This is a genomic window from Rhodococcus sp. NPDC059179 (assembly GCF_042754885.1).
In the GTDB taxonomy this organism is placed as follows: domain Bacteria; phylum Actinomycetota; class Actinomycetes; order Mycobacteriales; family Mycobacteriaceae; genus Rhodococcus_G.
The window spans coordinates 1-115,343 of the sequence record NZ_JBHZBV010000002.1 but is presented as its reverse complement, the minus strand read 5'-3'; the positions used below and the strand labels follow the sequence as shown (position 1 = coordinate 115,343).

At 69.4% G+C, this 115,343-nt stretch carries 108 protein-coding genes, 1 tRNA gene, 1 rRNA gene and 1 riboswitch (1 of these 111 running past the window's edge); of the genes, 48 read left to right on the top strand and 62 right to left on the bottom strand.

Going from position 1 to position 115,343, the window contains the following annotated elements:
• The 3 genes from ACFXMV_RS05620 to ACFXMV_RS05610 form a co-directional block, all read left to right on the top strand.
• Positions 1–1,645, top strand: partial view of an alkaline phosphatase family protein gene (locus ACFXMV_RS05620; protein ID WP_378503151.1) — the 3' portion only. 404 nt of this gene lie to the left of the window's left edge; only the last 1,645 of its 2,049 coding nucleotides appear in the window; its start codon lies off the left edge, out of view; it ends in the stop codon at positions 1,643–1,645.
• 142 nt (positions 1,646–1,787) lie between these two features.
• Complete coding sequence (locus tag ACFXMV_RS05615) at positions 1,788–2,984, top strand: serine hydrolase domain-containing protein (protein WP_378498316.1); 1,197 nt, start codon at positions 1,788–1,790, stop codon at positions 2,982–2,984.
• Between the two features lie 114 nt (positions 2,985–3,098).
• Positions 3,099–3,884: a MerR family DNA-binding transcriptional regulator gene (locus tag ACFXMV_RS05610; RefSeq protein WP_378498317.1), complete on the top strand. Its 786-nt coding sequence runs from the start codon at positions 3,099–3,101 to the stop codon at positions 3,882–3,884.
• A 44-nt stretch (positions 3,885–3,928) separates the two neighbouring features.
• On the opposite strand, the gene ACFXMV_RS05605 is transcribed toward ACFXMV_RS05610, so the two are convergent.
• Positions 3,929–4,840: a LysR substrate-binding domain-containing protein gene (locus ACFXMV_RS05605; RefSeq protein WP_378503152.1), complete on the bottom strand. Its 912-nt coding sequence runs from the start codon at positions 4,838–4,840 to the stop codon at positions 3,929–3,931.
• A 137-nt stretch (positions 4,841–4,977) separates the two neighbouring features.
• On the opposite strand from ACFXMV_RS05605, the gene ACFXMV_RS05600 reads away from it, so the two are divergent.
• Entirely contained in the window at positions 4,978–6,300 is a 1,323-nt protein-coding gene (locus tag ACFXMV_RS05600) for an NAD(P)/FAD-dependent oxidoreductase (RefSeq protein ID WP_378503178.1), read from the top strand.
• A 78-nt stretch (positions 6,301–6,378) separates the two neighbouring features.
• A complete protein-coding gene (locus tag ACFXMV_RS05595) occupies positions 6,379–7,665 on the top strand; it encodes an MFS transporter (RefSeq protein WP_378498319.1) in 1,287 nt (428 codons plus the stop codon).
• A gap of 3 nt (positions 7,666–7,668) precedes the next feature.
• Here ACFXMV_RS05595 and ACFXMV_RS05590 read toward each other — a convergent pair whose 3' ends face one another.
• Positions 7,669–8,055 (bottom strand): DUF309 domain-containing protein, encoded by a 387-nt coding sequence (locus ACFXMV_RS05590; protein ID WP_378498320.1) that lies wholly within the window; start codon positions 8,053–8,055, stop codon positions 7,669–7,671.
• A 439-nt stretch (positions 8,056–8,494) separates the two neighbouring features.
• On the opposite strand from ACFXMV_RS05590, the gene ACFXMV_RS05585 reads away from it, so the two are divergent.
• Positions 8,495–8,836, top strand: coding sequence for a transglycosylase family protein (locus ACFXMV_RS05585; RefSeq protein ID WP_378498321.1), 342 nt, complete (start codon positions 8,495–8,497; stop codon positions 8,834–8,836).
• A 7-nt stretch (positions 8,837–8,843) separates the two neighbouring features.
• On the opposite strand, the gene ACFXMV_RS05580 is transcribed toward ACFXMV_RS05585, so the two are convergent.
• The 3 genes from ACFXMV_RS05580 to ACFXMV_RS05570 are packed head-to-tail and all read right to left on the bottom strand — an operon-like array spanning position 8,844 to position 11,559.
• Positions 8,844–9,260 (bottom strand): Rieske (2Fe-2S) protein, encoded by a 417-nt coding sequence (locus tag ACFXMV_RS05580; protein WP_378498322.1) that lies wholly within the window; start codon positions 9,258–9,260, stop codon positions 8,844–8,846.
• Complete coding sequence (locus tag ACFXMV_RS05575) at positions 9,257–10,492, bottom strand: ZIP family metal transporter (RefSeq protein ID WP_378498323.1); 1,236 nt, start codon at positions 10,490–10,492, stop codon at positions 9,257–9,259. The genes ACFXMV_RS05580 and ACFXMV_RS05575 overlap by 4 nt, the downstream gene beginning before the upstream one ends.
• Positions 10,489–11,559, bottom strand: coding sequence for a multicopper oxidase domain-containing protein (locus ACFXMV_RS05570; RefSeq protein WP_378498324.1), 1,071 nt, complete (start codon positions 11,557–11,559; stop codon positions 10,489–10,491). The genes ACFXMV_RS05575 and ACFXMV_RS05570 overlap by 4 nt, the downstream gene beginning before the upstream one ends.
• Before the next feature lie 222 nt (positions 11,560–11,781).
• Between ACFXMV_RS05570 and ACFXMV_RS05565 the strand changes: the two genes are divergently transcribed.
• The 5 genes from ACFXMV_RS05565 (at position 11,782) to ACFXMV_RS05545 (ending at position 16,691) form a co-directional block, all read left to right on the top strand.
• Positions 11,782–13,326, top strand: a complete 1,545-nt coding sequence (locus tag ACFXMV_RS05565; protein ID WP_378503153.1) for an FAD-binding protein — start codon at positions 11,782–11,784, stop codon at positions 13,324–13,326.
• A 214-nt stretch (positions 13,327–13,540) separates the two neighbouring features.
• Complete coding sequence (locus ACFXMV_RS05560; RefSeq protein ID WP_378503154.1) at positions 13,541–13,918, top strand: hypothetical protein; 378 nt, start codon at positions 13,541–13,543, stop codon at positions 13,916–13,918.
• Positions 13,915–14,481 carry a zeta toxin family protein gene (locus tag ACFXMV_RS05555; RefSeq protein ID WP_378503155.1) on the top strand — a complete coding sequence of 189 codons (567 nt, stop codon included), beginning with the start codon at positions 13,915–13,917 and terminating at the stop codon, positions 14,479–14,481. The genes ACFXMV_RS05560 and ACFXMV_RS05555 overlap by 4 nt, the downstream gene beginning before the upstream one ends.
• Before the next feature lie 967 nt (positions 14,482–15,448).
• Positions 15,449–16,045 (top strand): hypothetical protein, encoded by a 597-nt coding sequence (locus tag ACFXMV_RS05550; RefSeq protein ID WP_378502364.1) that lies wholly within the window; start codon positions 15,449–15,451, stop codon positions 16,043–16,045.
• A gap of 7 nt (positions 16,046–16,052) precedes the next feature.
• Positions 16,053–16,691 carry an RES family NAD+ phosphorylase gene (locus tag ACFXMV_RS05545; protein ID WP_378502249.1) on the top strand — a complete coding sequence of 213 codons (639 nt, stop codon included), beginning with the start codon at positions 16,053–16,055 and terminating at the stop codon, positions 16,689–16,691.
• A gap of 477 nt (positions 16,692–17,168) precedes the next feature.
• Here ACFXMV_RS05545 and ACFXMV_RS05540 read toward each other — a convergent pair whose 3' ends face one another.
• Positions 17,169–17,573 carry a L,D-transpeptidase gene (locus ACFXMV_RS05540; RefSeq protein ID WP_378502247.1) on the bottom strand — a complete coding sequence of 135 codons (405 nt, stop codon included), beginning with the start codon at positions 17,571–17,573 and terminating at the stop codon, positions 17,169–17,171.
• A gap of 164 nt (positions 17,574–17,737) precedes the next feature.
• Positions 17,738–18,358: a hypothetical protein gene (locus tag ACFXMV_RS05535; protein ID WP_378503156.1), complete on the bottom strand. Its 621-nt coding sequence runs from the start codon at positions 18,356–18,358 to the stop codon at positions 17,738–17,740.
• A 564-nt stretch (positions 18,359–18,922) separates the two neighbouring features.
• On the opposite strand from ACFXMV_RS05535, the gene ACFXMV_RS05530 reads away from it, so the two are divergent.
• Positions 18,923–19,939 carry a tyrosine-type recombinase/integrase gene (locus ACFXMV_RS05530; RefSeq protein WP_378503157.1) on the top strand — a complete coding sequence of 339 codons (1,017 nt, stop codon included), beginning with the start codon at positions 18,923–18,925 and terminating at the stop codon, positions 19,937–19,939.
• A 40-nt stretch (positions 19,940–19,979) separates the two neighbouring features.
• On the opposite strand, the gene ACFXMV_RS05525 is transcribed toward ACFXMV_RS05530, so the two are convergent.
• From ACFXMV_RS05525 to gdhA, 5 genes are all read right to left on the bottom strand, one after another.
• Positions 19,980–20,555 (bottom strand): FHA domain-containing protein, encoded by a 576-nt coding sequence (locus tag ACFXMV_RS05525; RefSeq protein WP_378501570.1) that lies wholly within the window; start codon positions 20,553–20,555, stop codon positions 19,980–19,982.
• A 218-nt stretch (positions 20,556–20,773) separates the two neighbouring features.
• A complete protein-coding gene (locus tag ACFXMV_RS05520; protein ID WP_378501571.1) occupies positions 20,774–22,006 on the bottom strand; it encodes a hypothetical protein in 1,233 nt (410 codons plus the stop codon).
• Between the two features lie 134 nt (positions 22,007–22,140).
• Complete coding sequence (locus tag ACFXMV_RS05515; protein WP_378503158.1) at positions 22,141–22,740, bottom strand: RES family NAD+ phosphorylase; 600 nt, start codon at positions 22,738–22,740, stop codon at positions 22,141–22,143.
• Between the two features lie 40 nt (positions 22,741–22,780).
• Positions 22,781–23,413, bottom strand: a complete 633-nt coding sequence (locus tag ACFXMV_RS05510; protein WP_378501568.1) for a hypothetical protein — start codon at positions 23,411–23,413, stop codon at positions 22,781–22,783.
• Positions 23,414–23,612: 199 nt separating this feature from the next.
• A complete protein-coding gene (gene gdhA / locus ACFXMV_RS05505; protein ID WP_378500878.1) occupies positions 23,613–24,962 on the bottom strand; it encodes an NADP-specific glutamate dehydrogenase in 1,350 nt (449 codons plus the stop codon).
• Between the two features lie 223 nt (positions 24,963–25,185).
• On the opposite strand from gdhA, the gene ACFXMV_RS05500 reads away from it, so the two are divergent.
• A complete protein-coding gene (locus tag ACFXMV_RS05500; protein ID WP_378500877.1) occupies positions 25,186–26,595 on the top strand; it encodes an NAD(P)/FAD-dependent oxidoreductase in 1,410 nt (469 codons plus the stop codon).
• Between the two features lie 9 nt (positions 26,596–26,604).
• On the opposite strand, the gene ACFXMV_RS05495 is transcribed toward ACFXMV_RS05500, so the two are convergent.
• From ACFXMV_RS05495 to ACFXMV_RS05465, 7 genes are read right to left on the bottom strand one after another with little or no spacing between them, the layout of a single operon-like run.
• A complete protein-coding gene (locus ACFXMV_RS05495; protein WP_378500876.1) occupies positions 26,605–26,952 on the bottom strand; it encodes an ArsR/SmtB family transcription factor in 348 nt (115 codons plus the stop codon).
• A complete protein-coding gene (locus ACFXMV_RS05490) occupies positions 26,949–27,620 on the bottom strand; it encodes an urease accessory protein UreD (protein ID WP_378500875.1) in 672 nt (223 codons plus the stop codon). The genes ACFXMV_RS05495 and ACFXMV_RS05490 overlap by 4 nt, the downstream gene beginning before the upstream one ends.
• Before the next feature lie 4 nt (positions 27,621–27,624).
• The gene (gene ureG, locus ACFXMV_RS05485; RefSeq protein WP_077041737.1) at positions 27,625–28,302 is read right to left on the bottom strand and encodes an urease accessory protein UreG; all 678 of its coding nucleotides are present in this window, start codon (positions 28,300–28,302) and stop codon (positions 27,625–27,627) included.
• A 51-nt stretch (positions 28,303–28,353) separates the two neighbouring features.
• Positions 28,354–28,992 (bottom strand): urease accessory protein UreF, encoded by a 639-nt coding sequence (locus ACFXMV_RS05480; RefSeq protein WP_378500874.1) that lies wholly within the window; start codon positions 28,990–28,992, stop codon positions 28,354–28,356.
• A 16-nt stretch (positions 28,993–29,008) separates the two neighbouring features.
• A complete protein-coding gene (locus ACFXMV_RS05475; RefSeq protein ID WP_378503159.1) occupies positions 29,009–30,730 on the bottom strand; it encodes an urease subunit alpha in 1,722 nt (573 codons plus the stop codon).
• Entirely contained in the window at positions 30,730–31,041 is a 312-nt protein-coding gene (locus ACFXMV_RS05470; RefSeq protein ID WP_378500447.1) for an urease subunit beta, read from the bottom strand. The genes ACFXMV_RS05475 and ACFXMV_RS05470 overlap by 1 nt, the downstream gene beginning before the upstream one ends.
• 9 nt (positions 31,042–31,050) lie before the next feature.
• Positions 31,051–31,353 carry an urease subunit gamma gene (locus ACFXMV_RS05465; RefSeq protein ID WP_378500448.1) on the bottom strand — a complete coding sequence of 101 codons (303 nt, stop codon included), beginning with the start codon at positions 31,351–31,353 and terminating at the stop codon, positions 31,051–31,053.
• A gap of 182 nt (positions 31,354–31,535) precedes the next feature.
• On the opposite strand from ACFXMV_RS05465, the gene ACFXMV_RS05460 reads away from it, so the two are divergent.
• The 14 genes from ACFXMV_RS05460 (at position 31,536) to nuoN (ending at position 47,985) form a co-directional block, all read left to right on the top strand.
• Positions 31,536–31,952, top strand: coding sequence for a hypothetical protein (locus ACFXMV_RS05460; RefSeq protein WP_378500449.1), 417 nt, complete (start codon positions 31,536–31,538; stop codon positions 31,950–31,952).
• Positions 31,953–32,137: 185 nt separating this feature from the next.
• On the top strand, positions 32,138–32,506 hold the full coding sequence (locus ACFXMV_RS05455; RefSeq protein ID WP_378500450.1) for an NADH-quinone oxidoreductase subunit A: 369 nt from the start codon (positions 32,138–32,140) through the stop codon (positions 32,504–32,506).
• Positions 32,507–32,569: 63 nt separating this feature from the next.
• Positions 32,570–33,133 carry a NuoB/complex I 20 kDa subunit family protein gene (locus tag ACFXMV_RS05450; RefSeq protein WP_378500451.1) on the top strand — a complete coding sequence of 188 codons (564 nt, stop codon included), beginning with the start codon at positions 32,570–32,572 and terminating at the stop codon, positions 33,131–33,133.
• The gene (locus ACFXMV_RS05445) at positions 33,130–33,882 is read left to right on the top strand and encodes an NADH-quinone oxidoreductase subunit C (protein ID WP_378500452.1); all 753 of its coding nucleotides are present in this window, start codon (positions 33,130–33,132) and stop codon (positions 33,880–33,882) included. Before ACFXMV_RS05450 ends, ACFXMV_RS05445 begins: the two co-directional genes overlap by 4 nt.
• Positions 33,882–35,177, top strand: a complete 1,296-nt coding sequence (gene nuoD, locus ACFXMV_RS05440; RefSeq protein WP_378500453.1) for an NADH dehydrogenase (quinone) subunit D — start codon at positions 33,882–33,884, stop codon at positions 35,175–35,177. The genes ACFXMV_RS05445 and nuoD overlap by 1 nt, the downstream gene beginning before the upstream one ends.
• Positions 35,177–37,414: an NADH-quinone oxidoreductase subunit NuoF gene (gene nuoF / locus ACFXMV_RS05435; protein ID WP_378500454.1), complete on the top strand. Its 2,238-nt coding sequence runs from the start codon at positions 35,177–35,179 to the stop codon at positions 37,412–37,414. Before nuoD ends, nuoF begins: the two co-directional genes overlap by 1 nt.
• Entirely contained in the window at positions 37,414–39,828 is a 2,415-nt protein-coding gene (locus ACFXMV_RS05430) for an NADH-quinone oxidoreductase subunit G (protein WP_378503160.1), read from the top strand. The genes nuoF and ACFXMV_RS05430 overlap by 1 nt, the downstream gene beginning before the upstream one ends.
• Positions 39,828–41,177, top strand: a complete 1,350-nt coding sequence (gene nuoH / locus ACFXMV_RS05425; RefSeq protein WP_378500777.1) for an NADH-quinone oxidoreductase subunit NuoH — start codon at positions 39,828–39,830, stop codon at positions 41,175–41,177. Before ACFXMV_RS05430 ends, nuoH begins: the two co-directional genes overlap by 1 nt.
• Positions 41,170–41,739, top strand: a complete 570-nt coding sequence (nuoI, locus tag ACFXMV_RS05420; protein WP_378500778.1) for an NADH-quinone oxidoreductase subunit NuoI — start codon at positions 41,170–41,172, stop codon at positions 41,737–41,739. The genes nuoH and nuoI overlap by 8 nt, the downstream gene beginning before the upstream one ends.
• 5 nt (positions 41,740–41,744) lie before the next feature.
• On the top strand, positions 41,745–42,548 hold the full coding sequence (locus ACFXMV_RS05415) for an NADH-quinone oxidoreductase subunit J (protein WP_378500781.1): 804 nt from the start codon (positions 41,745–41,747) through the stop codon (positions 42,546–42,548).
• Positions 42,545–42,844: an NADH-quinone oxidoreductase subunit NuoK gene (nuoK, locus tag ACFXMV_RS05410; protein ID WP_378500779.1), complete on the top strand. Its 300-nt coding sequence runs from the start codon at positions 42,545–42,547 to the stop codon at positions 42,842–42,844. Before ACFXMV_RS05415 ends, nuoK begins: the two co-directional genes overlap by 4 nt.
• A 1-nt stretch (position 42,845) precedes the next feature.
• Positions 42,846–44,729: an NADH-quinone oxidoreductase subunit L gene (gene nuoL / locus ACFXMV_RS05405; RefSeq protein WP_378500780.1), complete on the top strand. Its 1,884-nt coding sequence runs from the start codon at positions 42,846–42,848 to the stop codon at positions 44,727–44,729.
• On the top strand, positions 44,726–46,327 hold the full coding sequence (locus ACFXMV_RS05400) for an NADH-quinone oxidoreductase subunit M (RefSeq protein WP_378503161.1): 1,602 nt from the start codon (positions 44,726–44,728) through the stop codon (positions 46,325–46,327). The genes nuoL and ACFXMV_RS05400 overlap by 4 nt, the downstream gene beginning before the upstream one ends.
• Positions 46,324–47,985 carry an NADH-quinone oxidoreductase subunit NuoN gene (gene nuoN / locus ACFXMV_RS05395; protein WP_378501338.1) on the top strand — a complete coding sequence of 554 codons (1,662 nt, stop codon included), beginning with the start codon at positions 46,324–46,326 and terminating at the stop codon, positions 47,983–47,985. Before ACFXMV_RS05400 ends, nuoN begins: the two co-directional genes overlap by 4 nt.
• Before the next feature lie 41 nt (positions 47,986–48,026).
• Here nuoN and ACFXMV_RS05390 read toward each other — a convergent pair whose 3' ends face one another.
• The 3 genes from ACFXMV_RS05390 to ACFXMV_RS05380 form a co-directional block, all read right to left on the bottom strand.
• Positions 48,027–49,043 (bottom strand): TIGR03617 family F420-dependent LLM class oxidoreductase, encoded by a 1,017-nt coding sequence (locus tag ACFXMV_RS05390; protein WP_378501337.1) that lies wholly within the window; start codon positions 49,041–49,043, stop codon positions 48,027–48,029.
• A 149-nt stretch (positions 49,044–49,192) separates the two neighbouring features.
• Positions 49,193–49,627 (bottom strand): PaaI family thioesterase, encoded by a 435-nt coding sequence (locus ACFXMV_RS05385; RefSeq protein WP_378501340.1) that lies wholly within the window; start codon positions 49,625–49,627, stop codon positions 49,193–49,195.
• A gap of 191 nt (positions 49,628–49,818) precedes the next feature.
• Positions 49,819–50,559 (bottom strand): hypothetical protein, encoded by a 741-nt coding sequence (locus ACFXMV_RS05380; protein WP_378502071.1) that lies wholly within the window; start codon positions 50,557–50,559, stop codon positions 49,819–49,821.
• Positions 50,560–50,814: 255 nt separating this feature from the next.
• On the opposite strand from ACFXMV_RS05380, the gene ACFXMV_RS05375 reads away from it, so the two are divergent.
• The 4 genes from ACFXMV_RS05375 (at position 50,815) to ACFXMV_RS05360 (ending at position 54,707) form a co-directional block, all read left to right on the top strand.
• Positions 50,815–52,299, top strand: a complete 1,485-nt coding sequence (locus ACFXMV_RS05375; RefSeq protein ID WP_378502070.1) for a FecCD family ABC transporter permease — start codon at positions 50,815–50,817, stop codon at positions 52,297–52,299.
• Positions 52,296–53,387, top strand: a complete 1,092-nt coding sequence (locus ACFXMV_RS05370; RefSeq protein WP_378503162.1) for a FecCD family ABC transporter permease — start codon at positions 52,296–52,298, stop codon at positions 53,385–53,387. The genes ACFXMV_RS05375 and ACFXMV_RS05370 overlap by 4 nt, the downstream gene beginning before the upstream one ends.
• Entirely contained in the window at positions 53,387–54,253 is an 867-nt protein-coding gene (locus ACFXMV_RS05365) for an ABC transporter ATP-binding protein (protein ID WP_378501297.1), read from the top strand. Before ACFXMV_RS05370 ends, ACFXMV_RS05365 begins: the two co-directional genes overlap by 1 nt.
• A gap of 160 nt (positions 54,254–54,413) precedes the next feature.
• Complete coding sequence (locus ACFXMV_RS05360) at positions 54,414–54,707, top strand: hypothetical protein (RefSeq protein ID WP_378501296.1); 294 nt, start codon at positions 54,414–54,416, stop codon at positions 54,705–54,707.
• Positions 54,708–55,295: 588 nt separating this feature from the next.
• On the opposite strand, the gene ACFXMV_RS05355 is transcribed toward ACFXMV_RS05360, so the two are convergent.
• The gene (locus ACFXMV_RS05355; protein WP_378501295.1) at positions 55,296–55,772 is read right to left on the bottom strand and encodes a hypothetical protein; all 477 of its coding nucleotides are present in this window, start codon (positions 55,770–55,772) and stop codon (positions 55,296–55,298) included.
• 115 nt (positions 55,773–55,887) lie between these two features.
• Here ACFXMV_RS05355 and ACFXMV_RS05350 point away from each other — a divergent pair, with 115 nt between their 5' ends.
• Both ACFXMV_RS05350 and ACFXMV_RS05345 read left to right on the top strand, forming a co-directional pair.
• Complete coding sequence (locus ACFXMV_RS05350) at positions 55,888–57,075, top strand: hypothetical protein (protein WP_378501294.1); 1,188 nt, start codon at positions 55,888–55,890, stop codon at positions 57,073–57,075.
• A gap of 129 nt (positions 57,076–57,204) precedes the next feature.
• Positions 57,205–57,534 carry a hypothetical protein gene (locus ACFXMV_RS05345; protein ID WP_378501293.1) on the top strand — a complete coding sequence of 110 codons (330 nt, stop codon included), beginning with the start codon at positions 57,205–57,207 and terminating at the stop codon, positions 57,532–57,534.
• Positions 57,535–57,558: 24 nt separating this feature from the next.
• Here the strand turns inward: ACFXMV_RS05345 and ACFXMV_RS05340 are convergent, their stop codons facing one another.
• Both ACFXMV_RS05340 and ACFXMV_RS05335 read right to left on the bottom strand, forming a co-directional pair.
• Positions 57,559–60,126, bottom strand: a complete 2,568-nt coding sequence (locus tag ACFXMV_RS05340) for a bifunctional lysylphosphatidylglycerol flippase/synthetase MprF (protein WP_378503163.1) — start codon at positions 60,124–60,126, stop codon at positions 57,559–57,561.
• The gene (locus ACFXMV_RS05335) at positions 60,123–61,433 is read right to left on the bottom strand and encodes an alpha/beta hydrolase (protein WP_378503164.1); all 1,311 of its coding nucleotides are present in this window, start codon (positions 61,431–61,433) and stop codon (positions 60,123–60,125) included. Before ACFXMV_RS05335 ends, ACFXMV_RS05340 begins: the two co-directional genes overlap by 4 nt.
• A 153-nt stretch (positions 61,434–61,586) precedes the next feature.
• Between ACFXMV_RS05335 and ACFXMV_RS05330 the strand changes: the two genes are divergently transcribed.
• From ACFXMV_RS05330 to gndA, 4 genes are all read left to right on the top strand, one after another.
• Entirely contained in the window at positions 61,587–62,009 is a 423-nt protein-coding gene (locus ACFXMV_RS05330; protein ID WP_378501751.1) for a BlaI/MecI/CopY family transcriptional regulator, read from the top strand.
• A gap of 26 nt (positions 62,010–62,035) precedes the next feature.
• Positions 62,036–62,980 carry a M56 family metallopeptidase gene (locus ACFXMV_RS05325; RefSeq protein WP_378501750.1) on the top strand — a complete coding sequence of 315 codons (945 nt, stop codon included), beginning with the start codon at positions 62,036–62,038 and terminating at the stop codon, positions 62,978–62,980.
• 252 nt (positions 62,981–63,232) lie between these two features.
• On the top strand, positions 63,233–65,257 hold the full coding sequence (locus ACFXMV_RS05320; RefSeq protein WP_378503165.1) for a DEAD/DEAH box helicase: 2,025 nt from the start codon (positions 63,233–63,235) through the stop codon (positions 65,255–65,257).
• Positions 65,258–65,414: 157 nt separating this feature from the next.
• On the top strand, positions 65,415–66,872 hold the full coding sequence (gndA, locus tag ACFXMV_RS05315; RefSeq protein ID WP_378499500.1) for an NADP-dependent phosphogluconate dehydrogenase: 1,458 nt from the start codon (positions 65,415–65,417) through the stop codon (positions 66,870–66,872).
• Positions 66,873–66,948: 76 nt separating this feature from the next.
• Here gndA and ACFXMV_RS05310 read toward each other — a convergent pair whose 3' ends face one another.
• Positions 66,949–67,434: a DUF4262 domain-containing protein gene (locus ACFXMV_RS05310; RefSeq protein ID WP_378499501.1), complete on the bottom strand. Its 486-nt coding sequence runs from the start codon at positions 67,432–67,434 to the stop codon at positions 66,949–66,951.
• Between the two features lie 224 nt (positions 67,435–67,658).
• Between ACFXMV_RS05310 and ACFXMV_RS05305 the strand changes: the two genes are divergently transcribed.
• The 11 genes from ACFXMV_RS05305 (at position 67,659) to ACFXMV_RS05255 (ending at position 81,900) form a co-directional block, all read left to right on the top strand.
• The gene (locus ACFXMV_RS05305; protein ID WP_378499502.1) at positions 67,659–69,011 is read left to right on the top strand and encodes a DEAD/DEAH box helicase; all 1,353 of its coding nucleotides are present in this window, start codon (positions 67,659–67,661) and stop codon (positions 69,009–69,011) included.
• Between the two features lie 3 nt (positions 69,012–69,014).
• Positions 69,015–69,896, top strand: coding sequence for a DMT family transporter (locus ACFXMV_RS05300; RefSeq protein WP_378499503.1), 882 nt, complete (start codon positions 69,015–69,017; stop codon positions 69,894–69,896).
• 3 nt (positions 69,897–69,899) lie between these two features.
• Complete coding sequence (locus ACFXMV_RS05295) at positions 69,900–71,336, top strand: GuaB1 family IMP dehydrogenase-related protein (protein ID WP_378499504.1); 1,437 nt, start codon at positions 69,900–69,902, stop codon at positions 71,334–71,336.
• Between the two features lie 348 nt (positions 71,337–71,684).
• On the top strand, positions 71,685–73,058 hold the full coding sequence (locus ACFXMV_RS05290; protein WP_378499505.1) for a hemolysin family protein: 1,374 nt from the start codon (positions 71,685–71,687) through the stop codon (positions 73,056–73,058).
• Positions 73,051–74,139, top strand: a complete 1,089-nt coding sequence (locus ACFXMV_RS05285) for a hemolysin family protein (RefSeq protein ID WP_378503166.1) — start codon at positions 73,051–73,053, stop codon at positions 74,137–74,139. Before ACFXMV_RS05290 ends, ACFXMV_RS05285 begins: the two co-directional genes overlap by 8 nt.
• Complete coding sequence (locus ACFXMV_RS05280; protein WP_378499507.1) at positions 74,136–75,026, top strand: 3-methyladenine DNA glycosylase; 891 nt, start codon at positions 74,136–74,138, stop codon at positions 75,024–75,026. Before ACFXMV_RS05285 ends, ACFXMV_RS05280 begins: the two co-directional genes overlap by 4 nt.
• Positions 75,027–75,159: 133 nt before the next feature.
• Positions 75,160–75,789, top strand: coding sequence for a PaaI family thioesterase (locus ACFXMV_RS05275; RefSeq protein WP_378499508.1), 630 nt, complete (start codon positions 75,160–75,162; stop codon positions 75,787–75,789).
• A 70-nt stretch (positions 75,790–75,859) separates the two neighbouring features.
• A complete protein-coding gene (locus ACFXMV_RS05270) occupies positions 75,860–76,477 on the top strand; it encodes a PaaI family thioesterase (protein ID WP_378499509.1) in 618 nt (205 codons plus the stop codon).
• 145 nt (positions 76,478–76,622) lie between these two features.
• Positions 76,623–78,806, top strand: a complete 2,184-nt coding sequence (locus ACFXMV_RS05265) for a malate synthase G (protein ID WP_378503167.1) — start codon at positions 76,623–76,625, stop codon at positions 78,804–78,806.
• A gap of 148 nt (positions 78,807–78,954) precedes the next feature.
• Positions 78,955–80,742, top strand: a complete 1,788-nt coding sequence (locus tag ACFXMV_RS05260) for a substrate-binding domain-containing protein (protein ID WP_378503168.1) — start codon at positions 78,955–78,957, stop codon at positions 80,740–80,742.
• A 3-nt stretch (positions 80,743–80,745) separates the two neighbouring features.
• Positions 80,746–81,900: a metallophosphoesterase gene (locus ACFXMV_RS05255; RefSeq protein ID WP_378503169.1), complete on the top strand. Its 1,155-nt coding sequence runs from the start codon at positions 80,746–80,748 to the stop codon at positions 81,898–81,900.
• Positions 81,901–81,922: 22 nt separating this feature from the next.
• Here ACFXMV_RS05255 and ACFXMV_RS05250 read toward each other — a convergent pair whose 3' ends face one another.
• From ACFXMV_RS05250 to rrf, 36 genes are all read right to left on the bottom strand, one after another.
• Positions 81,923–82,093: a hypothetical protein gene (locus ACFXMV_RS05250; RefSeq protein ID WP_378503170.1), complete on the bottom strand. Its 171-nt coding sequence runs from the start codon at positions 82,091–82,093 to the stop codon at positions 81,923–81,925.
• A 215-nt stretch (positions 82,094–82,308) separates the two neighbouring features.
• Positions 82,309–85,155, bottom strand: a complete 2,847-nt coding sequence (gene gcvP, locus ACFXMV_RS05245; RefSeq protein ID WP_378498553.1) for an aminomethyl-transferring glycine dehydrogenase — start codon at positions 85,153–85,155, stop codon at positions 82,309–82,311.
• A 181-nt stretch (positions 85,156–85,336) separates the two neighbouring features.
• A riboswitch (glycine riboswitch) is annotated at positions 85,337–85,432 on the bottom strand.
• Positions 85,433–85,535: 103 nt separating this feature from the next.
• Positions 85,536–86,135, bottom strand: a complete 600-nt coding sequence (locus ACFXMV_RS05240; protein WP_378498554.1) for a MerR family transcriptional regulator — start codon at positions 86,133–86,135, stop codon at positions 85,536–85,538.
• Positions 86,136–86,350: 215 nt separating this feature from the next.
• On the bottom strand, positions 86,351–86,824 hold the full coding sequence (locus tag ACFXMV_RS05235; RefSeq protein WP_378498555.1) for a bifunctional nuclease family protein: 474 nt from the start codon (positions 86,822–86,824) through the stop codon (positions 86,351–86,353).
• 144 nt (positions 86,825–86,968) lie between these two features.
• Positions 86,969–87,706, bottom strand: coding sequence for a MerR family transcriptional regulator (locus ACFXMV_RS05230; protein WP_378498556.1), 738 nt, complete (start codon positions 87,704–87,706; stop codon positions 86,969–86,971).
• Positions 87,706–88,185: a glycogen accumulation regulator GarA gene (garA, locus tag ACFXMV_RS05225; protein WP_378498557.1), complete on the bottom strand. Its 480-nt coding sequence runs from the start codon at positions 88,183–88,185 to the stop codon at positions 87,706–87,708. Before garA ends, ACFXMV_RS05230 begins: the two co-directional genes overlap by 1 nt.
• A gap of 170 nt (positions 88,186–88,355) precedes the next feature.
• Complete coding sequence (gcvH, locus tag ACFXMV_RS05220) at positions 88,356–88,760, bottom strand: glycine cleavage system protein GcvH (RefSeq protein WP_378503171.1); 405 nt, start codon at positions 88,758–88,760, stop codon at positions 88,356–88,358.
• A 55-nt stretch (positions 88,761–88,815) separates the two neighbouring features.
• On the bottom strand, positions 88,816–89,565 hold the full coding sequence (locus ACFXMV_RS05215) for a DUF881 domain-containing protein (protein ID WP_378503172.1): 750 nt from the start codon (positions 89,563–89,565) through the stop codon (positions 88,816–88,818).
• Between the two features lie 6 nt (positions 89,566–89,571).
• A complete protein-coding gene (locus tag ACFXMV_RS05210; RefSeq protein WP_378501643.1) occupies positions 89,572–89,958 on the bottom strand; it encodes a small basic family protein in 387 nt (128 codons plus the stop codon).
• A complete protein-coding gene (locus tag ACFXMV_RS05205; protein ID WP_378501647.1) occupies positions 89,955–90,761 on the bottom strand; it encodes a DUF881 domain-containing protein in 807 nt (268 codons plus the stop codon). The genes ACFXMV_RS05210 and ACFXMV_RS05205 overlap by 4 nt, the downstream gene beginning before the upstream one ends.
• A gap of 50 nt (positions 90,762–90,811) precedes the next feature.
• Entirely contained in the window at positions 90,812–91,444 is a 633-nt protein-coding gene (locus tag ACFXMV_RS05200) for a CDP-alcohol phosphatidyltransferase family protein (protein WP_378501644.1), read from the bottom strand.
• A gap of 55 nt (positions 91,445–91,499) precedes the next feature.
• Positions 91,500–92,531, bottom strand: coding sequence for an SMP-30/gluconolactonase/LRE family protein (locus tag ACFXMV_RS05195; protein ID WP_378501645.1), 1,032 nt, complete (start codon positions 92,529–92,531; stop codon positions 91,500–91,502).
• 60 nt (positions 92,532–92,591) lie between these two features.
• Positions 92,592–93,269, bottom strand: coding sequence for an NUDIX hydrolase (locus ACFXMV_RS05190; protein WP_378503173.1), 678 nt, complete (start codon positions 93,267–93,269; stop codon positions 92,592–92,594).
• Positions 93,270–93,337: 68 nt separating this feature from the next.
• Positions 93,338–93,952 carry an NUDIX hydrolase gene (locus ACFXMV_RS05185; protein ID WP_378501460.1) on the bottom strand — a complete coding sequence of 205 codons (615 nt, stop codon included), beginning with the start codon at positions 93,950–93,952 and terminating at the stop codon, positions 93,338–93,340.
• Between the two features lie 79 nt (positions 93,953–94,031).
• Positions 94,032–94,841: a bifunctional hydroxymethylpyrimidine kinase/phosphomethylpyrimidine kinase gene (gene thiD, locus ACFXMV_RS05180; protein WP_378501461.1), complete on the bottom strand. Its 810-nt coding sequence runs from the start codon at positions 94,839–94,841 to the stop codon at positions 94,032–94,034.
• A gap of 174 nt (positions 94,842–95,015) precedes the next feature.
• Positions 95,016–96,185, bottom strand: a complete 1,170-nt coding sequence (locus tag ACFXMV_RS05175) for an SGNH/GDSL hydrolase family protein (protein WP_378501462.1) — start codon at positions 96,183–96,185, stop codon at positions 95,016–95,018.
• A 26-nt stretch (positions 96,186–96,211) separates the two neighbouring features.
• A complete protein-coding gene (locus ACFXMV_RS05170; protein ID WP_378501463.1) occupies positions 96,212–96,784 on the bottom strand; it encodes a TetR/AcrR family transcriptional regulator in 573 nt (190 codons plus the stop codon).
• Positions 96,785–97,032: 248 nt separating this feature from the next.
• Positions 97,033–97,106 (bottom strand) — tRNA-Pro (locus tag ACFXMV_RS05165).
• A gap of 160 nt (positions 97,107–97,266) precedes the next feature.
• On the bottom strand, positions 97,267–98,700 hold the full coding sequence (der, locus tag ACFXMV_RS05160; protein ID WP_378503174.1) for a ribosome biogenesis GTPase Der: 1,434 nt from the start codon (positions 98,698–98,700) through the stop codon (positions 97,267–97,269).
• On the bottom strand, positions 98,697–99,359 hold the full coding sequence (cmk, locus tag ACFXMV_RS05155) for a (d)CMP kinase (RefSeq protein ID WP_378499475.1): 663 nt from the start codon (positions 99,357–99,359) through the stop codon (positions 98,697–98,699). The genes der and cmk overlap by 4 nt, the downstream gene beginning before the upstream one ends.
• Before the next feature lie 26 nt (positions 99,360–99,385).
• Positions 99,386–100,705, bottom strand: coding sequence for a pseudouridine synthase (locus tag ACFXMV_RS05150; protein ID WP_378499473.1), 1,320 nt, complete (start codon positions 100,703–100,705; stop codon positions 99,386–99,388).
• 12 nt (positions 100,706–100,717) lie between these two features.
• Complete coding sequence (gene scpB, locus ACFXMV_RS05145) at positions 100,718–101,392, bottom strand: SMC-Scp complex subunit ScpB (protein WP_378503179.1); 675 nt, start codon at positions 101,390–101,392, stop codon at positions 100,718–100,720.
• Positions 101,393–101,412: 20 nt separating this feature from the next.
• A complete protein-coding gene (locus ACFXMV_RS05140; RefSeq protein ID WP_378499471.1) occupies positions 101,413–102,258 on the bottom strand; it encodes a segregation and condensation protein A in 846 nt (281 codons plus the stop codon).
• Positions 102,259–103,227 carry a ParA family protein gene (locus tag ACFXMV_RS05135; RefSeq protein WP_378499470.1) on the bottom strand — a complete coding sequence of 323 codons (969 nt, stop codon included), beginning with the start codon at positions 103,225–103,227 and terminating at the stop codon, positions 102,259–102,261.
• A 178-nt stretch (positions 103,228–103,405) separates the two neighbouring features.
• Positions 103,406–104,380 (bottom strand): site-specific tyrosine recombinase XerD, encoded by a 975-nt coding sequence (locus tag ACFXMV_RS05130; protein ID WP_378499469.1) that lies wholly within the window; start codon positions 104,378–104,380, stop codon positions 103,406–103,408.
• On the bottom strand, positions 104,329–104,976 hold the full coding sequence (locus ACFXMV_RS05125; RefSeq protein WP_378499468.1) for an NUDIX domain-containing protein: 648 nt from the start codon (positions 104,974–104,976) through the stop codon (positions 104,329–104,331). Before ACFXMV_RS05125 ends, ACFXMV_RS05130 begins: the two co-directional genes overlap by 52 nt.
• A gap of 13 nt (positions 104,977–104,989) precedes the next feature.
• Entirely contained in the window at positions 104,990–106,741 is a 1,752-nt protein-coding gene (locus ACFXMV_RS05120; protein ID WP_378499467.1) for a CTP synthase, read from the bottom strand.
• A 156-nt stretch (positions 106,742–106,897) separates the two neighbouring features.
• Entirely contained in the window at positions 106,898–107,851 is a 954-nt protein-coding gene (locus ACFXMV_RS05115) for a copper transporter (protein ID WP_378499466.1), read from the bottom strand.
• Positions 107,848–109,032: a putative cytokinetic ring protein SteA gene (steA, locus tag ACFXMV_RS05110; protein WP_378499465.1), complete on the bottom strand. Its 1,185-nt coding sequence runs from the start codon at positions 109,030–109,032 to the stop codon at positions 107,848–107,850. The genes ACFXMV_RS05115 and steA overlap by 4 nt, the downstream gene beginning before the upstream one ends.
• 70 nt (positions 109,033–109,102) lie before the next feature.
• Complete coding sequence (gene recN / locus ACFXMV_RS05105; protein ID WP_378503175.1) at positions 109,103–110,884, bottom strand: DNA repair protein RecN; 1,782 nt, start codon at positions 110,882–110,884, stop codon at positions 109,103–109,105.
• The gene (locus tag ACFXMV_RS05100; protein ID WP_378501374.1) at positions 110,874–111,827 is read right to left on the bottom strand and encodes an NAD kinase; all 954 of its coding nucleotides are present in this window, start codon (positions 111,825–111,827) and stop codon (positions 110,874–110,876) included. The genes recN and ACFXMV_RS05100 overlap by 11 nt, the downstream gene beginning before the upstream one ends.
• Positions 111,828–111,889: 62 nt before the next feature.
• On the bottom strand, positions 111,890–112,705 hold the full coding sequence (locus tag ACFXMV_RS05095; protein ID WP_378501370.1) for a TlyA family RNA methyltransferase: 816 nt from the start codon (positions 112,703–112,705) through the stop codon (positions 111,890–111,892).
• Between the two features lies 1 nt (position 112,706).
• Positions 112,707–112,937, bottom strand: coding sequence for a hypothetical protein (locus tag ACFXMV_RS05090; RefSeq protein ID WP_378501371.1), 231 nt, complete (start codon positions 112,935–112,937; stop codon positions 112,707–112,709).
• A gap of 80 nt (positions 112,938–113,017) precedes the next feature.
• Positions 113,018–114,022 (bottom strand): HAD-IIA family hydrolase, encoded by a 1,005-nt coding sequence (locus ACFXMV_RS05085; RefSeq protein WP_378501372.1) that lies wholly within the window; start codon positions 114,020–114,022, stop codon positions 113,018–113,020.
• Complete coding sequence (locus ACFXMV_RS05080) at positions 114,019–114,963, bottom strand: tetratricopeptide repeat protein (RefSeq protein WP_378503176.1); 945 nt, start codon at positions 114,961–114,963, stop codon at positions 114,019–114,021. Before ACFXMV_RS05080 ends, ACFXMV_RS05085 begins: the two co-directional genes overlap by 4 nt.
• Before the next feature lie 84 nt (positions 114,964–115,047).
• Positions 115,048–115,164 (bottom strand): 5S ribosomal RNA (gene rrf, locus ACFXMV_RS05075).
• Positions 115,165–115,343 lie beyond the last annotated feature (179 nt).

Genomic DNA, 115,343 nt, shown 5'->3' with positions numbered 1-115,343 from the left:
CGATACGTACCGCATGATGCTGGTGCGTCGACAGCGCTTTCGACTGCGCCGCAAGACTTCCCCCGATGGCGGCTTGGATCGACCGGGGCTGCTGTGCATTCAGGTCGACGGACTCGGCTACAAGGTGCTGCGGCGCGCGATGGGGTCGGGCGTCGTCCCCAACCTCGCCGCGATGGTCCGCGACCGATCCCACCACCTGATGCCCTGGCACACCGACTGGAGCAGCCAGACCGGCGCCAGCCAGCTGGGGATCCTGCACGGCAGCAACCACAACGTGCCTGCCTTCCGGTGGTACGACAAGGAATCGAAGCGGGTTGCGGTGTTCAGCAATCCGAGCGACAACGCCGAACGCGAACGCGAACGCGCGGCGATACCCGGGCTGCTCGCCGACGGCGGAGCGAGCCGCGGGAACCTGTTCTCCGGTGGTGCCGAGGACAACGTCCTGGTGGTCAGCCGGATGAAGGGAGCCAGGATGGGCGGCGGCGGCACCGGATACGCGGACTACTTCATCGATCCGGCCAGCGCGATCCGCACCTTCGTCCGACTGGTCGCCGAGGTGCTACGCGAGATCCGTCAGGCCTGGCGCCAGCGTAGACAGGACATCCGTCCGCGTGTTCGTCGCGGCGGAATCTATCCGCTGGTGCGGGCCTTCACCACCGTCGTGGAGACCGATGTCGTGGTCGCCGCGGTCATCGGCGACATCATCAAGGGCCGCAACGTGATCTACGTCGACCTGGTCGGGTACGACGAGGTCTCGCACCATTCGGGGGTGGAGCGACCGGAGACCCTCGCGGTGCTGCGCAAGCTCGACGCGGAGATCGGCATGATCGCCGCCGTCGCGGCGCAGGCCGACCGTCCGTACAACATCGTCGTCCTCTCCGATCACGGTCAGAGCCAGGGTGAGACGTTCCGTCACCGCTTCGGCGAGGACCTCGAGAGCCTGGTCCTGCGCGGCTGCGAGGCCGACCGGCCGCAGCCGCAGCACCGCAGGTGGCTGCACCACGACAAGGACGTCCCGGACGTCGGCGCGCAGGGACGGGGCGCGGAGGGGCTCGGGTACGCCGCCGCGAGCCTGCGCACGGCACCGCCGCCGGAACGGGTGCAGGCGCCGCCCGAACGGCCGGTGGTGCTCGCGTCCGGGAACGTCGGACTGGTGAGTTTTCCGCTCGCCTCCGGCCGCGCGACGATGCGCTGGATCACCGAGCAGCATCCGTCGCTGCTGCCCACCCTCACCACTCATCCGGGAGTGGGCTTTGTCCTGGTGGCACGGGAGGGCAAGGGCTCGATCGTGCTGGGCCCGCACGGCAGCGTCGAGGTGGACACCGGCGTGGTCGCGGGCCGGGACCCGTTGGCGGACTTCGGCCCAGGGGCCCTCGAGCGAATCCGTCGCACCGACGGATTCGACAACGTCGCCGACGTGATGATCAACGGCCGGTACTGGCCCGACACCGGCGAGATCGCGGCGTTCGAGGAACAGGTCGGCTCGCACGGCGGACTCGGAGGTCCGCAGACCCGCCCGTTCCTGCTCTATCCCGCACACCTGCCCGAGCCACCGCGCGAGCTGCACGGCGCGGAGCAGGTACACCGGGTGTTGAGCGGCTGGCGCGACCTCCCTGCGGCCGAGGCGCGAGCCTTCCGCGGCTAGCCGGGTTCCATGCGTGCTGCCTCAGACATCGACAGCAACTGTGAGCTAGATCACGGTTGAGGTTGACCTTGGGTCAGGGCGGAAGCTCATCGCAGCGGCACGACGCCGACCCGGACATAACAGGTTCAAAGGAGCAAACACCATGTCCATCAACCTTTCCCACCAAGACAAGAGCACCCTGCGGACTGCCAAGAACGGCATGGCTTCCGTGCCGAATACCGCTGCGGGGCAGGATCGCCCGCAGTTGCAGAAGGCGATCGAGGAGATCGTCGATTCCGGGTTCCTCGGGGTGTCGCTGCGCGTCCACGACGAGCGTGGCGAGTGGGTCGGCAGCGCCGGGGTGGCCGAGCTGGGTGGGACCGCGAAGCCGCCGATCGACGGGCACGTCCGGATCGCCAGCAATACCAAGACCTTCACCGCGGCCCTGGTGCTGCAGCTGGTGGCCGAGGGCAAGATCGGGCTGGACGTCCCGGTGGTGGACTACCTGCCCGAATTCGGGATGGACGAGCGGATCACGGTGCGGATGCTGTTGCAGCACACCAGTGGGGTGTTCAACTTCACCGGCGAGATGTACGGGGATGGGACGGTCGTGCTGGGGATCGCGGCCCCGGGTACTCCTTTGGGCAAAGAATGGGTGCAGGACCGGTTCAAGACCTATCGGCCGCAGGAACTGGTGGAGTTGGCGTTGTCCAAGCCGGCGCGGTTCGAGCCGGGGACGGGCTGGAGCTACTCCAATACCAACTATGTCTTGGTCCGGCTGCTGATCGAGAAGGTCACCGGTCGCTCGTTCGCCGGGGAGATGGGGCGGCTGATCCTGGGGCCTCTCGGGCTTTCGGGCACTGTGGTGCCGGAAACCTCGCCGGAGATTCCCGAGCCGCACGCGCACGCCTACTACCGGTACGAGCAGGACGGCGAGGAGAAGACCGTCGATGTCACCCGCCACAACCCGTCCTGGAACCCCTGCGGTGGTGACATGATCTCGACCACCGAGGATCTGGCCACGTTCATCTCCGCGCTGCTCAGCGGCAAGCCCCTGCCGGCCGAGTTGCTGGCCGAGATGTGCACGCCGCATCCGACAGGCATCCCGACGATGGATTACGGCTTGGGGATGTTCGTGCGGGACCTGGGTCCGGACGGCGGCATCGTCATCACTCACAACGGCGGCCATGCGGGCTACGCGACGCTCATGTACAGCACCCCCGACGGCCGTAAGACGATGACGGCCTCGCTGACCTGTGTGGACGACTCCGCGATGTCTGTGGCTGTGCCGTTCCAGAATGCACAGCAAAGGCTCCTCTCTGAGGTATTCGGCGGCGGCCAGGCCGATCCGGCTCAGTAGCACGCGGACCGGGCCACGCCGAACTCAACCAGCTCGGCGTGGCCCATCCACCACCCCTTGCGCCGCACCTCACCTAGTGGCGCGCCGGTTACGAGCACAAGGCAGGCTGAGCAGATGAGGAACGGAGTCACGATCGGGCAGGCTGCGGCATTCGTCGGCGTCACGGTGAAGACGGTGCGGCACTACCACAAGCTCGGCCTGGTCGAGGAGCCCGAACGCGACGGATCCGGTTACCGGCGGTACGGATCGACCGATCTGTTGCGGCTGGTGCAGGTCCGGACACTGGCCGCCGCCGGAGTGCCGCTGGCCGAGATCGTGCCCCTGCTCGACGCCGACGCCGCGCTGTTCGCAACCGCGCTCGCCGACGTCGGCCGGCAGCTCACCGAACGGATCGAGGAGTTGATCGCCCAGCGTGACACCCTGCACCGGCTCGCCGATGGCGACCGGGCACTGCTGGGCGACCGCGCTGTGGCGCTGCTGGAGCGGATGGCCGGCCTCGGCTTCCCCGCCGACGAGGTGGCGACCACCCGGGAGGGCTGGGTGCTGGCCAAGGCCCTGGTCTCGGAAGGTTTCGACGACTACCTCACCCATCTCGAGCGCGCACTCGACGACCCCAGGTACGTCGCCTTGATCAAGCGCGCCGCAGAGGCCGCGGCCTGGGAACCCGACGACCCACGCATCGACGAGCTCACGACCGACATGGCCGACCACTACCTCGCCAACCCCGCACACCTGAAAATCGTGACCGCCCTGCAAGCCCGCACCGAGGCCGCGACCCGGTACACACTGATCGCCCACCACGGCGAGGAGCAGACACCGGCCACGACGCGGGCGGCCGCGGTTTTCGAGACCAAGCTCCGCGCCGCCGGCATTCATATCCCCAGACCGGCCTCCCGTTGACCGCGCCGTCCTCGTTGGATCTTCGGCGATCACTACCGGAACCCCTAGTCCTCCACCGGACTCGGCGCCTCGAGAGAGATGCCCTCCATCGACTGACGGAGCGCGTGCATGACGCTGGCCAGGGCGGGCGAGGCGGCGGCGCCGGTGCGCACCACCCCACAGACCGGGATGCGCAGGCGGTTGTTCGCCTCACGCATGAAGCAGAGTCCGGTTCGCGGCGTCTCGGCCGCCGTGCTCGCGTACAGCACTGTCCACGCCCGGGGGTTGGTGATGACCTCGAGCGTCGCCGCGTGGTCGCTGGCGATCGACGGCCCGAGCGAGACCCGCCGCCCGATCTCACGGAAGGCGTCCTCGACGACCGAGTGCAGCAGCACCTGGCTGCCGCGCGGGGGCAGCAGTAGCTGATACGGGGCGAGCTCGACCAGCTCCACCGTCGAGAACGCGGACAGCGGGTGCCTGCGCGACGTCACGATCACCAGGTCGTCCACGCCGAGCTGCACCGTCTCGAGGCCCGGCCGGTCCGCCCGCCCGCGGATCAACGCGATGTCGGCATCGCCGGAGGCGACCGCGTCGATGCGCTCGGTGAAGCTCTTGATCACGAACTCGATGTCCACGTCCGGATGCGACTCCCGAACGCGGGCGATCGCGTCGAGGCTCTGGGCCGCGAAGCTCATGTTCGCGGTGATCCGGATCCGGTTCCGGGGTTCCCGCACGACCGAGTACGCCTTGGTCTCCAGGCTGAGCACCTGCTGGGCGATGGGGATCAGGCGGGAACCGGCCGGGGTCAGCCGCACGACCCGCGTCGACCGCTCGAACAGCGGCGCGCCGAGTTCCTGCTCGAGCCGGGTGACCTGATGGCTGACGGCGGATTGCGAGATGAAGCATCGTTTCGCGGCCCGGCTGAAGCTCAGCTCCTCGCTGACCGCCAGGAAGTAGCGCAGTTGCCGGAAGTCCATGCTCACATTCTATTCATTAGCAATCCAGATAAGAGAATTCTGGATACCCAGTGCTAGTTGGCGAAACTACCGAACGCATCCCTACGGTGGAACTCATACATCAGATCAAGCGGGAGGTTGTCGTGTTCGACGCAGGGATGGACCGGACCGAGGTCGTCATCGTGGGCTCGGGATTCGGTGCGCTGGCGGCAGCGAAGAAGCTGGCCAAGGCAGGCACGCCGTTCGTGCTCATCTCCGAGACCACCGAGCACCTGTTCCAGCCGCTGCTCTACCAGGTGGCGACCGGCGTGCTGGCGGCGGGCGAGATCGCGCCCTCCATCCGGGCGATCCTCGCGAAGTACCCGAACGCCGACGTCCGGCTCGGCCGGGTCGTGGATGTGCATCCCGACGCGAAGGAGCTCGTCTACGAGGCAGCAGGCGAGCGGCACACCCTCGGTTACGAGTTCCTGATCGCCGCCACCGGTGCGCGTCAGTCGTACTTCGGCCGCGACGAGTTCGCGAAGGTCACCTACGCGCTCAAGACCGTCGACGACGCGGAGCGGCTGCGCGACCAGATCGTGCGCTGCTTCGAGGAGGCGCACACCACCACCGATCTCGAGTGGCGCAAGAACCTGCTCAGCTTCATCGTGATCGGCGCGGGCGCGACGGGCGTCGAGCTCGCCGGACAGATCAAGGAGCTCGCCGGCCGCTACTTCGAGCAGGCGATCCGCGGCATCACCGCCGCCGACGTCACCGTCACGCTGGTCGAGGGCGCGGGTGTCGCGATGCCCGCCTACGGGGGCAAGCTCAGCGAGTACACGAAGACCTCGCTCGAGAACTCGGGGGTCGAGGTGGTGCTGAACACGCTCGTCACCGACATCGACGAGCACGGCGCCACCTTCAAGGCACACGGCAGCGAGGCCGGGGAGCGGCGGACCGCGGAGACCGTCGTGTGGTCGGCGGGCGTGCAGGCCAACGACTTCGCGGGCGTGCTCGCCGAACGCACCGGCTGCGAGACCGACCGCGCAGGCCGACTGCTGGTCAACCAGGACCTGACCGTCGGCGGCCGCGCGGACATCTTTGCCGTCGGCGACATGACCTCGCTGAACAACCTGCCCGGCCAGTCGCCGGTGGCGATGCAGGGTGGACGCCACGTGGCCAAGACCGTGCTCGGCAAGACGCCGCGCGGCACCGCGTTCAAGTTCCGCGACAAGGGCTCGATGGCGATCATCAACCGCTTCCGCGCCGTGACCAAGGTGAAGAGCATCGAGCTCACCGGATTCATCGCCTGGGTGCTGTGGCTGGCCGTGCACATGGTCTACCTGGTCGGGTTCCGCAACCGATACATCGCGGTGATGTCCTGGTTCGGCTCGTTCCTCGGCCACCGGCGCCCGCATTTCCACTACGCGCAGGAGCCCTCTCCGGCGGGAATGGTCGAAGCCGAGCCCGAGCCCGAGTCAGAAGTATCGGTCGCCGCGTAACCGGGGTGCGACCCCGGCGTGGGGTGCGGGCGCAATAGGCTGGGCACGGCCGCGTGACCCGACCGACGAAAGACGCTGATGGACACCACGTCTCCCGCACTCCCCGGTGACCTCCGTACGCGTACGCAGCGACGGACCCTGATCGTGGTGGTGGCGTCGCAGGTCCTCGGTGGCGCCGGACTGGCCGCAGGCGTCACCGTCGGCGCCCTGCTGGCCAAGGAAATGCTCGGGTCGAGCCGGTTCGCCGGTCTGTCCTCGGCACTGTTCACCCTCGGATCGGCGGCCGCGGCCCTGCTGGTCGGGCGGGTCTCGCACCGCCTGGGCCGCCGGACCGGGCTGAGCATCGGTTACCTCGCGGGCGCGGCGGGCGGCGCGGGCGTGGTGGTCGCGGCCGTCGTCGACAACCTGCCGCTGCTGATCGTCTCCCTGTTCGTCTACGGATCCGGGACGGCGACCAACCTCCAGGCCAGATACGCGGGCACCGACCTGGCCGAGGCCTCACATCGAGGCAGGGCGGTCAGCACCATCATGGTTGCGACGACCTTCGGCGCGGTGGCAGGCCCGAACCTGGTGGAGGTGATGGGCGACGTCGCCGCAGGATGGGGCATCCCGGTGCTGGCCGGCCCCTTCATCCTGTCCTCGGCCGCGTTCGCCGCCGCCGGAGTGTTCCTCTGGGTGTTCCTGCGCCCCGACCCGCTGCGCGTCGCGCAACAACTGCAGTCGGAAGCGGTCACCGTCGCCGAAGACGCACCTCAGGAGCCCGACCGGGACACGCAGCGCCGGGGCATCCTCGTCGGCGCCACGGTGATGGTGGTGACGCAGATCGTGATGGTCGCGATCATGACGATGACCCCGATCCACATGATGGATCACGGGCACGGACTCGGACAGACGGGGCTGGTGATCGCGATCCACGTCGCGGCCATGTTCCTGCCGTCGCCGCTGACCGGCATACTCGCCGACCGGTTCGGACGGATCCCGGTCGTGGTCGCCGCCGGCATCACCCTGCTCGCGGCGGGCATCGTCGCGGCCCTCGCACCAACGGATTCCGTGGTGCTGCTGTCCGTCGCGCTGGCGCTGCTCGGTCTCGGCTGGAACTTCGGGTTGATCAGCGGCACAGCCATTCTCACCGATGCGACCCCACTCGCGACCCGGGCGCGCACCCAGGGCTCGGTCGACTTGTGCATCGCGCTCGCAGGCGCGGGCGGCGGCATCGCCAGCGGCATGGTGGTCGCGTCGAGCAGCTTCGCGGTGCTCTCGTTCGGCGGCGGGCTGATCGCGCTTGCGCTGATCCCGGTGCTCGCACTGAACCGCAGGCAGGCGCAGGCGGCGCCCGAACCCGTCCGGGCGCGCACCTCGCGGTGACCCTCAGGGCATCCTGAGCCGGGGGACCGGCGGGACCCAGCCCGGATCGCGGGTGGTCACGGCGAGCTCGTCGACCAGGTGCGCGGACCAGACCCTCAGCCCCGCTACGTCGAGCGCGTGCGGCGGCCCGTCCTCATACGCACTGATCAGGTCCCGGCCCTGTCGTAGCGCCTGCGTCGCCGCCTCGCGCTCGCCCCGAACCGCGCGCGAGAGGCCCTCGGCGAGCTGCGTGAGGCCCTGCCAGAGCTCGAGCTCACCCGGGGGCGCGATAGCCGATTCCGCCTCCAGCAGGTCCCGTGCCCGCGCGGGATCGCCGTGGTCCATCAGCCGCTGCGATTCGGTGATCGCGGCGCCGAGGTCGAGCCGTGGCCCCTCGGAAACGTCGGCCATGTCCCGAATCTAATCCCTCCGGCTCGTCGCGGCCAGGGTTCCGTCGGGCGCAGGCATCGGGGGACGCGCGACCCATCGCCGCCAAAAGCAACCCGACAGGCGGACACCGCCGAGTGACCTTCGTCACATTGAGGTAACGGACTGGACACGTTTGAAGATGTTTATATCTCGGTTGCGACCTGCACGGGAGTCCCGACCGACCCCGATTTCTGAACGACCGTCCGAATCCGGAGCCCGGGCGCAGGGGGGTGCGGGGGCCGGCCGACTGCGGCTACCGTCGCTTCCGGTTCACAAACGAGAACCACCACCGGCTCGCATACCTTCGCGAACTGCCCTGCGGGATCCGGTCCGACGCAATACATCAGGGCAGTGACGAGGCCATGACGCCGCGGGGCGAGACCCCGCCGCCAGTCTCGGATGCAGGAGAGGACCCCAACAAATGTCGATCAATCATGCACGCCGCACCGCCGCCAAGACCCTCGGCTGGGTCGCGATGACCGGCGCCCTCGTCGCCGTCCCGATGGGCCTGGCAGGCGGCACCGCCAACGCGGCAGGTAACAATTGGGACGCGGTCGCCGAGTGCGAGGCCAGCGGCAACTGGGCCACCGACACGGGCAACGGGTTCTCCGGCGGCCTGCAGTTCACCCCGAGCACCTGGGCCGCCTACGGCGGCGAGGGCCACGCCGCGAACGCCTCCCGCGAGGAGCAGATCCGCGTGGGCGAGAACGTCCTCGCAGGCCAGGGCCCGGGCGCATGGCCCGTCTGCGGCCAGTACCTCTGATCCCGCGTCACTCGACGGTGAGGATGCCGCCTGCACGGGTGACCGCGTAGCCGGCGAGCGATTCCCTGGCCGGCCTGCGGACCACCGAACCGTCGGCGATCGAGAACCGGCTGCCGTGGCACGAACAGTTGATGGTGCCGTCGCCCACCTCGGACACGAGGCAGCCCTGATGGGTACAAACCGCCGAAAATGCCCGGAATACACCGGGTTCCGGCTGTGTGAGGACCAGCTGATGCTCGGCCAGGACGATCCCGCCGCCGACCGGGACCTCGGAAGTCGCGATCCGCGCGGGTTCGGCGCTCTGCTTGTTCCCGACGGCGGCCGCCCCGGTGCTGCAGCCCGCGACGGCCAGACACCCCGTTGCGCAGGCGGTGGTGAGGAAGGCTCTGCGGGGCATCGCCCCCGGCCGGTCGACGTCGCTCATGCGGGAACCACCAATCCGGTCAGGTACATCAGCAGGATTCCGGCTGCGATACCGACCAGGACCAACGGATCCGGGGCGGCGCGGTCGGGGCCGCGCAGGGACGGCGCGATCGCGGCGATCACCTGGATGATCGCGCCGACACCGACACCGAGCAGCAAGGCGGAGACCTCGCCGTTGGTGACGCCCGCGCCGAGGACGGCCCCGAGGATGGCGGGCGCGCCCGCGAGCAATCCGAGCCCGAGCAGCACCGGCAGGGGAGTGCGCCGTCGGGTGAGTGGGGCGACGATGGCCAGACCCTCGGTGGTGTTGTGCAGGGTGAACCCGATCACCAGGAATGCGCCGAGGGCGAGTTCGCCGACCGCATAGGCGGATCCGATCGCCAGTCCCTCGCCGAGATTGTGCAGCCCGATGCCGACGGCGATCATGACGGCCAGGCGCAGACCCGACGCACCCGCCGAGTCCGCACCCACTCGCCGGGTCCGCAGGTACCGGTCGATCCCCGTCAGCGCGAGGAACGCGACCGCCGCCCCGAGGACGACGAGGGTTGCCCCGCCGAATGCGCCACCGGACACCGCCGCGAGCTCGAATCCCTCACCAGCGCCGTCGAAGGCGAGGAAGGCGAGCAGGCCGACCGTGAGGGCGAGCACGAACCTGACCGCGCGGGCGCCCGCCCGCCGCAGCACGGGCAGCAACAGCATTCCCAGCAGCACCGGGATGATCCCCACGTAGGTGCCCAGCAGAGCCATCGTGCCGAAGAAGGCCAACCCGGGTTCCGGGGTGGGCACCGCGGCCGGGATCTCGTGCTCGATGACGAGACCGGTGTTCGTCAGCATCGAGACCAGATAGGGCTGGCCGGTGATCCACGGATAGTCGAATGTGACCGTCTCGGCCCGAAGCCGTCCGATCGGCTCCTCGGCGCCGTCGAGGTCGACGTAGGCATCGTTGATGAACGCCTGCGCGATGGTGACCGGGTCGGGTCCGACGTTGCGCAGCGTCAAAGCGATCTGGCCCGGCTCGAGGACGGTCCGTTCGACCGCGATCTCCTCGATCGGGGGACCGGCACGCTCCGGCAGGCTCTGCCCGGCAAGGATGGCCAGCGCCGCCAACGCGACCGCGATGATCGCCGCGACGCCCGCGCCGCGGAGCCACGCTCCCGCCCGGGTTGGCTCTCCGCCTTCCGGCCCGTCGGTATCGGCCCGGTCCGGCGCCGGGCGCCTCGGCTCGCTCGTCACTCGGTCACCTCGAAGAATCCCATCCAGCCCAGGTCGGCGAACTCAGTCTTGTGGGCATGGAACATATACCTGCCCGGATACGGGAACCGCATCTCACAGATCCCGCGCTGCCCCTGACCCTGAATGATCGTGTCGGTGAACTCGGCGGGCTCGAGCCGCGTCCCGGTGGGGTAGTAGTCGAAGAAGTTGCCGTGCACATGGAAGCTGTTGATCGGGTCGTACTCGAGAATGTTGACCAGGTAGATGCGCACCAGCTCACCGCGTTTCACCTGCACCGGCTCGTGCATGTAGTGGAACGGGATGCCGTTGACGGCGTAGAGCTGGTTCCCTTCCCCGTCGAAGGTTGTGTTGTAGCCGTGCATCACCATCACCATCTCGTCGGCAGGCGGGCGGCCCTGCGCGGGATCGACGATGAAGGTGCCGTACATGCCGCGTGCGATGTGTTCGGCCAGCGGGCTGACGTGGCAGTGGTAGAGATGCACCCCGAACGGGGTGGCGTCGAACTCGTAGGTGAAGGACGCGCCGGGTTCGATGATGCCTCGCCCCAACCCGGGGATCCCGTCCATCTCGGCCGGGTGGATGCCGTGGAAGTGCATCGTGTGCGGGTGTTCGGATCCGTTGGTGAAGCGCACCCGGAGCCGGTCGCCCTCCCGGCACCGCAATGCGGGACCCGGCACCCGCGAGTTGAAGGTCCACGCCGGGAAGGACACCCCCGGCGCGATCTCGATGTCCTCGTCGCTGGCGAAGATCTGCCACTCGCGCAGCGTGCGCCCGTCGGGCAACACGGAGGTGGTGCCGTAGTCGAAGTCGCGCAGCAGGTCGGTGGGGTTGAACCCGTTCGCGACGTGATCGACCTGTTGGCCGAGACGGAAAGTGGCCCCGTTCGCCCCGCCACCGTGGCCTGTTGCGGCCGAGCCGTGTGCCTGTCCGTCGACGGCCCCGGATCCGTGGCCGCCGGGATGCTCCGAGGTCGGCGATCCCGCAGATTTTCCCGCGCCGAGCAACAGCCCGGCCGACCCCGCGAGCGCCCCGCCGATCAGCAGCTGACGGCGCGAGGGCGCGCTCACCGCCGGGCCCCGGTTCGGACTCCGGGAGTGCCACGCACATGGTTTCGTCTTCTCACATCATTAAGTTTGCCATACCAAACTTAAGTGTTCACGATGGCCGCGCAGGGGAGCGCTTGCACCCGGATCGCGGACACTGTCCCCCTGGGCGGGAAGTCGGTGTGTCGTGAGTCACGGCGCGAACTAGCGTCGCAGAGTCCGAGATGTTTGCGAGAGGCGGCAGAGATGATCCAGTGGAACGAAACCTGCGACGTGCTGGTGGTTGGATCCGGAGGCGGCGGCGTCACCGGCGCCTACACGGCGGCCCGCGAGGGGCTGTCGGTGATCCTGGTCGAGGCCACCGACAAGTTCGGCGGCACCACGGCGTACTCCGGCGGCGGCGGAGTGTGGTTCCCGTGCAACCCGGTACTCCAGCGCGCCGGCACCGACGACACCATCGAGGACGCACTCGAGTACTACCACGCCGTCGTCGGGGACCGAACCCCGCGCGAGCTGCAGGACGCCTACGTCCGCGGCGGCGCCCCGCTGATCGAGTACCTCGAGGCGGACGAGCACCTGAAGTTCGAGATGTTGCCCTGGCCCGACTACTTCGGCAAGGCCCCCAAGGCTCGCCTGGACGGCCAGCGCCACACCATGCCGACCCCGCTGCCGGTGTCGGAGGCACCCGAGCTGCGCGAGGTCGTGCGCGGGCCGCTGGACACCGACCGGCTCGGCAACCCCCAGCCCGACGACTACTTCATCGGTGGCCGGGCGCTGATCGCCCGGTTCCTGAAGGCGATCGAGAAGTACCCCAACGCCACCCTCACCCTGAACACCGCGTTGGTCGAGCTGGTGGTCGAGGGCGGCGCCGTGGTCGGCGGCATCGTCGAGCGTGATGGCGAGCGCACCGCGATCCGCGCCCGCAAGGGCGTCGTGCTGGCGGCAGGCGGGTTCGAGGGCAACGACGAGTTGCGGCAGAAGTTCGGGGTACCGGGCGTCGCCCGCGACACCATGGGACCGTGGGCCAATCTCGGCAAGGCGCATCAGGCGGGAATTGCCGTCGGCGCCGACACCGACCTGATGGGCGAGGCCTGGTGGTCGCCGGGGATGACCCATCCGGACGGCCGATCGGCGTTCGCGCTGTGGTTCACCGGCGGCATCTTCGTGAACCAGGACGGCAATCGGTTCGTCAACGAGTCCGCGCCGTACGACCGCCTCGGCCGGGACATCATCGGCCAGCTGGAGGACGGCACGGCAACCCTGCCGTACTGGATGGTCTACGACCACAAGGAGGGCGAGGTGCCGCCGGTCAAGGCCACCAACGTCTCCATGGTCGAAACCGAGAAGTACGTCGAGGCCGGGCTGTGGCACACCGCCGACACCCTCGACGAACTCGCCGAGAAGATCGGCGTGCCTGCCGAGAACCTGGTGGCCACCGTCGCCCGTTTCAACGGGATGGTCTCGGGCGGCGTCGACGAGGACTTCGGCCGCGGCGACGAAGCCTACGACCGCGCCTTCTCGGGCGGCGAGCCGCCGCTGGTCACCATCGACCAGGGCCCGTACCACGCGGCCGCGTTCGGCATCTCGGACCTCGGCACCAAGGGCGGGCTGCGCACCGACACCGCCGCCCGGGTGCTCGACAAGTCGGGTAACCCGATCGCGGGCCTGTACGCCGCGGGCAACACGATGGCCGCGCCGAGCGGCACCGTCTATCCCGGCGGCGGCAACCCGATCGGCACCAGCATGCTGTTCGGCCACCTCGCGGTGAAGGACATGACCTCCCGGGGCTAGGCAGGCGATGTGGCGCACCCGCCACCGTCCCGATGGTTTCGGGACACGGCGGGTGCGCCGTCTTGTGCCCGCGGCCGAGTTGCACCCAGCGCCGGTCGAGGCGATTTCCATCCGAGCCGATCGCCGCGCAGTCCGCGTGGGAAAGGATGAGCGGAAGGGTGTAGCAGATTGCTACACTGGAAATGACGCTGCCATTCCGCCCGGAGGAGGAGTCATGACGAACGTCGTCGACAAGGTCACCAGGTTCTCGTCGGAGCTCGTCGACGCGGCCGCGGCCGAGGGGGAGCGGGAGAGCCGCTCAGCGCGCCAGCAGCTCGAACACTGGGCCCGCGTCGGCCGCGAGGTGTCGAACCAGCGGCAGGTCGCACGTCGCCGCGTCGAGGCAGCTCTCGCCGGGCGGGTCCCGCTGGGCGAACTGTCCGTCGAGGAAGGCGTCGTGTTCAATGCCGAGATCGCGGCGGCACTTGAGGAGTCACTGGCCACCGGCAACCACGTCGCCGACCGCGCCGCGCAGGGCCGAGCCTCCATCGTGCTCGACGAGCAGGGCCGCGTCGTCAAACACCTACCTGACGGGACCCAGATCATCCTGTGAGGCGACTCGACCTCGTCGTCGGCCCGAACGGCGCCGGCAAGACGACCTTCGTCGAGCAACGACTCGCGCCGTTGCTGCCCGGCAGCGTCTTCGTCAACGCCGACGTGATCGCCAAGGACCGCTGGCCCGACAGCGCTGAAAAGCACTCCTACGAGGCCGCACGCGTCGCATCGACCATCCGCGACGCACTGATCGCGCAGGGTGAATCGTTCATCGCCGAGACAGTGTTCTCGCACCCGTCGAAACTCGACCTGATCGTGAACGCACGCCGCGCCGGATTCGTCGTCGTGCTGCACGTGATCTTGGTGCCGGTGAAGCTGTCCGTCGCTCGCGTCGCCGAACGGGTCGTCGAGGGCGGTCATCGGGTGCCCGAGGACAAGATCCGAGAGCGATACGAGCGACTCTGGTCGCTGGTGGCTGAGGCGATCGACCGCACCGACCACGCGACGGTGTACGACAACACCGCCGCGGACGTCACCCGGATTGTGGCGAGATTCGTCGACGGCGAGGCAGTCGGTGAGCCGACGTGGCCGGCATGGACACCGGCAGATTTGGTTCAGTGACACCCCGCCGCACCCTCCTCAATTCGTCACTGTGACGTAATGACCGAGTGTTCCTCGGTGGAGCAAATACGTCGGGCGAGTGCCGCCAGCGGGCGCGCCGACCCGGAAAGCGGAGCACCAACGGATTCGAGACCTCACGGTGAGGGCAGTCGGACGGATCTGGCCGGCAGGCCTCGGATGCCGAACTGGGACACGCCGAGCGAACACGGCAAGACATGCGGTTCGTCAATGTCCAGCAGTCGCGTCGACACGACACGACACGACACGCGACACGACACGAACGACGCCACGTGACTGACGAACGAACCGAACGAACAGTGATTATCACCGCAGTTTGGTAGGCAACCGATAATCGACATTATGTCATCTCGAGTGGATCCAACGGTGCCCCGGCGCGAGCCACGGAGCCCCAGACATCTGGCGATTCGCCGGGCACCGGAAGTCGCCGCGGCTTGGATTGCGGCCGAACACGGCCCACCCCCGGCCGCGAGGACCCGCCCTGCACGAGTCCGAACGCATAACCGTGCGCACACCGAATCGTCACGGCGGACCAAATGGTCACCAATGAGATCGATCATCCGAGCATCGCCTGCCGATCGTTGACGATTCGCGGCGCGGACCCCCACCGGCGAGCTGGCCGCATCGAGCACCCTGGCCGGAACCATGTTTCATGGATAATCACTGTTATCCATGAAACATGGTGTAGCACAATTCTTTTCACCAATGCAGCTGCGGTGACCATCATCCACTTGGCGATTCCGATCCGGCACGAGGTCTCCCCATCCGCAACAAGGCGCCCATGCCTCGACGTTGGCCGTCCCGGGCGCCCCTCCGACTACATGTATCGCAGGGTGGGTCCGATCAAATCCCCCACCGACCCGCCTTGCCGCCCCCACCCCTCTCGTCAGCTCAGCCTCTGACGCACAGGGTACGCGGTACACTGGCGGCACTACTGGAGGTGGTGAACATGCTCGTCGACCGTGACCGCGCACGCGAGTCGATCCATGCCCTGTCGGACCAAGACCTCGTGGACCTTCTCTCCGACGAGATCTCACGCCGCCCGAACCTGCGGCCGGTCCGCGACGATGTGACGGCGCTTCTGGCCATGAGCCCTGCCCTGGCGCTCCAGCACGAGCGGGCCGTCACCAACCCCGCGGCCGCGGCGGTTGCCCGTACGCGGATCGTCACTTCGGCCCTGAACGCGATCGTCGAACGGCACGAAATGCTCGACTCCACCGCGGTCAGCCGAGTCCTCGGCAAGGCAGCGAGCAGCCGCAACACGGCGAGCCGCCTGACCGCAACGGGCACGGTGATCGCCCTGCCTGCGTCCGGCCAGAAGCTCTATCCCGCCTTCCAGTTCGACGCCGAGCGACGCGAGGTACGGCCGATAGTCGCCGAGATCAATCAGGCGCTCGGCGCCAAGGACGATCCGTGGGGCATGGCGTCGTGGTGGCTCAATCCGACCGCTTTCACGGACGACCCCCGCTCACCGGCTGAGCTCGCCGTCGCCGGCGGGCACGAGCAGGATCTGCGGGACATGGCCGACGACCTGACCCAGGACTGAGCGGCCGGTGGACTACACGGATCCACCCGCGGCGCTGCCCGCTGCGCTGCTCACCACGATCCCCGTCGGCACGTCGGTATGGCGCATCCACCGCGCCACTCGCGCCGCCGCCGGCCTGAACCCGACCCCCCGCCCCCGCGTGCGGACCGGTGGCCGATTCGACAGCCTCGACGACTCGTACGCGTACCTGTACATCGGCGACAGCCCGGCCGCAGCGGTAGCCGAGACGCTGTGTCGCAACCTGCCTGTCGATCAGTCCCCCCGCCTGATACCGCGCGCACAGATCAGCGGCCGCGTCCTGAGCGAGTTGCGCACCACCCGCCAAGTCCGGGTAGTGGATTTGACCGGCACCGGTTCTGCTCGGATCAACGCGGGGGTGTGGCTGACGAAGTGTGACCCGTCCGGATACCTGCACACACGACGATGGGCCGAGGCCATCCTCGCCGCCAATCCGGGCGTCGACGGCGTGCAGTACCGGCCCCGCCACGATGAGAACACCCTGTCGTGGATGCTGGCCGGCTCCCCCGCCACCCCAGCCCACCCTGCGGTCGCGGCCGTCGGCGGGCTGATCCCGCTTGACTCCACGGACGGTCACTACCTACTGGGCGCGCTGCTGACCGCCCACAACGCGGCACTCGCGCCCTGACCAGGCGCTCTTTCCGTAGGAACCTCCGCGCGATCTCGGCATGGTCGCGCCCACGCCACCTCGCCTCGATCCGGGCCCGAAGGACCTCCCGGCCCGGAATCGAGGTGACGTATTCCCGTAAAGCTTTCCGCACCAACGCATTTCCCGACTCGGGCGGAATCGCGCATCCATCACCGCTCCCCTGCGCGTGGCCCACCCGAAGGATCGCCCCCCCGAGCGAAGGCCAGTCGGAACGACCCTCCTCGTCGCACGGCGGGTACCGTCCCTCCCCGCTAGCGGAGTTCTGACCGTGAGGAACACATGACGGGACGTATATACCGGTCCGCACCACTGCTTCTCGGCCCGGAGCCGATACGCCAGGCGTTATGTCATTATCTTTGCGGCCGCACGCTAGGCCGGCCCGGGGCGAGGAACATCACGGAACGTCACCATCCCCTCGGCGCACTCGAACGCTCGCCGGGTGAAGACCCACTCCCCTTACGGCACGACCTCCACGACGTCGCCTGGCGACAGCGCCGCGAAGAAGGTCTGCGCGCCCTCCATCGTCATGCGCACGCATCCGTGGGACTGCCGGTCGAGCGATCCCTCGTGAAACGCGATGCCGCCGTTGAAGAACACGGAGTACGGCATCGGAGCGTCGTAGATCGTGCTCCAGTGATCGATGCTCTTGAACGTCACCTCGAAGGTCCCCGGCGGCGTCTCATAGCCGGGCATGCCGTGCCGAACCGGCGTGGGACCGTAGGTCACCGCCCCACCGCCCATCAGCCACGCCTGCTCGGCCGAGAGATCCACGCAGGCGTCGGCATCCGCGGAGCACGGAGCCCCGCCAACCACTCCCTGCGCAGCCGCGCCGCTCGTGACGGCCAGGGTCGCGGCCGCCACCGCCACTCCGACCGATACACACTCACGCAACCACATGGCCAAACCCCCGTATGTCACGGTGCGACCCGAAGGTACGAACTGCCTGAAACAACCTCCCACCAGTATCGGCGCCTGCCGACACCGCGGTCAATGCGGCGATCGATGCCCACAAGGAGCGCCGTACGTCAGAAGGTGTCGAGGAACTCGTCGACCGCCGGCTGGAAGTTCGGGTTCACCGCCGCGATGCCCATGTACCCACCGACGACGGTTCCGATCATCGCGCCAGGTACGCAGCCAACAACCGGAATGAGAACACAGAGAACCGCCGCCCCGATCGCGGCACCCATCGAGGCACCCATCCATCCGCCTGCCGCCCAACCGATCTGGGCCTGGATGTACGCGTTCAGCGCCGCCTGATCCCTGGTTCTGCCCGCCGCCTCCGTACCGACCGGGTCCACCTGCGGCACGATCTCGGGCGTCAGGCTCAGAGCCCTGCCGTCGTTGCCGATCGACGGGATGAGCAGGTAGTCGGTGCCTGCCACGGTGAACGTCAGCGGGAGTATCCCCGCGACGGCGCCCGTCGTGTCCACGGCCTCGACCGAGTCCCCCGCCGGGGTCATTCTGAACAGCCCCGAGTCCAGAATCGTGTCGACCGACATGCCGTCGGCGCCGATGCCGGTACGGAAGTTGATCGCGGCGCCACCGTCCGGACCAGGCGGCGGCTGCGCGGTTGCCGCGCCTGCCCCGATTCCCGTCGCCGCCAACGCCAACGTCGCGATCACCATCACAAGTACAGCTTTAGCCATCCGAAGTATCACTGAATGCTCCCGTCACGGGAAGAAAGGCGGCCTTTGATCAGATCCATGACCGCCCGATGCTCCTAGGATAGAAGGCGGCACCGCCCCCAGTAAAGCGATCCCCGCTGTGACGACCTCTCGCCGCCGCAGGTGGATAGGTGCACGAATTATCTTGACCAGCAAGTGCATTCACCGATTCCCCTCCCCCGCAGTCGCCGGGAATCGGCCCCTATTCCTGGCTTCGGGACGCAAGCATCTCCCCGACTGAGCCCGAGAGCGACAATCGACCACGGCTTCGGCGCGAATGCCGATCGCCCAGGCGTTATGACATTATCAACCGTTTCCCATGCTCAGCGCGATTTCCGATCTTCGTCGTGGCCGGACCCGGCCGAGGAACCCGCCTCCCCGCCCCCGCGATGAATGAGCCGGGCGGCAGGACCCGCTCCCCCTCGGTGTCGGTGCCTCCCGATAGCGTGCCCGCTCATGGTGACGGTGCGAGAACCCGACGACGAACGCGTTCCGAGGGGAGGTCGAGAACGGGATCGACTGGCCCCGTGGTTCGGGGAGTTCCTCGTGCACCGCAGCACCGCCAAACCCTCCCCGAACACGCTCAAGGCGTATCGCCAGGACTACACCCTCATCGCCGATGCCCTCGCGCGTGCCATCGGGGCGACCGCGGCGGAACTCACCCTCGACGCCCTCGACAAGACCACCGTGCGGGCGGCCTTCGCCGACTATGCGCGGACCCACCAGGCGGCGTCGATCAGGCGGTGCTGGTCGACCTGGAACATGCTGTGCGACTTCCTGTTCTCCGTCGACGCCATCGTCGCCAACCCGATGTCGGCTGTGCTGCGTCCCAAGGCACCCAAAACGCTGCCGAAGGCGTTTCGAGCCGACTCGGTCGAACGGCTCATCGCGACGCTGCAGTCGGCGGACGACCACGGTGCGCGCGCCTGGCCGGAACGAGATCTCGCGCTCATCCTCACCGGGCTGCTGACCGGGATGCGCTCGGCCGAGCTGATCGCGGTCGATCTCGGGGACCTGCGCGACGCGGTCGACGACGGGGACGGTCACGCCAAGGTGATCCATGTACACGGCAAGGGCAACAAGGAGCGCGTGGTCACCGTCGAGCCGGCCGTCGTCGACGTGCTCGGCGACTACCTCGTCAGTCGCTCCGAACGGTTTCCCGACACGGCGCGACGGCGTCCGCGGACCGATGTCTCGCCGTGGGAGCGCTTCGTCGCCGCCGACCCCATGTTCGTCGGCGGCGACGGTCGACGGATCACGCGCGGGACGTTGCAGTACCGCGTCGAACGCGCCTACCGGCGCGCGGGAATCAACGGCGACCGCGCGAAGGGCGCGCTCGTACATCAGCTTCGGCACACCTTCGCCACCGCGATGGCCGACCAGAACGTCAGCATCTACACCTTGATGCGGATGCTCGGCCACGAGTCCATGAACACCACGCAGCGGTACACCGCAGGTGCGGGGGCGTCCGTCCGCGACGCGGCGGCGCTCAACCCGGCGTACGGGCTCGTGACGAGGGCTGGCGCACTCCCCCGTGCCGAGGAGGCCCGAGCCGACTGGTGACGCACCCGTAGATCGGCGGCCATGCCTTCTCGGGAACCGCTCACGCTGCGGCCGTCCGACCCAACCTGCGCAGTCCTGAACCGCGCCGCCGCGGGCCGGGCCCGGCAGGCGCGAACATCGTGCCGACGTGGGCCTTGATCTCCTCCGTGCTCATCGAATGGCCGTGTCCCCCGGTTTCGGTCGGCTGCGACGCCAATCCGACCGGCCCCGCCTCCCCCCGCCTGTCGCCGGGACCGCGAAAGGCCAACAGCGAGTTCCCGATCCAGATGTTGTCGCCGAGTCGAAGCTGTCGGCGTCCGACCAGTCGTTCGCCATTGACGAAGGTGCCGTTGCGGGACATGCCTTCGTCGCGGATGGTCCAGTGCCCGTCCGCCCACTCCATGACCGAATGCAGTCTCGAGGCGGTCCGATCAGCGGTCAGTGCGACATGAGTCTCCTTCGCCCGGCCGATGAGCACGCGGGGCGTCAGGGTGGACAGCACCAGTTTCCGTTGACGTCCGCCGTCCGTGTAGTACAGGCACGGGGCATCGGCTTCGACCGTTTCCGGCGCCGCGGCGGGCGAATCGCCTTCGCCGTGCCGGGCAGCGAGAGGGGTGGGGTTGTTGGCAGTCGGCATCGCAATTCCATGTGGGTGAGTCGGGGGTTCGGGGCCTCCGAGTCGGCTCGGATGCCCACCTCTGGGGACACCTTCAATGCTGAGCCGCGCCACCCCTGTGCCGCCATCACCCCAGGGCGAACAATCACCCACCCTTGGGTCAGACAACGTCAGAAATCACACCTTGGAACTTCTCGAAGTGATGCGCGGCCTTCTGCTCGACCCCGCCCGTCGGCCGCTCACCGATCGAGGCACGCCTGGTATCCGCCCGCCTCGAAATCCGCGGTGGTGCAGTAGGTCGCCCGCGGGTAGTACTCGCCCATGGTCGCCGCCGGATCGGAACCCGCGGCCTGCGACGCCTGCACCGACTGCGGGTAGAAGTCCTGGCTGGGCAGCATGTGCCGCATGAACAGCACCTTCTTCGGGACCTCGGTCGACCCCCACGGCAGGACGGTCACCGTGGGATCGGACGCGGCGGCCGTCGGCACGTCGGCGGGCGCGGCCACCACGTACGTGTAGTAGCCCCGCGCATCCACCTTCGTTTGGAAGTCGGCGGCACACGCCACCACCGGGTACGGCGACACCTGGTCGTTCTGGCACATCGACCAGTACCGCACCTGCTGTCCCGGCTCGGTCACCGGCACACCAGCCCGGGTGTCCGGGAAGGTCGGCGCCCGGCCCCGCACCACCACGATCCGGCCGGGCTGATAGGTCAACCCGGCACCGATGTACTTGTTGTCGCCGTTGGGGAACAGACCGGAGGTGCTGGCCGGGTTCACGAATGTCGCCTCCGGCACGTTCCCCGGGAACGCCCCCGACGCCGCGCCCGCGATGAGCCGGTCGAAGGCCGCCTCCATCGCCTGTCCCAGCGGCCCGCTGGACGCGGCCGCCGGGTCGAACGCCGCCGGACACGTCGAGACCGGGATCGTCGCGGCACCCCCGCTGCGGACCAGAGTCACCGCGGGCAGCGGCACGCCGCCTGGCAGCGAGGCCGCGTTGTCCGGTACGTAGACCCGGATGATCAGGAAGCCCATCGGCACGGCCTGGGTCGTCGTTCCGCCCGGCAGCGCCCGAATCTGGTTCCGAGCATGGTCGGCCTCGCCGGGTACGACCGTGGCGTGCCAGCCCCGTCCAGGCTCCGCCGAACCGTCCGACGGGCCCTCGGCGAACGGGTTGCCGCTGCCCGGGTCCGGAACGATCTGGTCGTCGCGCAAGGTGTCGACCGTGTTCAGGTCGGTGCCGTAGGTGTTGAGCGAGAAGTACCGCGCGGCGGGGTAGTCCCCGCTCAGCTCGATCCGGTCGTCGCCGCCCAACGCGTACGGCAGCACCCAGTAGGTCGCGTTGGCGTCCGGGAAGGCGACGTTGAGGACCGTGTCGTTCGACATGAACCGCCAGGCGCAGGCCGGCGAGGGTGGGGGCCCGATCGGATCGGCGTGGGCGGGTGGGACCGCGAACGCCGCGACGAGCGCCATCCAGAAGATCGCGACGACACCGCGGGTCGCGATCGTCGAACGCGGCGGAGCAACCGACATGCCGAGCTCCCTCCGGCGGGTGTGCTCAGGCTACGCCCGACCTTCGTGCGCGGTCGACGGAATGCGTGCCCCGGTCAGCGCAGCGTGGCGTTGTAGACGGCGAGATGCGAGCGAACCAGTTCCAGACCGGCCGCGTCGTCGAGCGGAATCGGGTCGCGCACGACTTTCATCAGATCGCCCAGCTCGACGGGCGGCGCCGCATCCGCACGAATCGTCATGACGATGGAGAAGCAATCCTCGTCGTTGCGTGCCCGGTACTTGATGCCGCGAGCGTCGGTTCCGCTCACCACAGCCGCGGCCCATTGCCGGGTCCGCGGATAGTCGACGGGATCGCTCTTCGTCAGCCAGAGATCCTGGCCGATGGCGGCGAGATGCCTGCCGTGCAGGAGAGCGACAGGGAACTCCGTTGTGACCTGTACCTGCGACAGGACCCGTCCCTCGAGCTTTCGCCGACGCAGGATTCGGGGCACGGTGTCGTCGAGGGGCAGCGAGCGGCAGTACGTCTCCGCGATGCACACCGAGATGTCATCGCCGAAGTAGCTGTAGCGGTACGAGCCGTCCGGGGAGTCGAAACGGCCGCCTCGGATCGGGTCCGCGGGTGAGGGATTGAGCGTCAGGACGTGCCGGTCCGGGGCGCAGGAGTGGATGCGCCACAGCTTCGTTCCGGCGGGCACCGACGCCACCGCTGCGGTCACAGCCGGTGGGGGCACTCGGTCAGGCAATGTCGTCCTCGACCTCGGACCGGACGAGGGCGGCGGCCTGGTCGAGATCGCCCGCTTCGAGCAGTTCGACAGGCGACTTGCGGCCCACCGCGGCGGGGTTGGGCGTGAGCCACCACGACGCGACGCCCCACGGATCGTCCTCGGCGCCCAGCGCGATATTGCTCCGGTGCACCAGTTCGGTGGCGTCCTCGGGCAGCGAGAACTGGAACTCCGGGTAGCGGTATCGCCTGCCCTGCTTGAGCCCGATGATCTGACCTGCCCGCTTACGCAGTGCATCGCTGGGGTTGGCCCAGGACTTGCGGTACTTGACGGCGACCTCGCCCGCCGACAGGTGCGGGAACGACAAGATGTACTCGACGGCGTCCCGCATCACCGTCTTCTCGTCGAGGACGTTGCCCGGATCGATGAGGTCGAGAATCGGGTCATCGCCATCGACCTGGCCTGCCAGCAGCAGATGGGAGACCCGGCCGGCAACCAGGCTCAGCGAGGGACGGCTGGCCAGTTCGGAGCGGATCAGCTCGATGAGGTCGTGGTCGCTCACCGCGCCCCCGACGGCGGTCAGCCGGCGGGACTGGTCGCGATGCGTCGCCGATCCGCCTCGGATGCGTGCCGCACTGTTCGACATGTCCGCCTCCCGGAGCCCGTCTGGTTCTATCTAGAACTCTAGTCTAGATCGTCGCGGGCGGGTGGTCGACGTCAACCGGCGATCCGCTCTCGCCGCGGGCCCCGCACACACCCCCTCACGCGAGCACACCCCCGTTGCGCATGCAACGGGGGTGTGCCGGCCGCAAGACGTGTGTGCGGAGTCGAACCTTTGATCAGCGTCAGATGACACCCATCGCGAGCATCGCGTCCGCGACCTTGACGAAACCGCCGATATTGGCGCCGAGGACGTAGTCCCCCGGCTTGCCGTACTCCTCGGCGGTCGCGACGCACCGGCCGTGGATATCGGACATGATCTTCGAGAGCCGCTCATCGGTGTAGTCGAAGTGCCAGGAGTCGCGCGAGGCGTTCTGCTGCATCTCCAACGCCGAGGTCGCGACGCCGCCCGCATTCGCGGCCTTGCCAGGAGCGAAGGCGACGCCCGCGGAACGCAGCACCCGCAGCGCGTCGGGGGTGGTCGGCATGTTGGCGCCCTCCGCGACCACGCGAACGCCGCTCTCGACCAGGGTGAGCGCGCCCTTCTCGTCGAGCTCGTTCTGGGTGGCGGACGGGATCGCGACCTCACAGGGGACGTCCCAGATCGAGCCGCCCGCAACGTACTTGGCCGACGGCACCGTCTCGACGTACTCGCTGATCCGGCCGCGCCGGACCTCCTTGATCTCCTTCAGCAGCTCGAGGTCGATGCCGCTCTCGTCCACGATGTAGCCGGCGGAATCCGAGCAGGCCACCACGGTGCCACCGAGCTGGTGCACCTTCTCGATCGCGTAGATCGCCACGTTGCCGGAACCGGAGACCACGACCTTCTTGCCGTCCATGCCGGTGCCTGCGGTCTTGAGCATCTCGGCGACGAAGTAGGCGGCGCCGTAGCCGGTTGCCTCCTTGCGCACCTGGGAACCGCCCCAGGTGAGTCCCTTGCCGGTGAGTACGCCGGACTCGTACGAGTTCGTCAGCCGCTTGTACTGGCCGAACAGGTAACCGATCTCGCGGCCACCGACGCCGATGTCGCCCGCGGGCACGTCGGTGTATTCGCCGATGTGCCGGTGCAACTCGGTCATGAACGACTGACAGAACCGCATGATCTCCGCGTCGGAGCGGCCCTTGGGGTCGAAGTCGGAGCCGCCCTTGCCGCCCCCGATCGGCAGTCCGGTGAGAGCGTTCTTGAAGATCTGCTCGAAGCCGAGGAACTTCACGATGCCGAGGTTGACGCTCGGATGGAAGCGCAGGCCGCCCTTGTACGGGCCGAGCACGCTGTTGTACTGCACCCGGAACCCGCGGTTGACGTGAACCTGTCCTCGGTCGTCGGTCCACGGCACCCGGAAGATGATCTGACGCTCCGGCTCACACAGCCGCTCGATCAGCGCACCGTCGGCGTAGTTGGGGTGGCGCTCCAGGACCACGGTGAGCGATTCGAAGACCTCGGCGACGGCCTGATGGAACTCGGGTTCACCGGCGTTGCGACGGACAACTTCCTCGAAGTACCTGTCGACGCGCTCACGGACATGCCCACTCACAGCGGCCGCCCTCCTCTTGATCTGCAGGGATGGAAAGTAAAGACAATCACAAGTCTCCCTCACATCACTAAGCAGGGCTAAGTGATTCTTCTCGTAGACGTGAGTGGGCTCACATTCGCGGCGCCTTCAGGACACGGGTCGTGCGGGCGCGCCTTGCCGGGACGGACGGAGGGTGGACGACTACCGTGATGAACGTCGCCTAGTTCTGCGGAGGAGCGTGCACATGAGCATCCAGACGGTGGAATCACGACGTCATCGCGTCGTGGTCATCGGTTCCGGCTTCGGCGGACTGTTCGGTGCGCAGGCACTCAAACGCGCCGATGTCGACGTCACCCTCATCGCTCGCACCACCCATCACCTGTTCCAGCCGCTGCTCTATCAGGTGGCGACCGGCATCCTCTCGGTCGGCGACATCGCCCCCGCGACCCGCCTTGTCCTGCGCAAGCAGAAGAACACCCAGGTGCTGCTCGGCGACGTCCTCGAGGTCGACCTCGAGGCCAGGACCGTCACGTCGCGGCTGCTCGAACGAGAAACGGTCACCGAGTTCGACAGCCTCATCGTCGCCGCCGGTGCGGGCCAGTCGTACTTCGGCAACGACCACTTCGCCGAGTTCGCGCCCGGCATGAAGACCATCGACGACGCCCTCGAACTGCGCGGCCGCATCCTCGGCGCCTTCGAGCAGGCCGAGCTCTCCGACGACCCGGAGGAGCGCGCCCGCCTGCTCACCTTCGTCGTGGTCGGCGCGGGCCCCACCGGCGTCGAACTGGCAGGCCAGATCGCCGAACTGTCCAACCGCACCCTCCATGGCGCCTTCCGCAGCATCGACTCCCGCGAGGCCCGGGTGATCCTGCTAGACGGCGCACCGATCGTGCTGCCGGTCTACGGCGGCAAGCTCAGCGCGAACGCGGCGGCGCGGCTGGAGAAGCTGGGCGTCGAGATCCAGCCGAACGCGATGGTCACCGACGTCGACGCCGACGGCCTGGTGGTCAAGGAGAAGGACGGTACGCAGCGCCGCATCGACTCACAGTGCAAGGTGTGGTCCGCCGGGGTCCAGGCCAGTCCGCTCGGCAAGCAGCTCGCCGAGCAGTCGGGTGCCGAGATCGACCGCGCCGGTCGCGTGCACGTCAACCCCGACCTGTCACTGCCCGGGCATCCGAACGTCTACGTCATCGGCGACATGATGGCCCTCGACAACCTGCCAGGACTCGCGCAGGTCGCGATGCAGGGCGGCAAGCACGCCGCCAAGCAAATCAAGGCCACCGTCGCCGGCCAACCGCCCGAGGCTCGGCACCCGTTCAAATACTTCGACAAGGGGTCGATGGCGACCATCTCGCGGTTCAGCGCGGTTGCGAAGGTCGGCAAGCTGGAGATCACCGGGTTCATCGGCTGGGTGATGTGGCTGGTGATCCACCTGATGTACCTGGTCGGCTTCCGCAGCAAGTTCTCCACGATGCTGTCCTGGACCGTCAGCTTCCTCGGCCGCGGCCGCGCGCAGATGGCGTCGACGGAACAGCAGGTGTTCGCGCGCAACGCGATCGACCTGTTGCAGGACTATGAGCGCGCCAAGCACGCCGGCCTGATCGGCGACCCGCTGGCGGTTGCGACCGGCGAGGAACGGGAGAAGGCCGGCTAACCGCTCCGGCTAGCTGTGCGCGTGGGTGGCGCCGAGGTCGTGCAGCATCCGGTGCACCACCTCGTCATCGAGCGAATAGCTCATCTTCTTGCCGTCCCGGCGCACCGCCACCCAGCCCTGATTGCGCAGTAGCCGAAGCGCGTGCGAGACGGCGGTGGTGCTCATGTCCAGCGCCGCAGCGAGATCCGAGACGTAGATGCCGGGCGCACGGTGCAGCCCGAGCAGGATCCGCAGCCGGGTGGGATCGCCGAGCAGCTCGAACCGGCGCACCCACTCCGGCAGGTCGGTCACCGCGGCGACGGCGGCGCGGGCCTGCGCGACCTGTTCCGGGTCGAACGCGGGCGAGGTACCGGTCATGGACTCACCGTAGCCAACGAGCTGCCCAACCGGGTGCCGAGGCTGCCGCCCGCCGCCAACGGCATCCGCACCCACGACCCGCCACCCGGATACCGCTCGACCACCGCAGGCCGATCGTCGGGGAACACAAGTTCGCTGAGCACCGCCATCGGCGCGTCCAGCGCGTCGTGCCCGACGGTCCCCGCGCCCAACTCCAGCCGGTGCCGCAGCAGGGGAACCCCGTCCAGGTCCGCGTGCAGCGCGCCCGACCACTGCCCGCCCGCCTCGCCCGCGCGTCCGATCTGCGTCCGCTCACGCACCGTCACCCGCGACGTGGACGTCAGCTCGAGCTGGGTCATCGTCCGGTGCACGGCGGCCGCCGCGATCACCGTCGGCTCGGGGTCGAGCACCAGCTCCGCGTCCCGATCCACCTCGATGCGCCAGCGCGCGGTCGAGACCAGCTCGTCGGCGCCGGGCAGCGCGAGCGCCGCGGCGACGCTGCGCACCGTCAGGCTCGCCCCCGGTCCGACGCGCAGCGCGATCTCGAGATGGTCGCCGCCGAGCGGCGTGGCCGCGGCCGAGATCAGGTGCACGGTGGCGTGCCCGGTGATCCGGGCGGCCAGCGCGCCGCTCGCCTCGATCCGCGGGCTCCGGCCCCGCTCGGCGACGATCGTCAGCGCGGTACGCACCCGGTCAGACCGCCGCGGCCAGCTGCTCGCGCACCCAGGCCAGCACGGGGGTGGCCGCCGGGTCCGCGGTCAGCGAGATCAGCGCGGTCGGGCGCCCCTCGCGAACCCGGGCCGCGTCGGTCTCCATCACGGTCAGGTCGGCGCCCACCAGCGGGGCGAGATCGGTCTTGTTGACCACCAGCAGGTCCGAGAACGTGACGCCGGGTCCGCCCTTGCGCGGAACCTTGTCCCCGCCAGCCACGTCGACCACGAAGATCTGCACGTCGATCAGCCCGGAGGAGAAGGTCGCGGTGAGATTGTCGCCGCCCGATTCGACCAGGATCAGGTCCAGCGGCGGGTTCGCCTCGATCAGGTCGTCGATCGCGTCGAGGTTCGCGGTGATGTCGTCGCGGATGGCGGTGTGCGGGCAGCCGCCCGTCTGCACCGCGGTGATCCGCTCGTCGGGCAGCACGGCGTGCCTGCGCAGGAAGTCGGCGTCCTCGGTGGTGTAGATGTCGTTGGTGAGCACCGCGAGCGACAGTTCGTCGCGCAGCTCACGGCACAGCGCGGCGACCAGTGCGGTCTTGCCGGATCCGACCGGGCCGCCGATGCCAACCCGCAGCGGCTCCCCCGGCACCCGTACCCGCTTGGGGCGGTCGTGGGTGTGCTGGTGCGGTTCTCCGTCGATCAGGTGCGGGGGCATGTGGATCTCCTTCGGGTGGTGCGGTTCTCAGGTGTTCGGGCGGTCAGGGGTTCACGAGGCGAACAGTGGCCGCTCCCGCTCGAGGTGCGCCTGCGCGACCACGTCGAGCAGGGGGTCGGACAGGTCGGCGAGCCCGGTCGCGGCGAGGTCCGCGGTCCGGTCGCACAGGTCGGAGAGCGCGAACGTGCATGCCGCCACGTCCGCCGGGTCGAGGGCGAGCAACCGCTGCGCGGCGATCGCGGACCCCGTCATCGTCGTGTAGACGAGCGCCATCGCCGTCTCGGCGGGCGTCAGCCCGCAGACCCGCGCGGCCTCGCCGACGGCAACCGGCAGGTGCGGACGCATCCCCAGCACCGACCAGTCGTGCTGCGGCCAGGCGTGTTTGGACAGCCGCAGCAACCCCCGGCCCTGCGCCCGGGACGCGGCGCGTGCCGCAGGGGACGGGGTCCGGGCGTCGGTCTCGGCGTCGGCCACATCAGGGGCCAGCGCGCCACCGCACACCGCGGCGGCGATCGACCCGGCCACCAGTCCGGTGCTGCCGATCCGCCTCCGCAGGTAGGCGTCGAGCGTGGCGAGGTCGCGGACCAGCCCGCACTCGATGGCCTCCTCGACACCCCCGGAGTGCACATGCCCTCCGGTGGGGAGCCGGGAGTCGGCCAACGCCAACAGGTTCGCCAGTCTCGCTGTCATCGCACATGCACCGTCATCAGAACAGGAAGTACCGCTGCGCCATCGGCAGTTCGGTGGCCGGCTGCTCGCGCCACACCTGCCCGTCGATCCGCACGGTGAACGTGTCGGGGTCCACCTCGATGTGCGGCTGCGCATCGTTGAGCGGCATGTCCGCCTTGCCCCGCTTACGGACATCGAGCACCGGCACCAGCCGACGATCCACATTCAGCCGCCCCGCGAGCCCGTCCTCGATCGCCTGCGGCGCCACGAAATGCACCGAGGTCGCGGCGGCGACCTTCGGCGCGGCCCCGAACATCGGCCTCGGCAGCACCGGCTGCGGGGTCGGGATCGAGGCGTTCGCGTCGCCCATCGCCGCCCAGGCGATCGCGCCGCCCTTGATCACCGCGTGCGGCCGGACCCCGAAGAACGCGGGCTCCCACAGCACCAGGTCCGCGAGCTTTCCCACCTCGACGGACCCGATCTCGGCGTCCAGCCCGTGCGCGATCGCCGGGCAGATCGTGTACTTGGCCACGTAGCGCCTGGCCCGGTTGTTGTCCGCGGCGCCGTCGCCTGGCAACGCCCCGATCCGGCGCTTCATCACGTGCGCGGACTGCCAGGTGCGCAGCACCACCTCGCCGATGCGGCCCATCGCCTGTGCGTCGCTCCCGATCATCGAGATGGCGCCCATGTCGTGCAGCAGGTCCTCCGCCGCGATCGTCGACGGCCGGATCCGACTCTCCGCGAACGCCAGGTCCTCGGGGATCGACGGATCGAGATGATGGCACACCATGAGCATGTCCAGGTGCTCGTCGAGGGTGTTGACCGTGTGCGGGCGGGTCGGGTTCGTCGAGCTGGGCAGCACGTGGCCCTGCGCGGCGACGGTGATGATGTCCGGCGCGTGCCCGCCGCCAGCCCCCTCGGTGTGGTAGGCGTGGATCCCCCGCCCCGCGATGGCCGCGAGGGTGCCCTCGACGAACCCGGCCTCGTTCAACGTGTCGGAGTGCAGCGCCACCTGGACGCCCGCGGCATCGGCGACCGACAGACAGGCGTCGATCGCGGCCGGCGTCGAGCCCCAGTCCTCGTGCAGCTTGAATCCGGAAGCGCCGCCGCGCAACTGCTCCCACATGGACTCCGCGCTGACGGTGTTGCCCTTCCCGAGCAGCGCGATGTTCATCGGCCATCCGTCGAGCGCTTCAAGCATCCGGGACAGGTGCCAGGATCCGGGCGTCACGGTGGTCGCCTTGGATCCCTCGGCGGGACCGGTGCCGCCACCGATCATGGTGGTGATCCCGCCGCCGAGCGCCTCCTCCATGATCTGCGGGCAGATGAAATGCACGTGGCAGTCGATCGCGCCCGCGGTGAGGATCCGTCCGTTGCCCGCGATGATCTCGGTGGAGGGCCCGACCACCAGGTCGGGATGCACCCCCGTCATGGTGTCCGGGTTGCCCGCCTTGCCGAGCGCGACGATCCGTCCGTCGCGGATTCCGACGTCCGCCTTGATGATTCCCCAGTGGTCGAGGATCACCACGCCGGTGATGACGGTGTCGGGCGCGCCCTCGGCTCGGGTCGCGCGACCCTGCCCCATCGACTCGCGGAGCACCTTGCCGCCACCGAAGACGGCCTCCTCACCCGCCAGCCCCGGCCCGCCCGAGCGGTCCTCGGTGATCTCGATGAACAGGTCGGTGTCGGCCAACCGGATCCGGTCGCCGGCGGTGGGGCCGAACAGCGCGGCGTAGCGGGGCCGGCTCAGCGAGCTCATCAGCGGTCCAATCTTCCGGGTGCGGGCAGGCTCAGGCCGTGCACCTCGCGGGTGCCGCCGATCGGGACCAGGCTCACGCGCTGCCCCAGCCCCGGTTCGAAGCGGACCGCGGTGCCAGCGGGGATGTCGAGGCGGAGTCCGTGGGCCGCCTCCCTGTCGAACTGCAGCGCCGTGTTCGACTGCGGGAAGTGCACGTGGCTGCCGACCTGGACCGGCCGGTCGCCGATGTTGAGCACCTCTAGTTCGGTCCGAGGCGCGCCGGGGTTCAGCTCGATCTCGCCGTCGGCGCAGATGATTTCACCGGGGATCATCGTCTGCTCCTACGCGATCGGATGGTGGACGGTGACCAGCTTGGTGCCGTCCGGGAAGGTGGCCTCGACCTGGACGTCGGCGAGCATCTCGGGCACGCCCTCCATCACGTCCTCGCGGCCGAGCACCTCGCGGCCGGACGCCATCAGCTCGGCGACGGTACGACCGTCGCGCGCGCCCTCGAGCAGGTGGTCGGTGATGATGGCGACCGCCTCGGGGTGGTTGAGGCGCAGGCCCCTGCCCTTGCGGCGCCGGGCCAGCTCGGCGGCGTAGCTGAGCAGGAGCCGTTCCTGCTCGTGGGGCGACAGGCGCATCCGTCCTCCTGGTGCTGTGCCGGGCGGGTGCCCGGAGGGGCAATGGTGCCACGCAGGTCGGGAGCGATCTCATCCTCCCCGGCCGGTTGACCCAGCTGTAAGAAGACCGAAACATGCAGGCAACACGCTTCTCACGACGCAGCGGCGGCGCGTAGACACCGATCGCCAGTAGCATCGGGGCTGTGACCGAGGCGACACCGGACCCCGACCGACCTGTCGCGTTGCGCGTGCTCGTCTACAGCAACAACGCGAACGCCCGCGCCCAGGTCATGCGCGCGCTGGGCACGCGGCCCCATCCGGACCTGCCGGAGTTGGAGTACGTCGAGGTGGCGACCGGACCCGTCGTGATCGCACACATGGACGCAGGCAGAATCGACCTGGCCATCCTGGACGGAGAGGCGACACCCGTCGGCGGGATGGGAATCGCCAAACAGTTGAAGGACGAGATCCGCCGGTGCCCGCCGATCCTGGTGCTGACCGGCAGGCCCGACGACGCCTGGCTGGCCAACTGGTCCCGCGCGGAGGCCTCGGTGCCGCAGCCGATCGACCCGATCCGCCTGGCCGACGCCGTCATCGCGCTGCTGCACACCTCCCAATAGCGCCGCCGACACCGCGCCGGGACACGCCCACGAACCGCCGAGCGCTGACTCCTCAGACCGGTAGGGTGAGACGCAGCTCACATCGGCCTGAGTCGGCATGACAGGCTCGCAGAGGCCGTAGTGATCGCGCGGGAAGTGCTTCGGATCTGAGGAGCGTGACATGGGCGGAGGCGAGCTGACGGACCATGAATGTCTATGTGCCGATCCTCGTACTGGGAGCGATTGCAACAGGATTCGCGATCTTCTCCGTGATCGTCGCGTCGCTCGTCGGACCGAAGCGGTACAACCGCGCCAAGCTCGAGGCGTACGAGTGTGGCATCGACCTGATGCAGCAGCCTGCGGGCGCGGCCCCCGGCCAGCGCATCCCCGTGAAGTACTACCTCACGGCGATGCTGTTCATCATCTTCGACATCGAGATCGTGTTCCTCTATCCGTGGGCCGTGCACTTCGACGCACTCGGACTCTTCGGTCTCGCCGCGATGGCGCTGTTCATCTTCAACGTTGCCGTGGCCTACGTATACGAGTGGCGGCGCGGCGGTCTCAGCTGGGACTGAGCCCCCGTTCATGCAGTGCCGGAAGCGATCTGAACCGAAATCCGAACTGAGAAGAGTGGCGCGATGGGTCTCGAGGAGAAACTGCCGAGCGGCTTCCTGCTGAGCACGGTCGAGGGGCTGGCCGGCTTCGCCCGCAAGGGCTCCCTCTGGCCTGCGAGCTTCGGGCTCGCCTGCTGCGCGATCGAGATGATGGCCACCACGTCCGGGCGCTACGACCTCGCTCGGTTCGGGATGGAGGCGTTCCGTGCCTCGCCGCGCCAGGCGGACCTCATGATCGTCGCCGGTCGGGTCAGCCAGAAGATGGCCCCGGTGCTCCGGCAAATCTACGACCAGATGGTCGAACCGAAGTGGGTGCTGGCGATGGGCGTGTGCGCATCCTCCGGCGGCATGTTCAACAACTACGCCATCGTGCAGGGCGTCGACCACGTCGTCCCGGTCGACATCTACCTGCCCGGTTGCCCGCCGCGGCCGGAGATGCTGCTGAACGCGATCATCACGCTGCACGAGAAGATCCAGCAGATGCCGCTGGGCGCCAACCGCGAGGAGGCGGTCCGGGCCGCCGAGCAGGCCGCCCTGGCGTCGACCCCCACGTTCGAACTCGGCTCACCCGGAGGTCTGCTCCGGTGACGCGCGGCGAGAGCGAGCGCGACGACGCCTCCCGGCGGGTCGACGCGGAGGCCACCGCGGGCCCGGAGGGCGCGGTGCCGCCGGGGCAGCAGGAGGACGCCGAACTGATCGGCACGCGTCGAGGGATGTTCGGGGTCCGCGGCACCGGCGACACCTCCGGGTACGGGCGGCTGATCCGGCCGGTGATGGCGCGCGGCAGCGCTTCCCGCCCGTACGGCGGCTACTTCGACGAGGTCGCGGACGCGCTGGAAGCCGCCCTCACGGTGCCCTTCCAGGAGGCGATCGAGAAGGTCGTCGTCTTCCGGGGCGAGCTGACCTTCCATGTTCGGCGGGAACATCTGCCGCTGGTCGCCCGGACCCTGCGCGACGAACCCGACCTTCGGTTCGAGCTGTGCCTCGGCGTCAACGGCGTGCACTATCCGCAGGACATCGGCCGGGAACTGCACGCGGTCTATCCGCTCCTGTCGATCACCCTTGGCCGCCGGATCCGCCTCGAGGTGACGGCGGCCGATGCCGACCCGCACATCCCGTCGCTGTACGGGGTGTACCCGACCAACGACTGGCACGAACGGGAGACCTACGACTTCTTCGGCATCGTGTTCGACGGCCACCCGTCCCTGACCCGCATCGAGATGCCCGACGACTGGCACGGCCATCCGCAGCGGAAGGACTACCCGCTCGGCGGCATCCCCGTCGAGTACAAGGGCGCGCAGGTGCCGCCGCCGGACGAGCGGAGGGCATACAACTGATGAACGAGACCGATCAGATCGTCACCGTCACGGGCCAGGACTGGGACGACGTCGTGACCACCACGGGAGCTGAAAGCCCCGAGCGCATCATCGTCAACATGGGCCCCCAGCACCCGTCCACGCACGGCGTTCTCCGGCTCATCCTCGAGATCGAGGGAGAGACGGTCACCGAGGCCCGCTGCGGGATCGGCTACCTGCACACCGGGATCGAGAAGAACCTCGAGTACCGCAACTGGACCCAGGGCGTCACCTTCGTCACCCGGATGGACTACCTGTCACCGTTCTTCAACGAGACCGCGTATTGCCTCGGCGTCGAGCGGCTTCTCGACATCACCGAGCAGGTCCCGGAGCGGGCCAACGTCATCCGGGTCATGCTGATGGAACTCAACCGGATCTCCTCCCACCTGGTGGCGCTGGCCACCGGCGGCATGGAGCTGGGCGCGATCACCCCGATGCTCTTCGGGTTCCGCGAGCGCGAGCTGATCCTCGACGTCTTCGAGACGATCACCGGCCTCCGGATGAACCACGCCTACATCCGACCGGGCGGCCTCGTCCGTGACCTACCGCCCGGCGCGGCCGGGAAGGTTCGCGAACTGCTCGAGATCATGCCGAAACGGCTGCGGGACATCGAGATGCTGCTCACCGACAACGCCATCTGGAAGGCGCGCACCAAGGGCATCGGCTATCTCGATCTGACCGGATGCATGGCGCTCGGCATCACCGGCCCGGTCCTGCGGTCCACGGGCCTGCCCCACGATCTGCGCAAGAGCGAACCGTACTGCGGATACGAGAACTACGAGTTCGACGTCATCACCGACACCGGCTGCGACTGCTACGGGCGCTACCGGATCCGCGTCGACGAGATGACGGAGTCCCTGAAGATCGTCGAGCAGTGCCTCGACCGACTCCGGCCGGGCCCCGTCATGGTCGCGGACGAGAAGATCGCCTGGCCTGCCGATCTCGCCCTCGGCAGCGACGGGCTGGGCAACTCCCCCGATCACATCCGCAAGATCATGGACACGTCCATGGAGTCGCTGATCCACCATTTCAAGCTCGTCACCGAGGGGCTACGGGTTCCACCGGGACAGGTCTACGTGGCAGTCGAATCCCCGCGGGGCGAGCTGGGCGTGCACATGGTCAGCGACGGCGGCACCCGCCCGTTCCGGGTGCACTACCGGGATCCGTCGTTCACCAACCTTCAGGCGGTGGCGGCCATGTGCGAGGGCGGAATGGTCTCCGACGTCATCGCCTCGGTCGCCAGCATCGATCCGGTCATGGGCGGAGCTGATCGCTGATGTTGCAGGGACGAGACGACGAGCGTGCGAACAACATCGCGGTGAGCGGGCCACCGGGCGGAACCGGGCCGGTCTTCATCGAACTCGGGCCGCGGCCGGACGAGAAGGGGCAGTTGGTGCGGCCGGGTGCCCGCGCCGCCTATCCGGCCGACGTCCACGCGCGGTTGGCGGCGGACGCGACGGAGATCATCGCGCGCTACGGCAATACAGCCGCGGAGCCGGAGGCACGCTCGGCACTGCTGCCGCTGCTGCACCTGGTCCAGGCCGAGGACGGCTACATCACCCCGGCCGGAATCGAGTTCTGCGCAACGCGACTCGGCCTCACCGGGGCCGAGGTCACCGCGGTCGCCACCTTCTACTCCATGTACCGCCGCAACCCGACCGGAGACTTCCACGTCGGGGTCTGCACCAACACCCTGTGCGCGATCATGGGCGGTGACGCGATCGCGACCGCGCTCGAGGAGCATCTCGGCATCCGTAACGGCGAGACCACGGGCGACGACAAGATCACGCTCGAGCGGATCGAGTGCAACGCGGCGTGCGACTTCGCCCCGGTCGTGATGGTCAACTGGGAGTTCTTCGACGGCCAGACCCCGGAGTCGGCCAAGACGATCGTCGACGGCCTGCGCGCGGGCGACCAGGTCACCCCGACCAGGGGCGCCCCGCTGTGCACCTTCCGTGAGACCGCCCGCATCCTCGCCGGCTTCCCCGATGCGCGGCCAGGCGCACTGGATGCGGGTAGTGGCGCGGGCGACGCCACCGTGGCCGGTCTGCGGATCGCCCGTGAGTTGGGGATGGAGGCGCCTGCCGACCCTCCGCCACCCGCGCCCGCCGCCTCGCCCGACGAGACGGACCAGCCGTTGTCCGGCGCGGCGCCGGACGCCGACGCCTCGCCCACGTCGCTGACCCCGGTCCTGAGCCGGTACTGGGACGACCCCCGGTCCTGGACGTTGGACACCTACCGCCGCCACGACGGCTATCGGGCGCTGAACAAGGCCCTGCGGATGGATCCGGATGCCGTGATCGCGACCGTCAAGGACTCCGGTCTGCGCGGGCGTGGGGGTGCCGGTTTCCCGACCGGCACGAAATGGGGGTTCATACCGCAGGGTTCGGGCAGCGGCGGCAAGCCGCACTACCTGGTCGTCAACGCGGACGAGTCCGAACCGGGCACCTGCAAGGACATGCCGCTCATCATGGCAACGCCGCACGCCCTGATCGAGGGGGTGATCATCGCGGCGTACGCCATCCGCTCGAGCCGCGCCTTCATCTACCTGCGCGGCGAGGTCGTTCCGGTGCTGCGCCGACTGCAGGCCGCGGCGGCCGAGGCCTACGAGGCGGGGTACCTGGGCCGGGACATTCTCGGCTCCGGCTACGACCTGGACCTGGTGGTGCACGCGGGTGCCGGCGCGTACATCTGCGGCGAGGAGACGGCGCTGCTCGATTCGCTGGAGGGCCGTCGCGGCCAGCCCCGGCTACGACCGCCGTTCCCGGCGGTGGCGGGCCTGTACGCGAGCCCGACCGTCGTCAATAATGTCGAGTCGATCGCGAGCGTGCCGCCGATCATCCTGCGCGGGCCGCAGTGGTTCAGGTCGATGGGGAGCACGGAATCCCCCGGCTTCACCCTCTACTCACTGTCCGGCCACGTCGCCCGGCCAGGACAGTACGAGGCACCGCTGGGCATCACCCTGCGCGAACTGCTGGACTACTCGGGCGGCGTCCGCGCCGGGCACCGGCTCAAGTTCTGGACCCCGGGAGGATCGTCCACCCCCATCTTCACCGAGGCCCACCTGGACGTTCCGCTGGACTACGAGCACGTCGCGGCCGCGGGTTCGATGCTCGGCACCAAGGCCCTGCAGGTCTTCGACGAGACCACCTGCGTGGTCCGGGCGGTGTTGCGCTGGACCGAGTTCTACGCGCACGAGTCCTGCGGCAAGTGCACCCCCTGCCGGGAGGGCACCTATTGGCTGGTGCAGATCCTCGAGCGCCTGGAGGCCGGCGACGGTGTTGTTTCGAGCGACCCGCAAGCGATCGCTACGGCCGAAGAGGACTTGGAGAAGCTGCTCGACATCTCCGACAGCATCCTCGGGAAGTCGTTCTGCGCGCTCGGCGACGGCGCGGCCAGCCCGATCATGTCCTCCATCAAGCACTTTCGCGACGAGTACCTGGCGCACTTCGAGCACGGCGGCTGCCCGTTCGAGCCGGAACTGTCTGCTCTCAATCAGGGGGGACGCATCTGATGACGGTGAACGCGAGCAACGACGCGACGGAACCGTCGGCACCCGAGGACCTGGTCTCCGCCACCATCGACGGCGCCCCGGTCGCGGTCCCCAAGGGCACGTTGGTGATCCGCGCCGCCGAGATGGCCGGAATCCAGATCCCCCGGTTCTGCGACCACCCGCTGCTCGACCCGGTCGGCGCCTGTCGTCAGTGCCTGGTCGAGGTGGACGGCCAGCGCAAGCCGCTGGCCTCGTGCACCACCACCGTGACGGACGGCATGGCGGTCCACACCCAGCTGACCTCGCCCGTCGCGGACAAGGCGCAGCGGGGCGTGATGGAGCTGCTGCTGATCAACCATCCGCTGGACTGCCCGGTCTGCGACAAGGGCGGCGAGTGCCCGCTGCAGAACCAGGCCATGTCCAACGGCCGGACCGAATCGCGTTTCGGCGGGGTCAAACGCACCTTCCCCAAACCGATTCCGCTGTCCTCCGAGGTCCTGCTCGACCGGGAGCGATGCGTTCTCTGCGCGCGGTGCACCCGCTTCTCCCAGCAGATCGCGGGCGACCCGTTCATCGAGTTGCTTGAGCGGGGCGCGCTGCAGCAGGTCGGCATCTACGCCAAGGAACCGTTCGAGTCCTACTTCTCCGGCAACACCGTGCAGATCTGCCCGGTCGGCGCACTCACCGGCGCCGCCTACCGGTTCCGCGCCCGACCGTTCGATCTGGTGTCGAGCCCCAGCGCCTGCGAGCACTGCGCCAGTGGGTGCGACCTGCGCACCGACCATCGGCGCGGCACCGTGTTGCGCCGGATGGCGGGCGACGACCCGGCGGTGAACGAGGAATGGAACTGCGACAAGGGCAGGTGGGCGTTCACCTACGCGACCGCGCCCGACCGCATCACCACGCCGATGGTCCGCGCCGACGACGGCACGCTGCGGCCCGCCTCCTGGCCCGAGGCGCTGGCGGCGGCGGCGCGCGGGCTCACCGCAGCACCGGGTGGGAGTGGGGTGTTGGTCGGTGGCCGGGCCACCCTGGAGGACGCCTACGCCTACGCGAAGTTCGCGCGGGTCGTGCTCGGCACCAACGACATCGATTTCCGCAGCAGGCCGCACTCCGCCGAAGAGGCCGACTTCCTGGCCGCCCGGGTGGCCGGTTCCAATCTCACCCTGTCGTATCGCGACCTGGAGAACGCGTCGACGGTACTGCTCGTCGGGTTCGAGCCCGAGGAGGAGTCGCCGATCGTCTACCTGCGACTACGGAAGGCTGCGCGACGCGGCACCCTCGAGGTGCAGTCGATCGCGCCGTTTGCCAGCCGCGGCCTGCAGAAGATGTCGGGTCGGCTGCTGCGGACCGCGCCTGGCGGCGAGCCTGCTGCGCTCGACTCGCTGACCGGGTCGGAGCTGCTGCGTCGGCCGGGCGCGGTGATCATGGTCGGTGAGCGGCTGGCGGCGGTTCCCGGCGCGCTGTCCGCCGCGATCCGGCTGGCCGATCAGACCGGGGCGCGGCTGGTGTGGGTGCCACGTCGGGCGGGCGACCGGGGCGCGCTGGAGGCGGGCGCCCTCCCGCACCTGCTGCCCGGCGGCCGACCGGTCACCGACGCCGCGGCCCGTGGCCAGGTCGCGTCCGCTTGGGGCGTCACGGATCTGCCGACCGCGCGGGGCCGGGACGCCGCGGAGATCCTCGCGGCCGCGCAGGCGGGGCAGCTCGGGGCGCTGGTGATCGGCGGGGTGGAGCCGGCCGACATGGCCGACCCGCAGGCCGCCCTGTCCGCCATCGAGGCGGCCGGGTTCGTGGTCAGCCTGGAGCTTCGCCGCAGCGAGGTCACCGACCGCGCCGACGTGGTGTTCCCCGTCGCCTCGGTGGCGGAGAAGCCCGGCACCTTCCTCAACTGGGAGGGGCGGCCCCGCGTGTTCGAGGCCGCGTTGTCCGGCGCCGGCGCCATGCCCGACCAGCGGGTGCTGGACGCCATCGCCGACCGGATGGGCGTGCGGCTCGACCTTCCCGACGCCGCGGCCGCGCGCGCGGAGCTGGATCGGCTCGGCCCATGGGAGGGAGAGCCTTCCGCCTCGCCGGACGTCGTGCCCGCGGTGCCCGCGCTGCCGGGCCCCGGCGAGGCGGTCCTGGCTGGCTGGCGAATGCTGTTGGACTCCGGGCGGATGCAGGACGGGGAGCCGCACCTGGCTGGCACCGCCCGCACGCCGGTGGTGCGGCTGTCCGCCACCTCGGCGGCCGTGATCGCCGCGAGCGACGGAGATCTGGTGACCGTCAGCACCGACCGGGGGGCGATCACCCTGCCGCTGGCGATCACCGACCTGCCGGACCGGGTGGTGTGGCTGCCGCTGAACTCGCCCGGGTCCGCGGTATTCCGACAGCTCGCGACCCTCCCCGGTGGTCTCGTCCGCATCCACTCCGCGGCAACCGAAGCGGGGCGATAATGGGCACCGGCGCCACATACGCCGCTAGCGACTGCTTGCAGGTCGCTCGAAATTACACAGACCTGTCGGCATTCGGGCACGACCCGTGGTGGCTGGTCCTGGGCAAGGCCCTGGCCGTCTTCGTCTTCCTCGTGCTGACCCCGCTGCTGGCGATCCTCGCCGAACGCAAGGTGTTGGCCTGGATGCAGATGCGGGTCGGGCCCAACCGGGTCGGGCCGAAGGGAACGCTGCAGAGCCTGGCCGACGGCATCAAGCTGGCGCTCAAGGAGGGCATCGTCCCGAGCGGCGTCGACCGGCCGGTCTACCTGCTGGCGCCGATCATCGCGGTGGTGCCGGCGTTCATGGCCTTCGCAGTGATCCCGTTCGGGCCGGAGGTGTCGATCCTCGGCACCCGCACGCCCCTGCAACTCACCGACCTGCCGGTCGCCGTCCTGTACATCCTCGCGGTCACCTCGGTCGGCGTGTACGGCATCGTGCTCGCCGGGTGGGCGTCGGGCTCGACCTATCCCCTGCTGGGCGGGCTGCGCTCGACGGCACAGGTCATTTCGTACGAGGTGGCGATGGGATTGTCGTTCGCCGCCGTCTTCCTGTGGGCGGGCACGATGGCCACCTCGGGCATCGTCGCCGCGCAGGAAGGAACCTGGTACGTCTTCCTGCTGCTGCCCTCGTTCCTCATCTACGTGACGTCGATGGTCGGCGAGACCAACCGCGCGCCTTTCGACCTGCCCGAGGCCGAGGGCGAGCTGGTCGGCGGCTTCCACACCGAGTACTCCTCGCTCCGGTTCGCCATGTTCATGCTCGCGGAGTACATCAACATGGCCACCGTCTCGGCGCTCGCCACCACGCTGTTCCTCGGCGGCTGGCACGCGCCGTGGCCGCTGAACATGTGGGACGGCGCGAACTCCGGATGGCTCCCCGTGCTGTGGTTCACGGCAAAGGTCTGGGGCTTCCTGTTCGTCTTCATCTGGCTGCGCGGGACGCTGCCTCGGCTGCGCTACGACCAGTTCATGAACCTCGGCTGGAAGATCCTGATCCCGGCCGCGCTGCTGTGGGTCATGGTGGTCGCCGCGATGCGGGCCCTGCGGAACGAGGGGTACGGCTCGCTGCCCGTCTTCCTCTGCGGCGCCGGAGTGGTCGTCGGACTCGTCGCGATCACGATGCTGTGGCGCCGCCTCCGGTCCGCGCCGGAGCCTACCGCCGAGAGCGCGGCGACGTCGCCCGCCCACGAGCCGTTCGACCCCATGGCAGGCGGTTTCCCGATCCCGCCGCTCCCAGGACAGACCTTGCCCGCGTTCCGCCGTACCCCGGTATCCACGGGCACCACCACCAAGGAGGGCGACGATGGTTGAGTTCCTAGGCCCCCTAGCGGGATTCGGCGTCACGTTCCGAACGATGTTCGAGAAACCCAACACCGAGTTCTATCCCGAGCAGAAGGTGCCGACCGCGCCGGGTTTTCACGGCAGGCATCAGCTCAACCGCTACCCGGACGGCCTGGAGAAGTGCATAGGGTGCGAACTGTGCGCCTGGGCCTGCCCGGCCGACGCCATCTATGTCGAGGGCGCGGACAACACCGAATCCGAACGGTATTCGCCCGGTGAGCGATACGGCCGCGTGTACCAGATCAACTACCTGCGGTGCATCGGGTGCGGGCTGTGCATCGAGGCGTGTCCGACGCGGGCGCTGACCATGACCGACGACTACGAGATGGTCGACGACAACAGGGCCGGCCTGATCTACGACAAGGACCGCCTCCTGGCGCCGCTCGAGCCGGGGATGGCGGAGCCGCCGCACCCGATGCGGCCGGGGAGCACGGACAGCGACTACTACCGCGGCACCCTCCCCGAAGTGACAGGCGCGGAGCCGGCGGAGCGCCCCGAAAACACCAGCGCGGAAGGAGACCGGCAACCGTGAACGCGATCTCCTCCGCGGCCCAGCTCGCCGCCGAGCCCCTCACCCGAACGTCCACGGGAGAGGCGGTCCAATTCTGGGTCCTCGCCGCGGTCGCGGTGCTCGGAGCCTTGGGAGTGGTGTGCGCGACCAAGGCCGTCTACTCCGCGATCTTCCTCGCCCTGACCATGATCATTCTCGCGGTCTTCTACATCGCGCAGGACGCCCTCTTCCTCGGTGTCGTGCAGATCGTCGTCTACACCGGCGCGGTGATGATGCTGTTCCTGTTCGTCCTCATGCTGATCGGCGTCGACTCCTCCGACTCGCTGGTGGAAACGCTGCGCGGTCAGCGGATCGCCGCCGTCGCGGCGGGGATCGGATTCGGGGTGCTGCTCATCGCAGGCATCGGCAACGCCACCGTCCGGTTGGGCGGCGGCGCGGCCGATCAGGCGGCGCCTCCGGCCGGAAACGTCGAGGCCCTCGCCGAACTCATTTTCATCCGCTACGTGTGGGCCTTCGAACTCACCGGCGCACTCCTGATCACCGCGACCATCGGTGCGATGGTGCTGGCGCACCGCGAGCGGTTCGGGCCGCGCATGGATCAGCGCGAACTCTCGCGTGAGCGGGTCCGTCGATGGAGCGAGGGCGATGTCGGCGGCGATCGGGTCACCCCGTTGCCGAGTCCCGGCGTCTACGCCCGCAGCAACGCGGTCGACATGCCGGCGCTGCTGCCGGACGGGTCGTTCGCCCCGTCGTCGGTCAGTCGCATTCTCCGGCAACGAGATGCCGCGGTACCCGAAGCGGAGACATCCGGAGAGGAGGGCACACGGTGAACCCCGAGAACTACCTGTACCTGTCCGCCCTGCTGTTCACGATCGGTGCGGCAGGCGTCCTCGTCCGCCGCAACGCCATCGTGGTGTTCATGTGCATCGAACTGATGCTCAACGCGGGCAACCTCACGTTCGTCACGTTTGCCCGGATGCACCAGAACCTCGACGGCCAGGTCTTCGCGTTCTTCACGATGGTGGTCGCCGCCGCGGAAGTCGTTGTCGGCCTGGCGATCATCATGTCCATCTTCCGCACCCGGCGTTCGGCCTCGGTCGACGCCGCCAACCTCCTGAGGTATTGACGTGACCGGGGGGATCTGGCTGCTGCCCGCCCTGCCGCTGCTCGGCGCCGCCGTGCTGCTCCTCGGCGGCAGGCGAACCGACGCATGGGGACACCTGCTCGCCTGTGCGACCGCGCTGGCGTCGTTCGCGGTCGGCGTCACCTACTTCGTCGACATGCTTGGTCGCGTCACCGCCGACCGGTCGGTGACGCAGGACCTCTTCAGCTGGGTGCCAGCCGCCGGCCTGCAGGTGGACTTCGGCCTTCAGCTCGACCAGCTGTCGATCTGCTTCGTGCTGCTGATCACCGGGGTGGGCTCGCTGATCCACATCTACTCGGTCGGGTACATGGCGAATGATCCCGAGCGGCGACGTTTCTTCGCGTACCTCAACCTGTTCCTCGCCGCGATGCTGCTCCTGGTGCTGGCCGACAACTACCTCGGCCTGTACGTCGGCTGGGAGGGCGTCGGACTCGCCTCGTACCTGCTGATCGGCTTCTGGCAGTTCAAGCCGTCGGCCGCCGCAGCGGCCAAGAAGGCATTCATCGTCAACCGCGTCGGCGACATGGGACTGGTCGTCGCGATCATGATCATGTTCGCGACCTTCGGGTCGATCGGTTTCGGTGACGTCTTCGCCGCGGCGCCGGGCGCGAGCGAGACCGCGCTGACGGCGATCGGGCTGGCGCTGCTGCTCGCCGCCTGCGGCAAGTCCGCCCAGGTGCCGCTGCAGTCCTGGCTCGGCGACGCGATGGAGGGCCCGACGCCGGTGTCGGCGCTGATCCACGCCGCCACCATGGTCACCGCGGGCGTCTACCTGATCGTCCGGTCCAACGCGATCTTCGATCTGGCGCCGGGCGCCCAGCTTGCCGTCGTGGCGGTCGGCGCGGTCACCCTGCTGTTCGGCGCGATCATCGGCTGCGCCAAGGACGACATCAAGAAGGCTTTGGCCGCGTCGACGATGAGTCAGATCGGCTACATGGTGCTCGCCGCGGGCCTCGGCCCCGCGGGATACGCGTTCGCGATCATGCACCTGCTGACCCACGGCTTCTTCAAGGCGGGGCTGTTCCTCGGCGCCGGGTCGGTGATGCACGGTATGAACGACGAGACCGACATGCGTCGCTACGGCGGGCTGCGGGTGGTCATGCCGATCACGTTCGTCACGTTCGGGCTGGGTTATCTGGCCATCCTCGGCATCCCCCCGTTCGCCGGCTACTTCTCCAAGGACAAGATCATCGAGGCGGCGTTCGGCGCAGGCGGCGCCGAAGGAATCATTCTCGGCTCGGCCGCGCTGCTCGGGGCCGGCATCACCGCGTTCTACATGACCCGGGTGATGCTGATGACCTTCTTCGGCCAACGCCGCTGGCAGGAAGAGGTCAAACCGCACGAGTCGCCGGGCGTGATGACCTGGCCGATGATCCTGATCGCCATCGGTTCGGTGGCCTCCGGCGCTGTCCTGGCCTTCGGTGGGGCGCTGCAGCATTGGCTGGAGCCGGTGGTCGGGTCCCACCATCCCGATCTCGCCGTCCCCGTGTGGGTGATCACCGCGACCACGCTGGTGGTGGTGCTCGCCGGTGTCGCGGTGGCGTACCGGCAGTACGCCGGTCAGGCGATCCCCGAGGTCGCGCCCGCCGCGGTCTCCCCACTCACCGTCGCGGCCCGCGCGGACCTGTACGGCGACGCAGTCAACGAGGCGGTGTTCATGCGTCCTGGCCAATATCTGACGCGGTGGCTCGGGTTCTTCGACAGCAGGGGCGTCGACGGTGTCGTGGGCGGGCTGGCCGCGGCGATCGGCGGCGCGTCGGCACGTTTCCGACGGCTGCAGACCGGGTTCGTCCGGACCTACGCCCTCTACATGTTCGCGGGCGCGGGCGCGGTAGCCGCGACGATGGTGCTGGTGGGTCTGCGATGAGCCTCCCCTGGTTGACCGCGATCTGGGTGGCACCACTGATCGGCGCCGCCGCCGTCCTGACCCTGCCCGCGCACAAGCACCGGCTCGCACGGTCTTTCGCGCTCGGCACCGCGCTCGTGGTGCTCGCCCTGGCCGTCGCGGTGGCGATCGGTTTCGACCCGGGGGGCGCGCAGTACCAGTACGTCGAGTCGCACGCCTGGATCCCCGACTTCGGGACCCGGTACACGCTGGGGCTGGACGGCATCGCGCTGGTGATGGTGCTGCTGACGGCCGTGCTCGTACCGCTGCTCCTGTTGGCCGGCTGGAACGACGTGTCGGAGCCGGAGCCAACCGGGCGACGCCGGATCCACATCTACGTGGCGCTGATCCTGGTGGTCGAGTCGATGGTGATGGTCTCGTTCACCGCCCTCGACGTCCTGCTGTTCTACGTCTTCTTCGAGGCGATGCTGATCCCGATGTACTTCCTCATCGGCGGCTTCGGCGGCCCGGGCAGATCCCGTGCGGCGGTGAAGTTCCTGCTGTACAACCTCTTCGGCGGCCTGATCATGCTGGCCGCGGTCATCGGGCTGTACGTGGTGACGGTGCGCGCGGGCAGCCCGTTCCCGGGCGGGACCTTCGACTTCCGCGAAATCGTCGCGGCCGCCTCCACCGACGGGCTCGGCGTCGATGCGGGCGTCCTGAATTCGCTGTTCCTCGGCTTCATGTTCGCCTTCGCGGTCAAGGCGCCGCTGTGGCCCTTCCACACCTGGCTGCCGGGTGCCGCCACCGCAGCGACGCCAACCACCGCGGTGCTCATGATGGCGATCGTCGACAAGGTCGGTACCTTCGCCATGCTGCGGTACTGCCTGCAACTGTTCCCCGAGTCCTCGGCGTACTTCGCGCCGCTGATCGTCACGCTGGCAGTGATCGGCGTCGTCTACGGTGCGCTACTGGCAATCGGCCAGACCGACCTGATGCGCCTGATCGCCTACACGTCGATCTCGCACTTCGGGTTCATCATTCTCGGCATCTTCGCGATGACCAGTCAGGGGCAGGCCGGCTCGGCGCTCTACATGGTCAACCACGGCATCTCGACCGCGGCGCTGTTCCTGGTGGCGGGATTCCTGGTCTCCCGCCGCGGCACCAGGGTCATCGCCGCGTACGGCGGCGTACAGAAGGTCGCCCCGGTGATGGCGGGCACCTTCCTCGTCGCGGGCCTGGCCACCCTGTCGCTGCCAGGGCTGGCGCCGTTCGTGAGCGAGTTCCTGGTCCTGGTCGGCACTTTCACCCGGTATCCGGTCGCCGCGGTGATCGCGACCAGCGCGCTCGTCCTCGCCGCCATCTACGTGCTGTGGCTCTACCAACGCGTGATGACCGGCCCGGTGACGAAGGGCAACGAACGCATCCGCGACCTGGTACCCCGCGAGGTCGCGGTCGTGGCGCCGCTGATCGCCGCGCTCATCGTCCTCGGCTTCTACCCGAAACCCGTCCTCGACATCGTCAACCCCGCGGTGAGTCAGATCATGACCACCATCGATCAGCATGATCCCGCACCGACCGGCCCGCACGTCACCGGCTACGTCGCCGATCAGGACAACCACGGAGGTGCGCCCAGATGAGGTCTCACGAAGCCGTCGCCCAGGCCGTGGCGTTGCCCGCGCCGGACATCGAGTACGGCCGGCTCGCGCCGATGCTGATCGTGTTCGGGGTGGCCGTCGTGGCGGTGATCGTCGAGGCGTTCGCGCCCAGTCGAGGTCGCCTGACGAGCCAGCTCGCGCTCAGCCTCGGCGGCCTCGGCGCGGCGTTCGTCGCGGTGGTGCTGCTACGCGCCGATCACGGCACCGCCGTCATGGGCGCGGTCGTCGTCGACGGCCCCACCCTTTTCCTGCAGGGCACCATCCTGCTGGTCTCGATCCTCGCGGTGCTGCTGATCGCCGAGCGCAGCGTGCTCCGGGCAGGCGCCGAGGGTTCGCCTGCCTCAGCCGGGACGCGCCATGGCGTCGGGGGCATCGACGCGTTCGCCCCGCAGGCGTCCGCGGTCCCCGGCGGCGTCGCCGAATTGGAGGCCACCAGGGCGGGCGTGACGCAGACCGAGGTCTTCCCCCTGGCGCTGTTCGCGGTCGGCGGGATGCTGCTCTTCCCCGCGGCGGGCGACCTGCTCACCATGTTCGTGGCGCTCGAGGTGCTCTCACTGCCCCTCTACCTGCTCTGCGGGCTCGCCCGGCACCGCCGTCTGGTCTCCCAGGAGGCGGCGCTGAAGTACTTCCTGCTCGGCGCGTTCTCGTCGGCCTTCTTCCTGTACGGCGTGGCGCTGCTGTACGGCTACGCGGGCACGGTGCGCCTGGCGGGCATCGCCGACGCGATCGCGGCCGGCGGCGCTGCAGGCGAGGAGCGCCCGGTGCTGGCGCTGCTCGGCACCGGGCTGCTGACGGTCGGCCTGCTGTTCAAAGTCGGTGCGGTGCCGTTCCATTCGTGGGTACCCGATGTCTACCAGGGCGCCCCCACCCCGATCACCGCCTTCATGGCGGCGGCCACGAAGGTCGCCGCGTTCGGCGCGATGCTGCGGATCTTCTTTGTCGCCCTGCCCGAACTGCGCGCGGACTGGCGGCCGGTGCTCTGGGGAATCGCGATCGCCACCATGCTGATCGGGGCGGTGCTGGCGGTCACCCAGACCGACGTCAAACGCATGCTCGCGTACTCGGCCGTCGCGCACACCGGCTTCATCCTCACCGGCCTGATCGCCGGGACCGACGTGGGACTCTCCGCCACGATGTTCTACCTGCTCGCGTACGGATTCAGCACCCTCGGCGCCTTCGCCTGCGTGGGTTTGGTCCGCAAGACCGCTAGCGACTGCTTGCAGGTCGCTCGAAACAGCACAGCGGGCGAGGCCACGGACATGGCCAGTTGGGCAGGCCTCGGGCGGCGCTCGCCGCTGCTCGCCGCGGTCTTCGCCGTGTTCCTGCTGTCCTTCGCCGGAATCCCGTTGACCAGTGGGTTCATCGGGAAGTTCGCGGTGTTCCGGGCCGCGGCCGAGGGCGGGGCCGTCCCGCTGGTCATCGTCGGCGTGGTCAGCAGCGCGATCGCGGCGTTCTTCTACGTGCGCGTGATCGTGCTGATGTATTTCTCGGCGGCACCCACCAGTGCACCGACGATCGTGATGCCCGGCACCGCGACCGCCGCCGCGATCTGCCTGTGCGCCGTCGTGACGGTGATGCTCGGGATCCTCCCGCAGCCCGTGCTCGATCTGGCGGACCGGGCGGCGGAGTTCCTCCGCTGACCTGCGACCGCCGCCGCTCCGCGGCCCGGTCAGGACGTCACTTACGGCGCGAGCACCTTCACTGCCGTAACGAGTTCCGCGATGTGCTGCCCCGTTACGGAGTAGCCGGGGAAGTAGCAGCAAACCCGGTCGGCATGGTCCCCGAAGCGGGCGACGATCTCGGCCGCACACTGCTCGGGGGTGCCATGTACGGCGAGGGTGGCGAGCATCTTGTCGTCGATCAAATCTGTCATCGCGGCGTACTCGCCCTGCTTGGACAACGCGTTCAGCCTCGGTTGCAGGTCGGCCCATCCCTCGACCTCGAGGACCGGCCGGTATGCGGGAGTCGAACCGTAGAACGCAAGCAGACCGCGCACGCCACGCGATGCCGCCTCCAGTTCCTCCTGGGTCCGGCCGACCCCGACGACCACCTGCGGGTAGATCGCAAGGTCCGCGGCGGTGCGACCGCTGCGTTCGAGCCCCTCCTCCACCGCAGGCAACGTCCGCTCGCGAAAGTGCCGGACGCTGTTGAACGGCATCACCAGCAGTCCGTCGGCCACCTCGGCCGCCGTTCGGGTCATGACCGGCCCGAGCGCCCCCAGACAGATCGGCGGCGGACCGTACGGGTTCGGCCCGGGATCGAACGTCGGCGGCATCAGCGTGTGCGTCGTGAACTCACCCTCGAATCGCAGACGCGAATTGCCCTCCCACGCATCGAAGATCGCCTTGATCGCGAGCACGGTCTCGCGCATGCGGGCCGCCGGTCGTGACCACTGCGCCCCGTACCGTTTCTCGATGTGCGGCCGGATCTGTGATCCGAGACCGAGCCGAAAGCGGCCGCGACTGAGGGTCTGAAGGTCGTAGGCGGTGTGGGCGAGGTGCATCGGGCTGCGGGGTAACGCGATCGCGACATTGGTCATCAGGTCGACGTCCACCGCGGCTGCCGCCGCGACTAACGGCAGGAACACATCGTGCGGTCCCTCGAACGTGAACAGACCGTCCACGCCCAGGTCGACGAGTTCGTGTGCGCGGCGCGCCGCATCGTCTGGCCGACCGTCGAGTTGGACGTCTACCTTCACAGGTCTTTCTCCTTCTGCTCGGCCGGAATCGCGGCCCCGTGGGTGCCTGCACGTACCCGTACAACGCCCTGCCTGACGACCCGGCCAACGCGCCGGAGTGCTGCCCTTCCTTCTGACACTTCCGGAGATGTTGCGAGGGGCTAACTCAATCAGCTGCCGAGCCGGTCCGTATCGGTGACGTTCGCGAGCCGCACCTGCCCCTTGGCGATCAGGCGGTCCTGCTCGTCGACCACGGCGACCTGCCACAGCTGCTGGGTCCGGCCGCGGTGCACCGGTGTCGCCTCCGCGAACAGGGTGCCCTCGCGGGTGGCCCGGAGGAAGTCGGTGTTGTTGTTGACGCCGACGACGTGGCCCCGGTCGCCGAGCCAGATGCTGCCCGCGATGCTCGCCAGCGTCTCGACGACGGCACAGTGCACGCCGCCGTTCATGATGCCCGCGGGCTGATACAGCTCGGGACGCACGGTCCACTGGGCGCGCACCCGATCACCGCTGAGTTCGGTGTATTCGAGCCCCAGCACCTCGCCGAATCCCTTGTTGAGGAAGTGGGTCGCTGTCGCGGGATCCATTCCGGACAGATCGCTCATCGAGGCCGCGTTGCTCATTTCACACTCCATGGTCGGGTCGAGTGAATGTACCTTTCGCCGGAAAACGCCGACGGGCCCCACACCCGAAGGTGTGGGGCCCGTCGTGGGAAGGACCGGGAGTCTCTGCAGCCCTCAGGACTCCGGCGCGGTCCGATCATTCACGTTCGAAAATGACTGTAGGCAAGCCTGGCCTAACTTGCAAGCGCGGCGATGCCACCGCGCCGCAACGCCATCCGGTCGGCGCGCGCACGGACCGGGATCCCGGCACCCTCGAACGCATCGAGCAGGCCCTGGCCGCGACGCATCGCGACGGACTCGCCGACGCCGCCGAGGATCGGGACCAGCGTGGCGGCTCCGAGGATCGCCTCGCCGACCATCGCCCACAGTCGCGACCGATCGAGCGGCACGACCAGGTCCAGCGCGTCGAAGATCGTGACCAGTGCGGCGTGACAGCGGTGTGCGGTCCAGACCAGGAGGGCGCCCTCGCACGGCAGCGTCACCGCGGCGCGTGTCCCGGCCCAGCGGTCACCCGGCAGCACCCGCAGGACCGGGTCACGCACCCCGGCCCAGTCGATGCAGCCATCGCTGTCCATGTGCAGCCACAGGTTGTCGAGACCCGGATCCCAGGCACGGCCCTCCAACACCACCAGCGACGCCACCCGTCCGATCACCGCATGAATCAGCGCGGTCGCCACCGATGCCGCCGCGGCCTCACGGTCGCCGAGATCGATCAGCGCCCGGTCGGTCATCCGCGCCACCCGATCGCCGCGAATCCCCTCGGCGGCAGACCACCAACGACGCTTTCCCTGATCGGCCATCAGCGCGACCGCGTACACCCGCGGATACTCCGGATACATCCCCCGCAGCCGGCTACACGAATCGTCGAGCGCGGCAAACGGTGAATCGGTCGGAGACACTGCGATCGAAGACATTGCGATCGGGGGCACTGCGATGGATGACACTGCTCACTCCTGGGTCGGCGACATTCCGGACAACTCGAGCAAATCGACAGGACGACCGCTTGCGGGTCGACCCACTGACGCAGGACGACCGTCGGCCGGTCGTCGCGAAATGTAGGTTAGCCTAACCATCACTTGCTGGCGACCGGGAGCCGGGCCACCGGCCATAGATAGGGTTCCGTAACCTAATCTCTCAAGCTTGCGCCCCGCCGATCAGGAGCACCGCCCGTGACGTCCACCCCTCCACCCGGTTCGGTCGCCGCTCCCCCCGAGCCGACCGAGACCCGGGGGATCCACCCGACCGAGATCTACGGGTCGCTGGAGGTGCCGAGCGGACCCGCGCCACTGCGGAGCCGAATCCTTGCCGCCCTCGTGGACCTGGGTGTGGTCGCCCTGCCCCTGGTCATCGGCTGGTTCATCGTCAGCTCGCTGGCCGACGACAACGGCGGCGGCCAGATGGACCGCGCCGTCTTCGGCGGCGTCGCGCTGATCGCGGCCGCGGCCCTGCTCATCTGGAACCGCGGCACCAGGGAGGGCGCCACCGGTCAGAGCGTCGGCAAGGCCTGGCTGGGCCTGGTCACCCGGGACGTCGGCACTGGCGAGCCGCTCGGCACCAGGCGGGCCCTGCTCCCCCGCGCCCGCGCCGAGGTGGTCCGGTTCAAGACCGCGGCCGCCGAGGGCTTCACCCCGGTCCGCCGCGACGCCTCGCTGGCCGCGACCCGCAGGCGCCGCCTGCTCGGCCTCGCGCTGCTCATCCTGCTCCTGATCGCCGCCGCGCTCGCGAGCATCGCCGTCGGCGCCCGGCCGATGAACTTCGCCGAGATCTTCCACGCGCTGTTCACCCCGACCGGCGTCGACACCGACCTGGTGGTGCGGACCCTTCGGGCGCCGCGCACCGCGCTCGGGATCGCCGTCGGCATCGCGCTCGGAATCGCGGGCGCGCTGATCCAGGGCCACACCCGCAACCCGCTCGCCGACGCGGGCCTGCTCGGCCTCAACGGGGGCGCCGCCTTCTTCGTGGTCCTCTCGATCTACCTGTTCGGGCTGGCCGGGCCGAGCGAGTACCTCTGGTTCGCCTTCGCCGGCTCCCTCGCCGCGAGCATCGTCGTGTTCGGCATCTCGTCGATCGGCAACGGCAGGTCCAGCCCGCTCAGCCTCGCGCTGGCCGGTGCCGCGGTCGCAATGTTCCTCAGCGCCATGACGAACACCGTGATCCTGCTCGACCAGACCAGCCTCGACGGCTACCGGTTCTGGGTCGTCGGCTCGATCGCCGGACGCGGACCCGAGGTCCTCTGGCAGGTGCTGCCGTTCCTGGTGATCGGCGTGGCGATCGCGATCGCGAGCACCCCGAGCCTGAACGTGCTCAGCCTCGGCGACGACGTCGCCCGCGGCCTCGGCACCAACATCATGCTGAGCCGGACGATCGGCATCGTCGCGATCACCCTGCTCACCGGCGCCGCCACCGCGGCCTGCGGCCCGATCGCGTTCGTCGGGCTGGTGGTCCCCCACGTCGCCCGCTCGATCACCGGCCCGGACTACCGCTGGCTGGTGCCCTACGCAGGCATCATCGGCGCCATCATGGTTCTGCTCGCGGACGTGATCGGACGCGTCGTCGTCCGACCCGGCGAACTCCAGGTGGGAATCGTGTTGGCGCTCTTCGGCGCACCGTTCTTCGTGGCGCTCGTCCGGCGCAGAAAGCTGGCGTCCCTGTGAGCCTGATCAACGACGAGATCGAACTCCCGTCGACCGTGCCCGCCCGCCCGGCGTTCCGGGTCGGACCGGTCTCCCTGGTCCGCCGCACCGTCATGGTCGCGATCACGGTGGCCCTGCTCGTCGCCGCGTTCCTGTTGCTGTGCATCAACATCGGCCGCGGCGACTTCGCGATCTCGGTGCCGACCGTCGCCGAGATCCTCTTCGGCGGCGGCACCAAGGTCGAGCGGTTCATCGTGATGGACCTGCGGTTGCCGCGTGCCCTCACCGCGCTGCTCACCGGGCTGGCGCTGGGCATCTCGGGCGCGATCACCCAGTCCATCCTCCGCAATCCCCTGGCCAGCCCGGACCTGCTCGGCATCACCGCCGGGGCCAGCGCGGCCGCCGTCGCGCTCATCGTCGTCGCGGGCGGCGGCAGCTTCGTCGGACTGCTTGCGGTGCTCGGCATTCCGATCGCGGCGCTGATCGGCGGCATCGTGACCGCCGTCGTCATCTACGCGCTCTCGTGGCGCGGCGGGGTGCAGGGCTATCGGGTGGTGCTGATCGGCATCGGGTTCAACGCCATGCTGGTCGCCGCCATCCAGTGGATGCTGATCTCCGCCGACATCAACGACGTCGCCCGCGCGCAGGTCTGGCTCAACGGCTCCCTCAACGGCAGCGACTGGGCGCAGGTCTGGCCGGTCGCGATCGGCGTCGCGGTCGTCGGCACCATCGCGCTGATCTCGTCCTTCACCCTCGGCGCCCTCCGGCTCGGCGACGACAACGCGCGCTCGCTCGGCGTCCGGCTCCAGGCCGGTCAGGCCGGCCTGCTGCTGGCCGCCGTGGCGCTCGCCGCCATCGCGACCGCGGCCGTCGGACCGATCGGGTTCGTCGCCCTGTGCGCGCCGCAGCTCGCGCTCCGGATGCTGCGGACCGCAGGCCCGCCCATCCTGGCCTCCGGCCTGACCGGGGCCGTGCTGGTGGTCGGCAGCGACGTCATCGCCCGCACCATCCTTCCCATCGAGCTCCCGGTCGGCATCGTGACCTCGGCGCTCGGCGGACCGTTCCTGCTGTACCTGCTCGTCCGCAACAATCGAAAGGTGTCGGTCTGATGAGCGAGCTCACCACCGGGCACACCGCGCCGCGGCTCGCGGCCGAGGCTCTCACCGTCGGCTACGGCGACCGCATCATCGTCGACGGACTCGACCTCGAGATTCCGACCGGCGTCGTCACGACGGTGATCGGGCCGAACGGCTGCGGCAAGTCCACCCTGCTGCGCTCCCTCGGCCGGCTGCTCAAGCCGAAGTCGGGCCAGGTACTGCTCGACGGCAAGGCGATCTCGACCCTCAAGACCAAGGACGTCGCGCGCACCCTCGGCATGCTGCCACAGGCACCCGTCGCCCCGGAGGGACTGACCGTGGCGGACCTGGTGGCCCGCGGACGGCACCCGCACCAGTCCTGGATCCGGCAGTGGTCCGCCGACGACGAGGGCGAGGTGGCCAGGGCGCTGGCCCTGACCGGGGTGTCCGAGCTCGCCGATCGACCCGTCGACCAGCTCTCCGGCGGCCAGCGTCAGCGCGCGTGGATCTCGATGGCGCTCGCCCAGGGCACCGACATCCTGCTGCTCGACGAGCCGACCACCTACCTGGACCTGGCGCATTCGATCGAGGTCCTCGACCTGGTGGACCGGATGCACGAGGAACTCGGCCGGACGGTGGTGATGGTGCTGCACGACCTGAACCTCGCCATCCGCTACAGCGACCGGCTGATCGTCATGTCCGAGGGCGCGGTCGTCGCGTCCGGCACCCCGAGCGAGGTGATCTCGGCGGAGCTGCTGCTGGAGGTGTTCGGACTCGAGGCCAGGGTGATCGAGGACCCCGTCTCCGACCGTCCGCTGATCGTGCCCATCGGGACCAGGCACGTCTACGGGTCGATCGGTGGACCGGCAATCCCAGCCGAGACGGTGGGCGTCGTCTGAGGCGGCCGCGCCCTCGACGAAGCGCCCGATATGTGGATTGTCCCGCAGATAGACCACCCGATGTCAGCGCGAAGCGGCACCCATTCCGAAACAGTGATAGTCGTGGCCGGCCCCTTCTCTCCCAAGCGGAGCGGAGGACCTCATCGGTACGCTCGCGGGCATGGGTGGGGACTTGTTACTGCTGATCGCCACGATCGGCCCGTTGACGCTGTTCGGGTGGGCGGCTATTCGGGCGAAGCACCGCGGACTCGGGGGGTCGTTCGTCGGGCCGTTTCAGGAGATGTTTGATCCCGGTGCGGCGCGAGCACAAATCGTCATCGAGCAGATCGCGGAGCTGCCGGATCCTGCGGACTCCGGCGACCCGGACAACGACGACGGTGTGCCGTACACAGTGGTGTACGAGGGTGTTCGGCTCTACATCAACCCTGGTAAGGCTCGCCGCCGCCGGAGGTGACGGGACCACCAGGCGAGCCCAGTTTTCACCGCCCGAGCAGCCCACACCTGCTTCCTAGGTCGTTCGCCTGCAGTCATCCAGGGACTCCGTTGAGACTGTGGCGACCTTGCACGTCCTGCGCTGCCATCCATCGCTGTATCTGTCCGCGGTGCTATCGATGAACAGTTCGACGCCGTCAGGTCCGGGGCTGACGCGGAAGTATGTGGTGATCGGATCGCCGTCGGTCGTCGAGATGGTCAGCACGTACTCGGCGCCGGGACCCTCGCGGCCAGCAATCAAACAGTCGATCACGCTCCGGGGGAACTGTTCACTCAACGGCGGCTTGGGTCCGCGTGTACGTACTTCGCCGCAGCTCGGGAGACCTGGCCGGTTCGTGAACTCGTCCGGCACGCGAGACTGCGAGTTGCCTTGTGCGCTACATGAAACGCCGACAACTGCCGCGGCCAGCGTCACGAGCAGCCAGCCCGCATTCCTCCGCCACATCCTCACCTAGCCAGCGTATCCACGCTGCCCTCGATCGCGCGGCTCCCGCCGGAGGCGCCGCTGATGAACGCCCCGGCGGTGGGGCGGACACGGTCTCCCGTCGTCTCAGGCCACCACGAACCGGGTCATCACCCGACTCGGGTCGAAGCTGCCGGTGCTCAACGCCTCGGTGGTCACGGTCAGGCCGGCGGGACCGGAGCCGATCGGGATGCTGATCTGCTGAGTCCAGTTCCCGCGGGGCGTGGCGAGGCCACTGGATTCATTGGTCAGGTTCGCCAGCATCGTGCCGCCCTGGCGGGTGGCGGTGTTCCAGAAGTTCACGTAGGCCGTGATCGAGCAGGGGCTGGTGAAAAACGGTGTCCAGGACAGCGTGACCAGCGCGATTCCCGGCCGGTCGTGTGGCGTCTGCACGGTGCCGGTGATCTGACCGCTGCACGGGATCGAGTTGCCTCGGCCGAGGGTGTGTGCCGTCGGCAGGGGTGTCCACTCCTGGTGGTGGGCGGAGGCAGCAGGGGCCGACAGGACAAGTGCCGAGGCCGCCAGGGTCGCCGAAATCAGTGCTCTGCGAAGCCGTCTCATCACTCGAGAAGACTACGGCACGCGGAACGTCGGCCGGCCCCGTTCCCGGCGTCGTCCGGACATCCGTCGGATAGATCCGGCCAACAACTTCGATCAGTGTGCGTGTCAGGATCGAGGGGTGAACAGCGCGCGTCCGATCAGTGAGCAGGCCGTGGTCCTGGCAATGGACTACGGGCAATTCAGCATTTCCGGCGGGCTCGGGGACTTTGAGGACGAGCTCGAACTGGTCGAGCAGGCGCAGGCGGCGCAGCCGTGCGCCGGGAACGGCAACGCGCTGGTGGTTCTGAGCCCGCACCAGAACAACTTCGAGATGCCGATCGCCGTGCAGGTGTGGGACGGGCGCCCGCCCGCAGACCGGGACGAGTGGCAACAAGTCTGCGTAGGGCGACTCCGGGTCTCCGAGGCTGGGCAGATGATGATCGCCTCGCCCACCACGGGCGAGGTGATCTGCGCGGTCCCCGAGGGCGACTATCTGATCGAGGTCAGCGGCCGCGGGTTCGTCAACTACGGCTGGCCCGGGACCACCACCCCCGGCGATGTGTGGCGGATCCGGCTGTGGCCCAACGATGGAACCGAGCCCGCGCCGGCGCAGATGTGGGACATGCCCGGCTACGGGACCCCCGAGAACACCCCACTGCCGGAACCCGCGGTGGAGCCAGTGGAATCGGACGAGCCGAAGTGGATCACCGTATTCGAGCCGGGCGGCGGCAGCCGTCTGGTCAGAACGTCCGAGCTGCGCGCCGAGGCCGCCGCGGCGAAGCGGCAGGCGTGGGGTGGCGGTGACCCGATTCCCGAGATGCTCGAGTACAACGGCGGGCAATCCCTCGCCAAGTACGACCGCGCCCTGGTCCTCGCGCTCCTCGAGATGGACGACGACCGACTGCGCGAGGTCGCGCGATGGTGCGCGAGCAAGGCGTACGAGTTCGCGGACATCGCCGACCGGCCCTGGGTTGCACCCGCATTGGCGGCCCTGCACGCGGGCGAGCCGCTGCCGCCGCCGTTCGACACGACCGCGTCTGCGTGGGCGCAGCTAACTGCCGACCGCCGCGAGGAACAGTCAGGCAGTGTGGACGGCGAGCAGGGCGTGATCGCTGTCTACTCGAGCGGCCGGTTCGATCCGTTCGACCACGGCCCGATCAGCCGCCCCTCGTACGCGCTGCCCACGATCTTCGCCGCCGCAGGCCCAGACCCGAGGCGGGCGGCGTTCGACGCGCTCTACTCCGCCTCGGTCACCTTCCAACGGGATGCACGCGAACTGCACGCTCAGCTCCGGGAGACCTTCGGGATCGCACCCGATCCCGAGTAGCCGGCCAGTCGAGGGCAACCGATCCCAGCGGAAGGCTCGTGCAGGTCCTGAACCGAGATCAATCGGCAAGACCGTCGTCAAACAGGAGCGCCCATCGGTTGGTAGCTCCAGCCGTGCGATGCTCGCCTGATGGGCCAGAAATCCGAGCACCGGACCGCTCCAATCTCCCAAGGCGAGGCAGCGATTCAGATCCTGGTCGGCCTACTCGCCGGCCCGCTTCTGATCCTGTGCATCTATCAAGTCGTCGGCCGAGTCTGGAGAAGCATCGGAGACTGGATGATGACAGGGTGGGGCGCCCTGCTGATCCCGATCTTCGTCGCGACATCCCTCGCGGGTCTTGTGCATTGGCGAGCTTCCCGTTTCAGGACTGCCGCTTGGACGACGTGGGCCGCGGCGGTGGCGTTCCACTTGTGGTTTGAGTTCGTCGTAGTTGCCTCGTTGCCTGGTCCGGACTTCTAGTTTCGAGCGACCTGCAAGCAGTCGCTAGCGGTCCCCGCCGATCATGGTGCGCACCAGCCGAACTCCCTGGCCGATCGAGACCTCAGGCAGGTAGGCCCGGCCGATCGCGTTGCCGATGCTCGGCAACGCCGCGGGATCGGCGAAGGTCATGTGCATCGGCACGTACTCGGGCCGGAATTTCGACTTGAAGGCCAGCAGGGACCGGAACCCGTAGACCGGCTCCAGCGTCTTGCCCAGCACCTCGAGGAGACGGTCCAGCACCATCGACAGGGTGGAGCGCTCGAGGTCCTCCTCGGCATCTGCCGTCTCCGCCGGCGAGGCGACCTTCGCCAGCGGTGCGCCGGACAGGCTGACGAATTCGGCGCCCTCCTCCTTGAGCAGCATCGCCGCGGAGGCGATCAGGAACTCCATTGCTGGCCGGAAGCCCTCGGAGCGGCGGCGCATGAAGTCGAGCGTCCAGCCCACCACGCGACCGTCCCGGTAGACGGGCATCCACGAGGTGATCCCGTGCACGGTGCGCTCGGAGTCCACGGCGACCAGGCACCGCACCTGCGGGTCGTCGATCTCCTCCAGGCCGCCGAGGGTGAAGCCCATCTCCGGCATCCCCTTGTCCGCCACCCACTCCTCGGAGATCGCGGTGATCTGGTCGGTGATCGCCAGCGGGGCGTCCGGGAACGAGATCCACTCCGCGCTGATCCCGTCCTTCTTGGCCCGGTTCACCGCGGTGCGCACGTCCTGGAACTTCTTTCCGGTGAAGGCGAGGTCGTCGAGCCGGAGCACCGTCTCCTCGGCGACCTGGATTCCCGACCACCCCATCGAGTCGGTCACCTCCCGCAGCTCACCCGTCACCGAATAGAAGCACGGAATCCACCCGTTGCCCGATGCGAACTCCGCGAAGTCGGTGACGTTGGCCCGCAACCTGTTCGGCGGGCCCACCGGATCCCCGGTGGTCAGCGCGACGCCGGCGATCACCCGGTAGGCCACGTAACCCGTGCCGTCCGGGCTGAACCAGTACTTGTTCCCCCGCCAGGTCGTCATCCAGGACAGCGGGCTGCCGCCGGTGGCGCACAACAGGTTCCGGGCCCGTTCCGTGTTCTCGGTGTCGGCTCCGTAGGCGGGCTTGAGGAACGTCGCCAGCACCGCCGCGCAGACGACCGTCCAGAACAGCACGCCGGTCCACTCGAACAGGACCGTGGTGGCGGCGCTGTCCGGCAGCAGCCGAGGGTCGAGCCACTGCAGGTACACCGGCGGGATCAGGCGTTGCGGGTAGTCGGCCAGCAACCCGGCGAGCCCTGGGTCCCGGTCGAAGCCGCGTCCGGCCAGCAACCCGCCGACGACGTACACGACACCGAGCCCGGCTGCGGCGGCCAGCAGCAGCGACCACATCCTGCGGTAGGTGCCCTTCGGCGCGGCGACATCGAAGAAACGTCGGGTCAACAGCAGCACCACGAGGATCGCGAGCGGCGTCAGGAACGGTGCGATGGTCCGGTACAGGTTCGGCGAGTCGAGGCCGTAGAAGATCGATTCCTCGCCGACCGAATCGATGAACCGGACAAAGTAGTTCGCCACGGACAGCGCGAGCAGCACCGCCTGCACGACGACCGCCGCGATCCAGGCGAACCGCCTGCCGCGGCGCAGGCCATCCGCGAGCACCAGCAGGAAGATCGAGGGCATCAGGCTCAGCAACGTCGGCCCCACCCCGCCCAGCCGCAGCCCGAGCAGCCCACGCCTGCAGGCCTCGCTGTTCGACGAGCCCGTGCAGATCGCCCGCACCTCGTCCGGCGTCCACGGCACCCCGCGGAACAGCTCGCGCAGCACGGCCAGCGGCCCGACCGCGTTGGGTGAGAGGGCCGCCAGCGCGGGGCCGAGCGCGCTCGCCGCGACGACGATCGCGACCAGTACCCGGCCCTCGCGCCGCGTCCCCGCGAGCCTCGTCCCGCGCGCCGAACGGCCGACGATCCACGGTCCGAGGACCAGCCCGACGACCGCCGCGGCGAGCCGGATGACGTCCTGGAGATGTCCACCGAACAGCGCGAGGGTGATCAGCAACGCCAACAGCCCCACCCTGGTCCGCCGCCGCCACAGCGTGTCCATCCGCGAACTCGCCACCATCGCGACGCCGACGATCCACGTCGTCGGGCCGACCGCGCCGCCGATGTGCAACCGGAAGCCCCATCCCTGGTCGACCAGTTTCACCAGCGCCGCCACGCCGATGCCCAGCAGGGCGCCGAGCACCTGGGTGCTCGCCGCCGCCACCGCGAAACGCCCCGAGCCGATCCGGTGCTCGATCGGCGCGGCCACCAGCAGCACCAGTACCGTCGCCACCAGGTATCCGGCCAGGCTCGGCGCCCAGAGTCCGGCGGTGAGCGCCGTCCAGATGCGCCCGTCCTCGAAGGCCCCGATCCCCGCCGCGAAGTGACGTTCGACGTACCTCGACGGCCCGGACAGCAGGCTGGACGTCGCCGCACCGAGGACCCAGATCAGGACCAGCAGGCCGATGCTCACCGGGGCACCGGACACCCCGGACCTGGCCAGCTCCAGCAGCCTGCTGGTCTGCCTGGTGGCAGCCGTCGTCGCCGTCGCCTGAGTCACGAGATCAGCCCCATCCTTGTCGCCAACCATCCGAGTTCGTGTTCGAGCCCGGCCGACCACACCGCAAAGCTGTGTCCCCCCGGCAATTCCAGGTACGACACGTTCATCCCCGCGTTCTTGGCCGCCTGGTACACGCGCTGGGCCCCGGGTCGGTACTCGTTGTCGTCGCTGCCGACGACGAACACACCGGCCGTGTCCGGGTAACGGCGCGAGGCCATCAGGTCCATCGGGTTCACCGCCGTGAACGCAGACGCGTCGCCACCGAATGCCTCGTCGACCGTCCGGGTCCGGTCGCCGAGCGTCGGTTCCTCCTGCCCGGACAGGTCGAGGAAGGTCGGATACACCTCCGGATAGTTGGTGGCCATCTGCAGCGAGCAGGTACCGCCGTAGGAGAGGCCACCGATCGCCCAGACACGCGGGTCCGGATTCACCTCGAGATGCGCCTTCACCCAGTCGGGCACGTCCTTGGCGAGGTAGGTCGCCACGTTGCCGAGCCGCGAGTCCAGGCAGAGCGGGTTCGCGAGCTGCGATCCCGTTCCGTCGGCGACGACCACCACCGGCGCCAGGCCGCCGTGCTGCGCGGCGAAGGCGTCCATCGTCTGCGCCAGCCGTCCTCCGTTGATCCAGTCCTCAGGGGCACCCGGCTGCCCGGCGAGCAGCACGAGCACCGGCAGCGCGGGTCTGGGGTCGGCGAAGTAGGCGGGCGGCAGATATATCTGCGCGTCCCGCGCCCCGAAGCCGGACGCGACTCCCGGGATCGCCACGGTGGTCACCCGGCCCTCGGCTGGCAGGTCGGCCGGTGGCCGCCACACCGACTCGAGCGGGGTCCCCGAAACCGGATCGGCCGCGGGCGGCGGCAGCTGATCGAAGGCGATCTCGTTGGGGTGCGCGATGCCGAGGACGTCCCGCACGGTCGGGTAGGCGGCGAACACCAGGTTGATCTGGGCGCCTGCGGCCGCGACCACGGCCAGGGCGGCGAGCACCGAGACCACCGCTCGCCACACCCGCCGGTCGAACAGCAGCCGCGCCGACAGCAGCACCACCGCGAAGATGCCCAGGCCTATCCAGACGTAGATCTCGGTCTCGACCGGATCGGGAAACGGTCGCCACCACTTCTCCACGACCAGCCACAAGACCACCGCGGCGCCGAGCGCGACCGCGGCGGCCAGCGGGACGGCCAGGCGCCGGTACCGCCGCGGGCTCGCGGTCGGCGCCAGCAGCAGCCAGAGACCGCCGATGGCTCCGAGCGCCGTGACGAGCCACGGGAGCGGGCCGGAGGTCAGTGACCAGCGAAGCAGCCAATCCACGGGAGCGCCTCTCGACGGATGAATGCAGACTATTCCCTCCGGCGACCCCACATCGGTTCCCTGACCGGCGCGTCCGCGCATAGCACAGATCCGGCGATTCCGTACTACGAGTAGTAGTACGCACGTGCGTCGGACAGTCCGTAGACTGTTCCCATGGCAGGACTTGGTGAACTCGAGCGCGCAGTCATGGACCACCTGTGGTCCAGTTCCGAACCCCAGACGGTGCGTCAGGTACATGAGGCTCTCGCGACGCGCCGGGAGCTCGCATACACCACCGTGATGACGGTCCTCCAACGCCTCGCCAAGAAGAATCTGGTGATTCAGCAGCGCGACGACCGCGCGCACCGCTACGTGCCCGTGCACGGCCGCGACGAGCTCGTCGCGAGCCTGATGGTCGACGCGCTGCAACAGGCCGACGAATCCGACGGACGGGTCGCCGCACTGGTGCATTTCGTCGGGCAGGTGGGCGCTGACGAGGCGGCCGCGCTGCGCGAGGCCCTCGCCGCGCTCGAGGCATCGGAGGCGGCCAAACGCGGCCTCCGGAGCGTCGATCCGGGGACCGATCGCGCCAGCTGAACCACAATGTGGATGATGGGTGGGCCATGAACCCCACCACCGCACTGGCCTTTGCGCTGCTCGCACTTCTGCTTGCAGGGCCTGTGCCAGCCCTCCTCGCCCGGGCCACCTGGCCCTATCGGGCGCCCCGCGCGGCACTGGTGTTGTGGCAGGCCATCGCGCTCGCTGCCGTGCTGTCGGCGTTCAGTTCCGGACTGGCGATCGCCACGCAGCTGCTCGTACCCGGCCCCGACGGCAAGCCGACGACCGCACCCATGGCGGAGATCGACGCGCTCGGCCTCCCACTCTGGATCGCGTACGTGGTCGTGCTCACGCTCACCCTGCTGATCGGCGCAAAGCTGGTGTTCTCCATCGCTTCCGTCGGTGTGCGCACACGCAGGCGCCGGGCGCGTCATCGGATACTCGTCGACCTCCTCGATCAGCGCGACCCGCAACGCGGCCGGAACTCGAACCTTCGGGTGCTGAGCGCGGCCGAACCGATCGCGTACTGCCTGCCCGGCCTCCGGCAGCGAGTGGTACTCAGCGAGGGCACCCTGGCGAGCCTGCAGCGCGAGGAGGTCAAGGCGATCCTCATGCACGAGCGCTCCCACCTGCGCGCCCGGCACGACCTGGTCCTCGAGGCGTTCACCGCGGTCAACGAGGCCTTCCCCCGGGTGGTCCGCAGCAAGTCCGCACTCGGTTGCGTGCAGCTGTTGGTCGAGATGCTCGCCGACGACTCGGCCGTCAAGGTCACCGGACCCACTCCCCTTGCCCGCGCGCTCGTCGCCTGCTCGGGCTCCAGCGCCCCGGTCGGCGCGCTTGCGGCCGGCGGGCCGCACACCCTGACCCGGATCAAGCGACTCGGCGGCGACGGCAACGATCTGCAGATCGCGGCCGCCGCGTATCTCGCGTCGGTCGCCATCCTCGTGGTGCCGACGATCGCCGTCGCGGTGCCCTGGCTCGTCGAGCTGAGCCGCCTGTTCCGGAGCTGAGGCTCCGGAGGCGTTCCACGCAGCGGAGTCGCCCACGTCACAACGCTTGTGACGTGAGGTTTTGATTCGCCTCGCGTACACTCGACAACGGCCGCAATCGCGGTCCATCAATTGTTTGTTCAGGCACACAGCCCTGCCCCCGGTCGAAATGTCCCGGGAAAGGCCAGGCGACAACGTGCCAGGCTCGTCTCTTTGCGTGCTGCATGACAGCTCGCGCTCCGCGACGCGCCCGACGTCCGGAGAGGTATCCGCGTGACCGACGCTGTCCACATGTCTTCTGCTGCCCCTGTTTCACCCGAGGAACAGGCGCTGCCCGAGTCCCCCTCGCCCGCCGAGGAGACTCCCACCATCACCTTCGCCGAGATCGGCCTGCCCGCACCCGTGGTCGCCGCCCTCGCAAAGAACGGCATCACGATCCCCTCGCCGATCCAGGCGATGTCCGTGCCCGACGCGATCGCAGGCAAGAACGTGCTCGGCCGCGCCCAGACCGGTTCCGGCAAGACCCTCGCCTTCGGCCTGCCGATGCTCGCCCGGCTCGCCCAGCACGAGGATCGGCCCGCGGCCAAGCGGCCGCGCGCCCTGGTCCTGGTGCCCACCCGCGAGCTCGCGATCCAGGTCGTCGACTCGCTCTACCCGTACGCGTCCTCGGTCGGCGTGAGGGTCCTCGCCGCCGTCGGCGGCATGCCGTTCACCAAGCAGGTGGAGCAGCTCCGTCGCGGCGTCGACATCCTCGTCGCTACCCCCGGGCGACTCGGTGACCACCTGCGTCAGGGCACCTGCGTGCTCGACCAGGTCGAGATCACCGCGCTCGACGAGGCCGACCAGATGGCCGACATGGGCTTCCTGCCCGAGGTGCGCTCGATCCTGGGCGAGACCAGGGCCGACGGCCAGCGCCTGCTGTTCTCCGCGACCCTCGACCGTGAGGTGCAGTCGCTGGTCCGGCAGTTCCTGGCCGACCACGTGACGCACTCGACGGAGGACGGCAAGGCCAGCGTCGACACCATGGAGCACTACGTGCTGCTCGTCGATCGCGGCCAGAAGGACGTCGTCCTCGCCGAGATCGGTGCCCGCGATGGCCGCACCATCATGTTCGCCCGGACCAAGCTGGGCTGCGAGGGCATCACCGATCGTCTTCGCGCGGTGGGCATTCCGGCCGAGTCGCTGCACGGCGGCAAGGCCCAGAACCAGCGCACCCGGGTCCTCGAACGCTTCAAGAGCGGCCGCACCCCTGTGCTCGTCGCGACCGACGTCGCGGCGCGCGGCATCCACGTCGACGGCATCGACCTGGTCGTGCACGTCGATCCGCCCGCCGACCACAAGGACTACCTGCACCGCGCGGGTCGGACCGCCCGCGCAGGCGAGAAGGGCACGGTCGTCGCGATCGTGCTGCCGAACCAGCGCCGCCTGGTCCGCAAGCTCACCGGAATGGCGGGTGTCGACGCCACCGCGGTGAACGTCGCGCCCGGCTCCGAGGAGTTGGCAAGCATCACCGGCGCCAAGGCGCCGAGCGGCGAGCCCGTCCGCGAGCAGCACTTCAAGAGCGATCGCTTCGGTGACCGGCCCCGTCGGGAGGGCGGCTACCAGGGCAACCGCCCCCGCCGTGAGGGTGGCGGTTACCAGGGCAGCCGACCGCGTTCCGAAGGCGGCTACCAGGGCAACCGCTCCGAAGGCGGCTACCAGGGCGGCGAGCGTAAGTACGGCGACCGCCCGCAGCGCGACGGTGGCAGCTACGGTGACCGCAAGTACGGCGACCGTCCCCAGCGGAGCGAGGGTGGCTACCAGGGCAACCGGCCCCAGCGCGACGGCGGCGGCTACCAGGGCAGTCGACCCCGCACCGAGGGCGGCTACCAGGGCAACCGCTCCGAAGGCGGCTACCAGGGCGGCGAGCGTAAGTACGGCGACCGTCCCCAGCGCAGCGAAGGCGGCTACCAGGGCAACCGACCCCAGCGCGACGGCGGCGGCTACCAGGGCAGCCGCCCCCGCACCGAAGGCGGCTACCAGGGCGGCGAGCGCAAGTACGGCGACCGTCCCCAGCGCAGCGAGGGCGGCTACCAGCGTCCACACGGCAGCCGACCGTACGGCGATCGTCCCCAGGGCGACCGCCCGCAGCGGGACCGCGCGTACGGCGACCGCCCGAACCGTGACGCGGGCAACGGCGAGCGTGGCTACGGCGACCGTTCCCAGCGCAGCGGCGATTCGTCGCGCTCCGGCGGTTTCCGCAGCCGGACCGAACGCCGCTCGTACGACGGCTTCGAGGGCCCGCGCGGCGATCGCTGATCACTGACGCGTTCGACACCCACTTCGAGACGCCACCGACCCCCGCGGTCGGTGGCGTCTCGTCTGTCCGGGCACGCGTCGGCCGGCACCGGCCGACGGCGGCGAATATCGGGACCCGCGCTTTTGTTCGCGGGCCTCGCAAGGGAAGGTGTACGGCATGACCGAGAACAGCAGCACGACCGCCCGCGCGCAGATCGGCGTCACCGGACTTGCCGTCATGGGCTCCAATATCGCCCGGAACTTCGCCCGGCACGGACACACCGTCGCCCTGCACAACCGGAGCGTCGCGAAGACCGACGCCCTCATCGCCGAGCACGGCGGTGACGGCGACTTCGTCCGAACCGAGACCGTCGAAGAGTTCGTCGCCGCCCTGCAGAAGCCCCGCCGGGTCCTGATCATGGTGCAGGCGGGTAAGGCCACCGATTCGGTGATCGAGGAGCTCGCCTCCGCGATGGAGACCGGCGACATCATCATCGACGGCGGCAACGCCCTGTACACCGACACCATCCGCCGCGAGGCGGCGCTGCGCGAGCGCGGCCTGCACTTCGTCGGCGCAGGCATCTCCGGCGGCGAGGAGGGTGCTCTCAACGGCCCGTCGATCATGCCCGGCGGCCCGAAAGAGTCCTACGAGTCGCTCGGCCCGCTGCTCGAATCGGTGGCCGCGGTGGTCGACGGCACGCCGTGCTGCACCCACATCGGCCCGGACGGCGCAGGCCATTTCGTGAAGATGGTGCACAACGGCATCGAGTACGCCGACATGCAGCTCATCGGCGAGGCCTACCACCTCTTCCGCGACGCGCTCGGCTTCGACGCCGGCCAGATCGCCGACGTGTTCACCGAGTGGAACTCCGGCACCCTCGAGTCCTACCTGATCGAGATCACCGCCGAGGTGCTGCGTCAGAAGGACGCCAAATCCGGTCAGGCCCTTGTGGACGTGATCGTCGACGCCGCCGAGCAGAAGGGCACCGGACGCTGGACGGTCAAGTCCGCGCTCGATCTCGGCGTCCCGGTCACCGGCATCGCCGAGGCCGTCTTCGCCCGTGCGCTGTCCGGTTCCCGGACCCAGCGTGCCGCCGCCCAGGCGCAGGGCCTCGCGGCTGGCGCCCTCGGCGAGAAGCCCAGCGATGCCGCACAATTCACCGAGGACATCCGGGCGGCCCTCTACGCATCGAAGATCGTCGCCTACGCGCAGGGCTTCGACCAGATCGCGGCGGGCAGCGCCGAGTACAACTGGGACCTCAAGCCCGCCGACCTGGCCACCATCTGGCGCGGCGGCTGCATCATCCGCGCGCAGTTCCTCAATCGCATCAAGGACGCGTACGACGAGAACCCGGACCTGCCGAGCCTGATCCTCGCCCCCTACTTCCGGGAATCCATCGAGGCGGGCATCGACAGCTGGCGCCGCGTCGTGGCCACCGCCACCATGCTCGGCATCCCGATCCCCGGATTCGCCTCCTCCCTGTCGTACTACGACGGCCTGCGCGCCGAGCGACTGCCCGCCGCCCTCACGCAGGGACAGCGCGACTTCTTCGGCGCCCACACCTACGAGCGCACCGACCGTCCGGGCAAGTTCCACACGCTCTGGAGCGGCGACCGCACCGAGGTCGAGGCGTAACAACGCCGAGGTTTCCCGAGCCCGGCCTCCCGGCGCGCACCCGAGGTGCCCGTCGAGGGAGGCCGGGCTCGGCTCGTCAGGCCACGATCCGGCCGCCGGGCGGCGGCCCCAGCAACGGCTGCACGATGGTCGAGCTGATCGCCCCCTCCCACGGCATGAGGCCCTGACAGTCCGCCCAGACCGCCTGGACCGCGGACACGGCGGACGGCCCGTACAACCCGACCGCGCTCAACAGCCAGGACTCGCACTCGCGCACCCGGATCAGGCACACCTCGAGCCCGCCCGCCTCGATCCGAACCCCCGGTTCGAGCGCATCACCGTCCCACAACCGATGACCGAGTTCATTGAGGACCGCAACGGATTCGTCGGCGGCCCGGCCGGTGAGGATCACCTCGGCACAGCCGACCCCGGTCAACCCGACCGTGTAGCAGAAAGCCGGGTGGATTCCCCGCTCGTCCACGGACGATTCGACGTACTGCAGCGCCCATCCGCACCTGTCGATGGCTCGCTGCATCTTTCGACGCGCCTGCTCCGGCGTCATCCCCTCACAGATCTCGCACATGACCACCCTCCCGCAATCGAATGCCTGTTCGATTCTTGATGATGCACCACGCCACCGACATCATGTGCTCCGCGCCGATCCCGCACGTCACCGGGAACGACGGACGGGCTCGCGCAGGACGAATGGCGAAAGTCCCGCGCCCGAGCGGTAACCTCACTGCACGCGCCGACGACGTTCCGTGAGTTCGGGGGCGCCCGCGGCCCAACATCGGAGGCACCCGCGACATGTCCGACCCAGCCACCGCAGGACCCGCCGTGACGTTCGCGGGCCTCGGCCTTCCGCCGCTGCTGGTGCAGTCACTCAATCGCGAGAAGATCACCTCCCCGTTCCCGATCCAGGCCGCCGCGATCCCCGACATCCTGGCCGGCCGCGACGTGCTCGGCCGCGGCCCGACCGGTTCCGGCAAGACCCTCGCGTTCGGGCTGCCGATGCTGGTCCGGCTCAAGGGCGCCCCCAGCGCGCCCGGACGTCCCCGCGGGCTGGTGCTCGCGCCGACCAGGGAACTGGCCGCGCAGATCGAGAAGGCGCTCGACGAGTCCGCGCTCTCGCTCGGCCTCCGCCTGGCCTGTGCGGTCGGCGGCCTGCCGATCAAGGCGCAGGCGCAGCGGCTCGCGCGCGGGGTGGATCTGCTGGTCGCGACGCCCGGCCGGATGGCCGACCTGATCGATCAGGGCGCCGCCTCGCTCGCCGACGTGCGGGTGACGACGATCGACGAGGCCGATCACATGGCGGAACTCGGCTTCCTGTCGCAGGTCACCACACTGCTCGACCGGACAGCGAAAGACGGTCAGCGGCTGCTCTTCTCGGCGACCCTGGACGGCGGCGTCGACGCCCTGGTGCGGGACTATCTCAGCGATCCGGTCACCCATGCCACCGCGCCCGCGGCCGCCTCGGTGACCACGATGGACCACCACCTGCTCTACGTGCGCAAGGCCGACAAGCATGCCGTGGTGGCCGAGATCGCCTCGCGCACCGGCAAGACCCTGCTCTTCGTCCGCACCAAGCACGGCGTGGACCGGGTCGCAGGCGAGCTGCGGGCGGCGGGGGTCGTCGCGGGCGCCCTGCACGGCGACAAGACGCAGAGTAACCGCACCCGCACCCTGGCCGCGTTCGCCGACGGCGAGACCCCGGTCCTCGTCGCCACCGACGTCGCGGCCCGCGGCATCCACGTGGACGGGATCGATCTGGTCGTCCACGTCGACCCTCCCGCGGAGGCCAAGGAGTACCTGCACCGCGCCGGACGGACCGCGCGCGCAGGCGAATCCGGCACCGTGGTGACCCTGGTGACCGACGACCAGCGCGCCGAGGTCGCCGCCCTGACCGAGAAGGCGGGCGTGGCCGTCTCGGGTATCGAGGTGCGCCCCGGCAGCGCCGAACTCGTCGCGCTGACCGGCGCCCGAAAGCCAAGCAGCATCCCGGTGCCGCCGCCTGCCGCGCCCGCGCCGACACCGCCGAAGGAGCGCGCCCCCGCACCTGGCACCCGCGGCAGGCGTCCGGGCGCGACCACGGTTCGCGCCGGCGGACGCCGCGGCAGCGGCTCCGGGGCGCACGGCCACCGCAACCGAGGGGGACGCTGACCGATGTCCGGCACCCCGCTGTTGGCCGTCGCGTTCGCGTTGATCGGTGCGCTGCTGTTCGCCTGCGGATCGGTCGCGCAGCAGAGCGCGGCGGCCGGCGTCGCGGAGGACGACGCCCTGCTCGCCGAGTTGGTCCGGAGCAAACGGTGGTGGGCGGGCCTGGTCGGCGACGGCGGCGGCTACCTCTTCCAGGCGATCGCGCTCGGCGTCGGGTCGGTGCTCGTGGTGCAGCCGCTGATCGTGACCTCGCTGCTGTTCGCGCTCCCCCTGTCCGCCCGGTTCAGCGGCGCCAGGATGACCGCGCGCACCTGGTCGATGGCGGTGGCGCTCGCGGCGGCGCTGGTCGCGTTCCTGATCATCGGGAACCCGACCGAGGGCCACAATTCGGCGGCGATCTCGCACTGGCTGGTCCCGCTCGCGGTGACTCTCGGGCTGGTCGCCGCGGCGGTCGCGACGGCCATGGCCCGGATCGGCCCCGGCCCGCGGGCGCTGCTGCTCGGGTTCGCGAGCGGCGCACTGTACGGCGTCGCGGTCGCCCTGACGAAGTCCGTCATCGACCTGCTGCACCTGGGTCCGGCTGCGGTGCTGGGCAACTGGACGACCTGGGCCCTGGTCGGCGCCGGCCTCACCGGGTTCTACCTCCAGCAGCGCGCGTTCCATGCCGGCCCGCTCTCGGCGTCGCTGCCCGCGATCACCATCGCCGAGCCTCTGGTCGCCGCCTTCCTCGGCTTCGCGGTGCTCGGCGAGCGACTGCGGGTGCACGGCCCTGGCATCGCACTGATCGCCGCCGCCGTCCTCGTCATGGTCCTCACCACGGTCGGGCTCTCCCGGTCCCAGGCGAATGTGACCGCCCACGCGCAGGCGTCGCAGCCGGTACGCTCCTGACACGTGCGCTTCCTCGACGGCCAGACCCCGCCCTACGACCTGACCTACGACGACGTCTTCATGGTTCCGAACCGAACCGACGTGACGTCCAGGTTCGACGTGGACCTGTCCACGGTCGACGGCTCGGGCACCACCATCCCGATCGTCGTCGCCAACATGACCGCTGTCGCGGGCCGCCGGATGGCCGAGACCGTGGCCCGCCGTGGCGGCATCGTGGTGATCCCGCAGGACATCCCCGCCTCCGCCGTCGCGGAGACCGTCTCGTTCGTCAAGAGCCGTCACCTGGTCGCGGACACCCCGGTCGTCCTCGGCCCCGAGGACTCCGTCTCCGACGCGATCGCGCTGCTGCCCAAGCGTGCCCACGGCGCGCTGGTGGTGGTCGAGAACGACCGGCCCGTCGGCGTCGTCACCGAGGCGTCCTGCGCGGACGTGGACCGGTTCGCCCGGCTCCGCTCCGTGGCGATCACCGACTTCGTGACCGCGCCCGTCACCGCGTCCCCTCGTGAGGTCTTCGAGCTGCTCGAGACCAAGCACGACCCGATCGCCGTCATCGTCGAGGCGGACGGCACCCTCGCGGGCGTGCTCACCCGCACCGGCGCGATCCGGGCCGGCATCTACGAACCCGCCCTCGACGCGGCGGGCAAGCTGCGCGTCGCGGCCGCGGTCGGCATCAACGGCGACGTGGCGGCGAAGGCGCGGGAACTGGTCGCCGCAGGCGCCGACGTCCTCGTGATGGACACCGCGCACGGACACCAGCAGAAGATGCTCGACGCGCTCGGCGCCGTCGCGGCGCTCGACCTCGGGGTGCCACTGGCCGCGGGCAACGTCGTCTCCGCCGCGGGCACCAGGGATCTGATCGCCGCGGGCGCGAGCATCGTCAAGGTCGGCGTCGGCCCCGGCGCCATGTGCACCACCCGCATGATGACCGGCGTCGGCAGGCCCCAGTTCTCCGCCGTGGCCGAATGCTCCGCGGCGGCACGCGATCTCGGCGCCCACGTGTGGGCGGACGGCGGCGTCCGGCACCCCCGCGACGTGGCGCTCGCGCTGGCCGCGGGTGCGTCCAACGTGATGATCGGCTCCTGGTTCGCAGGCACCTACGAGTCCCCCGGCGACCTGCGGATGGACCAGGCGGGCAACGCCTACAAGGTGAGCTTCGGCATGGCGTCCAAGCGGGCCGTCGCGGCACGCACCGCCACCGACAGCGCCTTCGATCGCGCCCGCAAGGGCCTGTTCGAGGAGGGCATCTCGAGTTCGCGCATGCGCCTGGACCCGGACCGCCCCGGCGTCGAGGACCTGATCGACCACATCTGTGCAGGCGTGCGCAGCACCTGCACCTACGCGGGTGCACGGTCGGTCGAGGAACTGCACGCCAAGGCGCTGCTCGGGGTCCAGTCCGCGGCCGGCTTCGCGGAGGGTCGCCCGCTGCCGGCTGGCTGGTAGCACCGCCGCAGCTCCACCGTTTCGACGCGCGGCCCGCTCTACCGGATCCGCCGCCTGGCGCCCGGTAGACTGGTGCTCTCCACAAGCGCATACATCCAGCCTTTCCGTACCCATCGGCACCTTCGGGTGCCGGTCTCGCCGTCAGCGGGGTCCGGGGAGCCGATCACCCGACCGGCTCCGGCTGCGCACAACAGAAAGGGACAAGGTGCCCGAGGCACCCACTCACGTCATCGCCGACTCGACCGAGACCGGCGACGAGAGCACCTCTACGGAGGGCTCCTCTACCGAGCCGGGCGACAAACCCGGCGCACAACCCCCATTCGGACCCACGCTCGGCGGCGATAGCTGATGGAAATCGCACTCACCGTCTTGAGCCTGATCGGCTTCGCGGCTCTGACCGCAGGCACCGCGTTGTTCGTGGCCGCGGAGTTCTCACTCACGGCCCTCGAGCGCAGCACCGTCGACGCCCACGCACGCGACGGCGACCGGCGCTCACGCCAGGTGCAGCACGCGCACCGCACCCTCTCGTTCCAGCTCTCCGGCGCCCAGCTCGGCATCACGATCACCACGCTGATCACCGGCTACCTCGCGGAACCGGTGCTGGCCAAGCTGATCGAGCCGCTGCTGACCGTCGTGAACGTCAGCGAAACCGTCGCCAGTGGCATCTCGCTGACGCTCGCCCTGATCCTCGCGACCTCGCTGTCGATGGTCTTCGGCGAGCTGGTGCCGAAGAACCTGGCCATCGCCCTGCCGCTGCAGACGGCGCGGGCGACCGCGGGCCTGCACGCGGGCTTCTCGATGATCTTCAAGTGGGCGATCAACGGGCTCAACGGGACCGCCAACTGGGTGGTCCGCAGGCTCGGCATCGAACCCGCCGAGGAACTGCGCTCGGCCCGCTCCCCCCAGGAGCTGGGCTCGCTGGTCCGCACCAGCGCCCGACGCGGGTCACTCGACGCAGGCACCGCGTTGCTCGTCGACCGCTCGCTGCGATTCGGCGAGCGGAGCGCAGAGGAGCTGATGACCCCGCGGGTGAAGGTCGAGACCCTCGAACTCCGCGACACCGTGGCCGACCTGATCGAGGCCGCGTCCCGGACGGGTTTCTCGCGGTTCCCGATCGTCGACGGCGACCTGGACGACACGGTCGGCGTCGTGCACATCAAGCACGCGTTCACGGTTCCCGCCGCGGGCCGGGCGGCCACCCAGCTGATCACCCTCGCGCAGAAGGTGCCGGTTGTGCCGTCCAGCCTCGACGGCGACGAGCTGATGGAACGCGTCCGGGCCGACGGCATGCAGGTGGCGCTCGTCGTCGACGAGTACGGCGGCACCGCGGGCATGGTGACCATGGAGGACCTGATCGAGGAGATCGTCGGCGACGTCCGCGACGAGCACGACGAGCAGGAGATCGAGGTGCAGCGCAGCGGTGACAGCTGGATCTGCTCGGGCCTGCTGCGCATCGACGAGGTCACCCAGACCACGGGCTACTCGGCCCCGGAGGGCGAGTACGACACCCTCGGCGGCCTCGTCCTGGCCCACCTGGGCCGGATCCCGGAGGTCGGTGACCAGGTGGTCCTGCCCAATCCGGACGGCGAGTACCGCTCCGCCGGAGGGTGGGTCGCCAGAGTCGCCGCGATGGACGGCCGCCGGATCGACCGGGTGGTGCTGACCCCGGTCCCCGACCTGGCCGACCACACCCGCGAGACGAAGGAGCAGGGCGATGAGTGACCTGTTCGCGGTCGTCCTGACCGTCCTGTTGCTGGCGGGCAACGCCTTCTTCGTGGCCGCCGAGTTCGCACTGATCTCGGCGCGACGCGACCGACTCGAGGCACTGGAGGCGCAGGGCAAGAAGCGCGCCCGCACGGTGATCAAGGCAGGCGAGAACCTCTCGCTGATGCTGGCGGGTGCACAGCTCGGCATCACGATCTGCTCGATCCTGCTCGGCCGGGTCGGCGAGCCCGCCATCGCGCACCTGATCGAGGTGCCGATGAACGCGCTCGGCGTGCCCGCCGGTCTGCTGCACCCGATCTCGTTCACCATCGCGCTGTCGCTGGTGGTGATCCTGCACATCCTGCTCGGCGAGATGGTGCCCAAGAACATCGCCATCGCCGGGCCGGAACGCAGCGCGATGCTGCTGGTGCCCACGCACCTGGCGTTCATCCGGCTCGCAGGCCCGCTCATCGCGTTCTACAACCTCTGCGCGAACGCGACACTGCGGCTGATGCGGGTGCAGCCGAAGAACGAGCTCGACACCACGGTGTCCGCGCTGGAGCTCGCCGAGATGATCGGCGAGTCCCGGTCCGAGGGGCTGATCGACGAGGAGGAGCACCGGCGTCTGACGCTGGCGCTGCACACCGCCGACCGGACCGTCGCGGACGTGCTGATCCCCCTCGACAAGGTCCGCAGCGTTCCCTTGACCGCGAACGGGACCACGCTCGGCGCCGTCGAGGAGGCCGTGATCGAGACCGGGTACTCCCGCTACCCTGCACGGCTGGCCGACGGAACGCTGGCCGGGTACCTGCATCTCAAGGACGTGCTCGACGAGGTGGGAGACGTGCACGCGGGACCGGACACGGTGATCCCCCGCTCGGACGTGCGGCCGCTTCCGCAGGTGCAGGTGCAGACCCCGCTCGACGAGGCGCTCGCGACGCTGCGCCGCGCCAGCAGCCACCTGGGGTCGGTGGTCGACGAGACCGGCGAGACGATCGGCATCGTCGCGCTCGAGGACCTGGTGGAGGAGTTCATCGGTACAGTGCGCGACGGCACCCACCGGGTCGACGACGCGGTCCCGGGACAGCGGCCGTCGTGACGTCGGCGCTTTCGGGCGGTCCACTCGTTCTCGCGCAGGACGAGTGGACCGCCCGCCGGCACGCGCATCGGGAGCGGGTGGACGATCTGATCGGCTCACACCTGACCCGCCAGACCCGTGGCGAGAAGCACCCTGTGGTCGACTTCCTGTTCAGCTACTACAGCCTGCGCCCGGCGCAGCTGCGCCGCTGGCATCCCGGCTTCGGGGTGCGCCTGACCGGTCCCGCGGCAGGCGAGTACTGGGACTACTCGGGGTATCGCCGGTGCGAGGACGACACCGCCGAGGCCGATCCCCTGCTTCTCACCCAGCGCCGCTCGATGCTCGAGTTCACCGAGCGCCTGCTCGCCGGCACCGCCGCGCGGCAGGCGCAGCTCGGCTGCTTCGGTCTGCACGAGTGGGCGATGGTGTACCGCGGCGGCAAGGAGGCCGTCCGCCATTCGGGCACCCCGCTGCGACTGGGACCGGATGGCACCGACGCCGTCGTGGAGTCGATGAACCTGCGCTGCACGCACTATGACGCGTTCCGGTTCTTCACCACCGACGCGGTGGGCCGCAACGACACTGCACTCTCGCGCGAGGACCAGGCCGCGCGGGAGCAGCCGGGGTGCCTGCACGCCGGCATGGATCTCTACAAGTGGTGCTACAAGTTGGCGCCGCTGGTCGACTCGGACCTGCTGTTGCGCTGCTTCGAGCTGGCGATGGCCGCCCGCGAGCTGGACATGCGTGCGAGCCCATACGACCTGAGCGGGCTCGGCTACGCGCCGGTCGCCATCGAGACCCCGCAGGGCCGAGCCGACTACGTTCGCGAGCAGTCGGCGCTCGCGGACCGCGCGGCGCCGCTGCGCGCCGAGCTGCTGGAGAAGTGCCGCTCCCTACTGGGCCGTTAGGGTTCGCCCGTCGCGCCCTGGCGGATGACGCCGCGGCTCATCCCGGCCCGCGAGAACCGGGCCGGATCCGGGTCCGGCGGGCGGCTACATTCAGGCCGGAACGACGGTTGTCCCACGGATGAAGGCGGCGCACGTGCAGCTCACTGACGAACACATCGACCCCGACGTGATCGACCTCGACGAGTTCGAACGCCGCAAGGCGTTGTACGGCCCGTTCGCCGAATCGGTGCGGGAGCTCGTCGACGCCACGATTCGAACCGAGGTCGACGACGAGGTGATCCGCGAGGTGCACGCGGCGATCACCGCCGCCACCGCGAAGCTGCGCGCCCGCCAGCTCGACGGCTCGTTCGGGATGCGGACGACCACCACGGGCGAGACCTTCTCCTGGGGCAACGCAGGCGTGGGGCTGCGCAACGCGGCCGCGCCGCCGCTGGTCATCGAGTCCGACGACACCGGTCGGCACTGGACGAACGTGACGCTCGGCGCCGCGTACGAGGGACCGCCGTCACTGGTGCACGGCGGCATCTGCGCGCTGGTCCTCGATCATCTGCTCGGCGTCACGGGGAGCGCGGACGCGCGTCGCCTGACGGGCACCCTGACGCTGCGGTACCTGCGGGGTACCCCGCTCGGCCCGCTGCACGCGGAGGCCCGGGTGGTCAGCGTGGACGGACGCAAGGCGACCGTGCGCGGCACCCTGTCCGATGCCGAGGGCGTGACGGTGGAGGCGGAGGGGATCTTCATCTCACCGGCGCCGTCCGTGTAGTCGACGACCTCGCCACCCGATTCCGAAGGATTCCTCCCGGATCCCGGCGCGAATCCTGCACGATCACACGGTGAAGTTCACCCTCGAAGACATCGACACCGCCGAACTCGACCGGCGCCGGGCGCTGTACGGCCCGCTCACCCAGGCGGTCCGCGACCTCGTCGACGCCACCATCCGCACCGAGGTCGACCACGGGGTGATCCGCGAGGTACATGCCGAGGTCGTCGCCGCCACCGCGAAGCTGCGCGCCAGGCAGATCGACGGCGGGTTCGGGATGCGGTTCACCGCCGACGGCGAGCCGATGGCGTGGGGCAACGCCGGGATCGGGTTGCGCAACGCGCTCGCTCCCCCGTTGTCCGTCGAGGCCGACGACAACGGGGTGCACTGGACCGAGGTGACTCTCGGCGCCGCCTACGAGGGCCCGCCGGGCCAGGTGCACGGTGGGATCTGCGCGCTGGTGCTCGACCATCTGCTCGGCACCACCGCCAGTTCGATCGAACCGCGCTTCACCGGGACCCTGACACTGCGTTTCCGCCGTGGCACCCCACTCGGGCCACTGCGCGCCGAGGCCCGCATCGAGCGCAACGAGGGCCGCAAGACCGTTGTCGTCGGCACCCTGTCGGACGCCGACGGGGTCACCGTCGAGGCCGAGGGGATCTTCATCGGCCCGGCCACGGTTCCGACGTGACGGCGCGCACACCGGGAGTCCCGGGAATCCCCTGCCAACCAGTACGGTTGGACTGTTACCCCACCGAGGCAATCAGCTAGCGGATTACCAGCGAGTAACATGAACGCCGTCTACATGAGCCATCCCCAGAGAAGTGAGGCATTTCATGACTGAGCGCGTGCAGGTCGGTGGTCTTCAGGTCGCCAAGGTTCTCCACGATTTCGTGGGCACCGAGGCTCTCCCGGGTACCGGCGTAGACGCCGACACTTTCTGGGCGGGAGCCGTCAAGGTCATCGAGGACCTCGCTCCGAAGAACAAGGCGCTGCTGGCCAAGCGCGACGACCTGCAGGCGCAGATCGATGGCTGGCACCGCGACCACTCCGGCCCTGCCTTCGACGCCGCCGAGTACAAGGCGTTCCTGCAGGAGATCGGCTACCTGCTGCCCACGCCTGCCCCGTTCAGCATCGAGACCGAGAACGTCGACGCCGAGATCGCGACGACCGCAGGCCCGCAGCTCGTGGTGCCGGTGCTCAACGCGCGGTTCGCGCTCAACGCCTCGAACGCCCGGTGGGGCTCGCTGTACGACGCGCTCTACGGCACCGATGCCATCTCCGAGGCCGACGGCGCGGAGAAGGGCAAGGGCTACAACAAGGTTCGCGGCGACAAGGTCATCGCCTGGGCCCGCGAGTTCCTCGACGCCGCGGCGCCGCTCGCGTCGGGCAGCCACGCCGACTCCAAGCGCTACTGGATCGAGGGGACCGAGCTGAAGGTCGAGCTGACCGACGGCACCGTCACCACCCTCGCGCAGCCGGAGAAGTACGTCGGCTACCTCGGCAAGAAGGACGCACCCACCTCGGTCCTGCTCCGCAACAACGGCTTGCACGCCGAGATCCAGATCGACGCCGACTCCCCCATCGGCCAGACCGATGCGGCGGGCGTCAAGGACGTCGTCCTGGAGTCCGCGCTCACCACCATCATGGACTTCGAGGACTCCGTCGCGGCCGTCGACGCCGACGACAAGGTCGTCGGCTACCGCAACTGGCTTGGCCTGAACCGCGGCGACCTCGCCGAGGAGATGACCAAGGGCGGCAAGGCCTTCACCCGCACGCTGAACGGCGACCGCACCTACACCGCGGCCGACGGCGGCGAGCTGGCCCTGCACGGGCGTTCGCTGCTGTTCGTGCGCAACGTCGGCCACCTGATGACCAACCCCGCGATCCTCGACGCCGACGGCAACGAGGTCCCCGAGGGCATCCTCGACGCGCTCATCACCGGCCTGTGCGCGGTGCACGGCCTGACCATCAGCGACGCGAACGGACCGCTGGACAACAGCCGCACCGGCTCGGTCTACATCGTGAAGCCGAAGCAGCACGGCCCGGAGGAGGTCGCCTTCACCACCGAGCTGTTCGGCCGCGTCGAGCAGGTTCTCGGCCTGCCCGCCAACACGCTCAAGGTCGGCATCATGGACGAGGAGCGCCGCACCACCGTCAACCTGTCCGCCTGCATCAAGGAGGCCAGCAAGCGCGTGGTCTTCATCAACACCGGCTTCCTGGACCGCACCGGCGACGAGATCCACACCTCCATGGAGGCGGGCGCGATGGTGCGCAAGGCCGAGATGAAGAAGCAGAAGTGGATCGGCGCCTACGAAGACTGGAACGTCGACACCGGACTGGCCGCGGGCCTGCAGAGCAAGGCGCAGATCGGTAAGGGCATGTGGGCCATGACCGACCTGATGGCGGACATGCTCGAGCAGAAGATCGGGCACCCGCGCTCGGGCGCGAACACCGCGTGGGTCCCCTCGCCCACCGGCGCCACCCTGCATGCGACGCACTACCACCGCGTCGACGTGTTCGCCGTCCAGGACGAGCTCAAGGGCAAGCCGCGGGCGACCGTCGACGACATCCTGACCATTCCGCTCGCCCCGAGCACCGACTGGTCGGACGCGGAGAAGAAGGAGGAGCTGGACAACAACTGCCAGTCCATCCTCGGCTACGTGGTCCGCTGGATCGACGCAGGCGTCGGATGCTCCAAGGTGCCGGACATCCACGACGTCGCGCTCATGGAAGACCGTGCCACCCTCCGCATCTCGAGCCAGCTGCTCGCGAACTGGCTGCGCCACGGCATCGTCACCGAGGCCGACATCGTCGCCAGCCTCGAGCGGATGGCCCCGGTGGTCGACCGTCAGAACGAGGGCGACGCCACCTACCGCCCGATGGCGCCGAACTTCGACACCAACATCGCCTGGCAGGCCGCCAAGGAGCTGATCCTCGAGGGCGCGTCGCAGCCGAGCGGCTACACCGAGCCGATCCTGCATCGCCGTCGGCGCGAGTACAAGGCCGCGGGCGCCTGACACCACGCGCAGCAGCGACATCACGGCGAAGCCGCCACCCGACCGATCCGGTCGGGTGGCGGCTTCGCCGCTTTCATCGTGTGGCCGAATCGAATCCGTAGACTTTCGATGAGACCGTGATCGATCGCGCAGGGACAGGCGGACATACGTGGGGCAACATCGCGGAGCACAGGGCACCCGGGGGATCAGCAAGGGCCCGGTGATCGCAGTCGGTGCCGTCATCGTCCTCGTTCTCGCGGTGTTCGGCTGGTTCGAGCTCAAGGATCGGATCTCCGCTCAGGGCACCCAGGCCGCCGAGACGTGCGTCGAGGGGCCCGCGGTCCTCGACGTGACCGCGGATCCCGACATCGCCCCCCAGATCCAGACCCTGGCGGACCGCTACACGCAGACCACACCGGTCGTGCGCGACCACTGCATCTCCGTGACCGTCACCGCGACCGCGGCGCAAGCCGTGGTCGACGCGTTGGCCGCGAGCGCCGGTCAGCAGTGGCCCGGTCCCGGACCGGCTCCGGCGCTGTGGATTCCGCAGAGCTCCCAGTCGATCGGTCGGCTCAGCGGGCAGACCGGCCTGATCGACGGCCAGCCGAAGTCCGTCGCCACCTCGCCGGTGCTGCTGGCCGCCCCGGTCGCGCTCGCCGAGGCCCTCACCGAGCCGAGGATCGGCTGGCAGGACCTACCACGCCTGCAGGCGGACCCGAATGCGTTGCAGGGGCTCGGCCTCACCGGCTGGGGCTCACTGCGGCTGGCGCTGCCGACGGGCCCCGGCTCGGATCCGTCCACGCTCGCCGCCGAGGCCGTCGCCGCGGCGGTGTCGGGTGCGGGCGCCGGGCCGGTCACCGAGGCGCAGGCCGCGTCCGCGCCGGTCGTCTCGGCGCTGAGCGCGCTCTCGATCGGCTCCGCTGCGGCGTTCCCGGCGACCGCCGACAGCCCCGCCGTCACCGCGGACGCGCTCGCGGCGCTGGCCGCGCAGCCGGACCCGACGACCGGCACATTGCACGCGGTGGCGGTCACCGAGCAGCAGCTCTACGCCGCCGAGCCGGACACCAACGCCCTCACCGCGTTCCTCCCAGGAGGAGCCACCCCGATGGCCGATCACCCGGCCGCGATCATCGCGGCCGGCTGGGTGGACGAGGCGCGCAACCGGGCGGCGGCGGAGTTCGTCGACTACCTCCGCCAGCCCGAGCAGGCAACGGTGCTGAGGGAGGCGGGCTTCCGCGTCGACGGCAAAACCCCCTCGGCGGTGGGCGCGGTCCCCTTCACCCCCATCGACACGACGCTGCAACCCGCCACCGGCACCGTCGCCGACACGCTGAGCCGAACGCTCACCCATCCGGCGGCGGCCCGCCGATCGACCGTCCTGCTGGATGTCTCGGGATCGATGGCCGACGTCGAGGGCGGCGGTACCCGACTTGCGAACACGACGTCCGCGCTGACCGAGCAGGTCAATCGGACACCGGACTACTCCGACCTGGGATTGTGGATCTACTCCGGAAACTTCAACAGCGGCATGCCGTACAAGACCGTCGTCCCTACGGGGCCGCTCTCCGGCGCAGTCGGCGACGGTATCCGAAGGCAGTCGATCAACTCGGCACTGAGTTCCCTGACGCCCGCCACCTCGACATCCACCTACGCGGCGGTCCAGGCCGCCTACGCGGACGCGGTGAGGGGTTTTGGCGCGGACCGCCCGAACTCCGTACTGCTGATCACCGACGGACCGAACGACGACCCGTCGATCACGCCGCGACAACTGCTGAGTTCGATCGCCGCCTCGTCGGCGTCCGGTAGGCCGGTCCGCATCGACGTCATCACCATCGGCGAGAACTCCGACGCCGATACCCTGCAGTCCCTGGCCGAGCTGACCGGCGGCACAGTGGTCACCGTTGCGACGTCGGACGGACCGGAACTCGAGCAGGCCGTCGGAAAGCTGCTGTCCTGACACATGATCCGAGTTCTCGTCTTCGGCGCGTTCCTCGCGCTCGTCAGTTGGTTGCTGCACCGGCGCCTCACCCGTTCGGTGGGTCTCGGCCCACAGGGCTCACGCACGGTCGCCGTGGCACTCGCCGCGGCGTGGGCGCTCGCCCTGGTCGGGCTCGGCAGCGGCGAGGTCTTCGACCCGTCCTGGGCCCGTGGACCGGCCTTCGCCGGCTGGGTCTGGCTCGCCGTGATGTTGTACCTGGCACTGGGGCTGCTACTGGTCGCCGCCGTGTCCGGCGCCTCTCGGCTGCTCCCCCGGCATCGCGGCGGTGAGTCGAGCGGCCCGGGCCTGACGCGGCGCCGGCTGTTGCGCGGCGCGACCGCTGCCGTCGTGCTCGGATCCTTCGCCGCCGCCGCATACGGCGTCGGCGAGGCCGCCACTCCCCGTGTGCGGCACGTCCGGGTCCCGTTGCGCCGCTTGCCCGCCGAGTTCGCGGGGACGCGGATCGCGCTGGTGACGGACCTGCACGTCGGACCGGCGCGCGGGGTCGGCTTCACCCGCAAGGTGGTCGCCGCGGTGGCCGCGCAGCGGCCGGACCTGATCCTGCTCGGCGGCGACCTGGTCGACGGGACGGTCGCGATGGTCGGCGCGGACCTGGCGCCGCTTGCCGAACTGACGGCCCCGCTCGGGGTGTACGGGGTCAGCGGCAACCACGAGTTCTACGCGGGCGACGGCGGCCGCTGGCTGGACCTGTGGGACCGGCTCGGCATCCACACACTGCGCAACGCCCGCGTCGAACTCAGCCGCGGCGGGGCCGTCGTCGACCTGGCAGGCATCCACGACTTCACCTCGCCTGCGCCGTACGAGCCAGACCTGCGTGCGGCGCTCTCCGGACGCGACCCGGACCGTTTCGTGGTGCTGCTCGCGCACGAACCCAAACAGGCCCTCGAAGCGAACGAACTGGGTGTGGACCTGCAACTGTCCGGGCACACGCACGGCGGTCAGATGTGGCCGCTCGGATACCTGGTGCCGCTGCAGCAACCCTCGGTGACCGGGCTCGACCGGATCGGCGAGACCGTGCTCTACACGAGCCGGGGTGCGGGCGCGTGGGGGCCACCGGTGCGGGTCGCCAGCCCGCCCGAGATCACGATCCTCGAACTGGCCGTCGACCCCGGCTGACCCGCCGTCGCCCGCACTGGGGTCAGAGGCACCAGACCAGATCTGCGGAGCCCGGCAGCGGGACGTCGAAGCAGATGTTCAAAGACCCGTTCCCGAGTGGACGGTTCTCTGCGGAGGCGATCGGAGCGGTGACCGCACCGATCGCGACGACGACTGCGGTGGCGGCGACGGCTCTTGCGAATGTGGAAGACATGGCGTGCACCTTTGGGCTGGACGACGGCGGCTCGACAGCCACCATCCACAATCGTCCTCTGGGTGTGACGCCGTACACAATGACCGTTCGGTTTCCTCACGAGCGCCGCCCCCGACCTCCCCAATGTCACATTGATTCAGCCCGGGCGAACCGGTGTGACATTGGGGAGGTACGGGCGGGGAGGTACGGGCGGGGAGGTACGGGCGGGGGTGCTGTCAGCTGCTGAAGGCCTCGATCGGCGGGCACGAGCACACCAGGTTCCGGTCGCCCTGCGCCCCGTCGATCCGGCGCACCGACGGCCACACCTTGGCCCTGGCCTTGCCCAGTGGGAACACCGCGAGCTCACGCGAGTAGGGGTGGTCCCAGTCGGCGGCCAGGCAGCCCGCGGTGTGCGGCGCACCGCGCAGCGGGTTGTCGTCCACCGGCCACTCGCCCGCGCCGACCCGGTCGATCTCGCCGCGGATGGCGATCATCGCCTCGCAGAACTGGTCGATCTCGTCGAGGTTCTCGCTCTCGGTTGGCTCGACCATCAGGGTGCCCGCCACCGGGAAGCTCATCGTCGGGGCATGGAAGCCGTAGTCCGCCAGGCGCTTTGCCACGTCATCGACGGTGACGCCGGTGTCCTTGGTGAGCTGGCGCAGGTCGAGGATGCACTCGTGCGCGACCATCCCGTTCTCGCCGGTGTAGAGCACCGGAAAATACTCGTCCAGCCGACGCGCGATGTAGTTCGCCGACGCGATCGCGGTCAGCGACGCCCGCCGCAGCCCGGTCGCCCCCATCATCCGGATGTACGCCCAGGTGATCGGCAGGATCGACGCGCTTCCGTAGGGTGCCGCCGAGACCGGGCCGCAGCCGCCGAGCTCCGGCGCCATCGGGTGTCCGGGCAGGAACGGGGTCAGGTGTGAGCGGACGCCGATCGGGCCGACACCCGGTCCGCCGCCACCGTGCGGGATGCAGAAGGTCTTGTGCAGGTTCAGGTGGCTGACGTCGCCGCCGAAGCGTCCGGGCCGGGCCAGACCGACGAGCGCATTGAGGTTCGCCCCGTCGACGTACACCTGTCCGCCGGCGTCGTGCACGGCCGCGCAGATGTCGGCGACCTCGTGCTCGTACACGCCGTGCGTGGAGGGGTAGGTGATCATGATGGCCGCGAGCCGCTCGGCGTGGTCGGCGATCTTCGCCTTCAGGTCCGCCAGGTCGACGTCGCCGTTGGGGCGGCAGGCGACCACCTCCACCCGCATGCCGACCATCACGGCGGAGGCCGCGTTGGTGCCGTGCGCGCTGGACGGGATCAGGCACGTGTCGCGATGGTCGTCGCCGCGGCTGAGGTGGTAGTTCCGGATGGCCAGCAGGCCCGCGTACTCACCCTGGCTGCCCGCGTTCGGCTGCAGGCTCACGGCGTCGTAACCGGTGATCGCCGCCAGCCAGCCCTCGAGATCGTTGATGATCCGCAGCATGCCGGGCGCGTCCGTGGTCGGCGCGAACGGGTGCAGTCCCGCGAACTGCGGCCAGGTGATGGGCTCCATCTCCGCGGTCGCGTTGAGCTTCATCGTGCACGAGCCGAGCGGGATCATGCTCCGGTCCAAGGCGATGTCCTTGTCCGAGAGCATCCGCAGGTAGCGCAGCATCGCGGTCTCGGTGCGGTGCTTGGTGAAGGCGGGATGGGTCAGGTAGTCCGAGGTGCGCGCCATCGCGGCGGGCAGCGACGGGGCCGCTTCCTCGGCGTCCGGCCGGACCCCGAAGGCCGCGAACACGGACTCCAGGTGCGCGTCGGTGGTGGCCTCGTCGCACGAGATGCCGACGTGGTCGGCGTCCACCAGACGGAGGTTGACGTTCCATCCCTTTGCGTTCTCGACGATCGCCGCCGCCCGGCCCGGCACCCGGGCCAGCACGGTGTCGAAGAACGACCCGTGCACGATCTCGACGCCCTTCGAGCGCAGCCCGGTCGCGAGGGCGACCGCACGCCCGTTCACGCGCTCGGCGATCGCCTTGAGCCCGTCGGCGCCGTGGTAGCTGGCGTACATGGCCGCCACGATGGCCAGCAGCACCTGGGCGGTGCAGATGTTCGAGGTGGCCTTCTCCCGGCGGATGTGCTGCTCGCGGGTCTGCAGCGCCAGCCGGTACGCGGGATCGCCGTCGGCGTCGACGGACACACCGACGAGGCGGCCGGGCAGCTGACGGGCGTGCTTGGTGTGTACCGCCAGGTACCCGGCGTGCGGTCCGCCGAAGCCCATCGGGACGCCGAATCGCTGCGTGGTGCCGAAGCAGGCGTCCGCGCCGAGCTCGCCGGGGGGCGTGAGCAGCGTCAGGGCCAGCAGGTCGGCGCCGACCGCGACCAGGCCGCCGCGTTCGTGTGCGGCAGCGATCAGGTCGGTGTAGTCGACGACGCGCCCGGAGGAACCGGGGAGCTGGGCGAGCACGCCGAAGAACTCGCCCTCGGGCAGGCCCTGGCTGAGGTCGGCCTCCACCAGCTCGATGCCGAGCGGGGTGGCGCGGGTCTCGATCACGGCCCTGGTCTGCGGGAACAGGTCGGCGTCGATGACGAAACGAGGGGACTTGCTCTTGTTGGCCCGACGCAGCAGGGTCATCGCCTCGGCGGCAGCGGTGCCCTCGTCGAGCATCGACGAATTCGCGACCTCCATGCCGGTGAGGTCGGAGACCATGGTCTGGAAGTTGAGCAGCGCCTCGAGCCGGCCCTGGCTGATCTCCGGCTGGTACGGCGTGTACGCCGTGTACCAGGCGGGATTCTCGAGCAGGTTTCGCACCAGCACCGGCGGGGTCAGGGTGTCGTAGTAGCCGAGACCGATCATTGAGGTCGCGACGGTGTTCCCGGCGGCCAGCTCGGACAGCTCGGCGAGCGCCTCGTGCTCGGACAGCGCGACGGGCAGTGCGCTCAGGCCGTCGCTGATCCCGTCGGTGACGGTGTCGAGGATGCTCGCGGGGACGGCCTTTCCGGCCATCTCGTCCAGGTTGCCGACACCGATCACTCCCAGGATCCGCTCGAGCTCGGCGGAATCGGGGCCGATGTGGCGGTCGACAAATGAACGAGTTCTGGCGTCTGACAAGGCAACTCCCGCGGCTGAAGGATCGTAGGCGCGTCCGACTCGACCCGTGCCGGGCCGGCGGAACGTTCCTCCCCCTCTGTCGCCTGCTCGTCGCCGCGAGCGCCTGAGAGATTGAGGGCCGCTGAGTTCGGCCCCTTTCCCCGTGGGCGGGTGGGTGCTCCCACCGCTTTCCAGAGACGTCGTAGCCCGCACGGTCCTCGGTGCCTGAGAGATTGACGGGGAGGTATTGCTCCTTCGGCGTCCGGATTGTGCTCCGGAACTCTCCCATGCGGCGGCGACGTACCCCGAATTCTAGGCTACGTTTGGCCCCTTTTGCTCCCACGGACCCGTTGGACAGGTGTGCCGCGCGCCACGTCGAGCGGGTGCGACGCCGGGACGGCCTATCCGGTCTTGCGGCCTGCCCGGTTCTTGCGCCGCGACGCGAGCTCGTCCTCCGGGCTCAATTCGCTCTCGCCACCGTCGGCACGCTCCGCCGGGAAATCCGCGATCGTGCCGGTGAGCTCGCGCATCGCGCCGCTGACCGCGATCCCGAATACGCCCTGTCCGCCCTGCAGCAGGTCGACGACCTCCTCGGCGGAGGTGCACTCGTAGACGGTGGTGCCGTCGGAGAACAGCGTGATCTTGGCCAGATCGCCCACCCCACGCTGACGCAGGTGGTCGACGGCGACCCGGATGTTCTGCAGCGAGATTCCGGTGTCCAGCAATCGCTTCACGATCTTGAGAACCAGGATGTCCTTGAACGAGTACAGGCGCTGACTCCCGGATCCCGCGGCTCCGCGGATCGACGGGACGACCAGCGAAGTGCGCGCCCAGTAGTCCAGTTGCCGGTAGGTGATGCCCGCGATCTGACACGCGCTCGGCACCCGGTATCCCACCAGGTCGTCCGGCACCGAGTCATCGGGAAAGAGGCCCGGCTGAACATCCTCGACACCCACGGACGGGGCGAGGCCGCGCTGAGGCTCTTGCGGATGATCTCCCACTGACTGCTCCCTCTCGCATGGAATTCCATACCGTGGATTCGACTCAGACTACGCCTCGGGGCGAATCACATGGTGTGCGTTCGATGGATCAAAGCTATTGCGACGATTGACCTGGGTCAACGCAACACGCCGAAGCCTAAACCTCAACTTGAGGGTGAGACCGAACTGTTGCCCAGGGCAGTATCTCGACGCCGTCTCACGACAGCGGGATCACACTAACCGTCGGTTGCCTTGAAATCGTCCGGCGACACGGATTCGAGGAATTCTTTGAACTTCTCCACCTCGTCCTCGCGCTCGTCGGGCATCACCAACCCGGCCTCCGCCAGCACCACTTCCTCCGCGTAGATCGGAACACCAGCCCGCAGGGCGATTGCCACCGAATCGGACGGCCGGGCAGAGACCCTCAGGTCGTTGTCGAAAACCAGGTCGGCGTAGAAGGTGCCCTCCTGCAGGTCGACGATCCGAACCTCGCGCAGGGTGTTGCCGAGCGCCGTGATGAGCGTGGTGATCAGGTCATGGGTGAGCGGCCGCGCCGGCTCAACGCCCTGCTGCTCGAGGGCGATCGCGGTGGCCTCCGTCTGACCGATCCAGATCGGCAGGTACCGGTCGCCGTCGGTCTCCCGCAGCAGCAGGACGGGCTGATTCTGTGGCTGCTCAACACGAATCCCGATCACACGCATCTCGCTCATCGCGTCTGCCTCCCGTCTGCTCGGCCTCACGGCATCGACCGCACCAGTCGCATGAAGCCGTACCCAAATTCTAAGCGAACCCGGCCACCCATTCGACTCTCGCCGAGTAGGTGCCGGTCGTCGCGTGTTCCGTGCAGGGATTTGTCAGCGGTCGAGCGCGCCGCGGACAGCTGCCTTCACCAGACAGGTGTGCAGGGTGAGCGACAGCGCGGCGAGCTCACGCACCATCTCCTCGGCCCGATCGCGCGCTCCCGCGTCTCTACCCTTCGCCACGGGACCCGCGATCTGGGCGACCAAACCGGCCTCCCGGTCGGCCGCGAGCTTGAACGCACGCAGGTGCCGCACCTCGAGTCCGAACTCGGACATCGCCTTTGCCGCCCGGGCGAGGGTGACCGCGTCCTCGTCGAAGAAGCCGGCGACGCCCGGCACGATCAACCCACTGCGCAGCAGTTCCGACAGGAACGCCTCGTCCGCACCCGATCGTGCGATCAGGTCGGTCCGACTGATCCGGATCTCACGGTTGGCCCGGAACTCCTCCGGCGAGACCTCGCCGGGCGCGATGGCCAGCGCCCGGGGCCGCCGCGGGGCGGACTCCGTCGACCCGACCACCGCGACGCCGCTGTCGATCGCCTCGAGCTGTTCCTTGATCACCTTCAGTGGCAGGTACTGATCGCGCTGCGCGGTGAGCACGAAACGCAGCCGTTCGCAGTCGGTCAGCGAGAAGCGGCGGTAGCCCGACGGCGTCCGCTCGGGACTGATCAGCCCCTCCGCCTCGAGGAAACGAATCTTCGAGATGGTGATGTCGGGAAAATCGGGACGTAGCCGATCCAGGACGGAGCCGATCGACATCCCGCCCTCGGTCCGCTGCCCGACCGCGGTCATCAGCTACCCGTACCCGCAGCCGAGTTGCCGGCGCCGCGGGGGCCGGTGAGGTACACGAGTCGGAACTTTCCGATCTGGACCTCGTCACCGTTGACGAGGGTGGCCGAGTCCACCGGCTCGCGGTTGACATAGGTGCCGTTGAGGCTGCCGACGTCGACCACCTGGAACTCGTTCTGGTCCTGCCGGAACTCGGCATGCCTGCGACTGACCGTGACGTCGTCGAGGAAGATGTCGCTGTCCGGGTGGCGGCCGGCCGAGGTGGTGGGCTGGTCGAGCAGGAACCGGGAGCCCGCGTTGGGGCCGCGCTTGACGACGAGGAGCGCCGAACCAGCGGGCAGGCCCTCCACTCCGGAGACCTGCTCAGCGGACTGCGGAGCAGCGGTCGTGCTGTCCAACTCGTTGAGGAAATCCGCCCGGAAGACCGACGTTGTCTCGGCCGGCGACTCTCCAAAAACCGCGTCGCTGTCGTTCTCGCTCACCGTTTCTCCTCCTGAAGTCCGATCGGCCCGGGAATCCCCCGGACAAATCTTCTCGACACAATCACATTCCGATACGGACCTACGCCCCGACAAGGACGGATGCGCTCCCTATTGACCGTACCCTGCGAATGCCACTCACGTGGGCACTCGCAGGTCGATCAACGCGTGTCCTAGCCGCCTGCGATGGCCTCGTAACCCTGCGCGTCCAGCATCTCGGCCAGCGCGGCATCGAGAGTCGCCTCGTCAGCCACCTCGAGATCCACCAGCCAACCGTTTCCGTACGGCTCGGAGTTCACCAGTTCGGGGCTGGTCTCCAAATCCGCGTTGGCCACAATGACTTTCGCGCTCAACGGAGCGTAGATGTCGGACACGCTCTTCGTCGACTCGACCTCACCGAGCGACTCGCCGGAGACCACAGCCTCACCGGCCGCGGGAAGCTGCACGAAGACGACATCACCGAGCTGCGACTGCGCGAAGTCGGTGATCCCGATGCGCACGGTCGCCGGCCCGGTCCGCTGCACCCATTCGTGCTCGGCCGTGTAGTGCAATTCGGCCGGGATGTTGGTTTCACTCAAGGTGAGAAGTCCTTTCGATCTCGTCCGGCACGCGCGAATGCCGCGCGCGCCGGATTCAGTTTCCTGGCTGAGCGTATTGACGTGGCTTCGTCTCCCGCAAGGCGGTGATCGTGACCTGCTGAGATTGCTCGACGGCCAGTCGGCCACCGCTGCGCGCGACAGTGTCGATCACGCCGCCGGGAATGTTCAGTGCCGCCGCCAGAGTCGGCGGGTCGCCGATCGCGAGCACCTCGTACGGTGCCCTCAGCTCGGTGCCGTCCACCCTGACCTGACCGGCGGTCCCGGTGACCCAGGAATCGACCCCGATCCGAACCGGGTCTCCCCCGTCACCGCGGATCGAGATCGCTTCGGCGCCTGCCGCCCGCAACTCCTGGATGAGGTCCAAGATCACCTCGGAGCCGACGCCCTTGCTCGGGTCCGCCACGGTCAACACGACACCGGGCCCGGCGGCGGGGACGGCGCCCACCTGGATCGACAGCGCGGTCAGTCGGGCCCTTGCCTCGTCCAACGCGGCCTGGGACCCGCCGCCGCTGCGTTGCAGGGTGGCGAGGGTCTCCTCGAGACCGGCGATCTCCTGCCGCAGCGAGGCCTCTCGCTGACCCAGATTGTCGAGCAGCACCAGCAGATCCGCTGGACGCGCCGAATCGAGGGTGTCACCGGAACCGGTGGTCCTCACCTGGGTGGCGATGGCGATCCCGAGCGCGGCCAGGAGCAACACCGCCAGCACCCCGAAGACGAACCTGGACCGTCGCGCCGACGCGGACAGCTCGGTGTGCCATTCATGCTTGCCCTCATGCCCGTTCACCGGTGATCACGCCCCGAACAGCCTGCGCCGCAACGCCGCGGCGTTGCCGAAGATCCGAATTCCCAGCACCACCACGATCGCCGTGGAGAGCTGGGTCCCCACCCCCAACTGGTCACCGAGCCACACGATCAGCGCGGCGACGAGCACGTTGAACACGAAGGACACGACGAAGACCTTGGCGTCGAAGATCTCGTCCAGATAGGCGCGTAGCCCGCCGAACACGGCGTCCAGCGCCGCGACCACGGCAATCGGCAGATATGGCTGAATCGCGTCCGGCACCTGGGGACGCAGCACCACGCCCGCGACGATGCCCGCGACCAGCGCGAGCACCCCATACACGGCGTATCCGTTCTTGACTGCCCTGACGCTCTTGACTGCACTGACCGGCTTCACTGGCCACCCACCTCGTGTGCGGATCTGATCTCCCTGGCGTTCGCGGCCGGGAGGCTGACGTCTTCTTCTTCGGCGACCGTGAATCCCACGCCGTACAGCTGTGCGATGCCCGACATCCGCAGGTACGCGTCGCTCACCACGAAGCCGGTCTGCAGCCGGTCCACCGGCCCGATCGCGGAGATCGCGTACGGGGAGAACACCGGCTGATTGTCGACGAGCATGGCGCCGCCCGCCTGGCGGATGGTGGCCGAGGGACCGACGCGGACGCCGCCGACCGCAACGGCCTCGGCGCCGCTCGACCACAGCGCGTTCACCACGGACTGGATGTCCCGGTCGAGGACGACAGCCTTGGCGGTACCCGCGCCCGGCCTACCGCGGTCGGACAGGTCCGGACGGGTCGCCGGATCGCTCAGCGTGACGGTCAGGCCCGCGCCGTGCACCGCGTCCAGTCCCGCGGCCTGTTCCATCGCACCGAGCCGGGCCAGCACGTCGGCGCCCTGGGTGTCGCCGGCGAGCGCCCTGGAGCGCAGTGCTTCGGTCTGCGCCGCCAGCTCGTCCCTTGTTCCGGCCAGGCCGCTGCCGCGTTCCTGCGCGGCGTGCACCTTGCCGAGCATCTCGCTGCGCACCTGATCGCTGCCGGGGGCCCGGTCGCCTGCCTGCGCGTAGGCGATACCGAAGATCAGGCCGAGCACGATGCCACCGGCCACGCACCAGCTCCCGGTATGCAGAGGCTTGTGCAGCGAATGACCCCTCGCCCGGTCCTCCGCCGCCGCCGCGTAGCCGGGGTCCAGATGGTCGGTCATCAGCGACCGGAGCAGCGAGGGCACCGGATTGCGGCGGACCTCGCCGTCGGTCACCGCGCGCGGTCCGTTCGCGGGACCTCGCGCGCGATGTTCCGCGCGGCGAGCAGGTAGAGGATCGCGGTCCACACGTAGAGCCCGGTCCCCCACACCAGCAGCGCATAGCCCCAGGCCCGGGCGATGGGCGCGAACGACCAGTCCATCTGCGCGGCGAGCACCAGCGGCAGCGCGAACATGAGCGCGAAGGTCGCGGCCTTGCCGAGGTAGAGCACCGCGGGCGGCGGCAGATCCCGGCGTCGGTAGATCGGCAGGGTCAGCGCCAGGATCGCGTCCCGGCCGATCAGGACCGCGGCCACCCACCACGGGATGATCCCGCGGATCGCGAACCCGACGAGGGTGGAGACCACGTACAACCGGTCCACCAGCGGGTCCAGCAGCGCGCCGAGCCGCGAACTCTGGTTCAACAGGCGCGCGAGCTTGCCGTCGGCCCAGTCGGTGAATCCGCTGAGCATCAGGATCGCGAGCGCCCACCCGTCGGCGTGCGGGCCGAGCAGCAGGTACAGGAACAGCGGGACGCCGACGAGCCGGACCACGCTGAGCAGATTGGGAACGGTGACGATCCGGTCGGACACGATCGGCGCGGTCGGGACGTCCGCCACCTCGTGTGGCCGGTCTCCGCTGCCCATTGATCCCCCGTGTTCGTCGCCCGGTGCTGCCTCGGACAGCTTTTCACATGGCGGACTAGGGTGCCGGGACCCTGGCGACCGCGTCCGCGGTCAGGCTGCCGAGGTAGAGCCAGCCGTCGGCCTCGCGGACGCCGGTGATCGGGGCGTAGCTGCCCGCGCCGCCCCGCAGGCTGTGCACGATGGCGCCGGAGGCGTCGAGCCCGAGCACCCAGCCGCGCTGGTCCGGTTCGGGCTGCGCCCAGTGCGGCAGATTCGCGGCGACGATCCGGAGCGCCGGATGCGGGGCCAACAGGTCAAGCAGGCGCATCCGGAGGCTGTACAACGCCACCCAGAAGATCCCGTCGGGCGTCTGGGAGGTCACGTTGTCGGGGATCCCGGGCAGGTTGGCGGCCCAGATCGACCCCCGCCCCGCGTCGGGGCCCGTGAGCTCCACCCGGCGGATCTGATAGGCCCCGGTCTCGGCGACCACCACGAAGGACTCGTCCGCGGACAGTCCGACCCCGTTGGCGAACTGCAGCCCGTCCGCCAGCAGGTCCGTCTCCCCGGTCGCCGGGTCGAGCCGGATCAGCCGGCCGGTGCCGCCGTGCTCGAGCAGGTCCGTGCGATGCTCGGCTACGGAGTACTTCGCCGAGGAGTCGGTGAAGTAGATCGTGCCGTCCCGGGCGATCGCAGAGTTGTTGCACGCCACCAGCGGTCGCCCGAGCGCGCTGTCGGTGAGGGTCTCGACCCGTCCGGTCTCGTCGACGCGCAGCACCCCACGCTCGCAGTCACAGATCAGGTACCGGCCGTCGTCGAGGATCTCGATACCGAGGGGTCTGCCGCCCGTGTCTGCGATCTGGGTCGCGCGCCCGGGTCCGTCGAAACGCCACACCTTGCCGTCGTCCGTGCCGGTGATCAGCCGGCCCTGGTGGTCGACGGCGACGTCCTCGGGCCCCTTGCTTCCCGGCATCGCCCAGCGCTCCGCGCCGTTGAGTTCGGCGCTGGGGGCCAGCGGCCCCGAAAGCGACGGCGGGGTCGGTGGGTGCCACGCCACGGGCTCGATTCCGGTCCGGTCGAGACGCTGCAGCGCCGCATAGACGATTCCCATGTCGGCCACGGTAGAGCGCTCATGCCGCCTGCACCGGCGAATGCGCCGGGCCAGGGCACGTCAGCGCGAGGCGAAGTCCGGTTGTGAGAACTCGGCCACCCGGGTGGCCCGGCCGCGGAGGACGACCTCGCGGAACTGGTGGATGATCGCGCCGGTCGGCGCGTGCATGGCGCCACCGCGGAACGGCCAGCGCAGCATCGGCGGCGTGTCCGCCGGGGCGCCTGCCACGGGCTCGAACACCGCGTCGACGTCGATCTCGGCCATCGTCACCTCGAACACAAGGGCGACCTCGTCGGGGTTCGGTGCGATCGGTTCGGACAACTCCCCCACCCACACCACGACCGGGGTGATCACGAAGCCGGACCGGGTGACGTAGTCGTCGAGCGCGCCGACGACAGCGTCTGCCTGTGCCCGCACCCCCAATTCCTCGGCGAGCTCGCGGACGGCCGACTGCTCGGGCGACTCGCCGGGGTCGACGCTACCGCCGGGCAGCGCGAACTGCCCGGCGTGGGCGCGCATCTTCGGCGGCCGCCGGGTGAGGAGCAGCCGCGTCCCGGATCCGTCGGCGATCAGTGCCAGTGCCACCGCTGCCCGACGGGCGCCATTCGGCGGGACGGCCGTGCGCTCGAACGAGCCGAGCCTCGACGCGCACTGGTCCCGGGTCAGCGCGGGTCCGCGTTCCGGCGGCGCGGGCGTACGTGGGTCCTCGTCACTCGGCTTCGGTGTGCTCAGGTCCATCACCCGACCGTAACCCTTTGCTCGGGGCGGGTTCCGCAGCGCAGCGTCGGGTGCGGTTGGGCCCCCGATCAGCGGGAAGCGAAGTCCGGCTGCGCGACGTCGGCGACCCGGGTGTGCCTGCCGTGCAGCACCACCTCCCGGAACTGGTGGATGATCGCCGCGGTCGGCGCGAACAACTGCTCGCCCCGGAACGGCCATCGCAGTAGCGGTTCGGTCCCACCGGGCAGTGACCGGACCACGGGCTCGGCGTCGAGTTCGGCCATAGTCACCTCGAACACGAGCGCCACCTCGTCCGGGTTCGGGGTGATCGGCCCGTCCAGCACTCCCGCCCACACCACGATGGGCGTCATCACGTACCCGGACCGGGTGACGAAGTCGTCGAGCGTGCCGAGCACGTCCGACGCCCCTGCCCGAACGCCCAGCTCCTCCTCCAGTTCACGGAGCGCAGCCTGCACGGGAGACTCGCCTGGGTCGATGCCGCCACCGGGCAAGGCGAACTGACCGGGGTGGGCGCGCATTCTGCTGGGCCGCAGCGTCAGCAGCAGCACCGGACCGTCACCGCGCTCGACGACCACGAGGGCAACGGCCGCGGTGCGATGCCCGTTTCGGTCCACGGTGAGCGGCCGGAAGTCCGCGAGCGCGGCCGCGCAGGCCGCGCGAGTGAGGGTCGGGGCGTCGTCCATCAGCCGACCCTAGCGCCGCACCCGGTACAGCCGACGGGCACGGCTGCCGAATTCGTTGCAGCTCAGGTTCGTTGCAGGCTCAGGCCATGGCGTCGACGAACGCACCCTGCCAGACCGTGTCGAACGGGGTGTGCGCGGCGACGCGGCCCTCGATGCCTGCCGTGACGAACTCCTTCGCGAAGTCGACCGCGTCGTGCACCTCGACGCCCTTCGCCAGTTCCGCCGTGACGGCGGCGGCGAGCGTGCAACCCGCCCCCGACACCCGTTCGCGGCCAATCTTCGGTGCGGTGAGGATCGTGACGTCCTCGCCGTCGAAGAGCACGTCCACCGCGTCGTCACCGGGCAGTTCGACGCCGCCCTTGGCCAGGACGTACTTCGGACCGAGGTCGTGGATGCGGCGGGCCGCCTCGACCAGTTCGTCGACCGAGCCGATGGCATCCATCCCAGCCAGCGTCCGGGCCTCGAACAGGTTCGGGGTCACCACGGTCGCCAGCGGCAGGATCTGCTCACGCAGGGCGGTGTCGGTGTCGAGAGCGGCACCGGGTTCCTGTCCCTTGCAGATCAGCACCGGGTCGAGGACCACGTGCCGCCACGACTGGCGGCGCAGGCCGGCGGCGACGACCTCGATGGTCGCGGGGGTGCCGAGCATACCGATCTTGACGGTGTCGAGGTCGTGCGCGGCGGTGGCCGCCTCGATCTGGTCGGCGATGACCGCCGGCGCGATCGGGACGAAGCGGTGAGCCCAACCCGCGTTCGGGTCGAACGACACGATGCAGGTGGTGGTACCGACCCCGTACACGCCGAGTTCCTGGAACGTCTTCAGATCCACCTGGAGTCCGGCGCCGCCCGTCGCTTCCGAACCGGCGATGACATAGGCGAGATCGACCACGAGAGCTCCTTCGAGAACAAGTACGGCTGCGGCACCGGCTAGCGGGACATCGCAGCATCCGAGGATAGTCGCGCGCCCTTCGCCCCGGGTGGGTGGTCCACGGGTGAAATCACCTTCCCCGCCGACGTCCTGAGGTTTGTATACGCCGATCACGCTCCGATGAGCTGACGTCGGTTACCCGCCGAACGGACCACCCTCACGAAAGGCGTACTGCCCGAACCGCTCTCCGATGAGCTGGTGCGCGGCCGCATCGGGGTGCAGTCGGTCCGGCAGCGGATGGTCGGCAAAATCGGCCTCTCCGTAGAGATCACGCCCGTCCAGCAGATGCAGGCTCGGATCATCACCGGCTCGGTCCTGCACGATGCGGCCGAGTTCCTCCCGGATGACCTCGAGCGTGAGCTTGCCTGCCGCCCGTTCGGCAGGGTCACCGGTCGCCCGGAACCGCAGCACCCCCTCGGCCAGCGCGTCGACGTCGAAAGCACCGGGCCCGGGCGTCGTTTCGTGGATGGGGCAGTACAGCGGCGAGATCACAACCAGCGGCGTATCCGGATGCCCGTCCCGGATCGTGTCCAGAAAACCGTGGACGGCGGGACCCAAGGCTCGCAGCCGCATGACGTCCATGTTGACCAGATTGATCCCGATCTTGACGCTGATCACGTCCGCCTCGGCGTCGCGCATTACCCGCGCCGCGAACGGATCGAGCAGCATGCTGCCACTGAACCCGAGGTTGACCAGATCGACACCACCGATCGCTGCCCCGATCGACGGCCAGATCCCCGTCGGGCTGAGCGCATTGGAGCCCTGACTGATCGAGCTGCCGTGGTGCAACCACACCTTCCGGCCGCCCCGCAGGTGCGGTTCGACCGGCGCATTGGTACGCAGGGCGACGAGTTCGGCGGTTTCGTTGTGCGGCAACCAGATTTCGACACCCTTCTCCGCGGCAGGTAGGTCCGCAAAGCGCATGGTCGTCGGTGATCCCGGCTCGATCGACGAGCTCCCGGTCGCGAGGTCGATCGTCACGATGTCTCCCCCGGCGGCGACGGCCTGCCGCACGCGAACCCCGTCCACGAGCAGGTCATAGACACCGTCCGGCCGCGGCGGCGCACCCGGATAGGTCACCTTCGTCGGCAGGACCTCGAGTTCGACGACCGTGGCCCGCGTGCGGAACGCCACCCGGACGCCCGAGGGCTGCGCCTGCGCCGCTACCAGTTGCGGATCCCCGGACTGGGCGCGGGCCCACGCCGGCAGCCGGTGCGGCCGGATACCCCGCACGGTGGACTCGAGGTCGAGCGCGCCGTGCACGACATCGGTCGTGAGAGGTGTCGTGATCAGGGTGTCGTACATGAGATGCCGCTTTCGTCGTGTTCGGGTCAGTGGTCGGAGCGGGACTGGAGGAGGGTGTCGAGGGCGTCGAGGGTCCATACCCAGCTGTCCTGGCTTTCGGGCGCACTGTGGTCGAACCCGCCAGCCGCCTCGAGCCGCACGAAGCCGCCCAGCACGCTTCCGATCAGCCGGACCGCATGCGTCTGCTCGGCACCGTCCAGGCGATAACCCCGCAGGATCGCCCGCATCATCTCCGAGTGACGTCGCCCGTCGCTCGACGCGGCGGCCTCCGGATCCAAGCGGAGCTGCGCCGCGGCAAAGCGGCCGGGATGCTCGCGGGCGTAGTCGCGGTACGCGTTCGCGAACGCGAGCAGTGCGTCCCTGCCGGACCTGCCGGCCAGCGCGTCGGCTGCCCGGTCGGCGAGTTCCGTCAACGCCAGCAGCGCGATCTTCGTGCGCAGATCGTCCGAGCCGTTCAGGTGCGAGTACAGGCTGGCGGACTTCACGTCGAATCGGCGCGCCAGCGCGGACACCGTGACCTGGTCGAAGCCGATCTCGTCGGCAAGGTCGGCCCCCGCACGGACGAGTCGTTCCTCCGAGAGACCCGCTCGCGCCATCATCCTAAGCACCTTCTTCCGCTTCCTACATGATGTAGGCAATAGCCTACAGATTCGGCGCTCGTTACGCTCGTATGGATCGCCTCGCGCTCCAACGGTGACATCCGGAACCTTCGTGCCGGCCCAGGCGAGCACGGCAATCGTGGGCAGCTGGCTCTCATCGTCGACCGCGACGGCCGCGAACGGCAGGCAGCTCGAACCCAGACACGACGAAGGCCGTCCCGGATTTCTCCGGAACGGCCTTCGTGTTGTCGGGCTGACAGGATTTGAACCTGCGACCACTTGACCCCCAGTCAAGTGCGCTACCAAGCTGCGCCACAGCCCGTCCACTCCCTTGCGGGCGCTCGATGAGATTACATCAGTGACAGTCGACAGAGCGAATCGGCTGCTCGCGGCCGGTTTCTCCGTGATGCCCGTCCCGCGAACGACGATGGCAAGCCCCCGGTTTCGGGGACTTGCCATCGTCGGGTCAGCCTTGACAGGCGTCAGCGCTTGCCACGATCCCGCTTCTCACGCACGCGCACCGAGATGCGCACCGGACTGCCATCGAAGTTGAACTCCTCACGCAACCGGCGCTCGAGGAACCGGCGGTAGCCTGCCTCGAGGAAGCCCGTGGTGAACAGGACGAACGTCGGCGGACGAGTACCCGCCTGAGTGGCGAACATGATCCGGGGCAGGCGACCACCGCGCATCGGCGGCGGCGTCGCGGCCACGACCTCCTTGAGCCAGGTGTTCAACCGGCCCGTCGGAACCCGCTTGTCCCAGGACTCCAGCGCCGTCTCCAGCGCAGGAACCAGCTTCTGCACGGCCCGGCCGGTGTGCGCGGAAATGTTCACCCGCTGCGCCCACGGCACCCGGACCAGGTCCCGGTCGATCTCGCGCTCCAGCATCAGCCTGCGGTCCTCGTCGACGAGGTCCCACTTGTTGAACGCCAGCACCAGCGCGCGGCCTGCGTCGGCCACCATGCTCAGCACCCGCAGGTCCTGCTCGGTGATCGGCTGCGACGCGTCGATCAGCAGGATCGACACCTCCGACGCCTCGATCGCGCCCTTGGTGCGCAGCGACGCGTAGAACTCGTGGCCGCTCGCGTGGCTGACCTTCTTGCGCAGGCCCGCGGTGTCCACGAAACGCCACACCTTGCCGCCGAGCTCGACCAGCGAGTCAACCGGGTCGACGGTGGTGCCCGCGACGTCGTGCACGACGGACCGCTCGGCGCCGGAGAGCTTGTTGATCAGGCTGGACTTGCCGACATTCGGCTTGCCCACCAGCGACACGCGGCGCGGACCCTGGCCGCCGGTGCCCTCCCGAGGCGTCTCCGGCAACACTTCGAGGATCTCGTCGAGCAGGTCGCCGGTGCCGCGGCCGTGGATGGAGCTGACCGAGTAGGGCTGGCCGAGGCCGAGCGACCACAACGCCGCCACCTCGGATTCGACCCGCTCGTCGTCGACCTTGTTGGCCACCAACAGGACCGGGGTCTTCGAGCGCCGCAGCACCTTCGCGACGGCCTCGTCGGTCGCGGTGGCGCCGACGACCGCGTCCACCACGAGCACGATCGCGTCGGCGGTCTGCATCGCCTGTTCGGCCTGACGAGCCACGGACTGCTGCAGGCCCTTGGCGTCGGGCTCCCAGCCGCCGGTGTCCTGCACCATGAATCGGCGTCCGGCCCAGTTCGCCTCGTAGGAGACGCGGTCCCGGGTGACCCCGGGGATGTCCTCCACGACGGCCTCGCGGCGGCCGATGATGCGGTTCACGAGCGTCGACTTGCCGACGTTCGGGCGTCCGACGATCGCGAGGGTCGGGACGGCGACGTGGTCCTCACCCTCCTCACCCTCCTCGAAGTCGACCAGTTCCCAGTCGGATTCCTCGTTCCAGGTGCCGTCGCCGGCGATCGGGCCGCCGATGTCAAAGCTGTCGGTCACTGCACTGCTCCAGTTCTGTCACGTACCACCAGCAGCAACCTGCCGATCACGTCATCGATTCCGAGTTCGCTGGTGTCCACGATCACCGAGTCCTCGGCGGGCCGCAGCGGCGACACCGCGCGGGTGGAGTCCAGGTGGTCGCGGCGCTCGACGTCGGCCAGCACCGCCTTGTAATCGTCGCCCCGACCCTCGGCGACGTTCTGCGCGTTCCGGCGCTGGGCCCTGGCCTCCGCGGAGGCGGTCAGGTACACCTTCACGTCCGCGTCGGGCATCACCACGGTGCCGATGTCGCGGCCCTCGACCACGATTCGCTCCGTACCGGCGATGAACTCACGCTGCTTGTCGACGAGGATCGTCCGCACCTCGGGCACCGCCGAGACCGCGGAAACGGCCTGGGTGACCGCGCCGCCGCGAATCTCGTCGGTGACGTCCTCACCCGCGAGCAGCACCCGGTCCGACGCCGGATCGGTGCCGATGGTCAGTTCGAGAGCCTTCGTCGCCGCGGCGACCGCCGCCGGGTCACTCGGGTCGACGCCGGACCGCAGCACGTGCAGGGTCGCGATCCGGTACATGGCGCCGGTATCGAGGTACTGGGCGGCGAGCCCGGTCGCGAGCCGCCTGGACACCGTGGATTTTCCGGTGCCTGACGGCCCGTCCATGGCCACCACCAGGCGGCCGGCCTCGCTCACAGTCCGACCGCCTTGTACAGCGCGCCGACCTCGCCGGGTCCGATGACCCGCAGGGTGCCCGGCCGTCCGTCGCCGAGCGCGACCGGTCCGATGTCGGTACGCACCAGCCGGACCACCGGATGGCCGACCGCCTCGAGCAGCCGACGCACGATGTGCTTGCGGCCCTCGTGCAGCACGATCTTCACCAGGGACTTGCCCTGATTGACGTCGAGCAGCGCGTACGAGTCGACCTTGGCCGGACCGTCCTCGAGCTCGACTCCCGCCTTGAGCGTCTTGCCGAGGTTGCGGTCGACCACACCGGACACCGTCGCGAGGTAGGTCTTGGGCACCTCGAAGGACGGGTGCATCAGCCGGTGCGCGAGGTCGCCGTCGTTGGTCAGCAGGATCAGGCCCTCGGTGTCGGCGTCGAGACGCCCGACGTGGAAGAGCCGCTGGCCTGCGGACACCCGTTCGGAGACGATGTCGCCGATGCAGGGCCTGCCCAGGTCGTCCGACATGGTCGACTGCCAGCCGCGCGGCTTGTTCAGCGCGATGTGGACCAGATCCTTCTTGACGACGACGCGAATGCCGTCGACCCGGACCACGGCGTTCTCGGGGTCGACCCGCAGCCCCTGTTCGACGACGATGCGGCCGTCGACCTCGACGCGCCCCTGCTCGATGAGCTCCTCCGCGGCGCGCCGCGAGGCGACGCCTGCCTGGGCGAGCACCTTCTGCAGGCGCATGCCCTCGCCTGCGGGCAGCTTCGCGGGACCGGCTCCCTCCGTGTACTGGTGACGCGCCGGCTTGGCGTTGCTGATCATCGGCGCTACAGACGGCGCCCGCTGGGGCTTGGCCGCCTTGGGCTTGCCGCGCTTGGACAGCGGCTGCGCCGCGCCACCGCGCGGGTAGCCGCCGCTGCGCGGTGCGCCGCCGCGCTCGGTGCGCTCCTGGGCGCCGCGGGGCGCCCCGCCGCGCGGTGCCGCGCCACGAGGGGCCGCGCCACGCTCAGTGCGGTCGTACGAGCCGCGAGGGGCGTCACCCCGCGGGGCCGCGCCACGCTCGGAGCGGTCGTAAGACCCACGGGATTCGCCGCCACGAGGCGCTGCGCCGCGCTCAGTGCGGTCGTAGGAGCCGCGAGGAGCCCCACCGCGCTGTGCCCCGCCGCGCTCGGTGCGATCGTAGGAGCCGCGGGATTCGCCACCACGGACGGAATCGCGGGGTGCCGAACCTCTCGAACCCGACCCCTTCTGGGGCGAGTCCTTGCGGCTCGAGCTCTTGTGGGCGGGATTGCTCCTGCCCCGGTCCGGTGTGCCATCACGGCGAGCGGAATTCTTCACTTGGGTGTCCTGTCACTCTTCACTATCTATGCCGGGATCCAAATCGGGTTCGGATCCCGCCCTTCCGGCTCCCAATTTGGTGAACCGAGGGTCTGACTCCATGTCGTCACTGATGTCGTCGATGACGTCGACGTCGGGCAGCAGCGGCGCCAACGCGGGCAGGTCGGCCAGCGAGGCGAGTCCGAGCCGCTCGAGGAAAAGCTCCGTCGTCGAGTACGTCGTCGCGTTGGTCTCGGAGTCCACACCGGCCTCCGAGATCAGTCCGCGGGCGAGAAGGGTTCGCATGACGCCGTCCACATTGACGCCACGAACCGCACTCACCCGCGCACGGGTCAAAGGTTGACGGTACGCAATAACGGCCAAGGTTTCCAAAGCCGCGCGTGTGAGCTTCGACCTAGCACCGTCGAGAAGCAGCCGCTCGACATAGGGCGCGTACTCGTTTCTGGTGTAGAACCGCCACCCATCACCGGCGTACCTGAGATCGATCCCGCTTCGCCGTTCGGTCAGGGCGGCCGCCATCCGGCGTAGCGTCGCCTCGACCCGATCGGCGGAGTCGCCGACCGCCGACGCGAGCACCTCGTTGCTCGCGGGCGAGTCTACGACCAGCAACAACGACTCCAGCGCCGCCTCCAGCTCGTCGCCGGAGAGCCGGTCGTCGGGGTCGAGAGTGCTCTCGTCTTCGAGCATCGGGGCCTGATCGAGCTCGCTCATCCGTAATCCTCCGCACTCACCAGCGTCTGCCCGTCCGCGTCGACGTCGCCGGTCCAGCTGACCATCAGTTCACCGAGCGGCTCGGGCTGCTCGAACGCGACTGCCCGTTCGCGGTATAGCTCGAGCAATGCCAGAAATCTTGCCACGATCTGCACGGTGAGGTCGCACCCCGCGATCAGGTCGCCGAACGTCGCCCAACTGCCCTCGCCCCGCTGCTTGAGCAGGTCGAGCACCATCGACGCCTGCTCGGGCACGGAGACCGTCGGCGCGTGCAGGTGGTCCAGGCCAACGGTGGGCACCGGCTTCGGAGCGAAGGCGGTGGCCGCGATCTCCGCGAACCGCTGTGGGTCGACGCCGAGCAGGACCTCGGGCAGCAGCCCCGCGAACTGGTCCTCCAGCGACACCGAGCGCGGGTAGCGCCGCAGCGCCGCCGACTCCAGCTCGGCGAACAGCATCGCGACCTGCTTGTACGCCCGGTACTGCAGCAGACGGGCGAACAGCAGGTCCCTCGCCTCGAGCAGGGCCAGATCCTCGGCGTCCTCGACATCGCCTGAGGGCAACAGCCGAGCCGCCTTGAGGTCGAGCAGGGTGGCGGCGACCACCAGGAACTCGGTGGTCTGGTCGAGGCTCATCTCGCTGCCGAGCGACCTGGTGTAGGCGATGAACTCGTCGGTGACCTGGTGCAGCGCCACCTCGGTGACATCGAGCCTGCGCTGGCTGATCAGCGTCAAGAGCAGGTCGAACGGCCCCTCGAAATTGCGCAGCTTCAGCCGGAAACCGGGCTCGACCGCGGTCTCCTCGACCGGAACCTCGACGACACGCTCGGACTGGTCGGTGTCCATCTACCGTCCGGACCGGTGGATAACCTCACGGGCAAGCGCCCGATACGCCTCCGCGCCACCTGATTTCGGCGCCCAGGTGGTGATCGGTTCGCCCGCGACACTGGTCTCGGGGAACCTGACGGTCCGGTTCACCACGGTGTCGTAGACCAGATCGCCGAACACCTCGACCAGCCTGGCCATGACCTCGCGCCCGTGCAGCGTCCTCGCGTCGAACATCGTCACCACGATGCCGGAGAGCGACAGCTTCGGGTTCAGGCGCTCGTGCACCTTCTCCACGGTGTCGTTGAGCAGCGCGAGCCCGCGGAGGCTGAAGTACTCGCACTCCATCGGGATGATCACGCCCTCCGCGCAGGCCAGCGCGTTGACGGTGAGCAGCCCGAGCGAGGGCTGGCAGTCGATGAGGATGTAGTCGTAGCGGTCGAGCACCGGGTACAACACGCGGCCGAGCGTCTGCTCGCGGCCCACCTCGGTGACCAACTGGATCTCGGCGGCGGACAGGTCGATGTTGCTTGGCAGCAGGTCGAGGTTCTCCACCCTGGTGCGCATCAGCACGTCGTCGATCGACACCCGCGGCTCGACCAGCAGGTTGTGCACCGTCAGTTCGAGGTCGTGGTGTGCGACGCCGAGGCCGGCGGACAGCGCACCCTGCGGGTCGAGGTCGACGAGCAGCACCCGACGGCCGTACTCGGCCAGGGCGGCACCCAGGTTGATCGTGGACGTCGTCTTGCCGACGCCACCCTTCTGGTTGCACATCGCGATGATCTGCGCCGGACCATGACTGGCAGGCGCTGTGGGCTCGGGCACCTCGCGAAGCGGTCGGCCGGTCGGGCCGAGTGCCGGCTCGGCAGATACGGCGCCGTTACCTTCGGCGCGGTCGGTCTGTGGACGGGTCGGCGGTTCCGGCTTCCGGGTGTAGAAGAAGGCACCCTGACGCTCAGACTCCGCCGCAGGCGGCTGCGGTGTCACCACGGTCTGCTGCTCCCCTGTCTGTCGTCCCTGTTCACCAAACGCTACCGCTTGACGGGGGGCGACCGGTCAACGGACACGCGGGGCGCGACTATGGGCTCCGCGGAGAACCGCGCTGACCACGGCCGCGCGCCAGGTCACGAGCCCTCATCTCGATTCTCGAGAAGGTCCTTGAGTGCACTCACAGCGCCCGCGGATGCGCTCCCGCCCACACCTCGCGCAGCGCCCCCACCGTCACGAGGGTGTAGATCTGCGTCGTCGTCACCGAGGCGTGCCCGAGCAACTCCTGCACGACCCGGATGTCGGCTCCACCGTCGAGCAGGTGGGTGGCGAACGAGTGACGCAGCGTGTGCGGCGACACCCCTTCCGCGATGCCCACCCGATCGGCCGCGCTGCGCAGCACCTGCCACGCGCTCTGCCGGGACAGGCGTCCGCCACGAATGTTCAGGAACACCGCTGGTCCACCGCGAATCGCGTGCACGGCACGCCCGCGGACGAGGTACGCCTCCAGTGCGGCGATCGCCGGCCTGCCGATCGGCACCACCCGCTCCTTGCCGCCCTTACCGCGCAGCAGCACGGCGCGGTCGACCGCGTCGATGTCGTCGATGTCCAACCCGACCGCCTCGGAGATGCGGGCGCCCGTCGAGTAGAGGAGCTCGAGCAGGGCCCGATCGCGCAGGGCCCGCGGCTGGTCGGCGGCATCCGGGCCCCCGGTGGCCTCGAGCAGCGCCAGCACCTGATCGACCGGCAACGACTTCGGCAACCGCTGGCCGGGCGCGTGCGGCTTGACCTCCCGCGCCACGTCGACGGCGGTGAGGCCCTCGGCGGTCGCGAACTTGTGCAGCCCGCGCACCGCGATCAACGCCCGAGCCGCCGAACTCGGCGCGAGTGGCGGAACCTCCGCCGCGGGATCGCCCCTGCGCAGCGCGACGACGAAGCCGCTGATCTCTCGTTCCGACACCCTCGAGAGATCATCGATCCCCCGATCCGACAGGTACCGCTGGTAGCGCACCAGGTCACGCCGATACGAGCTGAGGGTGTTCGCCGCCACCCCACGTTCGACCGCGAGATGGTCGAGGTACGTCCCCACCTGACCGGCGAGCACTATCGCCCGTCGTGCCTGCGCCGCGCCATCGCCACCGGACGATCCGGCCATTCCGCATCGGCCGGTCGCCCCGCCGAGTTCGCGCCGCCGTCACGAGCCCTGGCCGCGGCGAGCGCCAGGATCCCGGACAGCGCGGTGGCGTTGACGATCTCCCCCGACAGCGCTCTGCCGACGGCCTCGTCGACCGCGACCCGGTCGACCTCGAGGTCGGCCTCCTCGTCGGTCGGGGTCGGCTGATCCACGTCGCTGAGCCCGGTCGCGAGGAACACCCGCACGACCTCGTCGGTGAACCCCGGCGAGACCGCCACGTCCACCAGTACCGACCAGTGCTCGGCGGCGAGGCCCGTCTCCTCGGCCAGCTCACGCCGCGCCGCGTCGACGGGATCCTCGTCCGCCTCGTCGAGCAGTCCGGCGGGCAGTTCCCAGACCCGCCTGCCCAGCGGATGCCGGTACTGGTTGATCAGGATCAGCCGGTCGCGCTCATCGACGGCGACGACCGCGACGGCGCCGTAGTGCTCGACCACCTCACGGTTCGCCGCGCGGCCGCCGGGCATGGCCACCCGGTCGACCCGCAACGTGAGGATGCCGCCCTCGTACACGGTTCGCGAGTCGAGGGTTTCGAACTCGTGCTCTCCCGGCCTGCTCATGCGTGCCTGCGGGCTAACGCACGATCGGCGCGTCGACCGATTCGGCGTCGTCCGCCGCTGACTCGCGGGCGTCCTCCGGATGCACGTCCACCTCGAGCCGCTCGGCGGCCTTGTACTTGAGCGCGGCGCCGATGAACGCGGCGAACAGCGGGTGCGGACGCGTCGGACGGCTCTTGAGCTCCGGATGTGCCTGCGTCGCAACGAAGAACGGATGCTTGTCCGACGGCAGTTCGACGAACTCGACGAGATGCCCGTCCGGGGAGGTGCCACTGAACTTCAAGCCGCTCTTCGCAATCCGGTCCCGGTAGGCGTTGTTCACCTCGTACCGGTGCCGATGCCGCTCGGAGACCTTCTCGGAGCCGTATGCGCGCGCCACGACCGAGCCCTTCTCCAGGACCGCCGGGTAGGCACCAAGACGCATGGTGCCGCCGAGATCGGCCTCACCCGCGACGATCTCCTCCTGATCGGCCATCGTGGAGATCACCGGATGCTTGGTGTCCGGTTCGAACTCCGCGGAGTTCGCGTCGTCGAGACCCACCGACCGGGCGGCCTCGATGACCACGGCCTGCAGGCCAAGGCACAGGCCGAGCAGCGGGATCCCCCTGGTGCGGGCGAACCGGATCGCGCCGAGCTTGCCCTCGATGCCGCGGATACCGAACCCGCCGGGGATCAGCACGGCGTCGACCTCGCCGAGCTTCTCCTGCGCGCCCGCCTCGGTCTCACAGGTGTCGGAGGGCACCCAGTCGATCTCGACCTTGGCGCGATGCGCGAACCCACCGGCCCGCAGCGCCTCGGTCACCGAGAGGTACGCGTCCGGCAGGTCGACGTACTTGCCGACCAGCGCGACCCGAACCGATTCGCGCGGCTCGTGCACGCGCTTGAGCAGCGCGCCCCACACGGTCCAGTCGACGTCGCGGAAGGGCAGGCCCAGCTTGCGCACGACGTAGGCGTCGAGCCCCTCGCGGTGCAGCACCTTCGGGATGTCGTAGATGGACGGCGCGTCGGGCGTCGAGATGCAGGCGTCGACGTCGACGTCACACATCAGCGCGATCTTCGACTTCAGCGGCTGCGGCACCTCGCGGTCGCAACGCAGGATCAGCGCGTCCGGCTGGATACCGATGTTCCGCAGCGCCGCAACCGAGTGCTGGGTGGGCTTGGTCTTGAGCTCACCGGAGGGGCCGAGGTACGGCACCAGGGAGACGTGCAGGAAGAAGACGTTGTCCCGGCCGATGTCGTGACGGACCTGCCGTGCCGCCTCGAGGAACGGCTGCGACTCGATGTCGCCGACGGTGCCACCGATCTCGGTGATCACCACGTCCGGGCTCTGGCCCTCCGCGTCCGGACCGCTCATCGCGAGGATCCGGCTCTTGATCTCGTCGGTGATGTGCGGGATCACCTGGACCGTGTCGCCCAGGTACTCGCCGCGCCGCTCCTTGGCGATGACCGTCGAATAGACCTGGCCGGTGGTGACATTGGCGAACCCGGACAGGTCCCGGTCCAGAAAGCGCTCGTAGTGCCCGACGTCCAGGTCGGTCTCGGCGCCGTCCTCGGTGACGAACACCTCGCCGTGCTGGAACGGGTTCATGGTGCCCGGATCGACGTTGAGATACGGATCCAGTTTCTGCATGGTCACCCGCAACCCGCGGGCGGTGAGCAGCTGCCCGAGGCTCGACGCCGTCAGACCCTTGCCGAGCGACGACGCGACGCCTCCGCTGACGAAGATGTGCTTGGTGGCGGTACGCGATTGACTGCGTGAAAGTGGCAAAAGTGCTCCCGTGACGACCTTGCAGGGCTTGGCTAATGGTAGAGCTGGGGCCTGCCGACCCACGGGACTTCACGGTAACACCAACGCGTCGGTTTATCCGCATGACGCGCCGCGAACCGCTGGTCATCGCCCCGTGGGCCGGTCATCGCTGTGATCTCAGCCGGCCGGAGCGCCGACTGTGATCGACGTCGCGTTTGGTCCGGTGCCGTAGCGACCCGCATGGCCACCGAGCTGCTCCTGCAGGGCCAGCGCGGTGGTGACGCGGCCCGCCTCCCGGTCGACGTTGTCGACGGTCGAGACACCCGAGGACAGCGCCGTGTCGGACCGGACCACGGCGATCGGCCCGTTCCCGTCGGCGGCTCCTGGACGGCCCGTGAGGACGGTCCCCGCGCCGCGGGAATCCATCGCACCCGCGAAACGCGCGATGATGGCGCCCCGATTGCCGCCCTCGGACCCGTCCGGGGCCTTGCCGGAGCCGGTGAGCACCACGGCGAGCTGGGCCGGCTTGACCGACCCGTTGTCATAGGCGATGAATCCGCCCGAGCGCAGCGTCTCGAGTGCGAGCGCCAGCTCCTCGGGGGTGCTCTGCGGCTGCGCGTTCTGGGCGTTCAGGAGGAGCACCGAACCGAGTAGGTCGCCCGCGAGGCTGCCCTGGTCGACGGCGCCCGTCTTGAGCTGGACGCCCGCGGGGATGACGTTGGTGATCGTGGTGCGCAGCTGATCGCCGTTGGCCGCGTCGACGAACGAGTCGGTGAGCGAGACCCGGCCGGTCACGGTCCCGCCCGCCGCCCCGATCATCCGGGTGACCCCTTCGAGGTCGCCCGGATCGGCGTCCGGGGAGGTCACCAGGATCACGGTGCGCTGGGCGAGCGCGTCGCGGACCACTCGGCCGGACACCGCTGCGTCGAATCCGTCCGCCGAGTTGAGCTGCTGCCCGAGCTGATTGTTTGTTTCCTGCAGCGCGTTGACCTGGCCTTGCAGCTCCGACTTGTCGTCGCGCAGCCCGGAAAGCAGACCGCCGGAGAGTGTTCCCGATCCGAGCACCACACCGACGGCCAGCGCCAGGAAGATCGCCGCTATCGAAATGGCATGTTGACGCATAGAAATCACTTGAGCAGTCCCTGTACCCACGTCGCGAAGCTGTTCCAGGTCGCGATGGCCCAGTCGAGGGCCTCGCCGCCGATGTTGGAGACGACCAGCGCGACGATCACCGCTGTCAGTGCGGCCAGCACGAGCAAGGCGATCGCGCCCCCCGAGACACGGCTGCGGTACAGCGTCGCGACCGCCTTCGCGTCGACCAGCTTCGGGCCGACCTTGAGGCGGGTCATGAAGGCCGCCGGGTTGCTCTCCCGCCGACCCCGGTCGAAGAACTCGTCCAGCGACACGGTGCTGCCGACCGTGACGATCAGCGAGGCGCCGTGATGGTCGGCGAGCAGCAGCGCCAGGTCCGCGGGCGCGCCGGAGGCAGGGAAGGTCATCGCCCCGATGCCTAGGTCCTGGATCCGTTCGAGCCCCTTCGCGTGGCCGTCCGGGTCGGCCGGGAGCACCACCTCGGCACCCGACTTGAGGGTGGCGCTGCTGATGTCCTCGGGGTCACCGACGATCAGGTCCGGTCGATAGCCGGCGTTGGCCAACGCGTCCGCGCCGGCGCCGACGCCGATGAGGATCGGCGAGTACTCCTTGATGAACGGCTTGAGGTTCTTCAGATCGGCGATGTGGTCGGTGCCGTCCGCCACGACCACCACGTGCCGGTCCTGCAGGTCGACGTCGATGTCGGGAACCCCGACCCCGTCGATGAGCAGCGGGCTCTCGGTCCTGATGAACTCGATGGTGTTGCCGGAGAACGCCTCCAGATGATCGACCAGCCCGGTCTTGGCCTCGATCATGAGGTCGGAGATCTCGGCCTCGCTCTGCTCGACGCCCTTGGCGAGCCTGCGTTCGCCGCTGTAGACACCGCCCTCGTTGAGGCGGACCTTGGCGCCGTCCTTGACCTTCTTGAAGACTTCGTCGCCGACGGCATCGATGAGCGTGATGCCGTTCGCGACGATGACCTCGGGTCCGAGGTTGGGGTAGCGCCCCGAGATGGACGGCGACGCGTTGACGACCGCGAGCACTCCGGCCTCCACCAACGCGTCGGCGGTGATCCGGTCGAGATCCAGTTCGTCGAGGACCACGATGTCGCCGGGGCCGACGCGACGCAACAGCTTCGTCGTGTCTTGGTCGACCCGGGCGATGCCGCTGATCCCCGGCAACGATTCGGTGTTTCGTGACAACAGGGACGGCATCTTCATGCCATCGATGATGACCCCGACGGGGCCCGGACCAGCGGAGGCGCGCCGACCCAACTGGCAGGCGGCAACGCTAGTCGGTACGAGCGGCCTTCGCGGTCGCCAGCAGTTCCTCGGCGTGTGCGCGTCCGGTCTGGGTGTCGTCGAGGCCGGCCAGCATCCGAGCCAGCTCCACCACCCGCTCGCCGTCGGTGAGGGTGCGCACCCCGCTGTCCGCGCCCTTGCGACCGTCCACCTTGTCGACCACGAGGTGGGTGTCGGCGAACGCGGCAACCTGCGGCAGATGCGTCACGACGATCACCTGGTGGGTGCGCGCCAGGCGAGCCAGGCGCCGACCGATCTCCACCGCGGCCCGACCACCCACGCCTGCGTCGACCTCGTCGAACACCATCGTCGCGCTGCTCTCGGCGCCCGCGAGCACCACCTCGAGGGCGAGCATCACCCGCGACAGCTCACCGCCGGAGGCGCTCTTGCTGATCGGGAGGGCCTGCGCGCCGCTGTGTGCGGCGAGGCGGAACTCCACCTCGTCGATTCCCGCGGACCCGGCGTGCACCGCACGGCCGTCCACCGTCAGCGGCGCGGAGTCCTGTGTGCCAGCGACGAGAGGCTGCACGGTCACCTCGAGTCGGGCCTTCCCCATCGCGAGCCCACCGAGTTCGGTGGTCACCGCCTTGGCGAGCTTGACCGCGTACTTCGTCCTGGCCTGGCTCAGCGCGGTGGCGGCGACCGCCAGTGCCGCCGAACAGTCGTCGACTCGGGACGCCAGCGCCGCCAAAGCCTCGGCGGAAACGTCGATCTTGGTCAGCCGCTCGCGGGCCTGCTCGGCCCACTCCAGAACCCCGTCGACGTCGGCCGCGTACTTGCGGGTCAGCGACTTCAGCTCGGCCTGCCGGTTCAGCAGGGTGTCGAGGGCACCCGGGTCCGAGGGCAGCTCGGCGAGGTAGCCGGTCAGGTCGGCCGACAGGTCCGTGATCACGGCGATGGCCTCGGCAAGACGCGGGCCGAGCCCGGTCAGCGCCGGGTCGTCGGAGGACTCGATCCGGGAGCGGGCCTCCCCCAGCAGGTCGAGCGCGCCGACGCCGTCCGCGGCACCGTCCGCGTCGTCGGGCGCGGCCGCCCCGCCGAGCATGGCGACCTGCGCGGCCGCCGCGGCCGACCGCAGCGAGTCGAGGTCGCTCAGACGCCGCACGTCGGAGACGATCGCCACGTCCTCGGCCGGCTGGGGCGCCACGGTGTCGATCTCGTTCAGTCCGAACTCGAGCCGGTCGACCTCCTGCGCCAGCTCGCGGCTGCTGCGGGTGCGCTCGGTGAGTTCGTCGCGCGCCTCGATCCACTCCGCACGCAGCGCCCGGTACTTGTCGAGCAGCGATCCGATCGGCGCGCCGCCGAACTCGTCGAGCGCCTGCCGCTGCTGATCGGGGCGCTGTAACCGGAGTTGGTCGTTCTGGCCGTGCACGGTGAGCAGGGGGCCGGTCAGCTCGGAGAGCGCCCCAGCAGGCACGCCTCGTCCGCCCAGGTGGGCGCGGGAGCGGCCATCGCTGCCGACAGTGCGCAGCGCGATGATCGTGCCGTCCTCGTCGCGTTCCGCCCCGGTCGACTCGAGCAACCGGTCGACTTCCGCGGTCACCCGTGCCGAGGCGTTTGCGGTGGAGAACCTGCCCTCGACGACCGCCCGGTCGGCACCGAGCCGCACCCGGCCCGCGTCGGCGCGCGCGCCGCTGAGCAGGTACAGGCTGGTGACCACCATGGTCTTGCCCGCTCCGGTCTCACCGGTGAGGACCGTCAATCCCTCATGGAACTGGGCGTCCGCGTGGGAGATGACGCCGAGACCGTCGATCCGGATTTCAGCGAGCATTGGCGTTGCTCCCTTCCCCGTCGGCCCTTCTGCCCCGCCAACCCTTGACCGGGAGCTCGAACTTGCGGACCATCCGGTCCGCGAACGGTGCCGAGTCGAGCCGGATCCACTTCACCGGTTCGCCGCCGCGGACCACCTCCACCCGGCCGCCCGCGGGCAGGCTCATGGTGCGACTGCCGTCGCAGAACACAAGTCCGTTGTGGCCACCCGCGAACGTTTCCACCGCGATCAGCGATTCGGGGCTGGTCACCAGCGGGCGCGCGAACAGCGCGTGCGCGTTGCTCGGAATCACCAGCAGCGCCTCGAGTTCCGGCCACACCACCGGGCCGCCCGCGGAGAACGCGTATGCCGTCGATCCGGTAGGCGTTGCGACGAGCACGCCGTCGCAGCCGAACGACGAGACGGGACGCCCGTCCACCTCGAGCACCACCTCGAGCACGCCGAGCCTGGAGACGTTCTCGATACTGGCCTCGTTCAACGCCCACCCGCGGTCGATGACCTCGTCCTCCACTCGGACGATCACGTCGAGCGTCATCCGGTGCTCGACGCGGTACTCGCGCCGGACCACCATCGCCAGGGCCTCTTCGAGATGCTCGGCCTCGGTCTCGGCGAGAAACCCGATCCGGCCGAGGTTGATGCCGAGCACCGGGATCGACGCGGCGCGAGCCAGTTCGGCTCCGCGCAGGAAGGTCCCGTCGCCGCCGAGCACCAGCACCAGTTCGCAGCCGACGGCCGCCGACGGACCGGGCTCGACCACCCGCAAAGCGAGGTCCGGCAACCGGAAGGAGTCGTGATCGTGCGCCGCGGTGGGATCGGTCCGGTCGGCCTCCGTCGCCAGCACCCGCAGTCCGATGCCTGCCTTCTCGAAGATCTTGGCCACGCGCAGCGCGGTCGCGGTGATCTCGGCCCTGCCGGTGTGCGCGACGACCAGGATCTCGCGCAGCCCCGTCCCCTGTTCCGGACTCCCTCGTCCAGGTTCCGGTGTCCCTCGTTCCGGTCCCGGTGTCACTGGGGCCCCTCCTGTACCGCTCGCTCGATGACCTCGCGCACCGAATCCACCCCGGGTTCGGCCTGCTTCCTCAGCCACAGAAAGTATTCGACGTTGCCCGACGGCCCGGGTAGGGGGCTGGCGACCGCCCCGAGGGTCCGGAGGCCGAGCGCGTCCGCGGCCTCGGCGACCTCGACGACCGCCTCGATCCGCAGGGCCGGATCGCGCACGACGCCACCGGAACCGACCCGGTCCTTACCGACCTCGAACTGCGGCTTCACCATCGGCACCAGGTCCGCGCCGTCGGCGGTGCACCGCACGAAGGCAGGCAGGACGAGTTTGAGCGAGATGAACGACAGGTCCGCGACCACCACATCGACCGGTCCCCCGGTCTGCTCCGGCTCCAGCGATCGCACGTTGGTCCGGTCCACGACGGTGACGCGGTCGTCGGACTGCAAGCGCCACACCAGCTGTCCGTACCCGACGTCGACGGCGACCACTTCGCGGGCACCACGGCTGAGCAGGACGTCGGTGAAGCCGCCGGTCGACGCGCCTGCGTCGAGGCAGCGCTTGCCATCGACGGAGAGCCCCGCAGGCTCGAACGCCTCCAGCGCGCCGAGGATCTTGTGTGCGCCACGCGACGCCCACGACACCTCGTCGACCTCCTCGGTGACCAGGAGCGGGGTGCCCGCCTCCACCGCAGTCGCCGCCTTGACCGCGACGGTTCCCGCGATCAGGACCCGGCCTGCCCCGATCAGCTGGGCCGCGTGTTCTCTTGATCGAGCCAATCCCCGCCGAACCAGCTCGGCGTCGACTCGTGCGCGCCGAGCCACCTCAGATCTTGTCCACTGTGGCGAGCGCCTGCACCAGAACCTCGTGCGCCCGCTCGAGGAGGTGTGCCTGCCCCGGGATGCGGCCGTGACCGTCGGCGCCGTCCTCGGCCGCGGACCCCACCGAGTCCAGGCGCGCAAGGAGCCCGTCGACCTCCGCGTGGATACGATCGGGATCGACGGTGGGCGGGGGTCCGGGCAGGTGCTGCCCGGGGCGTGGCATCGGCGTACTCATCGGGGCCAACGCTAGCCGATTGGACGCCCGCTCGCCCACACCGCGACACGGCGTAGCCGGCACGCCGCACCGCCTGAATATCAGCCGACGAGGTCCGCCACGGCCACCGCGGCGACGGGGTCGGCCGCCCGGAGTCCGTCGAACTCGGGTTCCGCCCATGCCGCGGCGAGCACAGCTCGAACCACGTCGAGGCGCTCCGGTTCGGCGGCTTGATCGCAGCGCACGACCAGGTCGGTGCCCTCGCGTCGAATGCTCACCGCTGGATGCTCGCGCATACGCAACCGGGCGGCGGGCCGATCGAGCTCGGCCAATCGCGAGGCCAGGTAGGTGGGTCGAAGCGGCTCGGGCGCACGCAGCAGGTCCGCGACAGTGCTGACCCCGCTCAGTACCAGCAGTGAATCAACCCCGACCGAGTTCGCCCCTGCGATGTCCGTGTCGATCCGGTCGCCGACCACCAGCGGGCGCTCGGATCCGCTGCGCAGCAACGCGTCGTCCATCAACGGGCGGGCGGGCTTGCCCGCGACCAGCGGCTCGCGACCGGTCGCGGCCCGCACCGCTGCCACCATCGCGCCGTTTCCCGGGCACAACCCACGTTCGGTGGGGAGCGTGGTGTCGACATTCGAGGCGACCCACAACGCTCCAGCCCGGATCGCCAGGGTCGCCTCCGCGAGAATCGCCCAGCCCGTCTCCGTGGAATGCCCCTGAACGACGGCCGCGGGGTTCTCGTCGAATCTGCGGACGGGCTTGAGCCCGACCAGGCGGACCTCCTCTGCGAGCGCCTCGGTGCCGATCACCAGCACCGCCGAGCCCGGCTCGAGCGCCTCCGCGAGCAACCGTGCGGCAGATTGTGAACTCGTCACCACCTCGGCCTCGTCGGCCGGGAACCCCAGCTCGCGCAGGTGCTGTGCGACGGAGAGCGGGCTTCGGCTCGCATTGTTCGTCACGTAGAACAGCCGCGCGGACCCACCGACCAGCGCCTCCCTGGCACCGGGGATCGCGTGGGCGCCCTGGTACACGGTGCCGTCGAGGTCGAGCAGCAGAACATCGTGCAGCTCACGCAGCGACGGCGAGGCTTCCAGCGTCACTGGTCGCCGGACAGCTCGGCCACACGATCCTCTGCGTCGGTGTCGCCCTCGTGGTCCGCGGCCGCGGAGTTGAGGAACCACTTGAGTCCGTCCTCTACCCGGCCCGCCGCCACCAACGCGTCGGCATACGCGTAGAACAGGCGGGCCGCGGTGGGACCATCCTTCGCCGCATCGAGATCCGGCGTCTGCAAGGTCACCACGGCCTGGTCAAACTGACCCAGGTCCATCCGGGCACCGGCGACTACGATCCGCAGTTCGGTCGCCTCGTCGCCGGTGAGGGTGCGGGCCTCGTCGCTGCGCCCGAGCTCGATCGCATGCTCGGGCCTGCCGAGGCCACGCTCGCAATCGGCCATGACGGCGAGCAGACCGGGTCCGCCTGCCATCCGGCGCGCGGCGCGGAGCTCAGAGAGTGCTTCCGCCCATTCGCCTGCGTGATAGGCGGTGATGCCCGCGGTCTCCCGGACCACGGCGACCCGACCGGCCCGCTGACGGGCGGCCCGCGCGTGCGCCAGCGCCAGACGCGGGTCGTCGTCGATCAGCTTGCTCGCCATCACCAGGTGACGGGCGACCGCGTTGGCGTTGGACTTGTCGAGGCTGAGCAGGTCGCGGCGAACCGCGGGGTCCAGCTCGCCCGCCTGAACGTCCTCGGGAAGGTCCGGTTCCTCGGGACGCGGGGCACGGCGCTCGGCGTGCGCACCGCCGTCGCGCGGGGGCGGTCCGAAACTGCCCTCGCCGCCGCGACGCCTCGGCGGACCGTCGCCACGCCGATCGGGGCGTCCACCGCCACTGCCGCCACGGGCTCCGCCGCCGGTGTTGCCTCGGGGGCCATCGCTTCTCCCACCGCGGGGGCCGCCGGCGCCTACACCACGATTCTCACCCGAACGACTGCGGTCAGATCCGCCGCTCCCATACGAACGACGGTCTTCGTTGTTGTCCGACACAGCATCTCCTTTCAGACAACACACGCTATGCACAAAAAACACGAAAGGGGACCCAGTATATTGGGTCCCCTTTCGGTAACGGATGTTCGGCGGTGTCCTACTCTCCCACACCCTGTCGAGTGCAGTACCATCGGCGCTGGAGGGCTTAGCTTCCGGGTTCGGAATGGGGCCGGGCGTTTCCCCTCCGCTATGGCCGCCGTAACTCTATGAAACTGTCACACATTCAATTCCCCCGCCCGAACCAACAAACCCTGATGGGTGTGTTGTTGGGGGTGAATGGTATCTGTGTGTTGTTTCAGATACCGCACAGTGGACGCGTAGCTTCTTTGTGGTAAGTCCTCGGCCTATTAGTACCAGTCACCTGCACACGTTACCGTGCT

Bases quoted from the DNA above. Each gene is read 5' to 3' on its own strand.
- ACFXMV_RS05520 (WP_378501571.1), bottom strand. From the start codon at position 22,006: ATGGCGCTCGTCGCGGCGTTCGCGGTCCCACCCGCCCACGCCGATCCG.
- ACFXMV_RS05525 (WP_378501570.1), bottom strand. From the start codon at position 20,555: ATGCCGACTGCCAACAACCCCACCCCTCTCGCTGCCCGGCACGGCGAA.
- ACFXMV_RS05230 (WP_378498556.1), bottom strand. From the start codon at position 87,706: ATGACCGCGGTCGGGCAGCGGACCGAGGGCGGGATGTCGATCGGCTCC.
- nuoD (WP_378500453.1), top strand. From the start codon at position 33,882: ATGAACGAGACCGATCAGATCGTCACCGTCACGGGCCAGGACTGGGAC.
- ACFXMV_RS05200 (WP_378501644.1), bottom strand. From the start codon at position 91,444: ATGGGCAGCGGAGACCGGCCACACGAGGTGGCGGACGTCCCGACCGCG.
- ACFXMV_RS05360 (WP_378501296.1), top strand. From the start codon at position 54,414: ATGGGTGGGGACTTGTTACTGCTGATCGCCACGATCGGCCCGTTGACG.
- ACFXMV_RS05255 (WP_378503169.1), top strand. From the start codon at position 80,746: ATGATCCGAGTTCTCGTCTTCGGCGCGTTCCTCGCGCTCGTCAGTTGG.
- ureG (WP_077041737.1), bottom strand. From the start codon at position 28,302: ATGCCCCCGCACCTGATCGACGGAGAACCGCACCAGCACACCCACGAC.
- ACFXMV_RS05250 (WP_378503170.1), bottom strand. From the start codon at position 82,093: ATGTCTTCCACATTCGCAAGAGCCGTCGCCGCCACCGCAGTCGTCGTC.
- ACFXMV_RS05265 (WP_378503167.1), top strand. From the start codon at position 76,623: ATGACTGAGCGCGTGCAGGTCGGTGGTCTTCAGGTCGCCAAGGTTCTC.
- ACFXMV_RS05535 (WP_378503156.1), bottom strand. From the start codon at position 18,358: ATGGCTAAAGCTGTACTTGTGATGGTGATCGCGACGTTGGCGTTGGCG.
- ACFXMV_RS05455 (WP_378500450.1), top strand. From the start codon at position 32,138: ATGAATGTCTATGTGCCGATCCTCGTACTGGGAGCGATTGCAACAGGA.
- ACFXMV_RS05450 (WP_378500451.1), top strand. From the start codon at position 32,570: ATGGGTCTCGAGGAGAAACTGCCGAGCGGCTTCCTGCTGAGCACGGTC.
- cmk (WP_378499475.1), bottom strand. From the start codon at position 99,359: ATGGACGGGCCGTCAGGCACCGGAAAATCCACGGTGTCCAGGCGGCTC.
- ACFXMV_RS05560 (WP_378503154.1), top strand. From the start codon at position 13,541: ATGACGAACGTCGTCGACAAGGTCACCAGGTTCTCGTCGGAGCTCGTC.
- ACFXMV_RS05495 (WP_378500876.1), bottom strand. From the start codon at position 26,952: ATGACCGGTACCTCGCCCGCGTTCGACCCGGAACAGGTCGCGCAGGCC.
- nuoH (WP_378500777.1), top strand. From the start codon at position 39,828: ATGGGCACCGGCGCCACATACGCCGCTAGCGACTGCTTGCAGGTCGCT.
- ACFXMV_RS05470 (WP_378500447.1), bottom strand. From the start codon at position 31,041: ATGATCCCCGGTGAAATCATCTGCGCCGACGGCGAGATCGAGCTGAAC.
- ACFXMV_RS05305 (WP_378499502.1), top strand. From the start codon at position 67,659: ATGTCCGACCCAGCCACCGCAGGACCCGCCGTGACGTTCGCGGGCCTC.
- ACFXMV_RS05500 (WP_378500877.1), top strand. From the start codon at position 25,186: ATGAGCATCCAGACGGTGGAATCACGACGTCATCGCGTCGTGGTCATC.
- nuoN (WP_378501338.1), top strand. From the start codon at position 46,324: ATGAGGTCTCACGAAGCCGTCGCCCAGGCCGTGGCGTTGCCCGCGCCG.
- ACFXMV_RS05430 (WP_378503160.1), top strand. From the start codon at position 37,414: ATGACGGTGAACGCGAGCAACGACGCGACGGAACCGTCGGCACCCGAG.
- ACFXMV_RS05185 (WP_378501460.1), bottom strand. From the start codon at position 93,952: ATGGACGACGCCCCGACCCTCACTCGCGCGGCCTGCGCGGCCGCGCTC.
- ACFXMV_RS05345 (WP_378501293.1), top strand. From the start codon at position 57,205: ATGGGCCAGAAATCCGAGCACCGGACCGCTCCAATCTCCCAAGGCGAG.
- ACFXMV_RS05385 (WP_378501340.1), bottom strand. From the start codon at position 49,627: ATGAGCGATCTGTCCGGAATGGATCCCGCGACAGCGACCCACTTCCTC.
- ACFXMV_RS05585 (WP_378498321.1), top strand. From the start codon at position 8,495: ATGTCGATCAATCATGCACGCCGCACCGCCGCCAAGACCCTCGGCTGG.
- ACFXMV_RS05290 (WP_378499505.1), top strand. From the start codon at position 71,685: ATGGAAATCGCACTCACCGTCTTGAGCCTGATCGGCTTCGCGGCTCTG.
- ACFXMV_RS05380 (WP_378502071.1), bottom strand. From the start codon at position 50,559: ATGTCTTCGATCGCAGTGTCTCCGACCGATTCACCGTTTGCCGCGCTC.
- ACFXMV_RS05140 (WP_378499471.1), bottom strand. From the start codon at position 102,258: ATGGACACCGACCAGTCCGAGCGTGTCGTCGAGGTTCCGGTCGAGGAG.
- ACFXMV_RS05175 (WP_378501462.1), bottom strand. From the start codon at position 96,185: ATGTACGACACCCTGATCACGACACCTCTCACGACCGATGTCGTGCAC.
- ACFXMV_RS05205 (WP_378501647.1), bottom strand. From the start codon at position 90,761: ATGACCGACCATCTGGACCCCGGCTACGCGGCGGCGGCGGAGGACCGG.
- ACFXMV_RS05565 (WP_378503153.1), top strand. From the start codon at position 11,782: ATGATCCAGTGGAACGAAACCTGCGACGTGCTGGTGGTTGGATCCGGA.
- ACFXMV_RS05235 (WP_378498555.1), bottom strand. From the start codon at position 86,824: ATGAGCGAGATGCGTGTGATCGGGATTCGTGTTGAGCAGCCACAGAAT.
- ACFXMV_RS05590 (WP_378498320.1), bottom strand. From the start codon at position 8,055: ATGGCCGACGTTTCCGAGGGGCCACGGCTCGACCTCGGCGCCGCGATC.
- ACFXMV_RS05310 (WP_378499501.1), bottom strand. From the start codon at position 67,434: ATGTGCGAGATCTGTGAGGGGATGACGCCGGAGCAGGCGCGTCGAAAG.
- ACFXMV_RS05300 (WP_378499503.1), top strand. From the start codon at position 69,015: ATGTCCGGCACCCCGCTGTTGGCCGTCGCGTTCGCGTTGATCGGTGCG.
- ACFXMV_RS05400 (WP_378503161.1), top strand. From the start codon at position 44,726: ATGAGCCTCCCCTGGTTGACCGCGATCTGGGTGGCACCACTGATCGGC.
- ACFXMV_RS05325 (WP_378501750.1), top strand. From the start codon at position 62,036: ATGAACCCCACCACCGCACTGGCCTTTGCGCTGCTCGCACTTCTGCTT.
- ACFXMV_RS05090 (WP_378501371.1), bottom strand. From the start codon at position 112,937: ATGAGTACGCCGATGCCACGCCCCGGGCAGCACCTGCCCGGACCCCCG.
- ACFXMV_RS05130 (WP_378499469.1), bottom strand. From the start codon at position 104,380: ATGGCCGGATCGTCCGGTGGCGATGGCGCGGCGCAGGCACGACGGGCG.
- ACFXMV_RS05510 (WP_378501568.1), bottom strand. From the start codon at position 23,413: ATGTCGAACAGTGCGGCACGCATCCGAGGCGGATCGGCGACGCATCGC.
- ACFXMV_RS05580 (WP_378498322.1), bottom strand. From the start codon at position 9,260: ATGAGCGACGTCGACCGGCCGGGGGCGATGCCCCGCAGAGCCTTCCTC.
- gndA (WP_378499500.1), top strand. From the start codon at position 65,415: ATGACCGAGAACAGCAGCACGACCGCCCGCGCGCAGATCGGCGTCACC.
- scpB (WP_378503179.1), bottom strand. From the start codon at position 101,392: ATGCTCGAAGACGAGAGCACTCTCGACCCCGACGACCGGCTCTCCGGC.
- nuoI (WP_378500778.1), top strand. From the start codon at position 41,170: ATGGTTGAGTTCCTAGGCCCCCTAGCGGGATTCGGCGTCACGTTCCGA.
- nuoF (WP_378500454.1), top strand. From the start codon at position 35,177: ATGTTGCAGGGACGAGACGACGAGCGTGCGAACAACATCGCGGTGAGC.
- ACFXMV_RS05610 (WP_378498317.1), top strand. From the start codon at position 3,099: ATGAGGAACGGAGTCACGATCGGGCAGGCTGCGGCATTCGTCGGCGTC.
- ACFXMV_RS05605 (WP_378503152.1), bottom strand. From the start codon at position 4,840: ATGGACTTCCGGCAACTGCGCTACTTCCTGGCGGTCAGCGAGGAGCTG.
- steA (WP_378499465.1), bottom strand. From the start codon at position 109,032: ATGAAGATGCCGTCCCTGTTGTCACGAAACACCGAATCGTTGCCGGGG.
- ACFXMV_RS05600 (WP_378503178.1), top strand. From the start codon at position 4,978: ATGGACCGGACCGAGGTCGTCATCGTGGGCTCGGGATTCGGTGCGCTG.
- ACFXMV_RS05170 (WP_378501463.1), bottom strand. From the start codon at position 96,784: ATGATGGCGCGAGCGGGTCTCTCGGAGGAACGACTCGTCCGTGCGGGG.
- ACFXMV_RS05190 (WP_378503173.1), bottom strand. From the start codon at position 93,269: ATGGACCTGAGCACACCGAAGCCGAGTGACGAGGACCCACGTACGCCC.
- ACFXMV_RS05195 (WP_378501645.1), bottom strand. From the start codon at position 92,531: ATGGGAATCGTCTATGCGGCGCTGCAGCGTCTCGACCGGACCGGAATC.
- ACFXMV_RS05465 (WP_378500448.1), bottom strand. From the start codon at position 31,353: ATGCGCCTGTCGCCCCACGAGCAGGAACGGCTCCTGCTCAGCTACGCC.
- ACFXMV_RS05330 (WP_378501751.1), top strand. From the start codon at position 61,587: ATGGCAGGACTTGGTGAACTCGAGCGCGCAGTCATGGACCACCTGTGG.
- ACFXMV_RS05615 (WP_378498316.1), top strand. From the start codon at position 1,788: ATGTCCATCAACCTTTCCCACCAAGACAAGAGCACCCTGCGGACTGCC.
- ACFXMV_RS05550 (WP_378502364.1), top strand. From the start codon at position 15,449: ATGCTCGTCGACCGTGACCGCGCACGCGAGTCGATCCATGCCCTGTCG.
- ACFXMV_RS05480 (WP_378500874.1), bottom strand. From the start codon at position 28,992: ATGACAGCGAGACTGGCGAACCTGTTGGCGTTGGCCGACTCCCGGCTC.
- ACFXMV_RS05285 (WP_378503166.1), top strand. From the start codon at position 73,051: ATGAGTGACCTGTTCGCGGTCGTCCTGACCGTCCTGTTGCTGGCGGGC.
- ACFXMV_RS05365 (WP_378501297.1), top strand. From the start codon at position 53,387: ATGAGCGAGCTCACCACCGGGCACACCGCGCCGCGGCTCGCGGCCGAG.
- ACFXMV_RS05475 (WP_378503159.1), bottom strand. From the start codon at position 30,730: ATGAGCTCGCTGAGCCGGCCCCGCTACGCCGCGCTGTTCGGCCCCACC.
- recN (WP_378503175.1), bottom strand. From the start codon at position 110,884: ATGCTCGCTGAAATCCGGATCGACGGTCTCGGCGTCATCTCCCACGCG.
- ACFXMV_RS05125 (WP_378499468.1), bottom strand. From the start codon at position 104,976: ATGAGCAGGCCGGGAGAGCACGAGTTCGAAACCCTCGACTCGCGAACC.
- ACFXMV_RS05595 (WP_378498319.1), top strand. From the start codon at position 6,379: ATGGACACCACGTCTCCCGCACTCCCCGGTGACCTCCGTACGCGTACG.